The 115,343-nt window shown below is 38.2% G+C and carries 112 protein-coding genes and 1 other annotated feature (2 of these 113 only partly in view); of the genes, 24 read left to right on the forward strand and 88 right to left on the reverse strand.

All coding sequences use genetic code 11. From position 1 onward, the window contains the following. The 40 genes from pyrE to RST01_RS04260 all read right to left on the reverse strand — a co-directional run. Positions 1-272 carry the start of an orotate phosphoribosyltransferase gene (gene pyrE, locus RST01_RS04065; protein WP_147195089.1) on the reverse strand. The gene continues 358 nt to the left of window position 1, outside the view, so only the first 272 of its 630 coding nucleotides appear in the window; the start codon lies at positions 270-272; its stop codon lies beyond the left edge, outside the window. A 7-nt stretch (positions 273-279) separates the two neighbouring features. Further along, positions 280-987: an orotidine-5'-phosphate decarboxylase gene (gene pyrF, locus RST01_RS04070; protein WP_147194228.1), complete on the reverse strand. Its 708-nt coding sequence runs from the start codon at positions 985-987 to the stop codon at positions 280-282. Then, entirely contained in the window at positions 988-1,899 is a 912-nt protein-coding gene (locus tag RST01_RS04075) for a dihydroorotate dehydrogenase (RefSeq protein ID WP_147194230.1), read from the reverse strand. Continuing rightward, the gene (locus RST01_RS04080; protein WP_147194233.1) at positions 1,896-2,672 is read right to left on the reverse strand and encodes a dihydroorotate dehydrogenase electron transfer subunit; all 777 of its coding nucleotides are present in this window, start codon (positions 2,670-2,672) and stop codon (positions 1,896-1,898) included. Before RST01_RS04080 ends, RST01_RS04075 begins: the two co-directional genes overlap by 4 nt. Continuing rightward, positions 2,669-5,872, reverse strand: a complete 3,204-nt coding sequence (carB, locus tag RST01_RS04085; protein WP_147194235.1) for a carbamoyl-phosphate synthase large subunit — start codon at positions 5,870-5,872, stop codon at positions 2,669-2,671. The genes RST01_RS04080 and carB overlap by 4 nt, the downstream gene beginning before the upstream one ends. Beyond that, the gene (locus RST01_RS04090; protein ID WP_147194237.1) at positions 5,865-6,968 is read right to left on the reverse strand and encodes a carbamoyl phosphate synthase small subunit; all 1,104 of its coding nucleotides are present in this window, start codon (positions 6,966-6,968) and stop codon (positions 5,865-5,867) included. Before RST01_RS04090 ends, carB begins: the two co-directional genes overlap by 8 nt. Then, positions 6,962-8,242: a dihydroorotase gene (gene pyrC, locus RST01_RS04095; RefSeq protein WP_147194238.1), complete on the reverse strand. Its 1,281-nt coding sequence runs from the start codon at positions 8,240-8,242 to the stop codon at positions 6,962-6,964. Before pyrC ends, RST01_RS04090 begins: the two co-directional genes overlap by 7 nt. Continuing rightward, a complete protein-coding gene (locus tag RST01_RS04100) occupies positions 8,205-9,125 on the reverse strand; it encodes an aspartate carbamoyltransferase catalytic subunit (RefSeq protein ID WP_147194240.1) in 921 nt (306 codons plus the stop codon). Before RST01_RS04100 ends, pyrC begins: the two co-directional genes overlap by 38 nt. A gap of 163 nt (positions 9,126-9,288) precedes the next feature. Next, positions 9,289-10,629 (reverse strand): uracil-xanthine permease family protein, encoded by a 1,341-nt coding sequence (locus tag RST01_RS04105; RefSeq protein WP_147194242.1) that lies wholly within the window; start codon positions 10,627-10,629, stop codon positions 9,289-9,291. Between the two features lie 33 nt (positions 10,630-10,662). Continuing rightward, on the reverse strand, positions 10,663-11,202 hold the full coding sequence (gene pyrR, locus RST01_RS04110; protein WP_066785252.1) for a bifunctional pyr operon transcriptional regulator/uracil phosphoribosyltransferase PyrR: 540 nt from the start codon (positions 11,200-11,202) through the stop codon (positions 10,663-10,665). 211 nt (positions 11,203-11,413) lie between these two features. Beyond that, on the reverse strand, positions 11,414-12,325 hold the full coding sequence (locus tag RST01_RS04115; protein WP_147194244.1) for an RluA family pseudouridine synthase: 912 nt from the start codon (positions 12,323-12,325) through the stop codon (positions 11,414-11,416). Next, positions 12,325-12,801: a signal peptidase II gene (gene lspA, locus RST01_RS04120; protein WP_066785246.1), complete on the reverse strand. Its 477-nt coding sequence runs from the start codon at positions 12,799-12,801 to the stop codon at positions 12,325-12,327. Before lspA ends, RST01_RS04115 begins: the two co-directional genes overlap by 1 nt. A gap of 169 nt (positions 12,802-12,970) precedes the next feature. Next, positions 12,971-15,742: an isoleucine--tRNA ligase gene (ileS, locus tag RST01_RS04125; RefSeq protein ID WP_147194246.1), complete on the reverse strand. Its 2,772-nt coding sequence runs from the start codon at positions 15,740-15,742 to the stop codon at positions 12,971-12,973. A 59-nt stretch (positions 15,743-15,801) separates the two neighbouring features. Then, positions 15,802-16,019 (reverse strand) — a binding site (T-box leader). A gap of 43 nt (positions 16,020-16,062) precedes the next feature. Continuing rightward, positions 16,063-16,572, reverse strand: coding sequence for a DivIVA domain-containing protein (locus RST01_RS04130; protein ID WP_066785239.1), 510 nt, complete (start codon positions 16,570-16,572; stop codon positions 16,063-16,065). Positions 16,573-16,661: 89 nt separating this feature from the next. Continuing rightward, complete coding sequence (locus RST01_RS04135) at positions 16,662-17,450, reverse strand: YlmH family RNA-binding protein (protein ID WP_147194248.1); 789 nt, start codon at positions 17,448-17,450, stop codon at positions 16,662-16,664. Between the two features lie 95 nt (positions 17,451-17,545). Further along, positions 17,546-17,809, reverse strand: coding sequence for a YggT family protein (locus tag RST01_RS04140; protein WP_066785234.1), 264 nt, complete (start codon positions 17,807-17,809; stop codon positions 17,546-17,548). A 16-nt stretch (positions 17,810-17,825) separates the two neighbouring features. Continuing rightward, positions 17,826-18,338, reverse strand: a complete 513-nt coding sequence (locus RST01_RS04145) for a cell division protein SepF (RefSeq protein ID WP_147194249.1) — start codon at positions 18,336-18,338, stop codon at positions 17,826-17,828. Next, complete coding sequence (locus tag RST01_RS04150; RefSeq protein ID WP_147194251.1) at positions 18,322-19,026, reverse strand: YggS family pyridoxal phosphate-dependent enzyme; 705 nt, start codon at positions 19,024-19,026, stop codon at positions 18,322-18,324. Before RST01_RS04150 ends, RST01_RS04145 begins: the two co-directional genes overlap by 17 nt. Before the next feature lie 227 nt (positions 19,027-19,253). Then, entirely contained in the window at positions 19,254-19,490 is a 237-nt protein-coding gene (locus tag RST01_RS04155) for a PRC-barrel domain-containing protein (RefSeq protein ID WP_147194253.1), read from the reverse strand. Between the two features lie 298 nt (positions 19,491-19,788). Beyond that, on the reverse strand, positions 19,789-20,571 hold the full coding sequence (gene sigG, locus RST01_RS04160) for an RNA polymerase sporulation sigma factor SigG (protein ID WP_066785222.1): 783 nt from the start codon (positions 20,569-20,571) through the stop codon (positions 19,789-19,791). Between the two features lie 93 nt (positions 20,572-20,664). Beyond that, positions 20,665-21,372, reverse strand: a complete 708-nt coding sequence (gene sigE, locus RST01_RS04165; protein ID WP_066785219.1) for an RNA polymerase sporulation sigma factor SigE — start codon at positions 21,370-21,372, stop codon at positions 20,665-20,667. A 114-nt stretch (positions 21,373-21,486) separates the two neighbouring features. Further along, positions 21,487-22,329 (reverse strand): sigma-E processing peptidase SpoIIGA, encoded by an 843-nt coding sequence (locus RST01_RS04170; RefSeq protein WP_066785216.1) that lies wholly within the window; start codon positions 22,327-22,329, stop codon positions 21,487-21,489. A gap of 170 nt (positions 22,330-22,499) precedes the next feature. Beyond that, positions 22,500-23,681, reverse strand: coding sequence for a cell division protein FtsZ (gene ftsZ, locus RST01_RS04175; RefSeq protein WP_147194255.1), 1,182 nt, complete (start codon positions 23,679-23,681; stop codon positions 22,500-22,502). Positions 23,682-23,732: 51 nt separating this feature from the next. Continuing rightward, entirely contained in the window at positions 23,733-25,016 is a 1,284-nt protein-coding gene (gene ftsA / locus RST01_RS04180; RefSeq protein WP_066785209.1) for a cell division protein FtsA, read from the reverse strand. A gap of 389 nt (positions 25,017-25,405) precedes the next feature. Then, complete coding sequence (locus tag RST01_RS04185) at positions 25,406-26,161, reverse strand: cell division protein FtsQ/DivIB (RefSeq protein WP_147194257.1); 756 nt, start codon at positions 26,159-26,161, stop codon at positions 25,406-25,408. Between the two features lie 22 nt (positions 26,162-26,183). Beyond that, a complete protein-coding gene (gene ftsW / locus RST01_RS04190; RefSeq protein ID WP_066785205.1) occupies positions 26,184-27,269 on the reverse strand; it encodes a putative lipid II flippase FtsW in 1,086 nt (361 codons plus the stop codon). Between the two features lie 11 nt (positions 27,270-27,280). Further along, positions 27,281-28,645 carry a UDP-N-acetylmuramoyl-L-alanine--D-glutamate ligase gene (gene murD / locus RST01_RS04195; RefSeq protein ID WP_147194259.1) on the reverse strand — a complete coding sequence of 455 codons (1,365 nt, stop codon included), beginning with the start codon at positions 28,643-28,645 and terminating at the stop codon, positions 27,281-27,283. Further along, positions 28,645-29,616 (reverse strand): phospho-N-acetylmuramoyl-pentapeptide-transferase, encoded by a 972-nt coding sequence (mraY, locus tag RST01_RS04200; RefSeq protein WP_066785199.1) that lies wholly within the window; start codon positions 29,614-29,616, stop codon positions 28,645-28,647. The genes murD and mraY overlap by 1 nt, the downstream gene beginning before the upstream one ends. Positions 29,617-29,692: 76 nt before the next feature. Continuing rightward, positions 29,693-31,585 (reverse strand): stage V sporulation protein D, encoded by a 1,893-nt coding sequence (locus RST01_RS04205; RefSeq protein WP_066791832.1) that lies wholly within the window; start codon positions 31,583-31,585, stop codon positions 29,693-29,695. A 215-nt stretch (positions 31,586-31,800) separates the two neighbouring features. Continuing rightward, positions 31,801-33,924, reverse strand: a complete 2,124-nt coding sequence (locus RST01_RS04210) for a penicillin-binding transpeptidase domain-containing protein (protein WP_244946636.1) — start codon at positions 33,922-33,924, stop codon at positions 31,801-31,803. A gap of 32 nt (positions 33,925-33,956) precedes the next feature. Then, complete coding sequence (gene ftsL, locus RST01_RS04215; RefSeq protein ID WP_066785194.1) at positions 33,957-34,328, reverse strand: cell division protein FtsL; 372 nt, start codon at positions 34,326-34,328, stop codon at positions 33,957-33,959. Between the two features lie 13 nt (positions 34,329-34,341). Then, positions 34,342-35,280 carry a 16S rRNA (cytosine(1402)-N(4))-methyltransferase RsmH gene (rsmH, locus tag RST01_RS04220; protein ID WP_147194265.1) on the reverse strand — a complete coding sequence of 313 codons (939 nt, stop codon included), beginning with the start codon at positions 35,278-35,280 and terminating at the stop codon, positions 34,342-34,344. Between the two features lie 21 nt (positions 35,281-35,301). After that, the gene (mraZ, locus tag RST01_RS04225; RefSeq protein ID WP_066785184.1) at positions 35,302-35,733 is read right to left on the reverse strand and encodes a division/cell wall cluster transcriptional repressor MraZ; all 432 of its coding nucleotides are present in this window, start codon (positions 35,731-35,733) and stop codon (positions 35,302-35,304) included. Between the two features lie 311 nt (positions 35,734-36,044). Continuing rightward, complete coding sequence (gene bshC / locus RST01_RS04230) at positions 36,045-37,661, reverse strand: bacillithiol biosynthesis cysteine-adding enzyme BshC (RefSeq protein ID WP_147194267.1); 1,617 nt, start codon at positions 37,659-37,661, stop codon at positions 36,045-36,047. Between the two features lie 268 nt (positions 37,662-37,929). After that, complete coding sequence (locus tag RST01_RS04235; protein WP_147194269.1) at positions 37,930-38,313, reverse strand: DUF3397 family protein; 384 nt, start codon at positions 38,311-38,313, stop codon at positions 37,930-37,932. Between the two features lie 3 nt (positions 38,314-38,316). Continuing rightward, complete coding sequence (locus RST01_RS04240; protein ID WP_147194273.1) at positions 38,317-39,216, reverse strand: ketopantoate reductase family protein; 900 nt, start codon at positions 39,214-39,216, stop codon at positions 38,317-38,319. Positions 39,217-39,300: 84 nt separating this feature from the next. Then, positions 39,301-39,687 (reverse strand): transcriptional regulator, encoded by a 387-nt coding sequence (locus tag RST01_RS04245; protein ID WP_066785173.1) that lies wholly within the window; start codon positions 39,685-39,687, stop codon positions 39,301-39,303. A gap of 53 nt (positions 39,688-39,740) precedes the next feature. Then, positions 39,741-40,502, reverse strand: a complete 762-nt coding sequence (locus RST01_RS04250) for an enoyl-CoA hydratase/isomerase family protein (protein WP_147194276.1) — start codon at positions 40,500-40,502, stop codon at positions 39,741-39,743. A gap of 179 nt (positions 40,503-40,681) precedes the next feature. Then, on the reverse strand, positions 40,682-40,855 hold the full coding sequence (gene rpmF / locus RST01_RS04255) for a 50S ribosomal protein L32 (RefSeq protein WP_066785166.1): 174 nt from the start codon (positions 40,853-40,855) through the stop codon (positions 40,682-40,684). Positions 40,856-40,879: 24 nt separating this feature from the next. Further along, entirely contained in the window at positions 40,880-41,413 is a 534-nt protein-coding gene (locus RST01_RS04260) for a YceD family protein (RefSeq protein WP_147194279.1), read from the reverse strand. A 125-nt stretch (positions 41,414-41,538) separates the two neighbouring features. On the opposite strand from RST01_RS04260, the gene RST01_RS04265 reads away from it, so the two are divergent. After that, entirely contained in the window at positions 41,539-42,738 is a 1,200-nt protein-coding gene (locus RST01_RS04265) for a nucleotidyltransferase (RefSeq protein ID WP_147194282.1), read from the forward strand. Here the strand turns inward: RST01_RS04265 and RST01_RS04270 are convergent, their stop codons facing one another. Further along, positions 42,739-43,788: a SepM family pheromone-processing serine protease gene (locus RST01_RS04270; RefSeq protein WP_244946637.1), complete on the reverse strand. Its 1,050-nt coding sequence runs from the start codon at positions 43,786-43,788 to the stop codon at positions 42,739-42,741. It lies immediately after the preceding gene. A 254-nt stretch (positions 43,789-44,042) separates the two neighbouring features. Between RST01_RS04270 and RST01_RS04275 the strand changes: the two genes are divergently transcribed. Beyond that, the gene (locus RST01_RS04275; RefSeq protein WP_147194285.1) at positions 44,043-44,783 is read left to right on the forward strand and encodes a hypothetical protein; all 741 of its coding nucleotides are present in this window, start codon (positions 44,043-44,045) and stop codon (positions 44,781-44,783) included. Between the two features lie 46 nt (positions 44,784-44,829). On the opposite strand, the gene coaD is transcribed toward RST01_RS04275, so the two are convergent. From coaD to RST01_RS04290, 3 genes are read right to left on the reverse strand one after another with little or no spacing between them, the layout of a single operon-like run. Continuing rightward, positions 44,830-45,318: a pantetheine-phosphate adenylyltransferase gene (coaD, locus tag RST01_RS04280; protein WP_147194288.1), complete on the reverse strand. Its 489-nt coding sequence runs from the start codon at positions 45,316-45,318 to the stop codon at positions 44,830-44,832. Beyond that, positions 45,308-45,883 (reverse strand): 16S rRNA (guanine(966)-N(2))-methyltransferase RsmD, encoded by a 576-nt coding sequence (gene rsmD / locus RST01_RS04285; RefSeq protein WP_147194291.1) that lies wholly within the window; start codon positions 45,881-45,883, stop codon positions 45,308-45,310. Before rsmD ends, coaD begins: the two co-directional genes overlap by 11 nt. Positions 45,884-45,908: 25 nt before the next feature. After that, complete coding sequence (locus RST01_RS04290; protein WP_147194294.1) at positions 45,909-47,321, reverse strand: hypothetical protein; 1,413 nt, start codon at positions 47,319-47,321, stop codon at positions 45,909-45,911. A gap of 51 nt (positions 47,322-47,372) precedes the next feature. On the opposite strand from RST01_RS04290, the gene RST01_RS04295 reads away from it, so the two are divergent. Continuing rightward, complete coding sequence (locus RST01_RS04295; RefSeq protein WP_066785143.1) at positions 47,373-47,762, forward strand: DUF7147 family protein; 390 nt, start codon at positions 47,373-47,375, stop codon at positions 47,760-47,762. Positions 47,763-47,852: 90 nt separating this feature from the next. Here the strand turns inward: RST01_RS04295 and RST01_RS04300 are convergent, their stop codons facing one another. Further along, positions 47,853-48,125, reverse strand: coding sequence for a YlbG family protein (locus RST01_RS04300; RefSeq protein ID WP_066785141.1), 273 nt, complete (start codon positions 48,123-48,125; stop codon positions 47,853-47,855). A 315-nt stretch (positions 48,126-48,440) separates the two neighbouring features. Between RST01_RS04300 and RST01_RS04305 the strand changes: the two genes are divergently transcribed. Next, positions 48,441-49,340, forward strand: a complete 900-nt coding sequence (locus RST01_RS04305) for a glycerophosphodiester phosphodiesterase family protein (protein ID WP_066785138.1) — start codon at positions 48,441-48,443, stop codon at positions 49,338-49,340. Between the two features lie 55 nt (positions 49,341-49,395). On the opposite strand, the gene RST01_RS04310 is transcribed toward RST01_RS04305, so the two are convergent. Together RST01_RS04310 and RST01_RS04315 are read right to left on the reverse strand one after the other, a co-directional pair. After that, complete coding sequence (locus tag RST01_RS04310; RefSeq protein WP_066785135.1) at positions 49,396-49,842, reverse strand: YlbF/YmcA family competence regulator; 447 nt, start codon at positions 49,840-49,842, stop codon at positions 49,396-49,398. Between the two features lie 150 nt (positions 49,843-49,992). Beyond that, positions 49,993-51,450 carry a UDP-N-acetylmuramoyl-L-alanyl-D-glutamate--2,6-diaminopimelate ligase gene (locus RST01_RS04315; protein ID WP_184117510.1) on the reverse strand — a complete coding sequence of 486 codons (1,458 nt, stop codon included), beginning with the start codon at positions 51,448-51,450 and terminating at the stop codon, positions 49,993-49,995. Positions 51,451-51,572: 122 nt separating this feature from the next. Here RST01_RS04315 and RST01_RS04320 point away from each other — a divergent pair, with 122 nt between their 5' ends. Beyond that, positions 51,573-52,310 (forward strand): amino acid kinase family protein, encoded by a 738-nt coding sequence (locus RST01_RS04320; protein WP_147194300.1) that lies wholly within the window; start codon positions 51,573-51,575, stop codon positions 52,308-52,310. Between the two features lie 18 nt (positions 52,311-52,328). On the opposite strand, the gene RST01_RS04325 is transcribed toward RST01_RS04320, so the two are convergent. Beyond that, positions 52,329-53,384 carry a CAP domain-containing protein gene (locus RST01_RS04325; RefSeq protein ID WP_147194303.1) on the reverse strand — a complete coding sequence of 352 codons (1,056 nt, stop codon included), beginning with the start codon at positions 53,382-53,384 and terminating at the stop codon, positions 52,329-52,331. Between the two features lie 142 nt (positions 53,385-53,526). On the opposite strand from RST01_RS04325, the gene RST01_RS04330 reads away from it, so the two are divergent. After that, complete coding sequence (locus tag RST01_RS04330; RefSeq protein ID WP_066785125.1) at positions 53,527-53,880, forward strand: YugN family protein; 354 nt, start codon at positions 53,527-53,529, stop codon at positions 53,878-53,880. Between the two features lie 136 nt (positions 53,881-54,016). Continuing rightward, the gene (gene ytvI, locus RST01_RS04335; RefSeq protein ID WP_184117511.1) at positions 54,017-55,084 is read left to right on the forward strand and encodes a sporulation integral membrane protein YtvI; all 1,068 of its coding nucleotides are present in this window, start codon (positions 54,017-54,019) and stop codon (positions 55,082-55,084) included. A 52-nt stretch (positions 55,085-55,136) separates the two neighbouring features. On the opposite strand, the gene RST01_RS04340 is transcribed toward ytvI, so the two are convergent. The 6 genes from RST01_RS04340 to coxB form a co-directional block, all read right to left on the reverse strand. Further along, on the reverse strand, positions 55,137-55,601 hold the full coding sequence (locus RST01_RS04340; RefSeq protein WP_147194309.1) for a DUF420 domain-containing protein: 465 nt from the start codon (positions 55,599-55,601) through the stop codon (positions 55,137-55,139). Positions 55,602-55,633: 32 nt separating this feature from the next. After that, positions 55,634-56,551 carry a cytochrome c oxidase assembly factor CtaG gene (ctaG, locus tag RST01_RS04345; protein ID WP_066785120.1) on the reverse strand — a complete coding sequence of 306 codons (918 nt, stop codon included), beginning with the start codon at positions 56,549-56,551 and terminating at the stop codon, positions 55,634-55,636. Positions 56,552-56,705: 154 nt separating this feature from the next. Then, entirely contained in the window at positions 56,706-57,038 is a 333-nt protein-coding gene (locus tag RST01_RS04350) for a cytochrome C oxidase subunit IV family protein (protein ID WP_066785118.1), read from the reverse strand. Next, complete coding sequence (locus RST01_RS04355; protein WP_066785116.1) at positions 57,038-57,664, reverse strand: cytochrome (ubi)quinol oxidase subunit III; 627 nt, start codon at positions 57,662-57,664, stop codon at positions 57,038-57,040. The genes RST01_RS04350 and RST01_RS04355 overlap by 1 nt, the downstream gene beginning before the upstream one ends. After that, complete coding sequence (gene ctaD, locus RST01_RS04360) at positions 57,664-59,535, reverse strand: cytochrome c oxidase subunit I (protein ID WP_147194312.1); 1,872 nt, start codon at positions 59,533-59,535, stop codon at positions 57,664-57,666. Before ctaD ends, RST01_RS04355 begins: the two co-directional genes overlap by 1 nt. A gap of 48 nt (positions 59,536-59,583) precedes the next feature. Beyond that, complete coding sequence (gene coxB / locus RST01_RS04365) at positions 59,584-60,669, reverse strand: cytochrome c oxidase subunit II (RefSeq protein WP_147194315.1); 1,086 nt, start codon at positions 60,667-60,669, stop codon at positions 59,584-59,586. Between the two features lie 952 nt (positions 60,670-61,621). On the opposite strand from coxB, the gene RST01_RS04370 reads away from it, so the two are divergent. After that, positions 61,622-62,539, forward strand: a complete 918-nt coding sequence (locus RST01_RS04370) for a COX15/CtaA family protein (RefSeq protein WP_147194319.1) — start codon at positions 61,622-61,624, stop codon at positions 62,537-62,539. A 133-nt stretch (positions 62,540-62,672) separates the two neighbouring features. On the opposite strand, the gene pyc is transcribed toward RST01_RS04370, so the two are convergent. From pyc to RST01_RS04385, 3 genes are all read right to left on the reverse strand, one after another. Continuing rightward, the gene (gene pyc / locus RST01_RS04375; RefSeq protein ID WP_147194322.1) at positions 62,673-66,107 is read right to left on the reverse strand and encodes a pyruvate carboxylase; all 3,435 of its coding nucleotides are present in this window, start codon (positions 66,105-66,107) and stop codon (positions 62,673-62,675) included. 218 nt (positions 66,108-66,325) lie between these two features. After that, positions 66,326-67,507 carry an FtsW/RodA/SpoVE family cell cycle protein gene (locus RST01_RS04380; protein ID WP_147194325.1) on the reverse strand — a complete coding sequence of 394 codons (1,182 nt, stop codon included), beginning with the start codon at positions 67,505-67,507 and terminating at the stop codon, positions 66,326-66,328. Positions 67,508-67,564: 57 nt separating this feature from the next. Beyond that, positions 67,565-67,846, reverse strand: coding sequence for an Fpa/YlaN family protein (locus RST01_RS04385; protein ID WP_066785098.1), 282 nt, complete (start codon positions 67,844-67,846; stop codon positions 67,565-67,567). 175 nt (positions 67,847-68,021) lie between these two features. Here RST01_RS04385 and RST01_RS04390 point away from each other — a divergent pair, with 175 nt between their 5' ends. After that, on the forward strand, positions 68,022-68,522 hold the full coding sequence (locus tag RST01_RS04390; RefSeq protein ID WP_147194328.1) for a peptidyl-prolyl cis-trans isomerase: 501 nt from the start codon (positions 68,022-68,024) through the stop codon (positions 68,520-68,522). Between the two features lie 11 nt (positions 68,523-68,533). Next, positions 68,534-68,737: a YlaI family protein gene (locus tag RST01_RS04395; RefSeq protein WP_066785092.1), complete on the forward strand. Its 204-nt coding sequence runs from the start codon at positions 68,534-68,536 to the stop codon at positions 68,735-68,737. A 123-nt stretch (positions 68,738-68,860) separates the two neighbouring features. On the opposite strand, the gene RST01_RS04400 is transcribed toward RST01_RS04395, so the two are convergent. The 3 genes from RST01_RS04400 to typA form a co-directional block, all read right to left on the reverse strand. Further along, on the reverse strand, positions 68,861-69,232 hold the full coding sequence (locus RST01_RS04400) for a VOC family protein (protein WP_147194331.1): 372 nt from the start codon (positions 69,230-69,232) through the stop codon (positions 68,861-68,863). Positions 69,233-69,380: 148 nt separating this feature from the next. Next, positions 69,381-69,776: a YlaH-like family protein gene (locus tag RST01_RS04405; RefSeq protein ID WP_371859432.1), complete on the reverse strand. Its 396-nt coding sequence runs from the start codon at positions 69,774-69,776 to the stop codon at positions 69,381-69,383. A gap of 32 nt (positions 69,777-69,808) precedes the next feature. Beyond that, positions 69,809-71,650, reverse strand: a complete 1,842-nt coding sequence (typA, locus tag RST01_RS04410) for a translational GTPase TypA (protein ID WP_147194336.1) — start codon at positions 71,648-71,650, stop codon at positions 69,809-69,811. Between the two features lie 167 nt (positions 71,651-71,817). Here typA and RST01_RS04415 point away from each other — a divergent pair, with 167 nt between their 5' ends. After that, positions 71,818-72,000: a DUF5325 family protein gene (locus RST01_RS04415; RefSeq protein WP_147194339.1), complete on the forward strand. Its 183-nt coding sequence runs from the start codon at positions 71,818-71,820 to the stop codon at positions 71,998-72,000. A gap of 149 nt (positions 72,001-72,149) precedes the next feature. Here RST01_RS04415 and RST01_RS04420 read toward each other — a convergent pair whose 3' ends face one another. Together RST01_RS04420 and RST01_RS04425 are read right to left on the reverse strand one after the other, a co-directional pair. Beyond that, positions 72,150-72,941, reverse strand: coding sequence for an inositol monophosphatase family protein (locus RST01_RS04420; protein WP_147194342.1), 792 nt, complete (start codon positions 72,939-72,941; stop codon positions 72,150-72,152). Positions 72,942-73,055: 114 nt separating this feature from the next. Next, positions 73,056-73,253, reverse strand: a complete 198-nt coding sequence (locus tag RST01_RS04425; RefSeq protein WP_066785078.1) for a YkzI domain-containing protein — start codon at positions 73,251-73,253, stop codon at positions 73,056-73,058. A gap of 141 nt (positions 73,254-73,394) precedes the next feature. On the opposite strand from RST01_RS04425, the gene RST01_RS04430 reads away from it, so the two are divergent. Continuing rightward, positions 73,395-74,030, forward strand: coding sequence for a YktB family protein (locus RST01_RS04430; protein ID WP_147194345.1), 636 nt, complete (start codon positions 73,395-73,397; stop codon positions 74,028-74,030). An 85-nt stretch (positions 74,031-74,115) separates the two neighbouring features. Here RST01_RS04430 and RST01_RS04435 read toward each other — a convergent pair whose 3' ends face one another. Beyond that, complete coding sequence (locus tag RST01_RS04435) at positions 74,116-74,400, reverse strand: UPF0223 family protein (RefSeq protein WP_147194348.1); 285 nt, start codon at positions 74,398-74,400, stop codon at positions 74,116-74,118. Positions 74,401-74,628: 228 nt separating this feature from the next. Beyond that, the gene (locus RST01_RS04440) at positions 74,629-77,775 is read right to left on the reverse strand and encodes an efflux RND transporter permease subunit (RefSeq protein ID WP_147194351.1); all 3,147 of its coding nucleotides are present in this window, start codon (positions 77,773-77,775) and stop codon (positions 74,629-74,631) included. Positions 77,776-77,882: 107 nt separating this feature from the next. Between RST01_RS04440 and RST01_RS04445 the strand changes: the two genes are divergently transcribed. After that, entirely contained in the window at positions 77,883-78,740 is an 858-nt protein-coding gene (locus RST01_RS04445) for a TetR/AcrR family transcriptional regulator (RefSeq protein WP_147194354.1), read from the forward strand. 30 nt (positions 78,741-78,770) lie between these two features. Here RST01_RS04445 and qoxD read toward each other — a convergent pair whose 3' ends face one another. The 9 genes from qoxD to pdhA all read right to left on the reverse strand — a co-directional run bounded on the left by qoxD (position 78,771) and on the right by pdhA (position 88,945). Continuing rightward, positions 78,771-79,055: a cytochrome aa3 quinol oxidase subunit IV gene (qoxD, locus tag RST01_RS04450; RefSeq protein ID WP_147194357.1), complete on the reverse strand. Its 285-nt coding sequence runs from the start codon at positions 79,053-79,055 to the stop codon at positions 78,771-78,773. A gap of 1 nt (position 79,056) precedes the next feature. After that, entirely contained in the window at positions 79,057-79,656 is a 600-nt protein-coding gene (gene qoxC, locus RST01_RS04455) for a cytochrome aa3 quinol oxidase subunit III (RefSeq protein ID WP_066785060.1), read from the reverse strand. Then, positions 79,656-81,599 (reverse strand): cytochrome aa3 quinol oxidase subunit I, encoded by a 1,944-nt coding sequence (qoxB, locus tag RST01_RS04460; protein WP_066785056.1) that lies wholly within the window; start codon positions 81,597-81,599, stop codon positions 79,656-79,658. The genes qoxC and qoxB overlap by 1 nt, the downstream gene beginning before the upstream one ends. A 34-nt stretch (positions 81,600-81,633) precedes the next feature. Next, positions 81,634-82,533 (reverse strand): cytochrome aa3 quinol oxidase subunit II, encoded by a 900-nt coding sequence (qoxA, locus tag RST01_RS04465; RefSeq protein ID WP_147194359.1) that lies wholly within the window; start codon positions 82,531-82,533, stop codon positions 81,634-81,636. A 490-nt stretch (positions 82,534-83,023) separates the two neighbouring features. Continuing rightward, positions 83,024-83,806 carry an SDR family NAD(P)-dependent oxidoreductase gene (locus tag RST01_RS04470; RefSeq protein WP_147194362.1) on the reverse strand — a complete coding sequence of 261 codons (783 nt, stop codon included), beginning with the start codon at positions 83,804-83,806 and terminating at the stop codon, positions 83,024-83,026. Between the two features lie 254 nt (positions 83,807-84,060). Further along, the gene (gene lpdA / locus RST01_RS04475) at positions 84,061-85,476 is read right to left on the reverse strand and encodes a dihydrolipoyl dehydrogenase (RefSeq protein WP_066785047.1); all 1,416 of its coding nucleotides are present in this window, start codon (positions 85,474-85,476) and stop codon (positions 84,061-84,063) included. A gap of 3 nt (positions 85,477-85,479) precedes the next feature. Next, on the reverse strand, positions 85,480-86,832 hold the full coding sequence (locus RST01_RS04480) for a dihydrolipoamide acetyltransferase family protein (protein WP_147194365.1): 1,353 nt from the start codon (positions 86,830-86,832) through the stop codon (positions 85,480-85,482). A gap of 19 nt (positions 86,833-86,851) precedes the next feature. Continuing rightward, positions 86,852-87,829, reverse strand: coding sequence for an alpha-ketoacid dehydrogenase subunit beta (locus RST01_RS04485; protein WP_066785040.1), 978 nt, complete (start codon positions 87,827-87,829; stop codon positions 86,852-86,854). 3 nt (positions 87,830-87,832) lie between these two features. After that, on the reverse strand, positions 87,833-88,945 hold the full coding sequence (pdhA, locus tag RST01_RS04490; RefSeq protein WP_147194368.1) for a pyruvate dehydrogenase (acetyl-transferring) E1 component subunit alpha: 1,113 nt from the start codon (positions 88,943-88,945) through the stop codon (positions 87,833-87,835). A gap of 355 nt (positions 88,946-89,300) precedes the next feature. Here pdhA and def point away from each other — a divergent pair, with 355 nt between their 5' ends. Then, on the forward strand, positions 89,301-89,855 hold the full coding sequence (def, locus tag RST01_RS04495) for a peptide deformylase (RefSeq protein WP_147194371.1): 555 nt from the start codon (positions 89,301-89,303) through the stop codon (positions 89,853-89,855). Positions 89,856-89,897: 42 nt separating this feature from the next. On the opposite strand, the gene RST01_RS04500 is transcribed toward def, so the two are convergent. Beyond that, the gene (locus tag RST01_RS04500) at positions 89,898-90,671 is read right to left on the reverse strand and encodes a Cof-type HAD-IIB family hydrolase (protein ID WP_147194374.1); all 774 of its coding nucleotides are present in this window, start codon (positions 90,669-90,671) and stop codon (positions 89,898-89,900) included. 269 nt (positions 90,672-90,940) lie between these two features. Here RST01_RS04500 and RST01_RS04505 point away from each other — a divergent pair, with 269 nt between their 5' ends. Both RST01_RS04505 and rnjA read left to right on the forward strand, forming a co-directional pair. Then, positions 90,941-91,150, forward strand: a complete 210-nt coding sequence (locus RST01_RS04505; protein WP_066785028.1) for a DNA-dependent RNA polymerase subunit epsilon — start codon at positions 90,941-90,943, stop codon at positions 91,148-91,150. Positions 91,151-91,153: 3 nt separating this feature from the next. Continuing rightward, positions 91,154-92,821 carry a ribonuclease J1 gene (rnjA, locus tag RST01_RS04510; RefSeq protein ID WP_147194377.1) on the forward strand — a complete coding sequence of 556 codons (1,668 nt, stop codon included), beginning with the start codon at positions 91,154-91,156 and terminating at the stop codon, positions 92,819-92,821. A 48-nt stretch (positions 92,822-92,869) separates the two neighbouring features. On the opposite strand, the gene RST01_RS04515 is transcribed toward rnjA, so the two are convergent. The 6 genes from RST01_RS04515 to aceA form a co-directional block, all read right to left on the reverse strand. Next, positions 92,870-93,529 carry a potassium channel family protein gene (locus tag RST01_RS04515; protein WP_066785017.1) on the reverse strand — a complete coding sequence of 220 codons (660 nt, stop codon included), beginning with the start codon at positions 93,527-93,529 and terminating at the stop codon, positions 92,870-92,872. Between the two features lie 196 nt (positions 93,530-93,725). Next, a complete protein-coding gene (locus tag RST01_RS04520; RefSeq protein ID WP_066785014.1) occupies positions 93,726-94,181 on the reverse strand; it encodes a TlpA disulfide reductase family protein in 456 nt (151 codons plus the stop codon). Positions 94,182-94,259: 78 nt separating this feature from the next. After that, complete coding sequence (locus tag RST01_RS04525) at positions 94,260-94,808, reverse strand: peroxiredoxin (protein ID WP_066785011.1); 549 nt, start codon at positions 94,806-94,808, stop codon at positions 94,260-94,262. A 337-nt stretch (positions 94,809-95,145) separates the two neighbouring features. Then, positions 95,146-95,268: a YhfH family protein gene (locus tag RST01_RS16115; RefSeq protein ID WP_190323377.1), complete on the reverse strand. Its 123-nt coding sequence runs from the start codon at positions 95,266-95,268 to the stop codon at positions 95,146-95,148. Between the two features lie 34 nt (positions 95,269-95,302). Further along, positions 95,303-96,904 carry a malate synthase A gene (gene aceB, locus RST01_RS04530; RefSeq protein ID WP_147194380.1) on the reverse strand — a complete coding sequence of 534 codons (1,602 nt, stop codon included), beginning with the start codon at positions 96,902-96,904 and terminating at the stop codon, positions 95,303-95,305. A 192-nt stretch (positions 96,905-97,096) separates the two neighbouring features. After that, positions 97,097-98,386, reverse strand: a complete 1,290-nt coding sequence (gene aceA / locus RST01_RS04535) for an isocitrate lyase (RefSeq protein WP_147194383.1) — start codon at positions 98,384-98,386, stop codon at positions 97,097-97,099. Between the two features lie 166 nt (positions 98,387-98,552). Here aceA and RST01_RS04540 point away from each other — a divergent pair, with 166 nt between their 5' ends. Beyond that, on the forward strand, positions 98,553-99,224 hold the full coding sequence (locus tag RST01_RS04540) for a LytR/AlgR family response regulator transcription factor (RefSeq protein WP_184117512.1): 672 nt from the start codon (positions 98,553-98,555) through the stop codon (positions 99,222-99,224). 52 nt (positions 99,225-99,276) lie between these two features. On the opposite strand, the gene RST01_RS04545 is transcribed toward RST01_RS04540, so the two are convergent. Beyond that, positions 99,277-101,418 carry a M28 family peptidase gene (locus RST01_RS04545; protein ID WP_147194389.1) on the reverse strand — a complete coding sequence of 714 codons (2,142 nt, stop codon included), beginning with the start codon at positions 101,416-101,418 and terminating at the stop codon, positions 99,277-99,279. Positions 101,419-101,891: 473 nt separating this feature from the next. Between RST01_RS04545 and RST01_RS04550 the strand changes: the two genes are divergently transcribed. The 6 genes from RST01_RS04550 (at position 101,892) to RST01_RS04575 (ending at position 107,833) form a co-directional block, all read left to right on the forward strand. Beyond that, positions 101,892-102,434 carry a helix-turn-helix domain-containing protein gene (locus tag RST01_RS04550; RefSeq protein ID WP_066784997.1) on the forward strand — a complete coding sequence of 181 codons (543 nt, stop codon included), beginning with the start codon at positions 101,892-101,894 and terminating at the stop codon, positions 102,432-102,434. Positions 102,435-102,450: 16 nt separating this feature from the next. After that, positions 102,451-103,554, forward strand: coding sequence for an ABC transporter ATP-binding protein (locus RST01_RS04555; RefSeq protein ID WP_147194391.1), 1,104 nt, complete (start codon positions 102,451-102,453; stop codon positions 103,552-103,554). Next, positions 103,547-104,368, forward strand: coding sequence for an ABC transporter permease (locus RST01_RS04560; RefSeq protein WP_147194394.1), 822 nt, complete (start codon positions 103,547-103,549; stop codon positions 104,366-104,368). Before RST01_RS04555 ends, RST01_RS04560 begins: the two co-directional genes overlap by 8 nt. Continuing rightward, complete coding sequence (locus RST01_RS04565; RefSeq protein WP_066784988.1) at positions 104,352-105,146, forward strand: ABC transporter permease; 795 nt, start codon at positions 104,352-104,354, stop codon at positions 105,144-105,146. The genes RST01_RS04560 and RST01_RS04565 overlap by 17 nt, the downstream gene beginning before the upstream one ends. Next, complete coding sequence (locus RST01_RS04570) at positions 105,143-106,216, forward strand: ABC transporter substrate-binding protein (protein WP_147194398.1); 1,074 nt, start codon at positions 105,143-105,145, stop codon at positions 106,214-106,216. The genes RST01_RS04565 and RST01_RS04570 overlap by 4 nt, the downstream gene beginning before the upstream one ends. Before the next feature lie 444 nt (positions 106,217-106,660). Continuing rightward, positions 106,661-107,833, forward strand: coding sequence for an MFS transporter (locus RST01_RS04575; protein ID WP_147194401.1), 1,173 nt, complete (start codon positions 106,661-106,663; stop codon positions 107,831-107,833). Positions 107,834-107,925: 92 nt separating this feature from the next. Here the strand turns inward: RST01_RS04575 and RST01_RS04580 are convergent, their stop codons facing one another. The 6 genes from RST01_RS04580 to RST01_RS04605 all read right to left on the reverse strand — a co-directional run bounded on the left by RST01_RS04580 (position 107,926) and on the right by RST01_RS04605 (position 113,714). After that, on the reverse strand, positions 107,926-109,053 hold the full coding sequence (locus tag RST01_RS04580) for an N-acetyldiaminopimelate deacetylase (RefSeq protein WP_147194403.1): 1,128 nt from the start codon (positions 109,051-109,053) through the stop codon (positions 107,926-107,928). A 14-nt stretch (positions 109,054-109,067) separates the two neighbouring features. Continuing rightward, positions 109,068-109,781 (reverse strand): 2,3,4,5-tetrahydropyridine-2,6-dicarboxylate N-acetyltransferase, encoded by a 714-nt coding sequence (gene dapD, locus RST01_RS04585; RefSeq protein ID WP_147194407.1) that lies wholly within the window; start codon positions 109,779-109,781, stop codon positions 109,068-109,070. A gap of 51 nt (positions 109,782-109,832) precedes the next feature. Beyond that, positions 109,833-110,726 carry a transcriptional regulator CcpC gene (gene ccpC, locus RST01_RS04590; RefSeq protein WP_066791831.1) on the reverse strand — a complete coding sequence of 298 codons (894 nt, stop codon included), beginning with the start codon at positions 110,724-110,726 and terminating at the stop codon, positions 109,833-109,835. 86 nt (positions 110,727-110,812) lie between these two features. Further along, a complete protein-coding gene (gene cbpB / locus RST01_RS04595; RefSeq protein ID WP_147194410.1) occupies positions 110,813-111,256 on the reverse strand; it encodes a cyclic-di-AMP-binding protein CbpB in 444 nt (147 codons plus the stop codon). Positions 111,257-111,389: 133 nt separating this feature from the next. Then, a complete protein-coding gene (locus RST01_RS04600; RefSeq protein WP_147194412.1) occupies positions 111,390-111,635 on the reverse strand; it encodes a hypothetical protein in 246 nt (81 codons plus the stop codon). A gap of 81 nt (positions 111,636-111,716) precedes the next feature. Further along, a complete protein-coding gene (locus RST01_RS04605) occupies positions 111,717-113,714 on the reverse strand; it encodes a sensor domain-containing protein (RefSeq protein WP_147194415.1) in 1,998 nt (665 codons plus the stop codon). A 492-nt stretch (positions 113,715-114,206) separates the two neighbouring features. Between RST01_RS04605 and RST01_RS04610 the strand changes: the two genes are divergently transcribed. Beyond that, a complete protein-coding gene (locus tag RST01_RS04610; protein WP_147194418.1) occupies positions 114,207-114,680 on the forward strand; it encodes a YkyB family protein in 474 nt (157 codons plus the stop codon). Between the two features lie 26 nt (positions 114,681-114,706). Here RST01_RS04610 and RST01_RS04615 read toward each other — a convergent pair whose 3' ends face one another. Then, on the reverse strand, positions 114,707-115,343 hold the 3' portion of the coding sequence (locus RST01_RS04615; protein WP_147194421.1) for a chemotaxis protein. It continues 269 nt past the right edge of the window; only the last 637 of its 906 coding nucleotides appear in the window; its start codon lies beyond the right edge, outside the window; it ends in the stop codon at positions 114,707-114,709.

Consider the following 115,343-nt stretch of genomic DNA (forward strand, 5'->3'; position numbering starts at 1 on the left):
GGCAAATCTAGAAGATCACTTACCCATGCAGCGTGTGGAATGCCTGCTGTGGCGGTCCCCGCAACCACTTCTGCCACTGGGAAGTTTTCCTGAATTAACTGTGCCAGTCCCTTAGCAATGGTCTTTCGTACGTTTGGATAAGAGATGGTTAGACGCGTATCACAATAGATTGGTGATTTAATTCCAGATGCCCATGTAAAAAGGTTGGTTGGATTGATGGAAACAGCCCCTGCCTTCAACATACCTTGCGCTACTTCTTTTTGAATTGTCATTGTCATATTATTGTCCTCCCCATTGCTCTAAAACCGTATGATAGCTTTCTACTGAATCCACACTTTGCGTAATCGCTCTGCCTACGACAATATGTGTCGAGCCTTTTTCTCTTGCAACTGCTGGTGTGGCAATCCGTTTCTGGTCATGCGCTTCGCCGCCTTCTAAACGAATACCAGGTGTGACTTTTAAAAATTCCTTGCCGCAAGCTTCTTCGATTGCCTTTGCTTCCAAAACAGAGCAAACAACACCATCAAGGCCTGCATCTTTTGTTAGAAGTGCATAATTCAACACTGATTCCTCAAGCGTTGTCATGATCTTTTGCTCTTTTTGCATTTCTTCTTCCGTTGTAGAAGTAAGTTGTGTAACAGCGATTAGTAGAGGTCTCTTTTTTCCCTCTGGAGTTCCTTCTTGCAACCCCCCAAGTGCTGCTTTCATCATCTCACTACCGCCTGCAGCATGTACATTTACCATATCAACACCTAATCTTGCTAACCCGCGCATAGCTGATTTAACTGTGTTTGGTATATCGTGCAATTTTAAATCTAGGAAAATTTCATGTCCTAAATCTTTTATTTTTTTTATGATTGAACTACCTTCTTGTAAAAAAAGTTCTAGACCTATTTTTACGTATAGAGGTTCATTATATTGTTCTAAAAAGGCAAAAACGTCTTCTTCCCCTGGGAAGTCTAAGGCAATAATAGGCTTATCTGTCATTTAACGATGGCTCCTTCCAATCAAATCTGTTAGTTTGCTGTATCCTATCTCATCTAGTTTTTGAGGAAGCTCTTCGATTATTTTTGGACAAACAAATGGGTCCACAAAGTTTGCTGTTCCTACTCCGACAGCACTCGCTCCGGCTGATAGAAAATCAATAACATCCTCAGCGTTTGTTACGCCACCCATGCCAATAATCGGAATCGATATTTCTTTACTGACTTCATAAACCATTCGAATCGCCACAGGCTTCACGGCTGGGCCCGAAAGTCCACCTGTACCATTTGCAATAATAGGCTTGCCAGTTGAAGGGTTTAGGCGCATGCCAACTAGTGTATTAATCATTGTAATTCCATCTGCCCCACTTGCCTCTACTTCTTTGGCAATCTCAACTATATTCGTGACATTAGGTGAAAGCTTAACATAAACAGGGACTTCAGAAACAGCCTTTACCGCTGCAGTCAACTCACCTGCTATTTTGGCATCAGTGCCGAATTGAATACCTCCACATTTTACATTGGGACAAGAGATATTTAGTTCAAGCGCCTTCACATTGTTGGCGGTTGATATTCTTTCTGCAACCGCTACATAATCGGTCATTTCTGTGCCAGCAACATTCGCAATAATGGGCACATCAAATTGTTCAAGCCATGGAAGTTCATGCTCCATCACATGCTCTAACCCAGGGTTTTGAAGACCAATAGCATTCAGCATACCTGATGATGTTTCAGCTACACGCGGCGTAGGATTTCCTCTTCTAGTCTCCAGCGTCGTCGCTTTAATCATAATTGCACCTAATGTTGATAAATCGTATAAATTCGCAAACTCTTGGCCAAAGCCAAAGCACCCGGAAGCTGGAATGATCGGGTTTTTCAATGATAAACCTGGAAGTTCTATTTGAAGGCGGTTCATAGTGCTACAACTCCTCTCTTAAAAACGGGCCCATCGCTGCATACTTTTAAATAATCTTGCGACACAGCGTCAGTTGTTTCGCACACGCAGGCATAGCAAGCACCAATTCCACATCCCATACGCTCTTCGAAAGATAGAAATCCTAATTTATCAGGATACGTTTGTTCAATTGCTTTTAGCATTGGCGTAGGGCCGCAACTGTAGAAAACGTCAAATTCAGGTTTCTCTTGCATTAATAAATCTGTTACAAACCCTTTTGAGCCGTAGCTTCCATCCGCAGTAACAATATGTGTTTCACCAAGAGCCTTAAATTGTTCTTCATAAAAAACATCACCGATTGACTGGAAACCAAGGACATGGATCGTGCGTACCCCTTTTTGCTGTAATCTAGATGCCAATTCATAGAGCGGTGGCACACCGATACCTCCCCCGATTAATAATGCCGTTTCACCAGAGTTGCTGGCATCTAGTGGGAATCCATTTCCTAATGGTCCTAGTACGTCCACCATATCGCCTGGCTGCTTTAAAGAGAGCAGCTGCGTTCCTCTTCCTCCTGCACGATATAGCAATGTACATTCTAAGTTTTCTTGGTCTATTGAACAGATGCTAATTGGCCTTCTGAGCAGAGGTTCATAACTATCTGACACTCGAATATGCACAAATTGTCCAGGGTTTTTCATTTCATTTACAAGCTGGCCATGCAAGACCAGCTCGTAAATATTTGTTGCTATAGATCGATGATGAATGACTTTCATTTTTTCTTGTTGAATCATAAGGACACCTCTAACTCTGCTTTTGGCATTGCTGTTGCTGTAAAAGTCATAGATTCTATGACTTGGAGAATAGCTGCTGCTGTATCTAGTGATGTGAAGCTAGGTATACCATTTTCTACTGCTTCACGGCGTATTCTAAAACCGTCTCGCTCAGGCTGTTTTCCTTTTGTCAGTGTATTAATGACTAACTGAGCCTCTCCATTTTGGATGACATGAAGCAACGTTTTCTCGCTTGATCCGATTTTATCCACAACGGTTGATTGAATCCCTGCACTTTCCAGCGTCTTTGCTGTCCCTGGTGTGGCAAGGATTGAGTAACCTACTTTCATAAATCGTTCAGCCAGTTCTACCGCCTCTGCTTTATCTTTATCCGCCACAGTCATCAAGACGGAACCATGATCGGCCATTTTCATTCCTGCTGCTACAAAGCCTTTATATAACGCTTTTTCTAATGTGCTGTCTTTCCCCATTACCTCGCCTGTAGATTTCATTTCAGGTCCTAATGTGGTATCGACACGACGAAGTTTTGCAAAGCTAAACACCGGCACTTTTACAAACACACCAATTTTAAAAGGTGCAAGCCCTGCTTTATAACCTTGTTCAATAATCGACTCTCCTAGGATTGCTTTTGTCGCAACATTGGCCATAGGGATATTTGTAATCTTGCTCAAGAAAGGAACTGTTCTTGATGCACGTGGGTTAACTTCAATTACATAGACCACATCTTTAGAAATGACATATTGGATATTCATTAAGCCTTTGATCCCCAAACCTTTTGCTAAACGTGTCGTGTAATCTACTAATGTATCAATATGCTTTTGGGCTAAGTTTTGCGGCGGATAAACGGCAATCGAATCTCCTGAATGCACTCCAGCACGTTCAATATGTTCCATGATGCCTGGAATGAGCACGTTTTCTCCGTCACAAATGGCGTCTACTTCAATCTCGCTTCCCGTCAGATATCTATCAATCAATACAGGATGTTCTGGTGAAGCTTCAACAGCATTTTCCATATAATGCTTTAGTTCTTTGCTGTTGTACACTATTTCCATCGCTCTACCACCAAGCACATAAGATGGACGCACAAGGACTGGGTACCCTATTTCCTCTGCAATGGCTACAGCCTCATGCGAATTTGTTGCTGTTTTCCCTTTCGGTTGAGGAATTCCTAATTCATGCAGTGCTTCCTCAAAACGGTCTCGTGATTCTGCTCTGTCAATCGAATCGAGTGTGGTACCTAGTATCTTCACGCCTCTCTCTTCTAATTGCTCTGCCAGATTAATTGCCGTTTGGCCCCCAAATTGGACTACCACCCCTAGTGGCTGTTCTAGATCAATAATGTGCATGACATCCTCAATCGTTAGCGGCTCAAAGTATAGTTTATCTGAGACCGAAAAGTCTGTTGATACGGTTTCCGGGTTTGAATTTATAATGATTGCTTCATATCCTGCTTCTTGTATAGCCCACACCGAGTGCACAGTTGCATAATCGAATTCCACACCCTGTCCAATGCGGATGGGTCCTGAACCGAGTACGATGACAGATTCACGGATTGACCGTATTGATTCATTCTCAGAACCGTATGTCCCATAGAAGTAGGGTGTTTCTGATTCGAACTCTGCCGCGCACGTATCTACCATCTTATAGACTGGTAGGATACGGTTTTCTTTTCGGTAATCATATACTTCTCTCTCTGTCATGCCCCAGAGCCTTGCGATTATTTCATCTGCAAAACCTATTGTTTTAGCTTTTTTGAGCACTTCATCATTTTGTGGGTTATCTTTTATCACTTTTTCATAGTCAATGATATTTTTCAATTTATGAAGGAAGAAAAGATCGATCTTGCTCCAATCATGAATTTGCTCGATTGTTATGCCACGTCTTAAAGCTTCACCTATAAAGAATAACCGCTCGTCTCCTGCTTTTGTTATCCGCTTTTCGATCAGTTCACCCGTTAAATCATCTGCATTTTTTAACTCTATATGTTTTTGGCCTGTCTCCAATGAGCGCACAGCTTTTAAAATGGCTTCTTCAAAGGTGCGACCAATTGCCATAACTTCTCCAGTTGCTTTCATTTGAGTCCCTAAGTTTCGCTTAGCTGTTTCAAATTTATCGAAAGGAAAGCGCGGAATTTTTGCCACGATATAATCTAGTGCTGGCTCAAAGCACGCATATGTTCTACCTGTCACAGGATTAATCATCTCATCGAGAGTTAATCCAACTGCAATTTTTGCTGCCAGTTTTGCAATAGGATATCCTGTTGCTTTAGAAGCAAGAGCTGATGATCTAGAAACTCGAGGATTAACCTCGATAATGTAGTAATTGAAACTGTATGGATCTAGTGCTAACTGAACATTGCAACCACCTTCAATACCGAGTGCACGGATAATTTTCAGCGATACATTTCGGAGCATATGGTACTCACGGTCCGATAATGTTTGGGAAGGTGCTACAACGATTGAATCTCCTGTATGTATGCCGACAGGATCCACATTTTCCATGTTGCAAACAACGATGGCATTGTCCTTTGAATCACGCATCACTTCATATTCAATTTCTTTGTATCCTGCAATCGATTTTTCAAGCAGGCACTGTGTAACAGGTGAATATTTTAGGCCTGACGCTACAGTTTCTTTCAATTCCTGCTCATCATGGCAGATGCCGCCGCCTGTACCACCTAATGTAAAGGCGGGGCGAACAATAATGGGATAACCTATACGGCTGGCAAATGTGTTAGCTTCTTCTAATGTATGTACGATTTCTGATTCGGGCGTTGGAACACCAAGCTCTTGCATAAGACTGCGAAATAGATCGCGGTCTTCCGCTTGGTTGATTGCGTCTAACTTTGTCCCTAAAATTTCTATGCTAAGTTCATCTAATATGCCTGACTTATGCAATTCAATTGCCATATTCAAACCGGTCTGCCCACCAAGCGTCGGCAGAATTGCATCTGGACGTTCTTTACGCAGGATGCGTGATACGAACTCTAACGAAATAGGTTCGATGTAAACAGTGTCAGCAATCTCTGTATCCGTCATTATTGTTGCCGGGTTGGAGTTGATGAGGATTACTTTATACCCCTCTTCTTTTAATGCCAAGCAAGCTTGTGTACCTGCATAGTCAAATTCTGCAGCTTGACCGATAATAATAGGACCTGAACCGATTACTAGGATGGATTGAATGTCATGGCGTTTAGGCATGTTGCAATTGCTCCTCTCTCGTACTGTTGTTCATTAGCTCGATAAATTCGTCAAACAGGTGGTTGGGATCTTCTGGACCAGGTGAAGCTTCTGGATGATATTGCACGGTGAATACTGGGTGTTTTTTGTGGCGCATCCCTTCGCATGTGCCGTCATTTAATGCGATATGCGTTACTTCTAAGTCTGTGTCTTGAAGTGAATCCATATCAATTGCGAATCCATGGTTTTGCGATGTAAGTTCTGTCCGTCCCGTCCTTAAATCTTTGACAGGATGATTTGCACCTCGATGACCAAATTTCAACTTAAATGACTTAGCTCCAGAGGCAAGTCCGAAAAGCTGATGGCCCAAGCAAATACCGAACATTGGTACCTTACCGATTAGTACTTTGATCGTCTCGATAGCTTCAGGAACATCCATTGGGTCTCCAGGACCATTAGACAGCATGATTCCATCTGGCTGACAGGTCATTATTTCTTCTGCACTTGTGTTATAAGGTACAACTATCACATCACAATCTCGCTTATTTAGCTCTCGCAGTATCCCGTGCTTCATTCCAAAATCGATTAACACGACACGTTTACCGCGACCAGGAGATGGATACGCCTTTTGTGTTGAAACTTGTGCAACTTGATTCGTTGGAAACTTTACAGCGTTAAGCCATTCTATTATTTCCTCTAGATTGATTTCTTCTCCAGCTTTTGAAAGATAGCCTTTGACAGCACCTTCCTTACGAATCAGGCGTGTCAGTTTTCTTGTATCAATCCCTTGGATACCTGGAATGCCTTTCATTTTTAGGTATTCATCCAATGTTCCTTCATTGCGAAAGTTTGAAGGTACTGTTGCCAATTCGTGGATAACAAAACCTTTGATTGCAGGCGAGATGGCTTCAAAGTCATCTCGATTAATCCCGTAGTTGCCAATTAAAGGGTAAGTCATGGTCACAATCTGTCCGCAAAAAGATGGATCTGAAATCGTTTCTTGGTAGCCGGTCATTCCTGTTGTAAACACGACTTCACCAGCTGATTCTGTTTCACTGCCGAAAGCAATGCCTTCAAAAACTTCGCCCGATTCTAAGATCAGTTTTCTTTTTAGCATGATCCATCCTCCCAAACAATTTTGCCTTCACACATTGTAAGCATTGGCCAGCCTGTTGCTTTCCAGCCGTTAAACGGGGTGTTTCTTCCTTTAGACAGAAACTCTTCTGCATCGATTGTTTTCTCATTTTCGATATCAATTAAGACTAGATCCGCTGATTCACCGATTCCAAGTGTGCCATATGGCAAGTTGAATAGTCGAGCTGGTTTTACGGTCATCCAGTCAATCAACTGGCGCAATGTCCATTTTCCTGTTTTCACAAATTGTGTGTATAAAAGAGGAAATGCTGTTTCGAAGCCCACAATTCCAAATGGAGCTCCTACCATGCCACAACATTTTTCTTCTTTTGTATGAGGCGCATGGTCCGTTGCTATACAATCGATGGTGCCGTCTAGTAGTCCTTCATGTAGAGCCAGCCAATCCTCGTTAGCACGAAGTGGCGGATTCATCTTCCAGTTAGCATCATCGCTTGGAATATCCATCTCTTCTAAAAGTAGGTGATGCGGGCAAACTTCCGCTGTTACGTGGATTCCTGCTGCTTTGGCATCCCGCACTACGCGTACAGATTCTTTTGTGGATACATGGCATACATGGTAATGCGCGCCTGCAGCCTCAGCAAGCAATACATCTCGTGCAATTTGGACAGACTCGCAAATAGAAGGAATACCAGGCAATCCTAATTCTAAATTGCGTTTACCTTCATGCATTACTCCATCATAAATTAATGAGTTATCTTCACAATGTGCAACTACAGTCATATTGAGAGCAGCTGCATCCTTCATTTGTTCATACATCGTTCTCGCTTCTTGTATGCCTACTCCATCATCTGAAAAAGCAACAGCTCCGTGTGCCTTCAGCGCCTTTAAATCTGTGCGAGCATCACCCGATTGATCAACAGTTAATGAACCATAAGGCAGAACACGCACGATCGCGCTCTGCTCAATTAATCCATTAATCAACGCTAAATTCTCAACTGAGTCCGGAACTGGCTTGGTATTTGGCATCGCACAAATGGTCGTAAACCCACCCTTTGCGGCTGAAAGAGAACCTGTTTCAATGGTTTCCTTATGTTCGAAGCCTGGTTCTCTCAAATGTACGTGGACATCCACAAAACCAGGTGATGCCATATATCCTTTCCCATCTATTATTTCATCTGCCTGCACATTTAATTTCTCGCCGACTGCTGCAATCTTCCCATCCTCAACGAATATTTCCCCTGCATAAAGATTTCCGTTCTTATCTACTAACTGCAAATTTTGAAGTAACACTGTCATTGTATTTTCTCTCCTTTAAGATAGTTTCTAAGATTGCCATTCGAATGTAAACTCCGTTATTTACCGCTTCGAAAATTCGTGAACGTTCACACTCTACTAGGTCGGAATCAATTTCTACTCCGCGGTTGAAAGGAGCAGGGTGCATAATAATCGCATTGTTTTTCATCATACTTTCCCTTTCTACTGTCAAGCCGTATTGTTGATGATAGTTTTCAGTGCTGTATCCTTCATATGTAACATTTCGTTCGTTTTGGACACGTAGCAGCATAATCACATCACTTGTTTTATGAAGATCGCCCCATTCATTATTCGCCTCTGGGAATTCTCCTTGCCATTGTTCTGGGCAAACTAATTGTACGTTTGCGCCTAATCTTTTAAGTGAAATCATATTGGATTTTGCTACGCGGCTATGTGAGATGTCTCCTACTATTGTGATATTTAAGCCCTTGAATCGGCCAAACTCTTTAAAGATAGTATAGAGATCGAGTAGAGATTGTGATGGATGTTGTCCGGTTCCGTCTCCACCATTGATGATTGGTATATTAATTCCCGGCAACAGGTCTTCATAGTAAGCATCTTGGTTATGGCGAATGACAACTGCGTCGATTCCCATAGATTCTAATGTTTTCACTGTATCGTAAAGCGTTTCACCTTTCAGTGTGCTTGAGAAACCTGATTCAAAAGGTATCACTGTGGCACCTAGTTTGCGCTCGGCAATTTCAAAACTTACCTTTGTTCTTGTACTTGGTTCAAAGAAGAGGTTGGCAACCATTGCATTCTGTGCAAGCTGTGGTTTGGCTCCTGCCTCAAGCTCAGCTGCTCGTGTTAAAATATCCTCAATTTGTTGTATTGATACTTGCTCCATCGATAATAAGTTTTTCATCATTTTGCCTCCTAGTTTTGTATTAAACTAAAAGCCTCCTTGGAATTTCAAGGAGGCTTTTGAAGGATATGACAAAATAAGCTTGTATACTTTATGCATGCTTATCGTATCGAATCACCCTTCTGTGCCTCTCTGGACAACCCTTAAAAGGTACTGCTACAAATTATTCAATTGAATTTTCTTTCATTTCCATCTCTTCTTTTTCCATCTCAAGATCTGGCTGAGCTTTACCTGGTAGTATAAAGTTTAGAAGAACACCAATGATTGCTGCAAGAGCCATGCCTTCAATGGAAAACGTTTTGGTAAATGCTAGCTTTGCTCCGCCAATTCCTAAGATTAAGATGACAGATGCAATCACAAGATTACGCTTATCATCAAAATCAATCTTATTCTCTACAAGCATGCGCAAACCGCTTGAAGCAATAATCCCGAAGAGCAGGATTGATACACCACCAAGAACTGGAGTAGGAATCGTACCAACAAGTGCCATTAGTTTACCTGAGAATGAAAGGAGGATGGCGAATACTGCCGCACCACCAATCACCCATACGCTGAAGATACGTGTTAATACAAGGACACCGATATTTTCACCATAAGTCGTTTTAGGTGGACCACCAATCAATGAACTGATGAGTGTGCCTAGTCCATCACCAAGCAAGGACCGGTTTAAACCAGGGTCTTTAATAAAATTGCGGTGAACTACTTTTCCTAAAACAAGCTGATGCCCGATATGTTCGGAGATTGTCACAATGACAATCGGCACCATTGCCAGCAGCAATGTAGATGTGACATGGAATTCATAATCAACTCCAGGTATCAGGAAGTCTGGCGTTTTAAACCATTTTGCTTCTACTACCTTACTAAAGTTAATGAGGTGGGTATTAAACACCGCATCTGAGATCAGTGAAGCAATATAACCGCCAATCAATCCGATAAGTATCGGCATAGTGCTAATAACACCTTTAAAGAAGTTATTGCATAGGATTGAAATAGCTAGCGTGATCAAACCGATAACAAAGTAAGCTGCGCTATACACTTCTTTGTTGTCTCCCACTGTTTCGTACATCGTCATATGGACAGCAGTTCCTGCAAGCCCTAAACCAATGACCATGATGACAGGCGCTACTACGATAGGCGGCAATAATTTCATAATCCACTTGTATCCTGTTTTCCAAATTAATAAGGATACAATCCCATATACAAGCCCTACCGCCATTGCACCGATCATCGCACTACCCGGTCCGTCTCCTGTTGCTGATGCTACTTGGATCGGCGCTATAAAGGCAAATGATGATCCTAGATAAGCCGGTACTTTAAAGCGTGTTACAAGCAAGAATATAATTGTTGCTATTCCACTTGTTAATAAAGCGATGGCTGGTGACAAGCCTGTTAATGTTGGGACAAGGATAGTTGAACCAAACATTGCAAACATATGCTGCAAACTAAGTGTAACTAACTGTCCTCCCGAAGGTTTGTCGTTAATATCCAATACTGCATTTGACATCTCAATATTCCTCACATTCTAAGAAAACTACTGTTATTCGTAAATAGCTACTACGTCTGTTTGATCAGCTTCTACCATGTTGACTTCAATTCTTTCATTGCTAGCCGTAGGAATATTTTTACCTACGAAGTCTGCTCGTATCGGCAATTCTCTATGGCCGCGGTCTACTAAAACCGCCAATTGGATTTGTGATGGTCTGCCAATATCCATCACGGCATCCATTGCTGCTCGTACTGTACGCCCTGTATATAGAACATCATCTACTAAGATGACTTTTTGATTTGATACATCATACGTTATGTCAACGTCTTTCACTAAGGCTTCGCCATTGTCTGTTTTAACTGTTAGATCATCGCGATATAAGGAAATGTCTAATTCACCAGAACGAATTTCTTTTTTCTCAATTAAGTTAATTTTTTCAGCTAATCGTTTGGCCAAAAATGCGCCTCTCGTTTTAATTCCAACAAGGATACATTCATCGATCCCTTCATTGCGTTCAATAATTTCATGTGCAATACGGGTAATCGCCCTATTCATTGCAGCTTGATCTAATAGTTCTGCTTTTTTCTTCATTATGGTTCTCCTTTCGTTGAAATTCTTTGCATAAAAAAACTCTTGAGCGAATGGCCCAAGAGGTTATAGGTATACTGATAGATTGTCAAGTAAGCAGTTACTGCATACGAACTTCACATTCATCGCATCCCTTTTCAGCCTCTCTGGACTGTTCTTAAAGGTGAATATTAACTTTTCACTGCAATTAGTATATGCCCTCACATTGACGATGTCAATAGTTGCTTTTTAATTCTTTCAAGAGTTCTTGATAATCCTCAGGCAGCGGTGCTTGGAATTCCATATACTCTTTTGTTATGGGATGAATAAAACCTAAAATGCCTGCATGCAACGCTTGTCCGCCGAAATCAATCGTTTTCTTTGGTCCGTATTTTGGATCGCCTACTAACGGGTAACCAATATAATTCAAATGCACACGAATTTGATGTGTTCTTCCAGTTTCAAGTCGGCATTGGATTAACGTATAGTCAACACCAAATCGATCAGCTACTTGGAAGTGTGTAACTGCGTGTTTTCCTTGATCGACAACTGCCATCTTTTGGCGGTCTTTTTGATCTCGTCCAATTGGTGCGTCAATCGTACCTTTATCATGAGGAATATGTCCATGTACAAGCGCAGTATATCGGCGCGTTACTGTTTTATCAACCAATTGTTGAACAAGTGATTCATGCGCCTTATCATTTTTGGCCACCATCAATAAGCCAGACGTATCTTTATCAATTCGATGTACGATTCCTGGGCGCATCACACCATTTATGCCTGAAAGATCTTTGCAATGGTACATCAGACCATTCACCAAAGTCCCTGTCGTATGTCCTGGTGCAGGGTGGACGACCATACCTTTTGGTTTGTTAACTACTAGCACATCACTATCTTCATAAACAATGTCTAAATTAAGATCTTCTGCGATAATTTCTAAAGGTTCAGGTTCAGGCGGTGTTACTGTGATTTCGTCACCCTCCTGGACTTTATATTTGGCTTTGATGGGACTTCCGTTTACAACTACCAGGCCCTCTTGTACAAAACCTTGAATTTGAGTACGTGACCAATCTTGTTGAATTGATGCAAGGGCTTTATCAATACGTTCACCTTGCATTTCATTTGTTATCGTATATGTGACTGACATTACTTCACCTTTTTCTTTTCTATTTTTCCTTCGAAGATTATATATAGTATGAGCATAATAACACCAAATGTTAACGCTGCATCTGCAATATTAAATATAGGGAAATCATAATTAATCACTGGGATGATCACATGTACGAAATCGACTACTTCTCCTCGGAATACTCGGTCAATAAAATTGCCAATTGCTCCGCCCAGCAGCAACATCAAACTCACTTGGAACAGTGGTTTTCCCTTTCCTTCTTTGTGATAATAATAAATGATGCCCAAAATCACAATAATGGTGACTAATGCAAATAACCAAAATTGTCCTTGCAGCATTCCCCATGCTGCTCCGCGATTACGATGGGAGTATAGCCCAAAATAAGGATCTATTAGCGAGATGCTCTCTCCATATTTCATATTCTCCACAATGCTCCATTTTGACAACTGATCAAGTATAATGACCAAAATCGCTATACCATAATATTTGTACATGGCAAACCCTCCGTTTACTGCCGAATCTAACCTATTCTATCATATAATAGACGCAAGAGAAAAACACACCATACATTCAAGTCAAAAATCCTTATATTGCTTGATTCATGACAATGATTAAATGCAAAAAGCCGCTCACATTTCGTGAACGGCTTTTTGTTTACTGCTATTATTCAGCTTCGCTATAGTAATTCTCCACTACATCTGCACAATGTGAGCAAAGTGTTGGATGAGCAGGATTTTCACCGACTGTTTTTGAAATCGTCCAGCAGCGTTCACATTTTTCACCTTCTGCTTTTTCGACTACAACAGCAACATTTTCAACTTTCACTGCATCTGCAGGTGCGTTTTCAACAACACCGCCTACAACAAATTCTGATACAATGTTCAACTGAGCAAAATTAATTTGTGGATCCTGTAAAAGAGTAACTGTTTGTACATCACCGAAGACTGTTACTTTTGCTTCTAATGATTTCCCGATTGTTTTCGCATTACGAGCTTCTTCTAATGCTTTTAATACTGTGTTTCGAATCGCCATAATAGAAGTCCATTTTTCTGATAGTTGTTCGAAATTCTCTTTTTGAACAGCATCAGGCATATCTGTCAATTGGACGCTTTCAGCATCTGCATAGCTTAGATAAGACCACATTTCATCTGTTGTATGCGGAATGATTGGCGTTAATAATTTCAATAACGCATTTAATGTATCATACATCACGGATTGCATTGCACGGCGAGGCTGAGCATCTGCACCCTCGATATATACAACATCCTTTGCAATATCCAAATAGAATGAACTTAGCTCTGCTGCTACAAAGTTGTTGATTGCTTTATAAACAGTCGCAAATTCATAACGATCGTATGCATCACGTACTGTTTGAATCAGCTTTTGTAGCTCCATGTACATATATTGATCGACTTCACGTAAATTTTCATACGATACATAGTCTTGTTCTGGATTAAAGTCGTGTAAATTACCGTGTAAGAACTTTAATGTATTACGGATTTTACGATATACTTCTGACACTTGTTTCAGCATATCCATCGAAATACGCACGTCTGCTGTATAGTCAACAGAAGCTACCCATAGACGTAAAATATCTGCTCCGTATTGGTTCATCACTTTACTTGGCGCAATGATATTGCCAAGCGATTTACTCATTTTTCTTCCATCTCCATCAAGTACAAAGCCGTGTGAAAGCAATCCTTTGTACGGCGCATGGCCATTGATAGCTACAGAAGTGATAAGAGAAGAGTTAAACCAACCGCGATATTGGTCAGAGCCTTCTAAATACAAATCTGCAGGATAACGTAGTTCAGGTCGTTCAACTAATACACCTTGGTGAGATGAACCAGAGTCGAACCATACATCCATAATGTCTGTCTCTTTCGTGAATTCTCCATTTGGCGATCCCTCATGCGTGAATCCTTCTGGTAGCAATTCTTTCGCTGTTTTTTGGAACCAAATATTTGAGCCATGCTCACGGAATAATTTTTGTACGTGTGAGATGGTTTCTTCAGTGATAATTTCTTCCCCGTTCTCTGCATAGAAGACTGGAATTGGCACGCCCCATGCACGCTGACGTGAAATACACCAGTCTCCGCGGTCGCGAATCATGTTGTACAGGCGAGTTTCACCCCATACCGGCGTAAAATTCGTGTCACGGATAGCTTGAAGCAACTCTGGACGGAATTTATCAATAGATGCAAACCATTGTGGTGTAGCACGGAAAATAACAGGTTTTTTTGTACGCCAATCGTGCGGATATGAGTGTTCAAAGAATGTAAGATTCAATAACGCGCCAGCCTCATCCAATTTTTCGCAGATCGGTTTGTTGGCTTTATCGTAAAACATACCAGCAAACTCGCCCGCATCTTCTGTTAAGCAGCCTTTATGATCTACAACTGATAAAGTTTCCAGTCCGTAACGCTTACCGACTTGATAGTCATCTTCACCATGGCCAGGTGCTGTATGAACACAACCAGTACCAGCATCAAGCGTTACATGGTCGCCCAGCATAACAAGTGATTCACGATCAAATAGAGGATGTTTCGCCGTTACATTTTCAAGGTCCGTCCCTTTGATTTCACGATCGATTTCAGGATTTTCCCAGCCTAGCTTCTCAGCTACCGCTTCAAGCAATCCTTTCGCAATAATGTATTTTTGACCATTCTCTTTTACAACTACATACGTATATTCAGGATTTACAGAAATACCAAGGTTCGCAGGAATCGTCCAAGGTGTTGTCGTCCAAATAATGAATTTTTCCCCTGCATTTACTACACCTTTTCCATCTAAAACATCAAAAGCAACATAAATAGAAGGAGATTTAATATCTTTATATTCGATTTCTGCTTCTGCTAAAGCAGATTCACTTGAAGGAGACCAATACACTGGTTTTAATCCTTTATAGATATAGCCTTTTTTAGCCATATCGCCAAACACGCCAATTTGACGCGCTTCGAATTCCGGTTTCAAAGTGATATATGGGTTTTCCCAATCACCGCGAACTCCAATGCGTTTAAATTGTTCACGTTGGCGTTCTACTTGTTCGTATGCATACTCTTTACAAAGTTCACGGAATTCCGCTACAGTCATTTTCTTGCGGTCAACGCCTTTATTTGTTAAAGCTTGCTCAATTGGAAGTCCGTGAGTATCCCAGCCCGGTACGTATGGTGAATAGTGCCCAGTCATAGAACGATGGCGATTTACCATGTCTTTTAATACTTTATTGAGCGCATGGCCCATATGAATATCACCATTTGCATAAGGAGGGCCGTCATGCAAGATGAATGCTGGGCGATCCTTCGTACGTTCTAGAACTTTTGTATAGATGTCCATATCCTTCCACTTATCTTGAATTTTCGGCTCATTGTTTGGTAGATTTCCGCGCATAGGGAAATCTGTTTTTGGCATTAACAGGGTATTTTTATAATCCATTTTTATTCCTCCTTGACTACTTGAAACTCATTTTTAAAATAAAAAAACTCCTCATCCCAAAAAGGGACGAGGAGGAGATTTCTCGCGGTACCACCCTAGTTGCGCTGTAAAAGCGCCGCTTAAGACACCTTAACGCGGTGTTGACGAGATTGCCTACTTCCCTTTCAACAATCTAGTTCAGGAGTGATTTTCTTTTATAAGCGTTTCGTTTAGGCTTCCACTATCCCTAAATCGCTAGACGGCACTTATAAAGTACTCTCTCCATCATTACTTTTATATATGATGACATTATAGTTAAAATGGACACTTCCAGTCAAGTACTAATCCTGTGGCAGGTCCAAATGCTCTAATTCTGCGGTATCCACTTCATATTCCATTAAATGATCCCAATCATCTGATTGAATTAAATCCAATTGAGCTTCGACAATCATTTTGAAACGATTGCGGAAGACTTTTGATTGCTTTTTCAATTCTTCGATTTCCATTGCGATGCGGCGAGCTTTGGAAAGGGCTTCATTGACTATACGATCCGCGTTTTTTTCAGCTTCTTTGACAATTAGCTTTGCTTCTTTTTGAGAGTTTCGACGGACTTCTTCTGCTGCTTCCTGTGCAATGACAATTGACTTTTGCAACGTTTCTTCAATTGAGTTATAGTGCCCAATCTGTTCGTTACTTGAAAGAAGTTTATTCTCAAGCTCCTTTTTTTCTTTTAGCACTATTTCATAATCTTTAATAACTTGTTCTAGAAACTCATTTACTTCATCTTCATTATATCCTCTAAAGCCGCGACTAAATTCTTTATTATGTATATCAAGTGGCGATAATGGCATGATTTGCACCTCTCCTTAACTACATTTACTCATTATTATACATTTCTCTATTTGGAAGTTCACTCAAATTCTGCATTTTTATAAGAAAATTACGATTTTCGGTCCATTTTCCCTACTTTCATGCGGTATTTATCTTTTTTTGTCTTACCTTCGATTGATTGAATGATAAAGCGGCCGAGTCCTCTTATGGATATCAAATCGGATTCTTGCAATTCGAAAGAAACTTGTTCACATAGGGCAAAATTCACTTTTACTTTCCCACCATTGATGAACGCAGCTGCTTTCTGGCGCGATATTGGATAAACCGAAGCTATGACAGTATCTAAACGTAAAGAACTTGTTGTTGTTGACTGCTCTTTCCAATCGGCATCAGGAGGCAATAAAGTATCAGACGTAGGCAATTGCCCCACTTCTACTTTAGCTTGGCCAACGCTAATCAGATTGAGCCTCACATATTCAAACACTTCTTTGGCCACAACAAATTGAACAGTTTCTGAGCCCACACGTATGTCGCCAAACTTAGAGCGCTCAAGTCCAATCGATAATAAGGCGCCCAGTACATCTGGATGTTTTAAATGAACAAATTTCGAAGGATAGCTAAGTTGACAAATAACTAGGTTGAAATCTTCTTCTGACGGTAAAAAGTAATCTGGATAAATGAGAGCTCTTTGTCGCTCCGCTCCATCAAATAAACCAGCCATAGAAACTTGTATATCGCCATTCTTCCCAATAATATTGTGGACAATCTGACTCATGCGTGGATCTAAAAAATCGGTTAGCTTTGGCGCATACTGATCCTCCACTTCTTTTTTCCACCCGATTACTTGTTCGATAAAGGCTCTCTCCGATGGCCTGAAATGTTGAAATACATCTTCCATTGTAGTGTCTCCCTTTTAATTTCTTATCTAACAAAAAAGCCCCACACTCGGGTGGTGGCAACTTGTAAAAGAGAGCCCTTTTAAAGGGCTCTTTTTTAAAACACTATATAGCTAAGTACATAAAATATGCCTGTTTGAATTAAATTTAAAGCAATTAGCGCCACAATCGGTGATACATCAATCATGCCAATTGGTGGTATGAACTTTCTAAAGAAATCCAGATAAGGATCACATATTTTAGCTAAAAATCTTCCTACAGCTGACTCATACGCTGAAGGAATCCAAGACATCAAAATATAGATAATTAATGCAATGGAATAGAACTCAAAAAAAACCTTCACTATTGTAAATGGTAGCATGAACAATTATTCTCCTCTATTGATCGTCATATAAGTATTCTGATATATTTCCGTCCACTTCCATGTTATCAGGCGTACATAAGAATATATCTTTGCCGATCTTTTTAATATCTCCGCCAAGGGCAAAAATCGTTCCGCTGATAAAATCGATAATTCTCATACCCTGATCGCGTTCAATCCTTTGCAGGTTTACAACCACTGCCCGCTTATTCTTTAGATTGTCAGCTATATCTTGCGCCTCTGAGTAGACTCGCGGCTCTGATAACACGAGCTTAGAAGTCTTTTGTGTAATACTAACGAGGTTCGGGACATTTGCCGGATAATCAACTTGTTTTTGACGTTCTTTCATAGACTGCTTCTTAACAGCAGCAGGTCTATTAACGATTGGTGGCTGTACTTGTTGCTGTCTTGCTTGTTGTTGCGGCACAGCTTGCTGGCGTATTGGTTCTTTGCGTACAGCCTGTTCTTCTACGTATTCTTCTTCCTCTTCTAAATAGAAAAAGTTTTTGATTTTATCCTTCACCTTCATTAAGAGTCCCTTCTTTCGTCCCAACTAGAGCTGTGCCAATACGGACAAATGTCGCTCCCTCTTCAATGGCAATCTCATAATCATTCGACATTCCCATTGAAAGTTCGGTGCATGGTGCATAGCTATATCCTTTACTAGCAATCTCTAACTGTAAATTTTTTAATGATTTGAATACACTGCGAATAATTGCTTGATTTTCAGTATTAGGTGCCATTGTCATTAAACCGACAACGCGAATATGAGGGAATATTGATAGTTGCTCTATAAAAGGCAAAACTTCCTCTGGCGTTAAACCATGTTTGGAATCCTCACCAGATACATTCACCTGCACAAAACAATTGACATTAGAAGCTGCACGTTTATCTATTTCCTCAGCTAGGCTAATGCGGTCAAGGGAATGTAAGTAATCAATCTGATTGATTACTTTACGGACTTTTCTAGTTTGCAAAGAACCAATATAATGCCATGTTGCATTATTTTTAATCTCAACCTGCTTATCTAATAAACCCTCAGGACGATTTTCTCCTAAATGGGTCAGCCCTGCCTCTATTGCCTCTTTGGTCCGAGCTGTTGAAACTTGCTTTGTAACAGCAATTATCGAAATATCGCTAAGTTTTCTGCCAGCCTTTTTGCAAGCATCTTCAATTCTTTTTTGGATATCATGTAAATTATTTATTATTGAGTTCATGTTAGCCTCGACTTTTCAAAAAATCTTGTATCCCAATTAGGGATTTTTATTTTCACATCAAAATTTTATTATAAATAAAGAGTAAATTAGGATAGAGATATTGTTCTCAAATCCCAATATGATTCCACTTCCAAGCAGGTAGAGTTTTAAAGCAAGCACCGCTTGAAATTTAACTTTACCCTATTGTATCAAGCCTTTTGGTAATTATCAATGAATAGCCGAATTCTTCAATCTAATCCTTTAACTAGGATGACATCCTTCCCTACCACTACTATATCCTTTATTGGTATTTTTAAAGCTTCTTTATGCCCTGAATTGAAAGAAATGAATTTTTTAGGTTCTGCCACGACAAACGCTTCAACATACCCTGTGTCTTTTTGGACAACTGCATCTTCAACATATCCTAAAAACCGTCCACTATTTGCCGCAATAATCTCTTTTCGTTGAATATCCGAAAAACGCATTCAGTTTCCCCCTTTTTATATTAAGAGCGGGTTCATGCATACTATTCAGAATGTCTGTTGAATCTGCATGAAAAGATTAACTCCTATATGTATATATATATGAAAAAGAAGCACCATTCTTGATATGGATGCTTCTTATAATTTTATCTTGTATGGGCACCTGTATTCCTCAACACAAAAAATGTAGTGGCAACAGTCCGCCTAGTTGCAAGATGAATCTTTATACATGAACAATAGGAACGCTCCATCAGCAAGGAACGTTTTCTAATTCACTGATGGAAGCATTGCATCTTAGCAATCAATTCTTTTCGCTTGCATGCTCTTGAATGGTTTTTAGCGCGCTTTTTTCTAGCCTAGAGATTTGGGCTTGAGAGATGCCTAGATCTTTAGCTATTTCTGTTTGAGTATGACCATAATAATATCGTTTTGAGAGAATATTTTGTTGTCTTTTATCCAATTTCTGAACTTCTTCTTTAATTGAAACATAAGTTAGCCAGCGATCTTCCGATACACTTTGATCCTTTAATTGATCCATCATATAAACTGGATCTCCTCCATCAGAATAAATCGGCTCATGAAGAGACATGGGTTCTTGGATAGCATCAAGTGCAAACAATATGTCTTCTTGGGGTAAACCTGTCATACGAGCTAAATCAGTTAAGGTAGGCTCCCGCAATTCTTCTGTTAGGAACTGTTCCTTTGCTTGCATTGCTTTATAAGCAATATCTCGTAAAGATCTGGATACGCGTACCGGATGGTGGTCTCTTAAGTGTCTTCTAATTTCACCGATAATCATAGGTACTGCATATGTTGAAAATCGTACATTATGTGAGAGGTCAAAGTGGTCGATTGACTTTAATAGCCCAATACAGCCTACTTGAAACAAATCATCAGCCTGTTCCCCTCGATATGCAAATCGGCCGACAATGCTTAACACTAACCGTAAATTCCCCATCACAAGTTGTTCTCTTACTTCTTCCTGACCACTTTGCAATGCGACAAATAACTCCCGCATTTCTTCATGCTTCAATACAGGTAAAGTGGATGTATCAACACCACAAATTTCAACTTTTGTTCGCATAATCTGCCTCCCGGATGCTTAATCACTGTTAGTAAATTAAGTGTGTCCGTCCGGGATAATTATATGCGTGATTTTTCTTACCAATTTCAACCGTTAAGACGTTAATTGATTTAAATGCGTACGCAATTCATGAATGATTTTTTTCTCTAAACGAGAAATGTAGGATTGAGAAATGCCTAAATGATCCGCTACTTCCTTTTGCGTCATCTCTTCTTTTCCTGCTAAGCCAAAACGACATTCCATAATATATCGTTCTCTTTCCTCTAATTTTTGAATGGCGTGAAACATATATTGACGTTCGATTTTCTTTTCTACGTCATCTGTAATTAGGTTTTCTTCTGTGCCTAAAATATCAGATAACAATAATTCATTTCCATCTCCATCTGAATTTAACGGTTCATCTAAAGACACTTCACCTTTCATACGGCTTGTTTTTCGCAAATGCATCAAGATTTCATTTTCTATACACCTTGAGGCATATGTAGCTAATTTAATTTTTTTATCAGCATTAAATGTTTCAATTGCTTTAATAAGGCCGATTGAACCAATGCTAATTAAATCCTCAATAGGGGTTTTCGCATTATCGAATCTTCTTGCAATATATACAACAAGTCTTAAATTATGCTCAATTAACACATCTCTTGCATGCATATCGCCATTTTTAAAAGCCAAAATCATTTCCTGTTCTTCTTCTTTCTTTAAGGGTGTCGGCAATGATTCATGACTGCCAATATAAAATGTCCCCGTCGCTCTAAACCTAGCAATTACTTCTGTTAGCCAACGCCATAATCGTAAAAACATTTAAATGCCCTCCCGTTCGTAAGATTGAAGTATATGGTGAAACTTTATTCAAGCTTCTTCTTTTTTTAATACATTGAAATCTGCTATAGCTATGCTGAAGAGTTGTAGTTTGCATTAAATACTGCCAACCCTCGATAAGGCAGTGAAGTGTAAGATTGCATCTGTCTCTTGTGGAAAATGAGTATTTTGCAGAGTTATGATTAAAAAGCCCGGAGCGATGGAGTGATGCTTGCCTTTTATTATTTGCCACTGGTCGTATTTAAGCGCAAGACTATATGTTTTCTTCTCTTGAACAGTTGTAATCGGAATGACTGCAACTTTCTTTTTATATTCATTTGGAAACATATCTAAATTATATGGATCGTTAACATCCCAATTATGCAATGCAATTTTTAAGTGTTCAGGCATTGATTGTTCGATAGCTTGATAACGCACAAAATGAACAGGACGTCCTGATAATGGTTCAACAGTCGTATTGCCAGTGTCAATAAAACATTTTAAAGAAACATCTATCTCGCCTAATTGAACTTTACACCATTGGACAAGTTGCTGTTGAAGGCGATCTCCCGTAAAGGCAAATAACCGGCTTTTTAAAATAAATAAACTAAATGAGGCAACAACTCCTGCTATTAGCATCAGTATAATAACTGAACGTCCAATTAATAATGGCTCAAGGGCTGTAAAAAGACCTCCTGCAAATAATGCAGCAATGAAACACATCAGAGCAGTTTTCCAAAGTTGGCGAATATGAAATCCAAAGGCAAGAATCATCATGAGTAAAAATGCGACGACCATCATGAGAAACTGGTGACCAAATATGACAATCCATGCACCAGCAAATAATGCGCTTCCCATTAATCTTATTTTCTTTTTTCCCATATAACAGATTGAGTTGGTAAAAGAAAGAATAACGTAATTAAAAATGGCGTTTATTAATATTAATACCTCACCATACAATTCACCACCTCCCGCCTATTAACAACATACCATAGACAGATTTCAAAAATTGTCAAAGGGTGAAAGGTAAACAGGTGAAATTTCCGACATAAAGGGGCATTTTTTTAATTTCAGCATAAAAAAACTGTAGGCAAACACGAGGGATTTCATGTTTGCCTACAGTTTTTTATTTAACGGCGTCTATTGCGATTACGCAAGAACGTTGGAATATCTAGACCTTCTTCTTGATTATTTGATTGGTAAGAAGTGTTTTGTTGTTGTCTTGGCGCCTCTTTCATTGTGTTCGCCATTTCTTCCGAACGTACTTCACGATTTGGCATTTGCTGCATTGGTTGTTGTTGACGTGGTGCACTCATACCGCCTCGGTTTGTATTACGGCCTTCAAATTGTTGTACTTCATCTTCTGTAAACTCTGTTGCAATGACTGTCACAACGATTTCGTCTTTTAAGTTATCATTAATGACAGCACCGAAGATAATGTTTACATCTTCATCAGAAGCAGATGAAACGATATCTGCCGCTTCTTGTACTTCGTATAAGCTTAAATTAGATCCGCCTGTCATATTCATTAGGACACCCTTCGCCCCATGAATAGATGTTTCAAGCAATGGACTTGAAATTGCTTTTTTCGCAGCTTCTACAGCGCGCGTTTCGCCTGATGCGATACCAATACCCATTAAAGCAGAGCCTTTATTGGACATGATTGTTTTGACATCGGCAAAGTCTAAGTTGATTAAACCAGGGACAGCGATTAAATCTGAAATCCCTTGGACACCTTGACGAAGTACATTATCCGCTTCACGGAAAGCTTCAAGCATTGGCGTATTTTTATCAACAATTTCTAACAAGCGATCATTTGGAATAACAATTAACGTATCAACTGCTTCTTTCATCGAGGATGTACCGGAAACAGCTTGTTTTTGACGTTTTTTCCCTTCAAAAGAGAATGGACGTGTAACAACGCCAACTGTTAATGCGCCAATATCACGAGCGATTTGGGCAATAACAGGAGCTGCGCCTGTACCTGTACCGCCGCCCATGCCGGCAGTAACAAATACCATATCCGCACCGCTAAGTGCTTCTTCAATTTGTTCTTTACTTTCCTCTGCTGCTTTTTTTCCTACTTCTGGGTTAGCACCTGCGCCAAGTCCGCGAGTAGATTTCGCACCAATTTGCAATTTAACTTCTGCATTTGATAGTTTTAATGCCTGTGCATCTGTATTCACGGCGATAAATTCTACCCCTTGCACTCCATGTTCAATCATTCGGTTGACTGCATTGTTACCGCCGCCGCCAACACCGATCACTTTAATTACAGCTAGTGAATCGTCATTTGTTTCAAATTCTAACATCCTAATTCCTCCTAGTTCAGCTATTAGTGTGTAGGGAAAATCGCCTATTTATTATTCTAAGAATTTATTAAAGAACCCTTTTACTTTTGTAAGTACACCATCTCTATGTTCTTCCGTTTCATAGGATGCTTGTTTTTTGGGCTGTTCTACATGAGTGTCATATGGCACATTGCCTAGCGGATTATTATCGCTTACCTCATGGTTGAATTGCGATTCCTTATACGCATAGCGAATTAAATTTACAGCGGACGTATATTCAGGTTCTCTTACTCCTATATAATCAGGTGTATAAATCTTTACACTTGTCTGCAATACATGGCGTGCTAATTGAGGAAGGCCTTCTAATTTCGCAACACCGCCAGTCAAAACAACACCACCCGGCAAGTCTTGAATCCCCATCCGATACAATTCATCTATAATTAAATCGAAAAGTTCTTCTAGTCTTACACCTATAATTTCGGATATGTATCTTTGACTATACTGTTCTTTTGTATCTGCACCTATAACTGGTACTTCAAACAATTCATCATCAGAAGCATCATCATAATAAGCATGACCATATTCACGCTTAATCTTTTCTGCTTGTTCTGTTGGAGTTTTCAAAACGATTGATAAATCCTTCGTCAGATGATCGCCGCCAACAGGGATCATGGCTGTTCCAGTAAAATGTCCTTCTTCAAATACAGCAATAGTTGTAGAACCGCCGCCGATATCAACAAAAGCGGTACCTCTGTTGCGCTCATCCTCAGTAAGTGCAAATTCACCAGATGCTAATGGCTGCAAATAAATTTGTTGAATCTCTAAACCAGCCTTTTCAACGCAACGCAGTACATTGTGCAAGACTGTTTTAGATGTGGTAATCATTGTTCCGTCCATTTCTAAACGGATTCCGATCATACCTCTTGGATCCTTAATTCCATCTAAGCCATCAACAATATACTGAGTTGGTACAATGTTGATTAATTCTCGATCTGGCGGGATAGACATCAGTTGTGCTGATTCCATCACACGATCCAAATCTAAATCTGTGATTTCTCGGTTTTCGCTATTTACTGCCACAACGCCTTTAACAGCATGTAATTGTACTTGGTTTGCTGGAATACCTAAAATGACTTTATTGATAGTCATTCCTACCATTCTTTCAGCTTGATCTACTGCTTTTTTAATAGATTGGACTGTAGCATCTATATCTACAATGCTTCCTCTTCGGATACCTACCGATTTGACATTACCTACACCTATTACATGCACAGTCTCATCATTAACTTCTCCAATTAGCACTTTTACAGAAGAAGAACCAATATCTAGTGAAACATATAATTCTGAATGACTCAAACTGTGGCACCTCCTTCAATAACTCTTATGATTATTCTATTGTAAAATGTTAAACTTGTCTAAATAAATTCATGATTGACATACGAAAATCCTTCTATTCACCTGTTTTTTTTACTATATAAAACGGATTCATACACCATACACTTTAATTCCCCATTCACATAATAGGAAACTCTTCACCTATAAAAAGAGGTTTTCGGCAATTACCCATTTTATATAAATCTACTATTGCAATAAAATATAGGGAAGAAAAAAATAAAACTTTTTTCAATTAATTAATGCTTAAGCTAAGATTACTACATTTGTAAACTATTTAAAACTGATAATAATAGAAATAATGTAATTTTTAGATAAAAACACTGAATTAACCAAATGCTTGTACTGTATTTCTATTTTTTGCTGTATTCATCACGATAAGATCGATAGAATGTACCCACTTCTAAATCAATAACGCCTTTATCTTTATGTTTAATTTGAGAAATGATGGATGGATAAAATTTTAGCTTGGAAGCAAGAGATGAAATAGATCCCCTCACTTCAAAACCATCATTCATAAACATTTGAATAGCATAGGGATTTGAGTCGTTTGGTATTAGATTTACTTGTGATATCAATGCAGTTAATTCACTACTCAATTGTTTTAACTGACGAATCATCTTGACCCGGGTTTTTTTATTTTCAAAACCAACAAGTATTGGCATATCCAACCTTGTTGGTAGTTTACTTAAACGAAGGGTTTGTCCATTATCAAGAACTAAACTGTATTGATCATTTTCTTTTAAGAAAGCTACATCTTTATGCTCTTTAATGGAAAGTGTAACAGTGTTGAGCCAGCTTCTTTTGACCTCAACATTTTTTACTATTTGCTTACTTTTTATAAGCCCTTCAATTTTGCTACTTTTAAAATCCCATAAAGAATTACCCTTTTTTAAACCACTATGCTTTATGTAATAGTCTTTACTTTGTAAATGGTTACCTTCTACTTTTATTCTTCCAATATGGCTATATGGCGATTGAAAATATAGAAGAGTCAGTAAGGTAATTAAGAATATAACTATAAGTATGATAAATCGTCGGTTTGTTCTTTTTTTTCGGCGTTCTCTTAATGTTGGAATTCGTTCTTCAATATCAATTACTTTATCCATACTGACCACTCCCTTCTATAAATTAGTCTTCCCTCGAAAAGTTCCATATGATGCCAATCGCAATCCATGTTACCACAAGAGATGTTCCTCCATAACTGATAAATGGCAATGTGACACCAGTAACGGGCAATAAACCTGATACTACACCAATGTTTAGGAATGCTTGAAATCCAATCATTCCTATTAATGTAGCTATGCTATACAGCGAAACTTTGAGACTCGACTTGTAAGCTAATCTTAAGCCTGCATAAATCAGCAACCCAAAAGCACAAATAATTGTCGCTGCCCCCAGAAAACCCATTTCTTCTGTAATAATGGAGAATATAAAATCATTTTGGGGTTCAGGTAAGTATAAATACTTTTGGCGGCTATTGCCAAAACCAAAGCCATATAATCCTGCCGGTCCTATAGCCATTAATGACTGAATCGCTTGAAATCCGCTACCTAAAGGATCTGACCACGGATCCAAAAAAGCCTCGATTCTTTTTAACCGATACGGTGCTGATAGGATCAATCCAACTAGCCCTGCGACGCCTGCAATAATTAAGAAAACATAAAACCGGAATGGATATCCTGCGATAAAGAATAACAAGAAGACAGATACAATTAAAATAAATGCAGATCCAAAATCTGGCTGTACCATTATAAGTGCCACTGGCAAAAACAGATAAAGAAAATGTTTCCAATGAATTTTAGATGCAGTTGCCTTTTGTTTAGACAGGATAAAACTCAACTTAATGATTGTAGCAATCTTCGTTAATTCCGAAGGTTGAAGACTCAGTGGTCCAAGCGCAATCCAGCTCTGGGATCCATTCCGGACAACACCAATCCCTGGAATTAAAACTGCTACTAGTAACAGTAATGATAACCAATAAAATAGTGTCCATGTTTTTTCTAGCTGAAGTCCTTTATAACGACCGCAAGCATAGAAAACGGTTAAAGCGATCGCTAAATAGATGAGTTGCTTTACTAAGAACGGCGCTGTTTGGCCATAATGGATTTTACCCCAGTACGAACCTGCCGAATATACAAAAACAATGCCAGAGGCAGTTAGAAATAACGCGGCAATGATTAACCATAAACGTTCACGCTGTAACAGGCAAGGCATCCTTCCTATTGTTAGTCTTTATATTCGTCTAATTCCATGACAGATTGGATAAATAAATCTCCTCTAGTTTCAAAGTTTGGATACTGGTCCCAACTTGCACAAGCAGGTGATAGAAGAATCACATCCCCTTCATTAGACAACTGAGCTGCCTTAGGGACGGCCTTCTGGATATCCGTTGCATATACAATGCTTTCAACACCGCAACTTTTCGCAAAATCTGCAAAACGCTCTGCGGTTTGACCGAATACAACTGTAGCATGAACATTTGCCATGACAGGTCGAAGTTCTTCAAAGGAGTGACCACGGTCTAATCCGCCCGCAAGTAGAACAATCGGTTGGTTGAACGCAGCAAGAGCACTTCGGGTTGCTAAGGTATTCGTCGCCTTAGAATCATTATAAATTTTTCTCTTTCTCCATTCGCGGACAAACTGTGTACGATGTCTTACACCGGCAAATGAAGATAGGACAGATGCCATATTCTCTTTTGGACAATCCATCAAAATAGCTGCTGCTACTGCTGCGAGGACATTTTCTAAATTATGCGCACCAGGTAATGCAATTGTGTCACGTTTTAAAATTGGTGCACCCTCCCAATAAATCATATCTTCGTCAGCGCTAATGCCCTCTTTGCTTATTGCTTTTGTTGTAAAAGGAATCAATTTCGCATTAGATTTTTCTGCATAGGAAGCTACAATTTCTTGGTCGGCATTATAAATCAAATAATCGCTACTATCCTGATTTCGCGTAATGTTGAATTTCGCTTCACCATATTCTTTCATGGTGCCATGGTAGTCAATATGTGCTTCGTATAAATTAGTCCAAATCGCAATTTTGGGTTTAAAAGTTTCAATACCCATTAACTGAAATGATGAAAGCTCCGTGACTATAACTTGATCAGCTTCTGCACTTTCAGCTACTGTGCAAGCCACTGTACCTATATTGCCAGCAATTAATGGCTTTAAACCGCCCTGTTGTAAAATTTCATATAGCAAGGTGGTTGTAGTCGTTTTTCCGTTTGAACCGGTAATACCAATAAAGGGTGCTTCGCTGATTAAATAAGCAAGCTCAACCTCTGTCCAAACTGGAATACCACGTTTTATAGCATCCTCTACAATAATATTGTTATACGGAATACCTGGATTTTTAATCACATATTCAAAGCCTTCATCCAATAAATTTCCCGGGTGATGACCACAAATAACAGTAATTCCTTGTTGAAGGAGCTTTTGAGCTTCTATATTTTCTTCGAATGGTTTGGCATCGTTGACTGTTACAAAAGCGCCCATTTTATGAAGCAATTCTGCAGCAGCCACCCCACTTTTAGCCAAACCTAATACTAAAACTTTCTTATGTTCCATCATAGATAGTTGTTTCATTACAATACCTCCGGAACCACTGCGAGCAATGCCGCCACTAATGCTGTTAACCAAAACGTTAGGACAATACGCCATTCCGACCAGCCTGATAGCTCAAAATGGTGATGTAGTGGACTCATTTTAAAAATTCGTTTACCTGTTAATTTAAAGCTTGCTACCTGTAAGATAACAGACAATGTTTCTAAGACAAAAATAATCCCGATGATCAATAGAAGAAGCTCTTGGCCAACAAGGATGGAGAGCATAGCTAAAGCTCCACCCAGTGCCAGCGAGCCTGTATCTCCCATAAACACTTTTGCCGGATTTGCGTTGAATAGTAAGAAACCTAATAGAGCTCCTACTACAGCAAACGCGAAAATAGCAATATCTAATTGGTCATTCAAGAGCGCCAATACTCCGTAAGCGGCAAAAGCAATAGATGCTGTGCCAGATACTAAACCATCCAATCCGTCTGTCAGGTTCACTGCATTTGAGAAACCAACAAGCCAGAAAATCAGGAATAATACATAGATTGCCCCTAAATGGATTGCATAGTCAGTAAACGGTATTTGAATTGTATTATGGAAGGTACCTAATCTCATCAAGAAATAAGCTGCTACAGAAATAACGATTTGGCCAATCAACTTTTGTAAAGAGGTTAATCCCAAATTACGTTTAAAGATGATTTTTAAGCCATCATCTAAAAATCCGATCACCCCAAAACCTATTAAAACAATAATTAATATAATGGATTGTGAGGTGAACTCGCCTTTTATAAGGCTAATGATAAGGGTAGTCGCAATAATAGATAATAGGAAAATGACGCCTCCCATCGTCGGCGTACCCGCCTTTTTCATATGTGATTTAGGGCCTTCTTCACGGATGCTTTGGCCAAATTTAAATCGTCTTAACATAGGAATAATAATAGGGCCTAATATGACCGAGATAACAAAAGAAATTGCTAAAATAATTAGCATTGTTGCGATTGACATGAAAAAATTCTCCTTCTAAACTTCTTTAGTACATGTACTATCATAGTAGTTTCAGTTTCATTTTTAAAGACTAAGATTATTCTTTTTCTAAATAAACGTGAATAGTCCCATCTTTTACGATTTGTGCATCTGCTTCAGGTAGTTGAGAAACAATCTTCTCTCCCTCCCCATGCCATTCTATACGGAATGGATAAAGCATACCTGTAATTTCTTTTTTGCTTTGGCCCACTAAGTCTGGAACGCGCACCTTTTCCACATCTCCCCAACGATATGGCTTTTCAATCTGCTTTTTACGATTTTTAATTCCAACAATTGGATGGATATCTTCAATAATTTGACCTACGATCGGCGCAGCAATGACGCCCCCAAACTGAGGTCCCTGCTTCGGATTATCAATCGCTACATAGACAACTACTTCCGGATCATCTGCTGGTGCAAACCCGACAAATGATACAATATACTCTCCATCTTTATAGCGTCCATTTTCAGCTTTCTGTGCAGTTCCTGTTTTCCCGCCGATTCGAAGCTGATCACGGTAAGCGCCTCTACCTGAACCGTTTGCAACCACAGATTCTAATGCAGCTCTAACCTTTGCGCTTGTTTCTTTTCGTATCACCTGGTTCTTTTTGGTCGGTTCGTATGTTTTTAGGACTTCTCCATTTTCTCCGTTCACAATTCTTTTTACGATATATGGGGTCATTAATTTCCCGCCGTTCACAGCTGCTGCGACTGCTTGCACTTGTTGAATTGGCGTTACCGAAATTCCTTGACCAAATGACGTGGTAGCATGCTCTACAGGACCATAATTTTTAGGTGAGAATAAAATGCCTGTCGACTCTCCAGCCATGTTAGAGCCTGTAACTTGGCCAAAACCAAAGTCACGGATATATTTTTGCAATTTAGTCGGGCCCACTCGTCTTCCCAATTCAATAAACCCTGGGTTACATGAATTTTCCACAACTTGCAAGAATGTTTCACTACCATGACCGGAGCGTTTCCAGCAACGTAGCTTTGCTCCTTCTACATTGGCGTAGCCTGGATCAAAGAAACTTTCATTTTCTAAGTTGACTGCATTTTCATTCAGTGCTGCACTTAATGTAATGATTTTGAATGTTGAACCCGGTTCATATGTCATCCATACAGGCAAATTACGATTGTAGATACTTTGATCCACTTTCAAATATTCTGCCGGGTTATATGTTGGGAATGAAGCTAATCCCAAAATTTCGCCTGTATTTGGATTCATTGCAACACCAATTGCTTGATCTGCATTATATTTCTTCATCGCCTGCGCTAGTTCTCTTTCAACCACTTTTTGGACACCAACATCAACCGTTAATTCTAAAGTGGCACCGTCCTGTCCCTTTTTCCATCCATCCTCTACATGCGGTAGGTTTGCTCCCTTTGCATCAGTAAATAATCGAATGGCTGACTCTTTCCCTAACAACAAGTCATTATACTGATATTCAAGTCCTGCCAGCCCCTGCATATCGCTGCCTGTAAATCCTAATAACCTTGACAGCAATACACCATATGGATAGTCGCGCATATAATCAAGACCCGTATAGACGCCAGGGATTTGTAATTTTTGAATAGCTTCCGCTACCTCATTGGAAATGTTCTTTCCTTCTGGCGCCAGTTTAACAATAAAGTCTTTCTTATTCAGCTTTTTCTCTAAAGCCTCTTTACTCGTACCTAGTATAGGAGCTAATTGCTCTGCTACTTTATCAGGTTCTTTATTTTGTGCAGGCATAAAGTATAATGTAGGCGCCAGCTTGTTCCCGACCAACAGCTTACCGTTGCGGTCAGTGATATTGCCCCGCAGACTTTTCATCGGCACTTCCCTGTCCCAATTTTCTTCTGCTTTTTTGGTTAAAAAATCATGCTGGATAAACTGGACCACAATCAATTTTCCGATCAACATTGCACCTAAGCAGAAAAAAATCAGTACGACAATTTTCAATCTCATGCTTGCTTGTTTAGTAACCCACATAGTTCGACAAATCACACCTTTTTACATGTAAGATATGATTGCAAAAAGGTGACTATGCTTATCTTTGTTCATTTCACATTGTTCCGTAAAGAAACTGTTGTGAAAGAATCGAAGTGTGTAAACATCGACTCTTTAGCATTAAACAAAAGCTGGCGAACCATTTCTCCCTTATTAAATGGGCTTTCTACGACTTAATTATATTCATCTTCTGGTTTTTTCAATGTTACAGTTAATTTTGCATTTCCCTCATAAATAGTTCCTGGCTTGATGCTTTGTTTTGCACCAAATCCATCTCCGCTTGTATGAATTTTAATTCCGGATATTGATTGATAAGCCAATATATCCCGCAATGACCAACCTTTGAAGTTTGGAATTTTAATGTTGTTGCCATCCGTTTTAAGGAATACATGATTTTTACCTAGTAAACTGCTTCCTTCCTGCGGGTATTGTTCCAATACTTCACCGTCTCCGCCAATTTGAACAGGCTCCATACCTTGAGATTTTAACTCTTTGGATGCTGTTTTGCTGCTACCCCCTACATATTGGCCAACGATTACAGGTTTTTCAGTCTTCATTTTGGAAGGTTTTATATTTAAATATTTTAAGCTACTGCCCATGACTGTATTGAATACTTCTGAAGTTGGCTCAGAACCAACTTCTGTCATACCTAATTGCGGTTTTTTGATAGCAATATACATAATTAATTTCGGATTTTTCTTCGGCGCCATGCCTAAGAAAGAATAAAGGAAACTATTCTTCCCCCAGTAATAGCCGCCAGAGGGTCTTGGAATCTGAGCTGTCCCTGTTTTTCCTGAAACCTCATATTCTTTGCTTGCAAAATTCTGAGCAGTACCTTTTTTGGACGTAACAGTCGTCCCTAATGTATCTCTTACTTTTTTAGCGGTGGCAGCTGAAATCGGCTTACCCTTCACTACTGGCTCATGCTGTTGGATTACTTTCCCCGTGTTTGGATCGACGATTTTGTTAATCACATAAGGTTGCATCATTTTACCATTATTCGCAATAGCGGTAAGTCCTTGGATGAGCTGAATTGGTGTCACGGTAGAACCTTGTCCATAGGTTGTTGTTACTCGGTTAATCGGGTATTCATCCAATATTTTACCTGTTGCTTCATTTGGCAAATCTATTCCTGTTTTTTGCCCGAATCCAAATTTCCCTAGATAGTTGATAAAGGTCTTATCTCCAATCTTTTTGAGCAAGTTTGCCATTCCGACGTTGGAAGAACGCTGAATACCCTCTAGATATGTAATTGTTCCCCATCCAACTTGGTTGGCATCTCGAATTGTACGATCATATACCTTGTATTGGCCTGATTGGAATTTATCATTTGGATTCCATTTTCCTTCTTCTATAGCTGTAGCAAGAGTAAACGTCTTCATCGTTGAGCCTGGTTCCAAGGTTGTTTCAGTTAATGAGTTAATCCAACTATTATTTAGACCTGCCCCTGTCTGAGGATTAAAGGTAGGCCGCTGTGATACAGCCAGAATTTCTCCAGTTTTAGGATTGGCAACTACAGCCATCATAGATTCAGGTTTATATTTTTCATAAACCTTCGTCATTGAAGCTTCTAGAAAGTTTTGGATTGTCCGATCAATGGTTAAATAAACATTCTCACCATCTTTAGCTGGTTGGATCATTTTTTTACTATTCGGCAGTAAATAGCCAAATAAGTCACTCTTATATTGTACATTTCCATCAACACCAGAAAGCTCTTTATTATAAATGGATTCTAAACCCATTTTTCCAACAGGAGCTTTTTCATTATCTTCTTTTCGCGCAAACCCTACTAAATTCGATGCGAATACACCATTTGGATAGAAGCGTTTTTTGTCTTCCATCAAAATAATACCCGGTAAATCTTCTTTTTGAATTTTTTGCATGGTAGCATGGTTAATATTACTACCTGCATTTCCAAACTCTACTTGCCATAAAGGTTTGTGCTTTGCAGTATACTTTTTGAGCAGTCTTTCGTATATTTCTTCTTCATCCATCGGTATATATTTTGCTAATACTGCAGCTGTTCTTCTTGGATCCACCACATGGATAGGTTTTTTTGAACCTTTTGATGCATCCGGGTTAACAGTAGCTGCAAGGCGATACGTCACCGCATCCTCTGCAATAATTTTACCGTTTCGGTCTAATATGTTTCCTCTGTCTGCTGTAATTGTTTTTTTCTTTTCATATCTGGCAGCTGCTTTTGCGGCTAATTGCTGCCCTTCTACTTGCCCAGTGACTTGGATATAGAATATTCTAAAAAACATTAAAAAAAATAGAAGCCCGTAGATGATAAGCATCGTGGAGGCTCCCCATTGAAATTTGTTCTTTTTCATTGTCCTGACGCTACTTTCATGTTTTTTTCGTTCAATTTTAGGCCTAAAGCGTTTGCTTTTTTCCAAATACGATCATATGTTGAAAGTTCACTTATTTCCATAGACAATTCTGAGTTTTGCTTTTTCACTTCTACTATATCAGCTTCTGTTTTTTGAATATCGACTGTTGTGCTGTTGATAGAAGACTGGACATTCAAATTCCCTACAGCAATAAAAGCAATTGTAGCAGTCATTACAAGCATTAGAATTTTTTCTAGCTTGGTGATTCTTGATTTACGCGGTTTAGTGACAGTCTTTGGAATATGCTGTTCGGGTGCTACTGGTTGTTTTATATACGTATGATGTTCTCTTTGTTGTGGCAATCCCATATAATCAACTCCTTTAGTCTTTTACTCTTTCAATTATCCGCAGTTTGGCTGAACGTGCGCGATTGTTTGCTTCTAGCTCTTCCGTTGAAGGCACAATCGGTTTTTTAGTAACAAGCTTTATGGCTGGCTCCATATGAGCGGGAACAACTGGCAAACCTGGAGGTAAATCTGGCAAAGAAGACACCTCTTTAAATATGGTTTTGCATAGCCTGTCCTCGAGTGAGTGGAATGTAATCACGCTGACTCTTCCACCGACAGTAATGGTTTCAATCGCCTGTTGCAGGGAATCTTCCGCTGCACCAAGCTCATCATTCACTGCAATGCGAATGGCCTGGAAAATTCTCTTCGCAGGATGTCCACCTTTACGTCTTGCAGCTGCCGGTATCCCCTCTTTAATGAGATCAACCAATTCACCAGTTGTTTTGATTGGCTCATTTTTTCGTGCCTCTTCTATTTTGCGAGCAATTTGCTTAGAAAACTTTTCTTCTCCATAACGGTAAAAAATCCTAACTAAATCACTATAATCCCATTCATTCACCACTTCATATGCAGAAAGAGAAGCTGTTGTATCCATCCGCATGTCAAGTGGTGCATCTTGATGATAGCTGAAACCACGATCAGCCTGATCAAGCTGAGGTGATGAAACACCTAAATCATATAGAATGCCATCGACTTTAGAGATCCCTAAATTAGCTAACTCCTCTTGCAAATAACGAAAATTTGCATGTATGAATGTCACTCTGTCTAAGTATGGTGCTAGACGAATCTTTGCATTTTCAATTGCAGCTAAATCTTGGTCAAAACAGATGAGGCGTCCTTTACCAGATAATTGGCTAACAAGGTACTCACTGTGTCCTGCTCCTCCTAAGGTGCAATCCACATAAATCCCGTCCGGACGGATGTTCAATCCATCAACGGTTTCTTTCAGTAATACGGTCGTATGATTGAACAACTGAAATCCTCCTCTTGGTTGTTATAAATCAAAATCAATCATATTCTCAGCAATTTCATTAAAGGAATCTTCAGACTCAGCAAAGTAATCTTGCCATGCCTGTTGCGCCCAAATCTCAATGCGATTGGACACGCCAAGAATAACACATTCTTTTTCAATGCGGGCATGCGATAGCAAGTTCATGGGTATGTTGATACGGCCTTGTTTATCAATATCCACTTCTGTCGCTCCAGAAAAGAAGAAGCGCGTAAACGCTCGAGCATCTTTTTTCGTTAGCGGCAATTTCTTTAATTTATCCTCTAGCTTTTCCCATTCATCCATTGGATAACCAAATAAACATTGGTCTAAGCCTCGAGTGATGACAAAACCGTCTTTAAAATACTCTCGAAACTTTGCTGGGATAATTAAGCGGCCTTTTGGATCAATGTTATGTTGGTATTCTCCCATGAACATGATACTCACCCCACTATATGAAAATAGAGTACCACATTCCCCCACTTTCCACCACTAATTCATAGACAAATTAATGGCAAACATAAAAAATATGAAAATTGTCCTTGCTATTATGTATGCCTCAACATTTTAAACGTAAATGAGCTAATGTATGCGCGTTATCGGGATTTTATGGTTGTTGCCCCTTCTTAAATAGACATCTTGGTCCATATTTAAACCAAAAGCTTTATATTTCTTGCAAATTAAAAAGACAAAAGGCATTGAGACGTATCTCCCCATGCCTTTTGTCGAATCTACCTGAGCATATTGTTCTATAAAAATACAGCTTTGTGTTTGCTGTTAAATGAAAATGGTAATCCCATCAGATCTTGAATAAAGCTTTCGCCATATTCATTCATAAATAAGAAGGGATTAAATGTTCTCTCCTGTAGGCCGCCTCCTGGTAATAGGCGATCTTCTACTAATCGATATCTTCTTAATTCTACATCATGTTGAAGTAGGATTTCTCGTTCAATCTTCTTATTTAAAAAGTCTAATTGTTGTTGATGTATAGACAGGTTTTTCTCTGCTAATTTTTCTAGCTGTATATCATTTTTGCGCATGTGTTCTAGCAGTCCATCATATTGTTCGCGTAATAAGTCCATTGTTTGGTCAATCATCTCTTTAGCGCTTACATCATATACATCCGCTTCATAGGCTCCTTTTAGCAAAGTTGCTTTACCTGCCAAGGCATCCGCAACAGACAAATCTAACTCTCCTAATACATGTTGTACCTGTCTATCTATAATTGAAACGTTTAAACGAGGCACAAAAACAGGCACTTTCATGTCTAACAATGCGAAAGCATCCTTTAATGTAGCCCAGTAGGCCAACTCACCAGGCCCTCCAATAAATGCAAGTACAGGAAATACCATATCCTGCATTAATGGTCTAGTCACTACATTATTGCTCAATTGTTCAGGGTGCTCATTAGCGATTTCTAGCATATCATTTTTACTAAATTGGACATTTGCTATATGGTTTATAAATTTGCCATTATGGTGTTCTAATAAGAATCGCTCGCCATCTCGCACATAAAATAAATTGGCTGCATCCTTTGTTGCACCAATCGGAGTCCCATAGCCAAGCTCTGCAAAATCCGCTTCCCGCTGAGTGACGACATCTGCAATTTGCTCTGTATGCTTAATCAATTTTTCAAAATAAGGAGACTCATAAGCACGCAATTTAGGATCCGCAGCATCAACAAACAAGAGCCCTTCTTCTTTAAACAGCCAGTTCATAAGAGCTGTAAAGAAATCCGTATACGTTTTGCTTTCTACCAAAAATTGGTCGATTTGCTTCAGAAGCTTTTCAGTATACGCTGTCTCGCCATATTGCTTGAATGTCTCTTGGATAAATGAACGTACTTCTTCTGTATCTAATACTGTTGTAGAAGCCATTAATTTCTTTTTTGAATTGCTTCTATAGATATGCTTTTCTAGTCTGCCATTAATCGCTGTAAAGGTATGATTAATTTCGTCAATGTCATGGTCCTCGCCAGCAATCCAAAATACAGGTACAACAGGCAATCCAAGCTTTCTTCTTTGTTCTTTTGCAAGCAGAATAACCGATAATGCTTTATGTACAGAATACATGGGCCCTGTGAGTAAGCCAGCCTGCTGGCCACCTATCACCACTACTGCTTGGTCTTCTAATTCTTTTAAATGTTCTTCTGCCTTCTCTGAAACGCCAAACGGTTTCATATAGTCACGAACAATTGCAGCCAATTGTTGTCTTCTTACAGGGTGGTTTTGTATATCCTCTAGTCGTTTCGAAAAGGAATCATCTCTATTTGCATAATGAAAAAAGGGAAGAATGGATGACTTTTCTTCGGTATAATCTTTTAGTAAAGGATTCGTTATAGGAATCTCAACTTGTTCCAATTTCATATTTTGTAAACTCCTCTATAATGGTTAGCTATATTGAAGTATATCATTTAAACACCTGTTAACAAAAAAATACGCTCACTCACAAACGTAAGAACGAAATAACAATTTTTTGTAATTGATTAGGCTTTAAAAATAAAAAAGAAGCACTTTATGTTCAGTTAACCATAAGGTGCTTTTCATCGTTTGTTTTAATTTTATACAGCTTATTCGTGCTAAACAAAGTCTATTCTTCGCATTTTAAAATCGTTAAAACGCGCTTGTGCTTGAGTTAATATAGCTCAATAACTTTTTGAATAATAGCGGCTAAACATATACCTATGTATGCAAAGGTTAAAATCAAAAACATTAACCGCCAGATTTTACGAAATAGCTTTATTAAATCAATTTCTTTGCTTTTTATCCATTCTACTATAGTTAGGATCATCGCAATAAAAATCCCGAGTATAATGACGATAAAGCCCAAATCAAAATGCCATATTAGTTTAGTAAGGGCAGGAATGGAGAAGAACAATAGTAAAGTTGTTGCGTCTGCTGCCTTACTAAAAGCATTCGACTTTTTGAAAAGTTTCTTAAAAACGAAGTAGACAAACAAGAATAGGAAAAAAGGAAAAAGAATGAATGGATACGCAATCAAAGATAAAAGTGCTATCAAATCTTATTCCTCCTTTCCTTCCAGAGCTAGCAACAAGAGATAGAGTGTTTTGAGCATAGGCAAATCATGCCCTCTTTCTTTTGCTAACACCATAACTCCTCCAACAATTGTGTCTATCTCCATTTTTCTGCCATGGCGATAATCTGCAAGCATAGATGAAGTATTCTGAGAGGTATTTTTGCAGATTTGTTCTATATTACTAAATGGCAACATGTTCTTTTGTTCTGGAAATGCTGAGACTATTTCAAAATACAGCTCTTTTAATATTCTATGATGAGATGGTAGGCGAATCAGATCACCATTGGGAACTTCTAAAAGTGTTGTTAGCGTATTAATTAGGCAATTGACAATTGTTTTGCGCAACAACATTTCTAAATAATTTTCAGAAAAAGAAATAGGTAAATCGATTGCTGTTAGACGCTGACACTCTTCGTTATTCCATACTTCACCTTTAAAATTGGCAATATTAAAGATACCAATACCACGATGAATCACTTTGCTGCTATTTACTTTCTCTGCTCCAAATTCAATGGTTCCCATTAATATATTCTTTTGTTTTAAATCACGAGCAAATTCTATATGTTTAATTCCATTTTGGATAAATAATAGGATTGTTTCTTCTGGTAGCTCATCAAAAAGCAGCTGCATGTCTTGTAAGTGATGATATTTAACAGCCAGAATCCAGATTGCTTTCTTATTTAAGTTCTGCGGGTTAGTGGTAACACCTATTGGAAGCGTCTTTTCTTCGCCAACATCGTTAATAAATGTTAAACCGCCGCCAGATTGGATTGCCTTACACTGCTCTTTAGAATGTACTAGCACTTCTACATTGTGCCCATGTTCAAAAAGCTTACTTGCTAAGACTAGTCCTATGGCTCCTCCTCCCACTATTACGAAATCCATTTCGACACCTCTTCATTCTCCGCTCTAGATCGGTTACTATACCATTGCTATTATACTGTTACAAAGCAAAAAAGGAAACATCGCCTAGATGTTTCCTTTTTTTAAGAATTTAGACCCTGTTTCGAGCCACTGGAGCACTTCTACATGATCATGCTGCAATTGCTCATGCTTTTCTTTTAATTCATAGTAAGCTTCTGATAATTGATCAAAACTAGTTAAGGCTTGTTTTAAATGTGTTCTCATCATTTGTTTTGGCTGAGATTTTGCATTTTCTAGTTCTTTTTCATAAACCTTGCGTAGTGTTTTATTCCATCTAAACCCGCAGGCTTGTTTTGTTCGTCCTAATGCTTCTGCCGCTTCTTGAAATCCAGCTAATTGTGATCTTCCTTCACTCACAGCCTGTAATATAATGTTCGCTAACCTATCATCATCTTGCTGTAACCATTGATCTTTTCTTTTTTTCACTTCCATACGAATCACCTCGCATTTTTTATTACTATATGCGAGTTTTTGAAGTTTAGAAGTTATTTCGTTTTTGATAGAAATTGTTTAACAGCTTGATGATGCGCTTCGCTTTCCCATAGCTTCGCACATGTTCTTACTTCTTCCATAACTCTTTCCTTGAGATGCTGACTATTCCATTTGCGAATCAAGATTTCTTTATATGCTTTATGAACACTCGGATGAATCTTTTCCATATCTGCTATGAAATCTTTAATAGCCTCATTCTTTTCACCTTCAAAGATATATTGCGCAAAGCCCAATGCAAACAGTTGCTCTGCATTATATAGCCTAGCCTCTAATAGCATTTTTAATGCTTTCTCCTGCTGTAGGCCTCTCTCCAATAAATATGTACCACCACCCCATCCTGTGGTAATCCCTAATGTACCTTGAATAAAACCGCAGCGTGCTCCTTTCTTAACTAAGCGGAAGTCGCATGCAGCCGCTATCTCGCATCCTCCCCCAACCGCAACTCCATTGATTAATGCAATGGTTGGTATAGGTAATGTAGCTAAATCATATAGTATTTTCGCCATCTTACTGAGCATGCTATAAGCCTCTTCTTCTGTAATCAAGTGATGAAATTCTGCTAAATCCCCGCCTGAACAGAAGGCTTGATCACCAGTTCCCGTAATAACAAATGCTCGAACTGTTTCATGATTATGTATGTACTCTATTGCTTCTTTCAAACCTTCCATTACCGCATAATTTATCGCATTTCGCCTCTCTGGCCGATTAATCGTAAATGTCATTATTCCCTCTTGCTCTGCAATGATAAAGTCCATCCTTCATATCCCCTTTATTCAGAATTGCTATCATCTTACCATAACTAGAATAAGAGACGAAAAAATATAAAAAAAAGAAAACCCTTAAATAAGGGTTTTCCGTTGTGTTAAAACTGCATTTAAGTCTGACTAAAGAGCCATGGTCTCTCTAGAAAGTCTCCTTTAAAGCAAATACTGAATTATTTGCTTACTACTTCTTTACCTTTGTATGTTCCGCATGCTTTACATACATGGTGAGACAATTTAAGTTCACCGCAGCTTGGGCAAGCAACCATACCTGGTACAGCTAGTTTAAAGTGTGTGCGACGTTGACGTTTCGCAGTTTTAGAAGTTCTTCTAAATGGTACAGCCATTGATGGCACCTCCTTACAGATCGGTTATTCGTCTGTTTGATCAAAATACTTAGCTAAAGCAGCCAGTCTTGGATCCGTTTTTTGGGCGTCTTTTTCTTTTTGACTTAAAAACTCATCCTCTGTTAAATAAGACCAAGCGTCATTATTTTTGGATTTTGGGTTTTCGGCATCTTCTTTGAACACTTGTATAGGAATCTCTAATAAAATTAGTTCTTCTAATACTGGATCAACATCGATTATTTCCCCTTTTACAGGATGAACATTATCATGCTCATCTGTAGCGGCATAATCAGACCAGCTAAAGACTTCATCTGATTCAATGTCAAAAGGAAATTCGACATTTTCCCATGTGCGTGAACAAGGAAGTGTAAGCGTGCCTGTCAAATGAAAATGACAGTTCATTTGGCTCGCACCAAAAGTGCAAAAGCCTTCTACGTGGACAGGAGTTATATGGCGTATATCCGTATTGCGACGCATAATGCCTTCCAATTGTACAGTTTCGTCAATTGGCATCCCGCTTTGGCGATATTTAGATAGTTGTGGGATTGCCCATTTCATACATTATCACCTCTAAACAACAAAGTTGATTATATAATGCTCATTTATAGATGTCAAGATATTTTCTTGTCACTAGGCTAAACTACTCGTATAATCATAGTACTAAGTATAAACGGGGTGAAGACTTGATTGCAACTGGCGTAATTGTTGAATATAACCCATTTCATAACGGACATCTCTATCATATCAAACAATCGCGAGAACTTACAGACGCAGATATTATCATTGCTGTAATGAGTGGCCATTTTTTGCAGCGCGGAGAACCGGCTTTTGTCGATAAATGGACAAGAACGAGGATGGCTATTGCAAATGGGGCTGATCTCGTAATTGAACTGCCTTATGCATTTGCTACCGCCCAAGCAAGTGACTTTGCAAAGGGTGGCGTACTGCTTCTCGATGCTCTGCAATGCGATTACTTATGTTTTGGTAGCGAACAAGGAAGCATAGATCCTTTTTTAAACACGTATACGCTTTTAGAAGAGCAGAACGCGTCTTTCCAACAATTTATACAGGAATTTGTTAAAAGCGGCTTAAGCTATCCTTCTGCGCTAAATAAAGCCTATCAAACACTTATCCCTGATAGTAATGCGCAGTTTGTGGATTTGTCTCAACCAAATAACATACTCGGCTACCATTACATAGAAGCTGCACGGAAATTTCAAACAGCTTTAAAACCGACTACTATTCTTCGCAAGCAGGCAGGCTACCATGATCCCGTCCAAGAAGGTACCACCATTGCAAGTGCGACGGGGATTCGACAAGCGATTCATGAACAACAGGCTATTGAGCATGTATCTGGCTTCTTGCCTTCTGCTTCATTTGATCTTTTGAGTGAATGGAGTCAGGGAAACCAGCCATTTGCAAGCTGGACGTACTTTTGGCCATATTTGCGCTTCACATTATTACGTTTAACACCTGGGGAACTAAAAGAATACGCAGAAGTGACAGAAGGAATTGAATTTTTGCTGCTGGAAGCTGCAAAAGAATGTACGGATTTTACAAGCTTTATGAAAAAAGTTAAATCGAAACGCTATACATGGACCAGAATTCAACGAATGCTCACACATATTTTTACGAATTTTACATGGTCGCAGTTGAAAAGCATGGACACACCTCGTTATATCCGTATCCTTGGTATGAACCAAAACGGTCAGAAATATTTATCCGAACGAAAAAAAAGCATGTCGTTACCTTTAATCAGCAGAGCCGCAAGTTCCAAAGAACCAATGCTACTTCAAGATATAAAGGCAACAGATCTATATATGCTTGGACTTGGCAAAAATAAAATGGGCTTGGATTATCGCATCCCGCCCATTCGTATTTAATCATTTTTTCTCCGGCAATTTTTCCAAGTAATCAAGAGCATCATTCACATTCTTTACAGGTACGATTTTCATTTTCGTACCTATTTTTTTGGCTTGTTTTAGTGCTTCCTGATAATTTGGCAGAATATCGGGATATTTCTTCTTCACAACCTCTGGCAATGTATCATTTGGCGCAAAGAAGATTTCAACGCCTGCATCATCTGCAGCAATCACCTTCTTCTCAATGCCGCCAATCCGACCAACATCGCCAGTCGCTAGCATTTCACCTGTTCCTGCAATATTATAGCCCTTTGTTAAATCGCCTTTTGTCAATTGATCGATAATTTCGAGGGTAAACATTAAACCAGCTGATGGCCCGCCAATATCCTCTGCTTGAATTTTCACTTCAGGGTCTGTCTTGATAGAAGTATTATCTGCAAATGTGATACCAAGACCTACTTTTCCTTTCGTACCTGGAATAGCCTTCAATACCACCTTTTTCTTCATGTTCTTTCCATCACGCTTGATCTTAATAGTTACAGTATCGCCTGATTTCTTTGTTGTTAAGTAATCAACCAGCTGCTGATGTTTATGAATTTTCAAACGGTCAATGCCAGTTACCTCATCCGCTGTCTCTAATATCCCATCGGCCGCTCCGTTCTTCACAACATAATAGACATAGACGCCATTATAGACAATTTTATAATCTAATCCTGTTTTTTTAAACGCAATATACTTTGCATTAAACTGAGAATCTGTCATAAGTTTAATTTGACGATTATTATAATCCTTATCACTCTCGTTTGGACTTCTGACCTCATCTTCTTTTAAAATATCCTTTTCATCGTCTGCATACGCAGCAGCATATGTAAAAGGCGTAGCAACAGCCATAGATACTGTCATCATATTTAATTTCCCTTTGCCTTTTTGATCTGCATTGTCTACTTTTACATACTGATCTAAATCATATGCTCCTCCCGGCTGCATAATATAATAAGGCAGCGGATATACAAATCCCACTATGATGATTGCTGCTAATGCAATGACAATCAAAAATTTTTTCACACTCATTGAGGAACCTCCTAGATAATGTCCAATTGATAAAAGGACGAGAACTTCTGTGCAGTTTTATAAAAAATATATTACATGATTGGATGATGTAAATCTTACTACACTACAGCAATATCGCAATATGCTGGCTTTTTATTTTTTTATTGCTCTTGCAACCCGAACTAGCCCATGAAGGTGCTGATTTAGGGATAAAAATTTTTGTAGATAACTTATTCCCTTATCTACTCCCTTATTTGATTTTGACGCAATGGCTTTTGCGTTTAACGAATATTTCTAGTATACCACAGGGATCTAAATGGCGTTTTTACGTACAATTATATTGTTTGGGTGCTTTAGGCGGTTTCCCAACAGGCGCGGCGACGACTGGCTTTTTATATCAGCAACAACAGCTGACACAAAAAGAGGCTCGTTATCTATTAGCCATTTGCCATGCACCAAGCCCTCTTTTTGTCGTCGGTTTTGTCGGCATGGAAATATTAAGAAACCCCATAAGCGGATGGCAAATGCTTGGACTGTTCCATTTTGTTAATATAATCATGCTAGTCATTTTTATTCTTGTTTTCCGAAAAACGGTTCCACCTACGAACCTTCCGCCAAAACCAAAAGATACTGGCAATCCTTTAATTGAGAGTATTAAGAGTAGCTTGCCTACGGTTCTACTCGTTGCTGCGACCGTTATATTTTTCACGACCCTCAGCTATGTTTTCACACAAACTTTAGAAAACTTTGTTGATTCTTTGCCAAAGGGCGTCATGTTATCACTTTATAGCATTCTTGAAATGACATCTGGTTTAGCAGCATCGGAAGATTTCTATGGCCATTCAAGCTGGCTTCCATTAATCGTCATAACGATACTAACAATGCAAGGACTTAGCATCCATATGCAAGTTGCTGTTTTAGCAAGAGAAGCCAAAATATCGTTGAAACCTTATATTTCCGCACGTGTACTTCAAACATTGGTAGTACCGCTCTTATATTGGATTATTTTTATGTAAGAAAAGACAAGGCCTCCACCATTCATAATGGCAGTAGCCTTGTCTTTTATCTTTCTTCAAACTTTCCCTTTAAAGCTTCTTCAACAATCGGTGGGACAAGTTCATGGATATTGCCTCCATATTTGCTGACTTCCTTTACAATGCTTGAGCTTAAGAAGGAATATTTGTTTTGGGTCATGATAAAGAATGTTTCAATATGTTCATCCAAAAAACGGTTCATCGAAGTAATTTGCATTTCATATTCAAAATCTGAAATGGCGCGAAGCCCACGTACAATTGCATCTGCTTTGACTGATTTTGCATAATCTATTAATAAGCCTGAGGACGAATCAATCCGAACATTGGGAATATCTTTTGTGACTTCCCTAATTAAATCCATTCTTTCATAAACATTAAATAATGGATTTTTGCTTGAATTATTCATCACCGCTACATACACAATATCAAAAATATCCGCAGCACGCTTAACAATATCTAAATGTCCATTTGTGATTGGATCAAAGCTTCCTGGTACTACAGCAATTTTACCCAATATAATCCCCTTCTTCCTCTACGAAACGATAAATTGAAATGATAGTACTGCCATATTCCTCTTCTCGTACTTTGTGAAAGTCTAAAAATACCGCCGGCAAATCGACTTCCCTATCGTGTTCGCACACGATGGTCCCATCCTCGTGTATCATTTGATTTGCAACGATGTCTTCAACCATATTGTAATACTGCTGCTTTTTGTAAGGAGGATCTAAAAAAATCAAATCTGCCTGTACTTTATTTTTAATGAGCAATTTTATTGCTCGCAAAGCGTCATTCCGGTAAACTTCTGTACAATTTTCATAACGGCACTTAGAAATATTCTCTTTCAAATTTTGGAATGCGCGACTGTCCTTTTCAATAAAGATTCCGTGTTCCATTCCCCGGCTTAAAGCTTCAAGACCTAGACCTCCGCTTCCTGCAAACAGATCCAAAACAGTACCACCACTAAAATAAGGGCCAATAATGTTAAATAACGATTCTTTTACTTTGTCTGTTGTCGGACGGGTTGTCATGCCATTAACAGCTTTAAGAGCCATCCCTTTTCGCTCACCTGAAATTATTCTCACTTTGCACCAAACCTTTTACCACCGTTTACTGGCGTTTAATATTTATTTGTTTCTCCGATTTTTCAATATCCACTATAAATAGCCTTACAAGCCAAGCTTCTTCAATATAATAGTCACTGCCGTACTTTACAATCGGCTGTGAAAGTAGATCATAGCGATGTTCATTATATACATAGAACGGCTCATCCATAGGGAACCTAAAATTGCGCTCCTTACTCTGTGCGTAAAAACCATGTACACCTATTTTAGTCGAATAGCCCAGTTTATTTAATAGTGGTTTTACCGAATAAAGGATACGTCCATCTTTTAATATAACTTGCATATTTTTTTGTTGCAAACCATTTAAATAGATTGGCCGTTTGTCTTCAAACAAGAGCGGCGCTACCTTATTTCCATTTTGTGCATTCATTTTGAAAAAGGATGTTTTCAATTCTAGTGATGAGGACAGCTTATCATCAAGCAATCCAGCCGTTATCTTTTTCCCCTGTAGATCCTCTAAGCTTGTCTTCCAGTCTTTGAGCTGCTGTTCATTCATATAATCTTTTAATGTAGCGACCATTTTAGAAGCTTTTGGAGAGCCTACCCGACGTTCGGTCAGGAAAGAAGCTACAACTGCCGGCCCCCAATTAGGAAGCATATCAAAGTTATATTTTTGATTCATTTGCGATAAGATATATTTTTCCGTCAGCGTTTTTTTATTTAATTCAGAGGTAAAGAGGATTCGATCCCCTGATTTTTTATACTTCTTGCTTTCTATGATTGCCACATGCTCGAACCCCTCTATATCCAACCCCTTGAGGGCTTGTGCCAGGTTGTCAGAAGCATGTCCATTGCCATAAAGTGTAACTTGATCATTTGTAAATAACTCTTTCATTTTAGCCTTTTGCCAATATAGCGATGTAACAGGTCCATTCCCACTAAACATACTATATTGAATAAGCTTTAAATTTTTACTCTTCACTTCAGGCAATCCAGTAATCCACTGTCCGCCAGAATGCTTTTTATCTGTAATATGGATCGTTGTATGTACTGGTTTTCCTAAATTTAATGACAAGAAAATGTTTTTGATCACTCTACCAGACAATTTTCCCTCGCTTGGTGCAGGAATCGTATATACAAAGGTTTGTTCCTTCGTTTTACCTTTATTTAGGCTGGTCTTTGTCTTATTTAAACGGTTGCACTTCTCCGTCTGTTCATCCCCACATTCTTTTTTAATGCTTTTAGCAGGCCAGTTCAATCTCACCTGGCTTTCCGGTAAGGAATTTAAATGATGACGAATAGTAAATTTATTTTTATGATAGACAACTTCAATATCCTGATCGTAATAAAACGTCTTATCTTCTTCCGTTAATTGATTGGAATAAACATGGTATTGAAAAGTCAACATTATTCCATTTATAAATAGCAGTATGGAAAATAAACCAGCTGCTAATTTCATATGCGAATCCCCCAAATCGTGATACTATGTGATAGAAAGGAAGTGTATAGTATGATTCAACAATTTATAGAGCTAGGAGAAGGTTACGGCGATGTATACGAGCTATGCGAATTAATGAAAACAAATAAACATCGCATCAGCCGTACTATTATATTCACTGCAACAGAAGGAGAAAAAAAGGTAGCTTCTATTGCGGCCGTATTTAACCCTGTCGGAGAAAGCAAATTTACTCCGATATATATCTGCCGGGAAGGAATCCCATATTCAGCAGAAAAACCTTCAAAGCGTCTAGAAATCTTCAAGGAGACAGTAAATAGCTTAGATCAGCTACTTATTACATTAGATGTAAAACATTCTTCTATCTATGCTGAGAAAGATCTTTACTACCAATACTTAATTGGCATATTGCGTCTTTATCACTATATCCCATCATTACACTAGTCATTCTACTTTCTTTTCTTTATATCGTCAGAGGAACACAAAGGTTTATTTAGAAACAGTTTTTTTCACTAATTGTACTTATTCTAGCAATCATAGGCCTATTTTATAATCGTATTCTTTTGCTTTATCTGGTTTCGCATTTTCATATTCTGTCGAAACAAAAGGACGATAAGAAGGCAGGACTTCCTTCACATAAGGGAGCCGTTTTAGTTTCATTATAAGGCTATCGACTTCGTCTTGGTCGCAATACAAAACAACATATTTAAGCCTTCTAGAAATATAATGAACATGGCCGTATCGACGCATTGTTTTCGCTTGTTTTAAATGATGTACATAGACGATTAAGCCTTGTCGGTCTTTCATACGCATTCCCTCATTTCTTACCTTAAAGAATACCATATCTTTGAAAATGGAAGCAACCAAGGATACTGACAGATTAGAAGGCATCCGTTATAATAAAGGAAAACTTCACTCAGAATATTTTATTTAGCGCTCTGAGTGTTAAACCCTTCCTACTGTCTATAATTAAGACTTATTACCTTGGCTATAAACAGTATGAACCCGACTGTCTCAACTAGAAAAAAGCATAATTAACTGAAATGGCCAATCGGGCTATTACTTGCAAGCAATAGGGGTAAAGTAATTTACTTAACCGGCAATTCAGATAGGAGGATTATAATGGGAAAGAAAACAAAAGTCGCGGTTGCAATTGCTGCTGCAAGTGCTGCAGCATGGGCAGGCTCTAAGGCTTTATCCAAACCAGGAAAACGAGCTAGTAAACACGCATTGGAGTATAATCGCCCTGTTATCTTAGCACATCGTGGAGGATCACATTTAGCTCCTGAACATACAATGGCTGCATTTCGCAATGCTAACAATTTAGGTGTAGACGGCTTTGAGATTGATATTCGTCTTACAAAGGACGAAGAGATTGTTGTGACACATGATGAAACGATTGACCGTACCAGCAATGGATCTGGACGAGTTGCCTCTTTTACATTAGAAGAATTGCGCAAATTTAATTTTGGGTATCATTTCGTAAATTTAGACGGCTATTTGTCTTACCGGGAAGACTTTGAACCGATTGTCACGTTGCGTGAGCTATTGACAGAGTTTCCACATATGTATATTAATATTGATATGAAAGATGCGCCGGATACATATGAAGGCGGTCTAATGCCTTCAAAACTATGGCGCTTGCTTGAAGAACTAGACGCCACCGACCGCGTTGTTGTTACGAGCTTCCATGACGAGCAAATTGACCGCTTCAACCTGTATGCTCAAAACAAAGTAGCATTAGGAGCTGGCCAAACTGAAGTACGGAGAGCCTTCACTTCTTTCACTAGCCAATTTGGACATCTCTATCATCCAAAGGTAGATGTCTTCCAAATTCCTGTAAAACATGGCATCATTAATCTTGATTCAGCACACTTTATTCATTTTTTAGATGAATTGAATATACCTGTCCATTATTGGACAATCAACAATGCTGCTGCTATGCAGGAGTTAATCGCTAGCGGAGCTCGAGGAATAGTAACAGATCGTCCCGACATCGCTTTAAAAACAATAAATAAATAACACAAAAAAGGATTCTACAAGATGTAGAATCCTTTTTAAATAACCAGGCTCCTTATTATGCTGAACAAGAGCAGCTACCGCCAGAGCCACAACCTCCGCTTGAACAAGATGACTTTTCGAAAAACGGATTGCTGACAGATACTTTTACTGCTTCTGATACCGTTTTTCCAACTAGCAAGCTAATCTCATCTAGCAGATCCTGGTATTCATTTTCTGCTATACGGAGTGCAGAGATTTTATCGTTTATGTCAAGTTCACGTTTTTTCACGCGAATCGACTTCATAATTATTTTGTAATCCGGATGGTATTTTCCAAATCGTTGGACATCCTCATACTGATCCTTCATCCTGTTGAAATCATCTACTTGGCGCACAAGCTCGGCGTCTGTATAGACAGCTTGGTGGGCCATTTTTAGATTTTCAAATTGTTCGGAGGAACGGATCATTTTATTCAATTCTTCTACTTCTTCAAGAATCATTACCCAATCGGAAGTTATCATCATTGTTTTTTCCCCCCATACACCTATGATAACAGATTTTCCCCAACTTGTTTAATATGATTGCAAATCTATCCAGTAGAATTTAGTATAGGTGGTTCATCTGGTCTTCTATTTAGTGTATAGGGAGAGCTTCTCTATCATGTAAACAGGAGGTTATTCATTGGCACTTTTAGTCTTTTCCAGATATTCATTAACTACATGCTCATCAGAGAAAGGTAGTATATCAGAACCTATTATTTGGCCTTCCTCATGTCCCTTCCCTGCTATAATCACTAGATCTCCCTTTCCTGACATGGCTAGCGCTTGTTGTATAGCTTTCTTTCGATTTGGTTGAATGCTATAGTCTGTCGTCTCAATCCCTTGCGCAATACTGTTTAATATAATGCTAGACGATTCAGTACGAGGATTGTCATCAGTTAGAATGATAAAATCAGCATATTGATCAGCAACAGCTCCCATTTCTGCTCTTTTCCCTTTATCTCTGTCACCACCGCAACCAAATACAACAATTAACCTTTCGGAAGTCTGTGTTCGCAATGCGCCTAATAACGCATTCAGTGCGCTAGGTGTATGGGCGTAATCAATAAAAATCCTATACCCCAAGTCATTATTTAATTCTTGCATCCTACCTTTTGGCAATGTCAGTCGTTCGGTATGCGGCGCAATTTCTTGTAAGGAAAAACCCAACTCCGAAATGGTTGCAACAGCTGCTAGAACATTATATTGTAAATATTCTCCTTTAAACGGCAAGTTAATATCTACGGGGATATCGTAGTCCTGTATTAATAACCGCATTCCTTTACTGGTGGTTTCTTCATGTATGATGCTACAGTCAGCTAAAATTCCCTTGCCAAAACTTTTAACAACAGGATGCTCCATTCGCAATTGATTGCAAAAATCATCATCTATATTCACCACAATTTGCTCCGAGAATAAGCACAATCTCTTTTTAGCTGCTAAATAATACTTTTCGCCACCATGTTCTTCATAATGGTCGCGACTTACGTTGAGATACACACCGATATCGATTTTACAGTCATCTAATCTATGCTCCGACAAAGCTAACGACGAAGCTTCCATAACTAAATGGGTCACGCCTTGACTTACACAATAAGCAAATATTCTATATAGTTCTGTTGCCAATGGAGTAGTTAAAGGTTCAAGGCTAACAGTTTGCTTTTTTCCATTTATAAATAGACCGACAGTTCCTACAACAGCCACTTTATTGCCAAGTGATTGTAACAGCTGGCCAATAAAATGGGTCACTGTGGTTTTTCCATTTGTACCGGTAACCGCAATAATTGTCAGCTCTTCATCATATGGGCCGTATAGCTTTTTGCTAGCATAGGACAAAAACGTGGAACAGTTAGGGACCCATATAACGGGTAAAGGAAATTCCACACTGCTCTCATATCTGTTATGAATAATAGCTGCTGCCCCATTTTGTATCGCAAGGTCTATATAATCCCATCCATCATACTTCTTCCCTTTACGGGCAACGAACACATCGCCTGGCAATACATCACTTGCTCGATCTGTAATGCCTTTTACCTCAGTCCGAATGGATCCACATTCCAATTCACAAGGCCATTCTTTTAATAGCTCTGCCAAGATCAACTATGTTCCCCCTGCACCTTTTAGTAAGAAATGAATACATTACTATAACCACCCACTACTACTTTTATCGTATGAAAAACATGTTGAATATGTCACGAGGAGATAGGAGTTACAAAATGATTATTCAAAAATTTGGCGGAATTGCTATGCAATCGAAAGAATCGCGTGTGCATTGCCTCCACCATATTAATAGGGCGATACAAGAACATGGAAAAACAGTAGTAATTGTATCGGCAATTGGCAGAAAAGGAGACCCTTATGCTACCGATACGCTGCTGAATATTACTGAGGCATTGCAAGAAACTGCAAAGGCAAAGGATCTAGTTGCGGCGTGCGGGGAGTTAATGGCTGCTGCCGTCCTTTCCTCAGAATTAAAGGAATTCGGAATTGACAATTTACTAGTTTACGGGCCGAAACTTGGCATTACTACAACAGAGCACTTTGGAGATGCTGAAATTATAGATATAAACTGCGAAAATCTTTTATATGACTTAAAAGATTTTGATTGTATTGTAGTTCCCGGCTTTCAAGGAACTACCCTTCAAGGAGAAATTGCGACACTTGGCAGAGGAGGTAGTGATCTAACAGCTGCTGTTCTGGGAGCACATTTGCCAAGCTCAATCGTTGAATATTATAAGGATGTACCCGGGGTTATGACTGGAGATCCACACATAGAGAAAGATGTAAAACTGATTGAGTCTCTTTCTTATAGTGAATTTTTAAAGCTATTAAATAATACACATCCTATCGTCCAAATAAAAGCAGCGGAATTGGCTAGAAAACACCAACTCACGCTGCATATACGAAACGTATTTTCAAATGAACGTGGAACAATAGTTTATCCAAATGTTTGAAAGATGCAGTAAGTTGGTTTACTGAACCCTTTCAATAAATACCTGTGTAAAATGTTTATCAAAGACACCCGTGCCTATCTCATTAAATTGTTCATTTAATAATGTATCACGATGCTTTTCGGAATTTAGCAATCCATTGACAGCTTCCGGTGCATCTAAATAATCCTCTGTCACATTCTCGCCCGCAGATTCAAATTGAATGTCGGCATTTTTCAAGCGATCTTTAAACGCATCATTTTTTTGTTCTTCTTGCGAAATTTTATTTTTAGCAAGCTTTTCGCTATGCTCCATTGCAAGTTGGTTTAAATCATCTTTCGATGATAATGTCTCTAAACCTTTTTGATTTCTATATACATTCGTCAACTCAAACAATTGTAGTTGATTTTCTCGATCTATTTCCTGTTGTTTAAACGAGGAAGGAACAGAAGGTGTTATCATATTTCCCATATAAGTCATGTCGTATGGGTGTTGTTTAACTAATGTTTCTCCATCAATAAAACGAACAGCCTCTAACGATTTATCTATTTTGTCGAAGTATAATTGGACATATAAACCTTCATACATGACTAAAATGCGCGTTTGTAAATCCTCTTCGTTTAATACAAATGTATAGATATTATCATTAATCTTTACCGTCACTTCTGAATCTGTGATTGTATTGCGATAAAGTTCATCAATTCCCTGGCCTATTTTAAAAGGCAGGGCCTCAGCTTCCTTACCGGCAATATATAGTTGCTTCACTTTTCCATGCTCTACGCCAGCTAAAACATAATTCGCATCGGATAGCGGATACACCCACCAATCAAAATCGTAACCAGAAGGACTCTTGCGTGTTGGTTCTCCTAGTGTCTTCTGTAACTCTTTGGTTGATTGGCCGACTAATGTGGATAAACCACTGGTTGGCCGTTCAACCGTATTTTGATTTAGATTGCTGGGTGCTTTATTTTGCGGAATTACCTTTCCATTCGAATTTGGTGCTTTTAAAGGCTCATTTTCTTTGACTGGTTGATTTAAGTAAAAAAATACAATTAGTAGTACTGCTAATATAATTAAAACTCTCCATAATACTTTCAAGTTAACCTCTCCAATTTGTTGTTATACTTATTATACCTATACCTTCGGCTGATTAACAATGTTGCCATTGCAACAAACGTTATTTTGCTCTATTATAAAATGGAACCTATATTGTACGAAAGAGTCGAAGGAGGATTTTGCAATGTATTTTGAAAATACGGGACTTGAAAACAAAAGCGCACATATTACTTTACTTGATGATTTAATGGAGAAACACGGATTAATCCGTGCTACAGGCTGGGACTATGAACGTATCACATGGGATCGTAAATTCGTAGTCACTGAAGGCACTTATTATCTACGCGTGTTTGGGATTTCAAAAGAAGGTGACAATGGATCTAACGATTCTATTATCACACTTTCTAAACCAGTTCTAGGCAAGCACTATTTCCCACATGGCGTAGAATATGGAGACAATGAAATTTATCCTGCACAAGTTGTGAAAACTTGTCAACAAGAATTAGCAGCATTAGCAAATGAGTTAGAGCAATTTTAATATTTTCATACTTTTATAGACATATCACTAGTTGATATGTCTATTTTATTTGTCCTATCGAGCGGCTGTAGATTCTATTTGCATAATTTGGAGAAAACTTCACACACTATGTCAAATAGTTATGGGTGATGATAAGATGATACAACCGATTCAACAATTTTTTATAAAGTACTGGCCTTTAATTCTCATTGTTATAGTCGCAGTTTTCTCCTTTTTATACGCACGCCCCATCCTCTTAGCTTTTTTAACGGCACTATTACTAAATCCCCTTGTAAAGAAAGTTGAAAAAAATTGGAGGAAAAGCAGACGCTTTATCGTATTTATCTTTTTTATTATTTTCAGTATATGTATCCTTATTTGCTGTTATTTGCTCTACACGGTTATTCTCATAAAAATCAATGAACTCTCCATATGGGTGCCCCATTTAATAGCTACGCTAAATGAGAATTGGATAATGCTACAATCTAAAATCTCAACGATGACCCATGATCTGCCACGCCCTATTATCTTATCCATTCAATCTTGGATTGGAGACATGTTAATTAGCTTACAAGAATTGGCAACTAACTATGTTGAGGCAGATCGTATGCTCAATCTATTTCAGCATATCCCCTCTCAAATCTTCAAGCTATTTATTTATTTTTTAGCTCTTTACTATCTAATGCTTGAATATCCCCAAATCATCGCTTCATTTCGAAAGTGGACTCGTCTTGAACATAGCACCTTTATTGCTCTCTTCTATCAACATTTTAAAAAAGGGGCTTTTGATTTTGTGAAAGCGCAATTGATTGTAAGTTCAGCCATTTTCTTTGTCACTCTCTGTGTTTTACTATTCATTATACCTAAATACGCATTGTTCATGGCACTCCTAATATGGTTTGTCGATTTGTTGCCTCTTTTAGGTGGTATGATGGTACTCCTGCCATGGGCTGGTTTTAATCTGTTAAACGGTGATACCTTGACTGGCACTATTCTGCTTATATTAACGATTGTCATCATTGCGCTAAGACAGATACTCGAAACAAAAGTAACAAGTAGTCATCTAGGGCTTCCTCCGCTTACAACGCTGATTTGTATGTATGTTGGTTTTGAGATTTTCGGTGTTATCGGTTTCTTTATCGGACCCATTTTTGCCATTCTGATTGTTGTAGTGAAACAATTCAGGCAAAGCTGGATATTTATTAATGAAAAACAAAAAGGCTAACTTCTTCGCAGAAAGTAGCCTTTTTGTTCTTGCTTATAGTTTGTCCATAGGTTTAGTGATTATTTAATATAGCTTTAATAACAGAAGTTGTAGGACCCCCACTAAAGAAAACATAGAGCAGTAGGTATACAGCGACGCCAGTAATTGCTACGAAAAACCAAATAATACTAGTTATTGGAGCGATTTTTCGATGACGCTCTAATTTATTCGTAAACCCAGCAATTAGCGTAATAATCCCAAACACTGCTCCCACAGTTGCTAATGTAATGTGGAAAACAAGGAATATTGTATAATAAATTTTTAAATGCTCCGGTCCACCAAAAGCTGTATTTCCAATAAACACTGTTCTTGATACATATATCAGGAAGAACAATAATGCAGAAATGGCAGCAGCAATCATAGTTTTTTTGTGCGCTTCAATTTTTCTTTGTTTTATTAAAACCCAACCGATCGCAATAAGTATTGCACTTAATACAATAAAAGAGGTACTAATTGTCGGTAACAGAGGCAAACTCATACTTCTTCTCCTCACAAATAATATTATTTAGTTTAAAATTGATTTCCATAAAGTCGTTGTCTTTCTTTTAATGCATCTTGTGTAATTTGGTCCGCATTTTCTTGCTCATCTCTATACCAAGTAATAAATACGCGACCTAACACTACTGCGAAAATAATTTCTTGAATTATTTTCATAAGTACCCCGCCTAATTGTTGATCTTCTAGGGATGACATGCTTGTAAACAATTCAGGACCAGACAATGTTAGACCTTGTAAAGTAGAGGCCGGGACACAAAGCGCCATCGCTTTCATCCACATAGCACCATCTGTATATGTTGCATAGAAAGGCGTGTTAGAAAAAATAATCAATGCGCATGCTGGTGTTATTAAAACGGCATTTGCAATAATATAAAACAACTTATTCAAATTCTTCATTTTAGGCTCATCCTCCACCGTATTAAGCAAAGGCCAATACATAAACAAAGCAGAGAGGAAAAGAATAAATGTATAAAGCGAATGTAATGTTTCATGTAGCTTAATATAGTCGAAGAGAATCGGTAAATGATACACGGAAAACATTAATACAAAAAAGATAATAGCAAAAATTGGTTTAGTCATGAAGTGAAATATTGGTTTAATATAAGGTAAATTGATTACCGTTTTCCATAACCAATTTGGAATACCCATGATAATAAATATAGGGATTAAAAGCAGCAATAAAGCCATTTGCACCATATGCATAGTAAACATAATGTGCGACATTAAATCTATTGGAGAGCCAATGACGGTATAGACTAATAACATGGCAATAAGGAATGATATAGCTTCACCCTTTTTTAAAGGTAGACTATTTTTAAAATCCTTCCTCCACTTCATTGTTATCAAAAAGTAAAGAATGGTTAGGAATACTAATACAATTATTAGGCCCGGACTCCACATTGCTCGGAAACCGAAAATACTTAGAGGCATTAATCTTCGCTCCTTTTTATTCACTACCTACATTATATAGTCGTTCAGATGAAACTACAATGAACGATTCATGACATTTCCACTAAGCGTACTGTATCTTATTTTACTTTAGTGCAAAAAAAGAACCAAGCTAAAGAGCTTGGTTCTTTCTTAATTACCACCAAATAATTGTTACAAAAGCTAGAATCATTGTAAATGCAACGATCATGCCAGAATACATGAAGAACTGCATAATGCCTGTTCCCTTTTCGCTTAAGTGCATAAAGTAATACAGTTGAAGTGCAACTTGAACTCCTGCAAACAATAAGATCAAAGGGACTACTAGGAATGCTGAGAATCCAGCTTGAACAGTGGCGAAAGCGACAAATGTCAAGAATATCATAATCGCAAAAACAGTAACTTGGTTACGCATCGCTTGGCTAGCTTTGCGACGATTATATTTATACTCTTCCTCGCTTCGTGCTTCTACATGGACATCATGTGACATTATTTAATCACTCCCATCAAGTAAACTACTGTGAAGATGAATACCCAAACAACATCAATAAAGTGCCAATACAATGAAGCAATAAAATACTTAGGTGCATTGTAAAGGTTTAAACCACGTCCTGCATTTCGAACCATTAACAATACAATCCAAGCTAAACCAATCACAACGTGCAATCCATGAGTTCCAACTAATGTATAGAAAGAAGATCCAAATGCACTTTGTGAGAAAGTAAATCCTTCATGCACATAGTGAGTGAACTCGTAAATTTCTAAGCCTAAGAAGCCAAGGCCAAGCAATACAGTGATCGCCAACCAAGCTTGCATACCTTTAAAATTGTAGTTCTTCATATGGTACATTGCATAAACACTTGTTAATGAAGATGTTAAAAGCAACATCGTCATGATAAATGCAAGAGGTAATTCAAATAAATTTTGAGTAGTGAATTCCATTCCACTTGGCCCTTTGTTTTTAAGTGCCAAGAATGTTGCAAACAAAGTAGCAAATAACACTGTTTCTCCACCAAGGAAGATCCAGAAGCCCACTACCTTATTTTTACCTTCTGCAGTAGAAAGTTCTGGATGTTCAGGCCAAGATTGTGGGGTGAATTTAGATTTTAAATTCATTATTCATTACCCCCTTTGTCATTCAATAAATCTTCTTTGTGAATATGATATCCAAGATCATCTTTAAGAGAACGTACAATCATAGCACCTAATGTGATAGCTAATCCAACAATCAACGCTACAAGTGACCAAGGTTTATCTGCATCTTGATTATAAAGAGCACCGAAACCAGCTACGAATAGACCGATTACCATTACGAATGGAATGAAAGAATTGTTTGGCATATGGATATCTGAAATTGGTTCAGCATATGACATACCTTCTTTGTTTCCTTCCATTTTTTCAATCCAGAAAGTATCTAGCCCACGTACAAGTGGTGTTTGTTTAAAGTTATAAAAAGGTATTGGTTGTGGGATAGCCCATTCAAGCGTACGTCCGTCGCCCCAAGGGTCGCGTCCACAAGGTTGCCCTTTAATTGATGTAATAATTACATTTATAACTAATAGGATAACCCCAATTGCCATGAAGAATGCACCGACAGTTGAAATTAAGTTAAATGTATCTAATCCTTGATTTGGAAGGTATGTGAATACACGACGAGGCATACCCATTAAACCTAAGAAATGTTGGATGAAGAATGTTAGATGGAAACCAATAAAGAAGAACACAAACGTAATCTTTCCTAATGTTTCATTTAACATTCTATTAAACATAATCGGCCAGTAGAAATGAGTAGCAGCCAATAATGCTAGGACAATCCCACCAACGATTACATAGTGGAAGTGAGCTACGATAAAGTAAGAATCATGCAATTGGTAATCGACAGGAGCTGCAGCTTGCATTACCCCAGTCACACCACCAGCAACAAACGATGGAATGAAACCAAGTGCATAAAGCATAGGCGTGGTAACTTTGATAGAACCGCCCCACATTGTACATAGCCAGTTGAACACTTTCATACCAGTTGGTACTGCGATAGCCATAGTCGCAATAGCAAAGATAGCATTAGCAGTAGCACCAAGACCTACAGTGAACATGTGGTGAGCCCAAACCATGAAGCCTAGGAAACCGATTAAAATTGTTGCAAATACCATTGATGAATAACCAAATAGGCGTTTACGTGCGAATACAGGAATAATCTCTGAATAAATACCAAACGCAGGAAGTACTAAGATATATACTTCAGGGTGTCCAAAGATCCAGAATAAATGTTCCCAAATAATTGTATTACCACCCATTGTATGGTCAAAGAAATTCGAACCAAACATACGGTCGAAAATCAAGAAGAATAGACCAATTGTTAATGGTGGGAATGCGAATAAGATTAATGCGCTGGCAATGAATGTTGTCCATGTCATTAAAGGCATACGCATAAATGTCATACCTGGTGCGCGCATATTTACAATTGTTACGATAAAGTTGATCCCTGATATTAACGTACCAGCACCGGCGATTTGCAAACCGACTGCATAGAAGTCAATACCATGACCAGCAGATGCTAGTGATAATGATGCGTATGAAGTCCAACCAGCATCAGGAGCTCCGCCTAAGAACCAAGAAAGATTTAAGAAAATACCACCCCAGAAAAATAACCAGAAGCCTAGTGAGTTTAGGAATGGAAACGCTACGTCTCGTGCACCAATTTGTAGTGGTACAACAGCGTTCATGAATGCAAATAACAACGGCATGGCAGCAAGGAAAATCATTGTTGTCCCGTGCATTGTTATAATTTCATTAAAGAGACCCGCACTTACAAAATCATTATCTGGTTTTGCAAGTTGGATACGAATGAGCATTGCTTCGATACCGCCGATGACGAAGAAAAGTGTACCGGCAAGTAGGTAAAGAATGGCGATTTTTTTATGGTCGACTGTTGTTAAATAGTCCCATATAGTTGCGCCAAAGCCCTTTTTCTTTGCAGTTGAGCTCACAACCTTAACCTCCTTCAAAATAATTCAATTAAATTTTTACATTAAGTATTATTTTTCTACAGATAAGCCCATTAAATATGCAGCCAATGCATCTAGCTCTTGATCTGAGAATTTCTTGCCATTATTAATTTTTTCAGGTTGAGGCATTGTATTGCCCGGTTTTACAGATTGTGGATCGTTAATCCACTTTTTAATTTCTTTTTTATTATGGTCAAGCACACCTGCAACACGGTTACGGTCACCAAATGTTGCTAAGTTAGGTGCAATCCCTGTACCTTTACCATCGCCAGATACAGCATGGCAAGTAATACAGCTTGTTTTAAAGATATCTTCACCTTGTTTTTCCAAGTCTCCTGAAGCTACATGGTTTTTAGATGCTTTCATTTCAGAAACCCAGTTATTAAAGTCTGCTTTGCTCAATGTTTTTACTTTAAAGTCCATTAATGCATGGGAAGGACCGCAAAGCTCAGCACATTTACCGTAGAAGACTCCTGTTTCAAGATCTTTTGATTCTTTGTCAAATTCTAAGTAAAATTTGTTGATGTTTTCAACGTTTGTATCCATTTTACCACCGATAGTCGGGATCCAGAATGAATGTTTTACGTCTCCTGATTTAAGGTTAAAGTAAACTTTTTCACCTGTAGGAACAACTAATTCTTGTGAAGTAACGATTCCTTCGTTTGGATACTCAAATTGCCACCAATATAATTTTGCAGTAACATTTACAGTTACAGCTTTTGCTTTACCATCAGCGTCTTTTGCATCCATAGCTTTCGTATCAGCAAATTTGTAAGTAAGTGCAACTGTTGGAACAGCTAAGATTAGAAGTAAAATGATTGGAATTACTGTCCAAAGCACTTCTAAAGTAGTACTGCCTTCTACTTGCTTAGGAATAACATTTTCTCCAACTTTTTTGCGTCGGAATTTGATGATTGCAAGTACATAGATTACTACTACTACCAAAATAACAAGCGTCATGATAGCCGTTGCTAAAAGCAGTAAGTTGTGTTGTTCTCTACCAACTTCACCAGCGGGTGTTAAAGTTGATAAATAGTTTTTGCCACAACCCGAAAGGAAAACAATAAGTGCTGTTAGCAATGCAAATAGACGCCACTTTTTAAGCCCTTTCATCATAGCTTAATTAAACCCCTCTTTCTTTGTTGTATTTCATGTGTAACCAGGACTGTGGTTGTTTTATATGAATTCTTTAAAAAGAAAGAACTCCGTAGTTATAAAGGCTTTGAATATATTCAATGGAACTTTTGCCACTGCCATACAGTCTAATGAGTAAATAAACTCTTTATTCGCCCAAGAGAAATCGTTTCTCAGCCTAAAAAACTTCAATGCAAGTACAAACCAACTTAATCGTAGTATTAAATAAAATCAAACTAGTTTGGACGGTAAAACGGAAACGGATATAAGAGCTATGCCTACACTGGTAAAATCAATCATTCATCTTTGCAATCACAAAGTAAAGAAGGAGGTTACCAAGCTAAAAGGATGCAAATATACATCTACAAAAAATATCTACTACTTCATAATCATCCAACGGCAGTCAAGCCAAAATTTCAGTACATCCTTGAAATATCAGCTGTAATTTGCTCCCACGCTTTCGCTTTAGACCACATTGAATATAAAACGACAGTTATAATCCTGCTAGTCTCCACACGCCGGCAGCATTCTATGCCTAAATAACAAAACTTCGCTCCAAAAAGAAAATAAGTTTAAATGCCTGTTTAGACATAGTTCGCCTAATAGACATTTTACCCTTCAATTCAATTTGATAAGCACATTCCGTTAAACATACTATAACCAAAAAATGCGATTATTTCTAGACGAAAAGCAAAATTTCGTGTCGACGCGCTGGAATAATTGGTAACCATAACACAACATATCTATAGTAAATCATTTTAACCACTAATAATGTGAAGGATGTGAAACGAATTTATGAACATTTTGTGAAATAAATAGACCGATAGATTACCAATTTTTTTTACAAGTTGTTTTTTGGTAATATTTTCGATATTATCGAGATTGAAAGTATCACACGTTACGTGATTACTATAGATAAAGTAGGTGTCAAAATATGCAACAAAGTAAATACATGAAGTGGTTTGCTGTTGCTGCAACAATTGGAATGGCGCTCATATTACTGGGTGGAGCTTTGGTCACCAAAACTGACAGTGGAATGGGTTGCGGCAGAAACTGGCCTGATTGCAACGGTTCCTTAATACCAACACATATTACTCCAGAAATTTTAATTGAATTTTCTCATCGTGTTGTGACAGGTTCGGTATCTATCTTAATCTTTATATTATCTTTTTGGTCTTGGCGAAAACTTGGACATGTTAGGGAAGTTAAATTCCTTTCTTTTCTTGCGCTCTTCTTTTTGATCGCGCAAGCATTAATTGGTGCAGCCCAAGTGCTTTGGGGACAAGGAGATTTTATTTTAGCTCTGCATTTTGGTATTTCTCTCATTTCTTTTGCAGCTGTTTTCTTACTCACATTAATTATTTTTGAAGTAGACCAGAAATTTAATGCGAACAACGTTCACATTGGGGGCGTATTAAAATGGAACACGATCGGCGTTACTATTTATTCCTATCTTGTTGTATATACTGGAGCCCTTGTTCGCCATACAAATTCTAGTTTAATCTGTCCTGATTGGCCATTATGTCGTAATGATCAAATGGTTCTACCAGGTAACTTTTATGAATGGGTGCAAATGGGCCACCGTTTAGCAGCAGGCTTAATTTTTATTTGGGTTCTTATTATCGCTATACATGTTATCAAGCATTATAAAAAACAGCCGGTACTTTATTGGAGTTGGATTATCGCACTTATAATTGTCTGTTGCCAAGTCATTGCCGGCATGGGCGTTGTATTAACTAGGCTAAATATCGTTGTTGCGCTTTTACATACGTTATTTATTTCTTTATTATTCGGCTTACTATGCTACATGATAATGCTGATATCCAGAAGCAGCCACCAGGCTAAAAAATAATATTTTGTTATTGCAAAAGTATTAAACACAAAATGAAAAGAAGAGGCGTTCTGTTAAACTTAACAGGATAGCCTCTTCTTCTTTCTTCTCAGTTTGACATTAAAGCAATTGATTAGAAAGCTAACATTTCTGCTTAAGACTCAATTTCAATAAGCAAGTCTCCGGTTGAGATGGCATCGCCTTCTTTAACGTGTACTTCTTTAATCACGCCATCTTTTGGCGCCTGAACAGTAGTTTCCATTTTCATCGCCTCAGTAATTAAAATATGCTCGCCCCGTTTTACTTCACTTCCTGGCGAAACAACTACCTTCAAGACAGTACCAGGCATAGTTGCACCAATTTGGTTGGCGTTAGATGGGTTGGCTTTTGGCTTACGCTCTCCAGCTACTTCAACTGTCATATCTTGAATCACAATTTCACGGGATTGTCCATTTAACTCAAAATAAAGCACACGCGTTCCGTCATGCTGCGGCTCTCCAATTGAGACCAATTTAACAATAAGAGTTTTTCCTTTTTCTATTTCCACTTCTATTTCTTCGCCTAATTTCATGCCGTATAAGAATGTTAATGTATCTAATACAGATACATTGCCAAACTTCGAAACAGTTTCCATATATTCTTCAAATACTTTCGGATACAATGCGGAAGCTAATACTTCATGACTGTTTATAGGGCGATTATATTTGTTAAAGAGATTATCTCGTATTTGTGTGAAATCAATTGGAGCAAGCAATTTTCCAGGTCTATCAGTAATGGGTACTCGATCCTTTAACACAGCTTTTTGCAGCTCTTTCGGAAAACCACCATAAGGTTGGCCAATATAGCCCTCAAAAAATTCAATGACTGAATCCGGGAAATCGATCGCATGGCCTCTTTCAATAACTGATTTTTCATCTAAGCCATTTTGCACCATGAATAATGCCATATCTCCTACCACTTTAGAAGATGGGGTGACTTTAACAATATCCCCAAACAATAAGTTCACGCGTGCATACATCTTTTTCACTTCTTCAAAACGATCGCCAAGGCCTACTCCCTTTGCTTGTTGTTGGAGATTGCTGTACTGGCCTCCTGGCATTTCATGCACATAAATTTCAGAATGAGGACTAATCATGCCACTCTCAAAATCCTTATAATACTTTCTAACATCTTCCCAATAGGTTGAGAGTCTTTCTAAGCCTTCGATATTAGCCCGTACATGCCGTTTATTGCCTTTCATTGCATAATACAAGCTGTTTGCACTTGGTTGTGATGTTAAGCCAGCCATAGCCCCTAAAGCTGTATCTATAATGTCTACACCTGCTTCAGCTGCTTTGGCATATAAATAAATGCCATTCCCGCTTGTATCATGTGTATGTAAATGTATAGGCAACTCCGTTGATTCTTTCAATTCAGAAATTAGTCGATAGGCTGCCTCTGGTTTTAAAAGACCGGCCATATCCTTTATCGCTAATATATGAGCTCCAGCGGCCTCCAATTCCTTCGCCATATCTTTATAGTACTGTACTGTATACTTTGCTCTTGAGTCATCTAAGATGTCTCCTGTATAGCAAATGGCCGCTTCGGCAACTTTTCCCGCATCTCTAGCTGCATCAATGGCCACTTCCATTCCTTTTATCCAGTTAAGGCTATCAAAAATACGGAATACGTCAATACCTGCTTGAGCAGACTTTTGAATAAATTCTTTAATTAAATTGTCTGGATAGTTTTTGTAACCTACTGCATTGGCTCCTCGCATTAGCATTTGGAATAATACGTTTGGTATTTTTTCACGTAGTGTGATTAATCGCTCCCAAGGATCTTCCTTTAAGAATCGGTATGCTACATCGAATGTTGCCCCTCCCCACATTTCCAGTGAGAAGAAATTGTCCATGATTCTGGAGGTCTCCTCTGCAATTTCATACATATCATATGAACGCACACGTGTAGCAAGAAGCGATTGGTGTGCGTCTCTCATCGTTGTATCTGTCAATAACAAATCATCTTGCTCGCGAATCCACTTTACTAATCCGTCGGCGCCTCTCTCATCTAAGATTTGCTTAGTACCGCCTGGTATAACAATTTTGCGGTCAATTGTCGGCTTATGTGCTTTTGTAAAAAGAGGCTTTGATTTTTTCTCAATGCCTGGGAACCCATTTACCGTCACATTGCCGATGTAGCTAAGTAATTTAGTACCGCGGTCTCTTGCAAGCTTGAATAAAAATAATTCCGGCGTCGTATCAATAAAGCTCGTATCAAATGCTCCATTAATAAAATTAGGATGCTTAACGACATTTTCTAGAAACGGGATATTTGTTTTGATACCACGAATACGAAACTCTTGTAGATTTCGATCCATTTTAGCTGCAGCTTCTTTAAATGTATTTCCCCAAGTTGATACTTTTACTAATAAAGAGTCATAGTGAGGTGATATAACAGCTCCTTGGAAGCCGTTCCCTGCATCTAGTCTTACACCGAACCCACCGCTTGAACGATATACCATTAACTTGCCTGTGTCAGGCATAAAGTTGTTTTGTGGATCCTCTGTTGTTACCCTTGATTGTATTGCAAAGCCAAAGAGCGGTATTTTAGATTGATTTGGTATATTAATCTCGCTACCATGCAAATCATAGCCATTGGCAATGTTAATTTGTGCATGGACAATATCAATTCCTGTCACCATTTCCGTAATTGTATGCTCAACTTGAATACGTGGATTGACCTCAATGAAATAAAATGCATCTTCTGCCACTAAAAATTCCACCGTACCCGCATTAACATAATCTACATTTTTCATTAGTTTAACTGCCGCTTCGCAAATTCTTTCTCGCAAGCTTTGTGATATCGAATTAGACGGAGCAATTTCTACTACTTTTTGATGGCGTCGTTGGATTGAACAGTCGCGTTCGTATAAGTGAACAATATTCCCCTGATCATCACCTAATATTTGTACTTCAATATGTTTTGGTCGTAGTATACATTTTTCAACGTACACTTCATCAGAACCAAAAGCTGCCTTTGCTTCTGATTTCGCCCGATTATAAGCTTCTTGTGCTTCTTCTGCTTTATGTACAACGCGCATGCCTCGTCCACCGCCGCCAAGAGCCGCTTTAATCATAATAGGATAGCCATATTCATCTGCAAATGCCCTGACCTCTTCAATGGTTTCGACCGGACCGTTAGAGCCAGGAATGACTGGTATTCCTGCAGTAATAGCCTGTTCACGTGCTTTGACCTTATCTCCAAACATATCTAAGTGCTTGGACTTAGGGCCAATAAAGAGAATGCCTTCTTCTTCACAACGTTTCGCAAAGTCTAAATTTTCAGATAAAAAACCGTAGCCTGGGTGAATGGCATCTGCTCCCGACTCCTTGGCAATCGTTAAAATCCCCTCGATATCTAAATATGCCTCGATCGGTTTCTTGCCGCTTCCTACAAGATAAGCCTCGTCAGCCTTATAACGATGGAAAGACCCGCTGTCTTCTCTTGAATAAATAGCAACTGTTTTAATGTTCATTTCTGTGCAAGCTCTAAAAACTCGAATGGCAATTTCACCGCGATTAGCAACTAAAATTTTACTAATTGGCATAGTAAATCCTCCTTAAAGTATAATAGCTAGTCTAAAAGAAAAACAGAAATATATAATAAAAATTTGATGTGTTTTACAGGAATAAAATACAAGAATTTCTCATTGTAGTGACCGACAAGCCTCCTAATAAATAAATTGAGGCTTATCATCACTCGAGAGATTCATAGCTACATATTCTTTACACATCAAATTAATATCCCAAAACTGAGAAGAAACTTTTATTCTAATCTTTCATTTTTATATTGTTCTCTTTTAACCATCATAGAAACATTGGCTAATATCCCCATAGCTAAAGATAACAAAATTACTGAGGTACCGCCATAACTTATAAATGGAAGCGGAACACCTGTTAGTGGAATAATACCGCTCAATCCACCAACATTGACAAATGTTTGAATGCCAATCCAACTACCGACTCCAGCAGCGATCATTCGAGCTAATGGATCTTTTGCTTTGATGGCAATACGCATTGATCGATAGACAATAAAACCTAAGCCAAACAGAACAACTGCAATCCCGAAAGTCCCCAACTCCTCTGAAATAATCGCTAGGATAAAGTCAGTCTGCGGCTCTGGAAGGTAGCCCATTTTTTGAACAGACTGGCCTAAACCAAGTCCCTTCACTCCACCTGAGCCAATAGCATAATATCCATTTACCATTTGATATCCAAAGGCATCCGCGTCCTTAAAAGGATCCAGATATGCTTTTAAACGCCCCATTCTACGTTCTGTAAAAAATGAATCTTTGAAAATAAACAAAAGTAAAAATACAGCGAGCATACCACCTATTAGCGTGCCGATAATTTTTCCGAATGTCTTAAATTTCATGCCACTTGCCGCCATTACGGAAAGGACAATGATCGTTAACAAGCCGATTGCCCCCATATCAGGTTCCAGAGCAATAAAGAATAATACAACCATAAACACACCAATAGGCGGCACGATTGATTCATTAATTATATCTATTTTACCTGTCTCACGTTTTTTAGTGAAAAAGGCTGCAAAGTAAAGGATCATACCTAGCTTAGCCAATTCGGAGGGCTGTAAGTTAAATAGACCAAGATTCAGCCAACTCTTTGCGCCAGAATTACCAGGGCTATACCCTACAAAAAAGACTGCGATTAATAAAAATAACATGGCGCCGATTATAAATAGCATCATCCTGCGGTCTTTATAGCGCTTGTATGGAATAATAAATCCTATTAAAAATGTAACCATTGCGAGTATAAGATTGACTAATTGTCTTTTATAGAAATAATCCGGTGCTTGTCCTAATGTATTGACAGCCCAAAACATACTGGAACTATAAATCATGACCAAACCGAACAAACATAGTAGTACAAAAGTAAAGAATAAAGGATAGTCAAAATACTTCGCATATTTTTTGAAATATGTTTTCATTTTATTACCTCTTCGTTTAGCAAAAAAACCCAAACAACGTTGTGTTTGAGTTTTCTTTTATTTCTCTGTGAATGCATCGTGCAAAGCAGATAATTCTTTCTCAAGTGAATCGAGAATCTCTCTGCCTTTATCACGTTCAAGCAATCCAAGTTTAACTGCAAAGTCAATTTCACGCGATAAACCAAACATTTGCGTGTCTAAAACTTCTTCATACAACGGACATTGAGGCATTGTCAAATGCTCCATTTGTACTCTTATTAATTTTGCTATTTTATCCGCATCGGCAATTAGGAGTTCCAATGCTTTCTCCTGATACGAATTTTGAGATTTTGTATCCATGAGGACGCCCCCATTACCTGATATTTCTTCAATTCTATCTTAATAAAGTTTATCTTTTATAAAAGGAAATTGCAAGCATCTATATAGTAAATTAAGAATCACCATATAATTTCTTTCTATCTTGTTCTTAAAAGCGTTATACTAAAAAAGAGTTTTGATTAGAGGAGGAAGATTTATGGAATCCATCATCCAAGTAAAAGGCGAAGTTAATTTTCAGATCACATTAGATCCAACAGTATGGATTTTTGATGACCGCAAACTTGATTTAGACCAATATTTCACTGAAAAACACGTTGAAATAGATGCTGATGAAGAGTATATCGAAAAAGCCGGAAAGTTTTGGTCTCGCGAAATTATGGAAGGCGCTACTTTCCCGCCAACTTTAAAAACAGAACGGAAATTCGACCGACAAAAAATGATGTCAGGCACATTTGGCATTAAAATCGAACCATTTATTCAAAATGCTGAACCTAAAACAGATGCAACGACTGTTATTTTTGGTACACAGAGCGGTGAACAGCATAGCTTCCCTATCGAAGAAGCCAAAACTTTCATTTTCCAATTTAGCCAAGAAGGAAAAATGTTATCACAGGATGGCCCTGTTTATTTATTATTTAATGATGGATCTAATCTTGAAAATCCTATTAAAGGAATCACATCATTAGAGGTGAAATAGGGGGGAACACAATGAGAGTTAAATGTGTGATTTGCGATGAATTTAGCGAAATCCCTGATTTTTCACCCCTTGCAAAGAAATTGCGAAATCGGCCAATTCATACGTTTATGTGTGAAACATGCCACGATCGTATATCTGAAAAAACGCATGAACGTTTAAAGACAGGCAAGTTCCGCTTTATTCGGCATACCAGCTTGCAGCAAGATAATTTCTAACTTCATAATAAAAGCTTTTATAAATAGGGTTGTTGCATCTCATGCAACAACTAATGGGAACGTCTAATTTGTGGACGTTCCTTTCTTATTTCGCCAGTTATTAAAGTAATTTATATTGTAATCCTACCAATGTACTTGAAGTTTATTACCAGTGGGGTCGTAAAAGTAGAAATAGGCATGCCCATCATCATCTTTTAGTATATCTTCGACCTTAACTTGATTATCCATTAAGTGTTGATGCAATGTTGATAATTTTGGACTTGTGAAGCCAATACTAAATGCTTCCTCATTATCGATTGTAAAATGCGCATATGTTTCATCTCCAGTCGAAACTAAGATAAGTAAAAATGAACCTTCATTTACTTTGATAACTGCTCGTTCCTCAGTAATATTTAATAACTGGAGTCCTAGTACATCTCTATACCATTGTGCAGAGAGTTCTAAATCTTTGACAGGTAATCTAATATAATGAACTTGTTCAATAAATGACTTCATCGTAGACTATTCTCCTTTATTAATACTTTTACTTATATTAAATAGTTCCCTTACTATATACCTTTTTCCTTCCCCCTATTGAATTAATCTTCTCTTCAAAAGAACAATCCTTACATAAAAAAAACGATGCCATAAAGGCATCGTTTTTTTATGATGTAGCTTCTTTCTTTTTATCCCGGCGCAATCGCATTCTATAGACAATAAGAACGAGAGCCGCAACAATCAATCCTTCTACCATTGGTAGGAAGAAAGCTAGGAATGTAAGGATGATACATCCAACAAATAAAAATACATAAATTACACCTGTTTGCCAAGGCTTTAGCCCTTCTCTGGCAAAACCAAGATGGTATACAATCGCTGTTAGCACAAAGATAACAGCAAATAATATATAACCAGCTACAGTGAAATTAGGGGCACCCTCGTAAATATAGCGAGCAACGCCGGACAGGCGCTCAAATACAAAATCGTGTCCATCTGACGTTGCAGTTGTAGATGTAGCAGCCTGTATAAAATTCAGTTTTAATAATAAAGCTGACTTAAACAAGTTCAACATCCTCCTAACTGGCGAATAATAGCTTACTCAGCGTTGCGTAGCTTTTTCGCTGCTTTTTCACGTTCATTTTTATTTAAAATCTGTTTGCGAAGACGAATAGATTCTGGTGTAATTTCTAGATATTCATCGTCATCCAAGAATTCTAATGCTTCTTCAAGCGTTAAGATTCGAGGAGTTTTGATTACGTTTGTTTGGTCTTTTGTTGCAGACCGCACGTTTGTTTTTTGTTTCATTTTTGTTATATTTACTGTGATGTCATTATCACGTGTATTTTGGCCAACGATCATGCCTTCATAGATTTCAGTACCTGGTTCAACGAATAAAATACCACGATCTTCTACTTGCATCATACCATAAGTAGTTGCTTTACCTGTTTCCATTGATACAAGTGCACCATTACGGCGACCACCAACACGACCTGAAGCTACTGGTTGGTAAGAATCAAAAGTATGGTTGATAATACCAAAACCTTTTGTTAATGACATAAATTCAGTTGTATAACCAATCAAACCGCGTGCTGGTACCATGAAGATCAAACGAACTTGTCCGTTGCCTTCATTGACCATATCTTGCATTTCACCTTTACGATCGCCTAATGATTCAATTATAGCACCTACTGAGTCTTCAGGCACGTCAATTTGAACACGTTCTACTGGTTCACATTTAACACCATCAATTTCACGAATAATAACTTTTGGCTTAGATACTTGCAGTTCATAACCTTCACGACGCATGTTTTCTACAAGAATAGATAAGTGAAGTTCACCACGTCCTGAAACAGTCCATGCATCAGGTGAATCTGTTGGTTCAACACGTAAAGAAACGTCAGTTTGTAATTGAGAATTTAAGCGTTCTTCAATTTTACGAGATGTGATCCATTTACCTTCACGTCCTGCAAATGGTGAATTGTTAACTAAGAACGTCATTTGTAATGTTGGTTCATCAATACGCATTGGAGGAAGCGGTTCTAAGTGGTCTTGAGGACACACTGTTTCACCTACATTGATTTCTTCCATACCGGATACAGCAATCAAATCGCCAGAATATGCTTCTTGGATTTCTTCACGTTTTAAACCGAAGAAACCAAACATTTTTGTTACACGGAAGTTTTTAACTGTGCCGTCCAGTTTTGCAAGTGATACTTGTTGACCAACATGAATAGTACCACGGAATACACGACCAATACCGATACGTCCAACGAAGTCATTATAATCAAGCAATGCTACTTGGAATTGCAATGGTTCATCGCGAGTATCCATTGGTGCTGGGATATGGCGAATAATTTCTTCAAATAAGCATTTCATGTTTTCTTCTTGTTTGCTTGGATCTGGATCTAGTGATGCAGTACCGTTAACACCAGAAGCAAATACTACTGGGAATTCAAGCTGATCTTCATCTGCTCCTAATTCGATCAAAAGATCAATTACTTCGTCCACAACTTCTTCAGGGCGTGCAGAATCTTTATCCACTTTGTTGACTACAACAATTGGCGTTAATTTTTGTTCTAACGCTTTTTTCAATACAAAACGTGTTTGAGGCATACAGCCTTCATATGCATCAACTACTAGTAATACTCCATCAACCATTTTAAGGATACGTTCAACTTCTCCACCGAAGTCAGCGTGTCCTGGTGTGTCAAGGATGTTAATTTTAGTATTCTCGTAGTTTACTGCTGTATTTTTCGCTAAAATTGTAATCCCGCGTTCGCGTTCGATATCATTAGAGTCCATTGCACGTTCTTCCACATGCTCATTTGAACGGAATGTACCTGATTGTTTTAATAATTGGTCGACTAATGTAGTTTTACCATGGTCGACGTGGGCAATAATTGCTATATTTCTGAGATCTTCTCTTAATTTTGTCATTATTCCACTCCACATTCTTTTTTCGAGTCCATAACTGTGCTATTATAGCACAAAAAATTCATTTTGTCTTATTAGCTTTTCCTTTTTATTTTTTTGTGTGAAAGGCTTGCTTAACTCTGTATTTCGTTCGACAATAGACATATCAAGTTTTTCTTGGAGGTTTAAACATGAAAGCAAAAATTGTGATGGCTATCTTTGCTCTAGCGGGCATTTTAGCGATGTGCTCTATTGGGTATGCGATTGCTGCTGGAAGCACTTTCGGTGCGATCGGTGGAATTGTAGCTGTAATCGTAGTATTTGGCTTAGCGTTCAAAACTAAACGCCAATTTCGTGATCAAGGGCTGTTATAATACTGTAAACTTTCCTTAGAAGGTTTTCCTACCCAGCAATGTGTGGGAAGAAGAGTCTGTAGAGTACCATCCCTTTTTCTATAGTAAAAGAAAAGAAGGATTGTCTGATAAAGTTGTTTAAAACTCAACTTCATTAGACAATCCTTTTCTTATTTTAATTCTATATAGTTTTCCACAATCTCTTTGTGAATGAAGGGATTGGCTATAATAAATGTATCCCGCTCCAGTAAATTTATCGGCTGGTTTTCTAAATTACTTGCAATAGCTCCTACTTCATTTGCGATCATAACGCCACCTGCTATATCCCATGGCGATAACCGCATTGAAAGATAAGCATCCATTCTTCCACTCGCAACAGAGACAATTTCTAAAGCTGCTGAACCATATGATCTTGTCCCTCTTACCTTATGTACAAGCTCAATCATTGGTTCATGCTTGATGCGTTTATTAGGCGTCGCCCATACAGCATTCAAACCAATAATCGCTTTGTCCAATGAAATTTCCTCTAATGCTTTTAATGGCTGATCATTCATGTATGCACCTTGTCCCTCAATCGCATGATATAGGTGATCTCTCATGACATCATATATGTAGCCTAGCTTTCCAATTCCATCAACATAAATACCAACCGAAATGGCAAAATTCCGATGCTGACGTACGAAATTCATTGTTCCATCAATAGGATCGATAATCCATACAACTCCATCGAGTGATTGAATTTTCTCGCCCATCCCTTCTTCCCCAATAATTTTATGAGAGGAATTAAAGGTGCGAATTTTTTCGATGAAAAACAATTCAATTTCACGGTCTATATTTGTGACTAAATCATTTGCATCGGCTTTTGTCTCGATTGTCCACTTTTCAGAAAAGGATTGTCTGATTCGATCTCCGGCTTGGAGTATAATTGATTTCGCATACACATCTATCTTAGATAATTCCATAAATCCCCCACCCTACTTTTTAGAAACCTTTTGATTTTTTTATTATAACAAAAAAAACACCTGCTTCTCATATTGATTAGCAAGTGTCACTATGAAGTGAAAGCGGTTATTTCTTTAGGCGAATGCATGGAAAGCCTCCAGTTCCATATGAATTTCCGCTAATCTCGCCTTACTTTCTGACATTTGTTTTGCGTCATTTTTTTGGATGGCGTCATATAATGTAGCCAATTCATAATCCACTTCTAATTGAAGACCTTTAATATATTGCTTCTCAAAATCCACTTTACGTATAATATGCACGACCTGTTTCATGATATCAGCTCCTTTGTACTTTTTATCAATTCACTCTTTTTATGCTAATGACTATAGCAAGATTGGTAAGTGCTTCTACAAGATTTTTTCCCATATTTCGCATAAAATAAACATAAATCTTTACAAAAGGAGAGGAAATAAGTGGCTGTAAAATGGACAACCGATGATTTTGATGTTTTTAATATACCCGGCCTAGAGCAGCGTATGGAAGCTCTAACAGAGCATGTGCGTCCTAAATTTGAAGAGCTCGCAAAAACGTACACTACATACTTTACATCTAAGACAGGTATTGAATTTTATCCGCATATCGCAAGACACGCTAGAAGGAAAGTGAATCCTCCGATTGATAGCTGGGTTGCATTTGCGCCAAATAAACGAGGTTATAAAGCGTTGCCCCACTTTGAGATTGGTCTTTTTGAATCGCACGTTTTTATTATTCTTTGTGCTATTTATGAAGCGCCTACTAAAAAAGCTATTGCAGATAACCTATTAAACAATCTTGAAACTGTTAAGGCACTGCCCCATTCTTTTTTTGTAACCGGCGATCATTTTGATCCTAAAGGGACCTCCCTTAACGAGGCGATTGCAGATGGGACGCTAGAAAAACTGCTTATTCGTTTAAAGGAAGTTAAAAAAGGCGAGTTTTTGATTGGTTTGCAAATACCAAGGGAAGAAGCAATACAACTTTCAGGAGAAGAATTTGAAGAGAAAACAGAAGAAACATTAGAAGAGCTTATGCCAATTTATAGGCTAATGGCTTCCGCCGATTTAACCTAGGTATCAAAGAAGCAATCGATACACTGCAAATTGCAGAAGTTTTCGATTGCTTTTTTTTTGCTTAAGTGCGTATTTATATTTGTATCTAGCGACTTTTTTTCTCACCTTTGATGATTGTGCCATTTTCTTTTGTTTTTGTCTGCTTCACAATATCATAACTAACATATCCGCTTTCTTCTTCAAACTCGCGAAAAATAGTTTTTTCTTCTGCCATTGATGGGACTATTTCTTTAAATCTACGGTATTTAGATAAAACTTCTTCTCTTTGTACACCTTTTTCATAAGCTTTCTCTACTGTTTGAAAAAAGGCAATGACGTCTACAATTTCGTTTGTTGACCATTCAATTGAAAATGGGTATGAATATTCCATGCTATTACCTGCCTAACTTTATATAGTGTGTTTTGTTCATTGTAAACGCTGAATAAAGAAAACTGCAACCGTTGTTGTTTATTAGCATATTCCCCGGGAAATGAAATTATTCATGCTTATTGTGTCGATGTGTATCCTGTATTCTTATCAAGACACTTATTGAAACAACATAAAAAAAGATTGCACCAGGAAATCATATACTTTGATTTCCTGGGCAATCCATTCATGTTAGTCTACTTTATTCTCGTGTGCCCGGTCTTTTTTCAGGATTCTAGAGAGTAATTCATATACTAATGGCACAATTAATAGTGTTAAAATAGTCGAACTGATTAATCCACCGATTACCGTTACACCAACGCCTTTTGAAATCAAGCCGCCGCCTTCTGCTCCGATAGCAAGAGGTATTAAAGCACCAATTGTTGCAATAGCTGTCATGAGGATTGGTCGCAAACGAGTTGCTCCTGCTTCAAGTATGGCTTCACGCATGCTTTTGCCTGCATGTTCCATATGAATGATCCGATCGACAAGCACGATGGCATTCGTCACCACTATACCAATCAGCATTAATAAACCGATTAGAGAAGATACACTAATGGTTTCACCAGAAATGTATAGAGCGACTAATGCACCGATCACTGTAAATGGTAATGAGAATAGGATAGCGAATGGCGCTAAACCTTCTCCGAACGTTACCACTAATGTAAAGTAAACGATAGCAATGGCTGCAACAATAGCTAAGCCTAATTGTCCGAAGGCTTCATTCATATCCTCTGCTACCCCACCAGTGTCTACTTCTACACTATTTGGCAAATCAAGTTTCTTAATTTCTTTTTCTACCCCTGAAGATGCTTTTGTAACATCTTTGGATGTCACTGTTGCCGTTACATCCGCATAGACTTTACCTTTACTACGGTTTATTTGATTAGAAGTCGTGCCTTCTTTCACATCAGCTACATCTGAAATTTTCACTTTTTTCCCTAATGGAGAATCAACAGTCTCATTTAAGACATCCTTGAATTCATCAGGAGATGCTGCTTCCTTATGAACATTCACATCGAGTTCCTTACCTTCTCTTGTAACTGTAGTCAATACTTCAGTTTGCGTATTTGGGTTGATCGCCATGGCGATTTGGCCAGTTGTCAGCCCCAATGCTTTCGCTTTATCTTGATCGATCACCAATGTTTTTTCTTCATAGTTTTCAGCAAGCGAAGACTTCGCATCTTTTAGATGATCTTGCTTTTTCATAATGTTCTTGATTTTATTTACTACTGGTTTAATATCTTCCACTGTATTGCCGTAAACTGAGTAAGAAATTTCATTGCTTGAACCTGTTGATGAAAAGTCTTGGCTCTTCCATTTACCTTCATGGCCGATATTTTCTACTTCTTTAATTAACGATTCTTTTTTATCACCAAAGTTTTGCGTGTCTTTGTCATAAATAACATAGACAAGAGCGCCATTGCTGTTACCTGGACTCATTGGATTTGCTCCGCCAACAGAAGATTGTACTGTGTCTACATTTTTCTTCTTCATAGCGACTTTTTCAATCTCTTCCACTTTCTCTAGAACTTGGTCACGTGTTTCACCAGGCTTCGGTGTATATGTTAAATATACCATTTTTTGTTCATCATCTGGAAGGAAACTAAACCCTACTAAAGGTGCTAAGAATAAGCTCGCAACTAAAATCACGACTGAAAGAATAGAAGTAATCCATTTATGGTTTAATACCCATTCTAGAATTCGCTTATATCCATTTGCCAACTTGCCGTGCTCTTCTTTTTTCGTCTTTTTCTGACCATACAACTCTTTTTTAAACAATGAGTGTGCCATAACAGGTACAATCGTTACGGCCACAATGAGAGATGCGATTAACGCAAACGCCATCGTTAATCCAAATGGCAAGAATAATTCTCCGACCATGCCGCCCACTAAACCCAACGGCAAGAATACAGCAATTGTTACGATTGTTGAAGACAAGATTGGTTTGAACATTTCCATTGTCGCTTCACGAATCAATGCTCGGCCATGCAGTTTTTCGCCTTCAAGATAAATTCTGCGATAAATATTTTCAATTACAACAATCGAGTCATCAATAACACGCCCAATTGCAACAGTCATCGCGCCTAATGTCATCATATTGAGTGAAATATCCATCTGTTTCAAGACACCTACTGCAATCAATAATGACATCGGGATAGAGATAACTGAGATAATAGTAGAACGAATATTGCGTAGGAACAACATAATGATAATGACAGCGAAAATGGCACCGAATAATGCTTTATCAAGCATTGTTTGGACTGACTCTTCAATTGGCTGTCCTTGGTCAAGTGTAACCTCAATATCCATTCCTTTGTTTTCTTTTTCAAACTTGTTAGAAGCTTTTTTTACATCATTTACTACATTGACTGTATTCGCTTCTTGCGATTTAACAACCTGAACAGCGATTGCATTTTGGCCATTTGTACGTGATACTGACTCAACTTCACCGATCACTTTAATTTTAGCTAATTCCCCTAAATTTACGAATGGCTTCGCAGGAGGTGCTTGTTGCATGCCTTGTGCAGCACTGGCTTGCGAAGCATCACCTTGTGCAGCATCTGCTGGTTGTTGAGCTTGAGATGAATTCCCCATTGATACAGGAATACTTAATTTTTTCAAATCTTTAATAGTTGTCATTTTACCATCAACAACTACAGATTGTTCTTCATCCTTAAATTGGAACATACCTAGCGGAACTTTTGTATCCATTGCTTTCACATATTGCTTAATTGAATCTTCTGTTAAGCCATATTGAGCTAATTTCTTTTGGTCATATGTAAGCTCGACCTTTTCCACTTGTTGCCCGGAAACTGATACTGAGGATACACCGTCAATACCTTCTAGTTTCGGTACAAAGTAATTTTCGGTGGTTTTTGTTAGGTCTGCGATTGACTGATCTTTATTAGCTACACTTAACGCTACGATTGGAAATGCATTAATATTAATGCGATCAACGGTAGGTTTTTGAGCTGTTTCTGGAAGTTCTACTTTCTCAATCGCTTCCTTAATATTACCCACAGCTTCTTTCATATCTGTTCCATACTTGAATTCAATTTGCAGACTAGAAGCATTTTGATAAGAGTTGGAGTAAACAGAAGAAACTCCCTTTAAATGATTGACTGCCTTTTCATAAGGAATAGATATGTCATCAGCTACTTGTTGCGGAGTGGCACCTGGATAAACAGTTGTTACAGTAGCAACAGGCACTGAAATATCCGGTATTGTTTCTAGCTTCATCTTAAGCCCCGAATAAAGGCCTGCAGCTGCTACAATTATGGTCAATAGCCAAACTGCTAGTTTATTTTTCAGCACAAATTTAATAAGCGAATTCATTCATACACCGTCCTTTTTTGACTTACTGGTCACAATTCAATATAATAAATGACTAGCTGGTCAAAAGTCAAATTATAGAAAGAAAGTATCATAGAAAGAGTGAAACAATGTCAAAACGAGACCTAATTATCGAAAAGTCTATGGAAATCTTATCCGAGCGTACCATTTCATCTACATCTATACAAGATATTACAGCAGCATGCGGAATATCTAAAGGCGCGTTTTATCTTTCTTTTAAATCTAAGGAAGAACTCTTAATTGCAATATTTGAATATATTATTCGAGATATCACAGCAAAGTATCAGGTTCTCTTAAATTTACAAGCGGAACCTAGGGAGAAACTAATACAGTATTTTGTTATTTCTTTTCAATTTGTCGAAAAGAATTATCCTTTTTTAATGGCACACGGTCGTGAGCTGATTAATATTATAGACCCTAATGCCCTGGAAGAAATCATTCAACAGTTCAAGAGAGCTGATTATGTCGCCTTGTTTCTTTTAGATGAGGTATATGGTAATCAAATATCTCAAAACAAATATGACCTTGTCGTATGTATTCAAGGGTTAGTAAAAAGCTATACAGAGATCATTATGAACCCTAAGCAACGCGTCGACTATTATGAAATGAGCAAGATACTTGCACACCATATTGATGTATTGGCCACAGCTCCAATTGAGCCGTTAATTACAAAAGAAATGTTTGAGTTAAATCATAAAAAAAGCCGACATTTGGAAAAAGAAGAGTTACTATCAGAAATTGAAAAGTGCAAAAAGGATATTCTAGATGATGCAGTATTACAAGACACATTCGATTTGCTAACGGAAGAATTGCAGAAGGAATCTCCACGTAAAGCCTTGTTGCTCGGCATGTCATCAAATTTAACTGCAAGCAATGAACTTCGTTGGCTTGCTACATTAATCAAACAATATAGCCATCATATGTATGAAAAAAGCAGGACAAATTAAATTGTCCTGCTTTTTATTATTAGTCTGCGATTAGTAGCCCCATACCATTGCAAGAAGCGTACCAAACACCGTAATTAAACCTACAACTACTGCATAAATAATAGTGACGTAGAGAGATTTTTTGTCATCAGTTTCACCGATATGCATAAATAGTATCAGTTGGACTAGCGCTTGAGCAGCAGCTGTAATCAGCAAGATGGTCATAGCCAATCCATTAGACATACCTTTGAACATAATAACAGTTAACGCAGCGAGTGTTAAAAGAAGAGAACCTACGAACCCTAATACGTGCTCTTTAGGAAAAAGTTCTTTCATATTACAACACTCCTTTCAAGTACACAAAACTGAAGATGAAGATCCATACAACATCAAGGAAGTGCCAATACAGTGAAAAGATAAATGCTTTATTAGCTGTTTTCGCATTCAAGCCATGTCTCTTAATTTGAATAAGGATGGCTGATCCCCATAGGAAACCAAATGTTACGTGGGCACCATGCGTGCCTAATAAAGTCATTAAAGCTGACATAAACGCACTTGTTGTAATTGTTGCACCATCATGAATATATGTTAAGAACTCGTTAATTTCTACGCCAAGGAATACTAAGCCAAGAAGTAACGTAATGATGTAGAATACCATCATCGCTTTCTTACGACCAATACGCATTGCATGAACGCCTAAACCGATTAAGAAACTACTTGTTAACAACACAAATGTTTCTATTAATACTGGTGGCATTTCAAATATTTCTTTACCTGTTGGGCCAGTACCTGTGCGATCTGCTAATGCAAAATAAACACTAAATAATGTCGCGAAAAGAACAATTTCTGCTCCTAAGAATACCCAGAAACCAAAGATTTTCATCTCGTTCTCATGTGTGCGGTATTCAAGTGGGGCTGATGTATTTTCTTTAGACATTATTGTTCACCTCCCAAACGTCTTTCTGTTTCAACAATTTCAGCCACTTCGATGTAATGGCCATCATCTTTTTCAAATGAACGATATGCCAAGAATCCGAGAGTTGCTAGACCAAAGACAATTACTCCAGCCCATACACTAAATACGAAGAAGAAAGCAAACAAGAACATAACACCGGCCATCCACATTGGCGCACTACTATTATTCGGCATATGAATTCGTTCATACTCGCCAGCAGTAATGTCTCTACCTTCTTTTTTCGCAAACCAATATTCATCCAACTGGTTGATTTTTGGTACTACTGCAAAGTTGTACTCTGGAACTGGACTGTGTGTTGCCCATTCAAGTGAACGTGCATCCCAAGGATCTCCAGTTGTTTCGCGTGGACTGTGACGGAAGCTGTAGTAGATGTTGTAGCATAGTAAGATAAAGCCTACACCCATCATTAAAGCTCCAAGGAACGATACCATATTCAATGGACCATAGCCTGTGTCAGCTGAATATGTGTACATACGACGCGCATAACCATCTAAACCTAAAATGAATAGTGGGAAGAACGCAATGTTAAATCCTAAAATGATAAACCAGAAAGCAGATTTACCTAATTTTTCATTCAAACGGAAACCAAAGATTTTTGGCCACCAGTAGTGGTAACCTGCTAGTACACCAAATACTACCCCAGGAATCAATACATAGTGGAAGTGAGCTACCAAGAACATTGTATTATGGTATTGATAGTCAGCACTTGCCATAGCAAGCATAACCCCTGTTACCCCACCAATTGTAAAAATTGGGATAAACGCTAATGCATAAAGCATTGGAGTCGTAAATTGGATTTTCCCGTGCCTCATCGTCAGAAGCCAGTTAAATATTTTTACACCTGTCGGCACTGCAATCAACATAGTTGTAGTAGAGAAGACGCCGTTAACCATTACACCGTGTCCCATAGTATAGAAGTGATGAGCCCATACCATGAAGGATAGTAACGAGATAATGACCATACTCATAACCATTGATTTATAGCCGTAAAGGTTTTTGCGTGCAAATGTCGCGATAATTTCACTGTAAATACCGAATGCAGGAAGTATAACAATATATACTTCTGGATGTCCCCATACCCAGAATAGGTTTGCCCACATCATGTCCATACCGCCATCTTGCATTGCGAAGAATTTTGTACCGAACTGGCGGTCCAAAGTCATTAATGCTAGCGCTACAGTTAATACAGGGAATGCAAATGTAATAATAACGTTTGTAATCAATGCGGACCAAGTAAACATTGGCATTTTCATTAATTTCATGCCAGGTGCACGCATTTTAAATATAGTTGTAATAAAGTTGATACCTGTCATTAAAGTACCAATACCTGAAATTTGAAGAGCCCAAGCGTAATAGTTATTCCCTACACCTGGATTGAATTCAGTACCTGCCAACGGGAAGTAAGCTGTCCAGCCGGCATTTGGCGAACCCCCGATAACAAATGATACATTCAACAAACCGGCACCTGCTGCAAATAGCCAGAAGCTAAGAGCATTCAGACGTGGAAATGCAACGTCTCGAGCACCAATTTGTAGCGGTACTACAATATTCATCAAACCAATGATGAATGGCATTGCCATGAATAAAATCATGATCAAACCATGTGTAGTAAAGATTTCATTATAGTGTTCGGAGTTTAATAATCCGTTTTCTGGTATAGCTGTTTGAGCACGCATTAATAAAGCATCAATACCGCCTCTAAACAACATGATAAGCGCTACAAAGACGTACATAACGCCAATTTTTTTATGGTCAACAGTAGTTAGCCAGTTTTTATATAACCAGCCCCACTTTTTGAAATAAGTCAAACCTGCAACAACAGCAATAGCTCCTACGATGATACTGATACCAGCCGCTAAAATCATCGGCTCTTTCATCGGAGCGAATAACTCATCAAAACTCATGTGTGTAACTCCTTTCATTCTTTAGAATGATAAATTAATGAGACATATCCATGCCTTCCATATCCTTATCCTTCATATTCTCCATATCGTGTTTCCCATGTTTTCCATGTTCCATTGGAGCTGGTCTAAAGGTTAGGTGAGTAGATGAATAACTTTTACGTCCTACAAAAGAAGTTTTTAATAGCTTATCGAACTCTTTTTCAGTCAATTTAGGTTCTTTCGCTTTTACATCTTTTATCCATTCATCAAAATCTTTTTGTGACATTGCTTGAGCCTCAAACTCCATTTGAGCAAAGCCTTCACCGCTAAAGTTTGAATTTCGGCCCATATAAGAACCTTCTTGGTCAGCAGCTAGGTGAATTTTTGTAAGCATATCACTCATTGCATATTTTTGACCTGCTAATTGTGGAATCCAAAAACTTGTAATCGGACCGAATGAATATAACCTAAATTCAATTGGTCGGTCTGTCGGGATGTTCACATAATTTACAGTTTCAACACCTTGTTCTGGATAGCTAAAGTGCCATTTCCAGTTTGAAGAAGATGCATATATAACGAGCGGTTCTTTATTACCATAACCCTCTGGTTTCTTTTCAACTTTTGATGTTGTAAACACTGTTACAATCGCAAGTGCTGTAACAATAAGGATTGGTATTACTGTCCAAACAACTTCCAGTACTTTGCTGCCCTCTTCGTGCGGCGGCTCATAATCTGGCGCTTGTTTTGACGCACGATATTTTGAAAGCATGTTAATCAAAAGAACATATACGACTAATAGAATGACAAGCATTACGATAATCGACATTATGATTGTGTTTGACAACGTTCTTGCATTAGGACCTTTTGGATCAAAGATCATCAAAGGCTGACATCCTGATAAAACAAGTGTCAAGAATGCCATAACAAAAGGTAAGATTAACACTTTTTTCTTCATAATTTTACTCCCTTCTCAAGAAAACAAATAAAAACATTATAAAGTGTTTTAATGAATTGTTGGTCCCTTCTAGAAACTAATTTCTACAAGCTTTCCTTTTATAATTGAAAAAACATAAAAGTAAAAGTATAAAACTACTTGTTGAGACTTTTTTACATTTCCACTTTATATATAGTAGAAAATAACAACAGCAATTTTAATTCACCTTACTTCCCTATAAATTCAATCATTCTTTTCTTGATTCATATGAATTATACTCCAACCGATTTTTATTAAAAGAAAAAAGCACTCATTATCACAATTCATTCAAGGATTTTTGAACGTTGTGTGTATTAACTTTGAACAAAATGTGTACGAAGAAAAAAACTAAAATATAGTTCTAAAAAAGGAAAGTTTTTGATGCTTTTTTGCTTTAAATTGAATGCAAAAATTAAAATTTTACAAAAAATAAAACCCACCAAAGGATGGAATCTTTGATGAGTTTTTACTTTTAAAGAGCAGGTGCAGCTCCACCATCTATATTAATGGCAGTACCGCTTACATATGACGCTGCATCTGAAGCTAAGAATGTAATCACATTTGCTGCTTCAACAGTGTCCCCAATCCTACCAAGCGGAATGGATTTCCCCACTTCTTTTGAGTATTCTTCCCAAGATAGCTGTGGTGATTCATGTTTCCACTTTTCTTCTATTTGCGCACTGCGAATTAATCCAATGCAGACAGTATTGACCCTTATGTTTAATGAGCCTACATCTTTGCTCATCGCATTTGTAAGTGCCATTCCAGCTGCACGGCTTACAGTAGTTGGCAGTGAAGATGCTGGAGGAGTTTTCCCTAAAACGGCAGTAACATTTACAATTGATCCTCCACCTGCCGCTTCCATATGTGGAATCGCTGCCTTTGCCGTATGAATTGCGCCAAATAACTTTAAATTCAAATCGCTTTTCCAAAAGTCTGTATCTACATCTAAAAATGAATGAGCAGCTGAAGTACCCGCATTATTAACTAAAATATTAATTTTTCCATATTTCTGTATGGTTTGCTCGATCAGGTTTTGGCAATCTTTTTCATTCGTCACATCTGCGACAACAGCAAATGCCTCTTTTCCTGTCGATTCTTTTATTTCTTTTATCGCTTCATCGAGAGAAGTTGCCGTACGCGCACATATTACTACTTCTGCTCCCTCTTCAACTAATTTTTTTGCTGTAGCGAGTCCAATACCTTTGCTGCCTCCCGTTACAATCGCTACTTTATCTCTTAATTTTAAATCCATTAACAGCACTCCCTTTTTATAATTCATGCACTCTTTAACTTTACCTTCTCCTACGTCTTTCAAACATTTTTATGCAGTGAATGCAGGATTTATTAAAGCATCATTAAGAAGTATAGGGTAGGAGACTAACAAGCAACTACATTCGATTTATGACCAGTTTGAAATAAAAAGGGCTGTAGGCAAACTCAAAAGTTTGAGTTTGATTACAGCCCATTCTCTTAATTAATCTATTAAGAGATTTAGATAAGGATAGATTATTTTTTTGCAATAATATGGATTGGGTTACCAAGCGCAACTTCAGCTGTTTCCATAGTAATTTCGCCTAAAGTTGGGTGTGCGTGAATAGTCATCGCCACATCCTCAAGCGTCATACCTGCTTCAATCGCTAAACCAATTTCAGCAATCATATCAGAAGCGCCAGAACCAACGATTTGGCCACCTAATAGCAGGCCATCTTCTTTGCGTGCAACTAATTTCACAAAGCCTTCTGTTTCATTTAATGCTAATGCACGACCGTTTGCAGCGAATGGGAATTTGCCAGTTGAAACTTCAAATCCTTCTTCTTTTGCTTGGTCTTCAGATAAACCAACAGTAGCCATTTCTGGATCTGTAAAGCATACAGCAGGAATTGCTAAATAATCGACAACAGATTTTTCGCCAGCGATTGCTTCTGCAGCCACTTTACCTTCATAAGATGCTTTATGAGCAAGTTGTGGTCCAGCAACGATATCACCAATTGCATAGATATTTGGAACGTTTGTGCGGCATTGTTTGTCAACTTTAATTAAACCGCGTTCGCCAAATTCAATTCCCACTTCTTCTAAGCCCATTTCATCCGTATTCGGACGACGACCAACAGTTACAAGTACGTAATCTGCTTCTACTGATTTAGCTTCACCATTTACTTCATATTTAACAGTTACGCCTGTTTCAGTTTCTTCAACACCTTGTGCTAAAGCATTTGTTTCGATTGTAACGCCTTTTTTCTTAAGACCTTTTTTCACAATAGTAGTCATTTGCTTTTCGAAGCCAGCAAGAATATCTTTACCACCTTCAAGAATTGTTACTTCAGCACCTAAGTTTGCATAAGCAGAACCTAATTCTGTACCAATGTAACCGCCGCCAATAACAACTAGTTTGCTAGGAACTTCTTCTAGGTTAAGCGCGCCTGTCGAATTTAAGACGCGTTTTGAGAATTTAAAAGTTGGAATTTCAACTGGACGAGAGCCAGTTGCAATAATTACGTTTTTAAAGTTGTATGTTTGTGCAGAGTTTTCTGTGATAACGCGTAATGAGTTAGCATCATGTAAATATGCTTCGCCTTTTACCACTTCAATATTGTTGCCTTTAAGCAAACCAGAGACGCCGCCAGTTAATTTTTTAACTACAGAATCTTTAAATTCTTGCGCTTTTTTGAAGTCTAATTTCACTTCTGAAGCAACGATTCCCATATCATCGGAATGTTTAGCTTTTTCGAAGCGGTGACCTACAGAGATTAATGCTTTAGATGGGATACAACCTACGTTTAAGCATACACCACCAACATTTTCACGTTCAATTACTGTCACTTTTTGTCCAGTTTGTGCTGCACGGATTGCTGCAACATATCCACCAGGGCCTGCGCCAATGACAATTGTGTCTGTTTCGATTGGAAAATCTCCTACTACCATTTTTTACGCCTCCATTAATAATAATTCTGGTTCGCTTAACAAGCGTTTAATATGATTTAACGCATGTTGAGCAGTCGCACCATCAATCATACGATGATCAAAGCTCAATGATAATGCTAACACAGGTGCAGCTACAATTTCACCATTTTTTATTACAGGTTTTTCTGCAATTCGCCCAATTCCTAGAATTGCGACTTCTGGGTGATTAATCACAGGAGTGAACCATTGTCCGCCAGCTGAACCGATATTTGTAATAGAGCATGATGCGCCTTTCATTTCGTTTGGCGCTAGTTTTCCTTCACGAGCTTTTGTTGCTAACTCGTTAATTTCATTTGACACTGCAAATACAGATTTGCGATCAGCATGTTTAATAACAGGAACAAGCAAGCCTTTTTCTGTATCGGCTGCAATTCCTATATTGTAATAATGTTTTTGGATAATTTCTTGTGTTGCATCATCTAATGAACGGTTGAAATCAGGGAACTCACGCAATGTGCTGACTAAAGCTTTTACCACATAAGGAAGGTATGTTAATTTAATACCTTTTTCAGCTGCAGCTTCTTTGAATTTCTTGCGATGTGCCACTAATTCAGTCACATCTACTTCATCCATCAGCGTTACATGTGGAGCTGTTTGTTTAGAATGCACCATTGCTTTTGCAATTGCACGACGGATACCTGACATTTTTTCACGTGTTTCTGGGAAATCACCTTCAGGAATTGCCGGTGTTTTGCTTGTTTCTTGTACTGATTCTTGGCTTGTTGTTGCTTCAACAACTTCAGCTTTTTCTGTTGCTGGTGCAGCTTTACCGTTTTTAAATGCTTCGATGTCTTCTTTTAATACACGGCCATTTTTACCAGAACCTGAAACTTGTTTAATGTCTACGCCGTTTTCACGTGCAAATTTACGGACAGATGGCATTGCGATAACACGTGCATTGCCTACTGTTTCTTCTGGCTCTTCTCCTGCTGGAGGAGTTGCTGTTTTTGGCTCTTCTTCTTTAACAGCTGGCTCTTTTTCGACTTCTTTGCCTGATTCAGCAGTTGCTTGGACTTGCGCTTCTGTTTCTTCTTCTGCGTCTTCATCTTTATGGCCATGAAGTTCTAACTCTTCATATCCTGGTGCATCAATTTCAAGCAATACAGTACCAACAGTTGTCAATGTACCCTCTTCAACTAGCACTTTTTCAATTGTTCCTTCTACCGGAGATGGAATTTCAACAACAGCTTTGTCGTTTTGCACTTCTGCCAATATTGTATCTTCTTCGATCTTATCGCCTGGTTTTACAAACCATTTGACGATTTCTCCTTCATGGATACCTTCACCAATATCTGGTAATCGGAATTTATATGCCATTTTAAGTCACCACTCCTTTTTAGAATTCTAAAACTTTTTTAGCTGTAGCTATAATGTCTTTTGAATTTGGCAACCACACAGCTTCAGCTTGTGGGAACGGATATACAGTGTCAGGTGCTGTAACGCGAAGTACGGGTGCTTCAAGACTTAAAATAGCGCGTTCCGTAATTTCACTTACTACATTCGCTGCAATACCTGCTTGTTTTTGTGCCTCTTGGACAACGATTGCACGACCTGTTTTTTCAACAGATGCAATAATTGTTTCGATATCCAATGGTTGAATTGTTCGTAAATCAACTACTTCAACAGAGTAGTTTTCTTTTTCTAATGCTTCTGCTGCTTTTAAAGATTCATGAACCATAGCGCCATAAGCAAAAATAGAAAGATCTTTACCTTCGCGTTTTACATCTGCTTTACCTAGAGGAATAGTGTAAGACTCCTCTGGTACTTCTTCACGGAATGAGCGGTATAGTTTTAAATGTTCTAAGAAAACAACTGGATCATTGTCGCGAATAGACGAAATTAAAAGCCCTTTAGCATCATATGGAGTAGAAGGAACAACCACTTTAAGACCTGGTTGAGAAGCGACTAATCCTTCTAAGCTGTCTGAGTGCATTTCTGGTGTATGAACACCTCCGCCAAATGGAGAACGGATTGTAACAGGTGCATTTAGGCTGCCACCAGAACGATAGCGCATACGTGCTAATTGACCGCTGATTGAATCCATTACTTCATAGACGAAACCGAAGAATTGAATTTCAGGAACAGGGCGATATCCTTGTAAAGCTAGACCGATTGAAAGACCGCCAATACCTGATTCTGCTAGTGGTGTATCAAAAACTCGATCCTCGCCAAACTCTTTTTGAAGACCTTCTGTTGCACGGAAAACCCCTCCGTTGACACCAACGTCTTCACCGAATACTAGCACGTTTTCGTCATCTTTTAGTTCACAACGAAGTGCATCTGTAATTGCTTGAATCATTGTCATTTGTGCCATCGGTTACTTCGACTCCTTTTGCGCGTAGATTTCATATTGTTCTTTAAGATTTGCTGGCATTTCTTCATTCATAATATTGATTAAGTCTGTTACTTTTTGTTTTGGTGCTTCATCCGCTTTTTTGATTGCTGCTTTGATTTCTTCTTTTGCTTTTTCGATTACTTCAGCTTCTTTTTCTTCGCTCCATAAACCTTTTTCAGTCAAGTACTTACGGAAACGAACGATTGGGTCTTTCTTTTCCCATTTTGAATCTGTATCTGATGTACGGTAACGAGTAGGGTCATCGCCTGCCATTGTATGCGGGCCATATCGATAACAAATTGTTTCAATAAGTGATGGACCTTCTCCTGCTACAGCACGTTTACGCGCATCGCGAGTCGCTACGTATACAGCTAGTGGATCCATACCATCTACTTGGATGCTTGGAAGTCCTGCTGCAATCCCTTTTTGAGCAATTGTAGAAGCAGCTGTTTGTAGTTCACGTGGTGTAGAAATAGCATATTGGTTGTTTTGTACGATAAATATAGCAGGTGATTTAAATGCCCCTGCAAAGTTAATACCTTCGTAGAAATCACCTTGTGAAGAACCACCGTCACCTGTGTAAGTTACAGCTACTGCTTTTTTACCTCGTTTTTGCATGCCAAGCGCAACACCTGCAGTTTGCACGTATTGAGCACCAATGATGATTTGTGGAGCTAAAATGTTTACACCTTCAGGAACTTGGCCGCCAACGAAATGTCCGCGTGACCATAAGAATGCTTTCCATAAAGGAAGGCCATGCCAAACGATTTGCGGCACATCGCGATATCCAGGCAAGATATAGTCTTCTTTTTCAAGTGCATAGTGGGAAGCAATTTGAGAAGCTTCTTGACCAGCAGTTGGTGCGTAGAAGCCCAAACGTCCTTGGCGATTTAATGAAATAGAACGTTGGTCAAGTATACGTGTAAAGACCATTCTGCTCATTAATTCAACTAGTTCTTCATCAGAAAGATTAGGATTAGCGCTTTCGTTAACGATTTCCCCTTCTTCATTCAAAATCTGGAACATTTCAAACTTTTCTTCAATTTCGTGCAAATTTGCTACAGGATCAAATTGTTGTCCTTTTTTTGAAGCCATGTTCTCACATCTCCTTTATACATCTGTATTACAAAATCTAATGAAAATTATAATACAACTATTATTTAAGTCCAGTATACTGTTTTATAATTTATCGGTCAATGCAAGTAGCAGAGTTAAAAATTCATTCTCATATAGTTTATTGCAAGGAACCTGTATTATAAAGTGCGAATAACCTGTATTATACTACAGTGATTTTTTCACTACCTTTACTAGCACAGTTCATTCCAATTTATTTATTACCTTTTTAATATGTATTAAAACAATGTTTTCATCCTTCCGAGGTTCTTTTCTATTGTGGGATTTTGGGTGTGCGTTATAATAGAAAAGAACTTTTTTTGAAAGGAAGAGCAAAATGATTTTAATGCACGATATTATACGAGAAGGAAATCCAACTTTGCGTGCTGTCGCGAAAAACTTGTCCTTCCCCCTTACAGAAGAGGAAAAAAAATTAGGTGAAGACCTACTTCAATTTTTGATAAATAGCCAAGACGTAGAATTAGCCGATAAACATGGTTTACGGTCAGGAATTGGAATTGCTGCACCTCAAGTAGATGTTTCAAAAAGAATGTTCGCTCTGCATTTACCAGACAGTGCGGGCAAGCAAATCAGCCTAATTGCCGTCAACCCCAAGATAGTAAGCCATTCTGTAGAAGAAGCATACGTTCCTTCTGGTGAAGGATGCCTTTCAGTAGACCGTGATGTGCCCGGCTATGTACCTCGACCAGCACGCATTACGGTCAAATTTTTCACTCTTGATGGTGAAGAAAAGAAAATGCGGTTAAAAGGATTGCCAGCTATTGCTTTCCAACATGAGTTGGATCACTTAAATGGTGTAATGTTTTATGATCACATTAATAAAGAGAATCCATTTGAAAAGAAACCAAATGCCAGTCCGCTGGAAGATTAAAAAAAACGGACTTGATGAACCTTCATCAAGTCCGTTTTTCATTTACCATAATCCCAGTTTTTTCATGGCTTTAGATAAGCCATCGTCATCCACATGATCTGTAACAAACGTCGCTGCTTCTTTAGCTTTCGGATGCCCATTTCCCATCGCTACGCTTGTCCCTGCTGCTTGCAGCATTTCCACGTCATTTAATCCATCTCCAAATGCAATGGCATCTTCTATTTCAAATTCAGTATGCTCTAAAAATTGCTGAATGCCATATGCTTTTGAAACATCTTTATTTATTACATCAACTGAAAACTCATGCCAACGAATCAATTTCAGCTCAGGAAATAGGTTTGCATATCGTTCCTCCCCATGCTCGTCAACATACAATAATATTTGATACGTATTGGATTGTTTATAATATTCAGCGTCCACTTCCGGCATAGGATAGAATAAGGAATCCATGCTTGTACGTACTTTGACATCGTCCTTAGCTGCTGATGTCATCCTCGCATCATCCAAAAATACAACAGGATTATTCTCTTCCTCTGCTTGGACCACCAGTTTCTCCACTATCTCCATGGGAATCGGTCTTTCAGATATCACTTTTCCTTTATAAACGACATACTGCCCGTTAAAGCTTATGAATGAATTTAGGCCAAGCTCCTCTAATACAGGTTTTAGGAAGAACGGAGAGCGACCTGTCGCAATGACGGCTTCATGTCCGTTTTCCTCAGCTTTTTTGATTGCCTCAAATGTTGCAGGGGGCAATTTTTTCTCCGAATTGTATAACGTACCATCAATATCAAAAAATAAAATTTTCTTATCCACTTGTTAATCCCAACCTTTCTATCTGTTAAGTGAATTTTCTTTACATTTTCTTTTTAAATGAATATAATAGGGGCAAGGAGTGATCTGCCATGTTCAAACGTCTTAAAAAACAATTGTTGAAAAGGCTTCGTGGCTTGCTCGAGAAAAAAACGATCGCTTAAAGTTATGTTGCCCTTCATATTTTGAAGGGCTTTTCTTTATTTTAGTTTACCTACGTGCTAATATAAAGGAAATGAATTTATTTTGAACGTGTTAAAGGAGAGCAAACAATGATTTATAAAGTATATTATCAAGAAAATATCCTTGAAGTGCCTGTTCGCGAAAACACTAAAAGCTTGTATATTGAAGCTGATGAAGTGCGCGAAGTCCGCGAGAAGCTTCAAGGCCGCGGTTATAACATCGAGTATATCCAATCGCTTGAAGGAAACTACTTGGAATATGAAAAAGCAAGCGAAGATTTCAAATTGGAGAATATCTAATTAATGAAATTCGTCAAAAATGACCAAACTGCAGTTTTCGCACTCGGCGGACTGGGCGAAATCGGCAAAAATACGTATGCTGTTCAATTTCAAGACGAAATAATCTTGATTGATGCCGGCATTAAATTTCCAGAAGACGATTTACTAGGGATTGATTATGTAATTCCCGATTATACCTATCTTGTTCGAAATGTCGATAAAATTAAAGGGTTATTTATTACCCATGGTCATGAAGACCATATCGGCGGCGTTCCATATTTACTTCGCCAAATTAATGTCCCTGTATATGGAGGCAAATTGGCGCTTGGGTTGTTGCGCAATAAGTTGGACGAGCATGGATTGCTTCGCCAAACAAAGCTAATTGAAATCCAGGAAGATGATGTCATCAAATTCCGCAAAACTTCAGTAAGCTTCTTTAGAACAACGCATAGTATCCCAGATGCATACGGGATTGTAGTCAAGACACCACCTGGCAATATCGTGCATACGGGTGACTTTAAATTTGATTTCACGCCAGTTGGCGAACCAGCAAACTTGACAAAAATGGCTGAAATCGGGCGCGATGGCGTTTTATGTTTACTGTCAGATAGTACTAATGCCGAACGTCCTGAATTTACTATGTCGGAACGCAAAGTTGGCGAAAGCATCGATGAAATTTTACGCAAAGTAGAATCTCGCATTATTTTCGCAACATTTGCTTCTAATATCCACCGTTTAAAGCAAGTGACAGATGCTGCTGCTAAACATGGCCGCAAAGTCGCTGTATTTGGACGTAGTATGGACAATGCCATTAACATTGGCCGTGAGCTTGGTTATATTACTGCACCAAAAGAAACCTTTGTAGATGCACAAACATTAAATCGCCTTCCTGCCAATGAAGTGATGATTTTATGTACCGGAAGCCAAGGTGAACCAATGGCTGCATTATCACGAATTGCTAACGGTACGCACCGTCAAATTCAAATACAGCCTGGAGACACTGTTGTGTTCTCTTCTTCACCGATTCCTGGTAATACAACCAGTGTAAATAAGATTATCAACTTATTGTACCGTGCTGGAGCTGAAGTTATTCATGGATCATTGAATAACATCCATACTTCTGGTCATGGCTCACAGCAAGAACAAAAGTTAATGCTGCGTTTAATTAAGCCAAAATTCTTTATGCCAATTCATGGTGAATACCGCATGTTGCGTATGCATGGAGACTTGGCAGAAGACTGCGATGTACCAGCAGATAATATCTTTATCATGGAAAATGGTGAGGTATTGGCATTAAGTGCTAATGAAGCTCATGTTGCAGGACGGATACCATCAGGAGCAGTTTATATTGATGGAAATGGTATTGGAGATATCGGCAATATTGTTTTGCGCGATAGACGAATTTTATCAGAAGAAGGTCTTGTTATTGTGGTCGTTAGCGTAGACATGCAGCTACAAAAAATGGTAGCAGGCCCTGACATTATTTCACGCGGTTTCGTTTATATGAGAGAGTCTGGTTCGATGATTAATGAAGCACAGCAAATGTTAAGCAAACACTTGCAACAGCTCTTAATTGAAAAAACACCTCAATGGACAGAATTAAAGAATGAAATTACTGATCTTCTAGAGCCATACCTATTTGAAAAAACAAAACGGCGCCCAATGATTTTGCCGATTATTATGGAAGTATAATAGATTATAACAAGGCCTCCAATACTTAATTGGAGGCCTTGTTTTCGCTTAATTCAGCATTTTCTTCTCAAAGCGGCTTATATCATCGTCTTCTCCGATGACAATTAATATATCACCTTCATGTATAACATCCTCTGCTTGAGGTGATACGATAATTTCTTTTTCCCTTTTAATAGCTACAATGTTGATGCCGTACCGTGCACGAATATCTAATCCTATAATGGTATGGCCTTCAAGTAGATGATTTGCCTTTATCTCCATAATCGAGTGTTCATCGGACAACTCTAAGTAATCCAAGACATTATTAGACATCATATTGTTAGCAATCCGAATGCCCATATCACGTTCTGGGTGTACCACGTGATCAGCGCCAATCTTCCGTAGCACTTTTTCATGATAGTCATTCTGCGCTTTTACTGTAATTTTTTGCACACCAATTTCTTTTAAAATTAATGTCGTTAGGATACTCGATTGAATATCATCGCCAATGGCTACAATAACATGTTCAAAATTACGTATACCTAATGATTTAAGTACAGATTCGTCTGTTGTATCTGCTACAACTGCTTGAGTAGCAATTGACGCAAACTCATCCACACGCTCTTGTTGCTTATCGATGGCCATTACATCCGCATCTTGCTGAACAAGCTCTTGAACAATACTACCTCCAAAACGGCCTAATCCAATCACAACAAATTCTTTCTTCATGCCAAATACCTCCGATTTCCCAGCACTTCCTACAAGGTTCTGTATCCATTTTAACAAACAACGTAAAAACATGCTCAGGAAATTTTCATTCTCTCCAATACTACCTACTCTACATTTTGAGCTGTATCCTTGTTCTCATTCACAGAAAAAGGCAGCTGTCTGTACATTAGCTGTACAAACAACTGCCTCCGAATGCTTATTCAGCATTTCTTACTTCATCAAGTACACGATTGACACGTTTTTCAAGCATTTTCATGCCGCTACCACCAGCTTGGAAGTGGCGTAGCTTACCGTCTTTATCGAATACATAGTAAGCTGGAACATATTGATTTTCAAAAGCATCTGTTAATTTCATATCACTGTCTACAAAAATAGGTTGAGTGATACCATGTTCGTTAGCTACCTCTTTGATTTCTCCTAAATCTAGGTCTTTCTCAGAGCGTGGCATATGAACTGCAATAACATTTAGCTCATCTTTATATTGATCACGGAAGTTGTTTACATCCGGCATAGCTTCCTTGCATAAATGACAGCTAATAGACCAGAAATGAATAAGTGTTGGTTTATCACCCACTAGCTCACTTTTTGTCACTTGGCCATTTAACCAAGCTGTTTCGCCTTGTAATTCAGGCATATCTGCTCGTAATTTCATGCTATTCACCTCTTCATTTAGTTAACATCTGTTTAAAAAAGGGACCTAACATTTGTTAGTCCCTTCGCTTTGCAATGCTTAGCCTTTCAACGTAGCATCGCCAGGACGCCAGTTTGCTGGGCAAAGACCGCCAGTTTGCAATGCTTGAAGCACACGCAATGTTTCGTCTACATCACGGCCAATGTTGTTGTGGTTTACAACTTGGTATTGTAGTTCGCCTTCTGGGTTAATAATGTAAAGGCCGCGCAATGCAACACCTTCATCTTCAATAAGCACGCCATAGTCACGTGATACACGTTGGTTGTGGTCTGCAGCTAATGGGAATTTCAACTCGCCGATACCATTTTGGCTGCGGTCAGTGTTGATCCATGCTAAGTGTGTATGAACTGTATCAGTTGAAACGCCGATTACTTCAGCATCTAAATCTTCAAATTCGTCGTAACGGTCTGACATTGAAGTGATTTCAGTAGGACATACGAATGTAAAGTCCATTGGATAGAAGAAAAGAACTGTCCATTTGTCATTTTTCATGTTTTCTTCTAAGCTTACTGTGCCAAATTCTTTATTAGGCATTACTGCTTGCATTTCGAATACTGGTGCTTGTTTTGCTACCATACGTTCTGCCATGATAAATCCCTCCAAAAGTTAATATAAATGTAAGTAGCTTATTGCTACGATCCACATTCTACAATAGCAAATAATACTATTAAACGCAAAGGTTTCATGGTATATTTTGAATATTTGATTATTCCTTTTCCCATATTACGAGCTGAAACAAGTTTTCTTAAAGTATCGGGAAATACCAATCTTGCTATTCCCTTCTTATAAGATGTACTGCTTCTCTGCCACTTCTATGCGAGGCATAAAAAATGTCCCCATCATTATATGAGGACACGGAAATATTGTTATTCGATTGAATGCCAAAATTCATAATCCATCCTTTGTCTCAAGCATTTCTCTATCTTTATTCCTCTTTCGCTCCTAAACACCGTTCACACTCATATAATGTGGATTCTACTTGTTCTACTATTTCACAACCACATTCTAAGCAAAGCTTCGGATACTTTTGAGTGTTTTCGTTTTTCATTAGATCTCCTCCTTAAAATGTTTTATTCCCTTTATCAAATAGACTGATAGCTTGGAATCGTTAGAAATTCTTCAAATGTATCTTGGAGAATTAAACTCTTAAAAATGTCTGTAGCCTTGTCTAATCGGCTTTGCACATAATTCTCTTCACCGAGTTGATTTTTTAAAATCGAAACTTCTTCTTCTAAAATTTTTTGTACATAATGCGCGTCTATTTTTTGTCCATCGATTGTATTTCCTTTTTCATGTCGTATCCATTGCCATATTTGCGTACGCGAGATTTCAGCAGTTGCTGCATCTTCCATCATATTATAAATCGGCACAGCGCCATTCCCCCGAAGCCAAGATGCAATATACTGAACGCCAACACTACAGTTGAGCCGTACTCCTTCTTCTGTAATGGAACCTATTGGCACTTCTAATAAGTCCGCTGCTGTTACATGCACATCATTTCGTTTACGATGAATTTGATTAGGTGTCTTCATATAGTAATCAAATTGCTCCATTGCCACTTGCACTAAGCCTGGATGCGCCACCCATGTTCCATCATGACCATCCTTTGCTTCTCTCATCTTATCCTCTCGTACTTTTTCGAACGCTAATTCATTCGCTTGTGGATTGTCTTTAATAGGGATTTGGGCAGCCATGCCACCCATGGCTGGCGCATTGCGCTTATGACATGTGTGGATACATAATTGCGTATAAGCTCTCATAAATGGCGAATTCATGGTTACTTGGCTTCTATCTGGCAAAATGACTTCATGATGGTTACGTAATCGCTTAATATAACTAAAAATATAATCCCATCTGCCGCAATTTAAGCCGGCAGAATGCTCTTTTAATTCATATAATATCTCATCCATTTCAAAGGCTGCTGTAATGGTTTCAATCAGGACTGTTGCTTTTATTGTCCCTTTTGCTAGCTCCATGTACTTCTCTGAGTAATTAAAGATATCATTCCATAACCTTGCTTCCAAATGGCTTTCAAGTTTCGGCAAATAGAAATATGGACCTGTGCCTTGAGCAATTAACTCTTTTGCATTATGGAAGAAGTATAATCCGAAATCAAAGAAGCTCCCTGCCACAAGCTCACCATCGATCTCTATATGCCTTTCTTCCATATGCAATCCTCTTGGTCTTACGATTAATGTGGCCACCTTGTCATTTAATCGATAGACTTTCCCGTTTGAAGGTTGTGAATAAGAAATAGTTTTTCGTATGGCATCAAACAGATTCACTTGGCCGTCAATCATATTTTCCCATGTGGGTGAAGTAGCATCTTCAAAGCATGCCATAAATAATTTGGCTCCTGAATTTAGCGCATTAATGACCATTTTCCGTGATACTGGGCCTGTAATTTCCACACGGCGATCCTGTAAATCCTCAGGTAATGGTGCGATTTCCCATGTGCTTTCACGAATTGATTTTGTTTCCTCTAAAAAATCTAGTGTGCCTCCAGCATCTAATTGACATTGCCGCTCTTGCCGAAAATGCAATAATTCTAAGCGGCGTTGATTGAACTGACGATGCAAAGACGAAACAAACCGAAGTGCTTCTGCTGACAGAATTTGTTTTGTTGATTCGTTTTCTATTCCTTTAATCTTGATGGATCCCGTGACTGTTTGTGGGGTACTCATTGGCAACAATCCCTTCTTATTTTCATTTAAATGCTTGCCATCAATGCGCGATAAAGTGAAACTTCATTCAGTGGGGGGTTTTTATCCCCTACTGAGTGTTAGTTGAACCAATCGGGCTTTTACGGGCAGTTAACCCCCACTTAAACTTCTCCGTTACATACTTACGTTTTGAAGTGGGGGTCTTACTGCCCGTTAATGCGGAATAAATTGAGCTGTTTCAGTAGAACCCTCCATCGCTGTTGTAGATGATGTCCCTCCTGAAATAACCTGAGATACTTCATCAAAGTAGCCCGTACCCACTTCACGTTGATGTTTAGTTGCTGTATATCCATCACGTTCGCTTGAAAATTCTTCTTGTTGAAGTTTTGAATAGGCAGCCATTCCGTTGTTTTTATAATCAACCGCTAGTTTAAACATGCTGTGATTCAACGAATGGAACCCTGCTAATGTAACAAATTGGAATTTATATCCCATTTTCGCCAACTCTTTTTGATACTTAGCAATCGTCTCCTCATCTAAATTTGCTTTCCAATTAAAGGATGGTGAACAATTGTATGCAAGCATTTTCCCTGGATATTGTGCATGGATGGCCTCTGCAAATTGTCTTGCTTCCTCTAAATCCGGCTTAGATGTTTCACACCATATTAAATCGGCATAAGGAGCATAAGCTAGGCCTCGCTCAATCGCCTGATCGATTCCAGCATATGTGCGGAAAAATCCCTCTGGTGTTCGCTCGCCTGTTAAAAATTTAGCATCTCGCGGATCAATATCACTCGTGACCATATCCGCAGCATCTGCATCTGTCCGGGCGATTAGGATAGTCGGTACTCCGCATACATCCGCAGCTAATCGTGCAGCGACTAAATTTCGTATAGCATTTTGTGTGGGAAGCAATACTTTACCGCCTAAATGGCCACATTTCTTTTCAGATGCTAATTGGTCCTCCAAATGCACACCTGCTGCCCCTGCTTCAATCATCCCTTTTATTAACTCAAAAACATTTAGTGGTCCTCCAAATCCTGCTTCTGCGTCGGCAATAATCGGAGCAAACCAATCAAAGCTGTCTTCTCGTCCTTCAACTCCATCAATTTGGTCTGCTCTTTGCAATGCTTGATTGATACGTTTGACCACTTGCGGCACTGAATTAGCGGGATACAAGGATTGATCAGGATACATTTGCCCAGATAAATTGGCATCTGCTGCTACTTGCCAACCACTAAGATAGATAGCTTGTAAACCAGCTTTTACTTGTTGTACTGCCTGATTGCCGGTCAATGCACCTAGCGCATTAATATAGTCTTCTTGCTGCAGTGTGTCCCACAAACGTTTTGCGCCTTTTTCAGCTAACGTATGCTGAATGTCTACTGAACCCCGAAGCTTGATTACCTCTTCCGCACTATACGGACGTTTAATGTCTTGCCATCTTTCATCATTTGCCCAGCTCTTTTCAAGTTTCTCAATTTGTTTTTGCCTTGTTGTCATTTGAATCACACCTTCCGACTTTTTATTATTTTGCTGTTGCATAACAGATTAAGTTGTTATAATGTAATATATAACAGTAATGCTTTTTTGTATTATTTTTTGGATAAAATGCAACTATTTGGCGACAAAACATTGTTTTTGCATGACAAACAAGGGGGCTTTGGATATGAGAGATAATGACATCTCGTTTTTATCAAAAAATGTAGCGGAACAGTATTATAATCTGATGAGTGATTGGTTGCCTGAGGAATCTTCAGTAGCAATAGCAGTAGGCGATACGTACGTTTATTTTAATGGCTGCCAAAAACTTCAATTATTTAATGGCAAAAAAGTAGAGTCTGGAAGTATAGTAGAACGCGTCATGAAAGAAAAAAGAAAAATTGAGGAGTTAATGAACGAAGTTTTTTTAGAAAAACCTTTTTATGGGATTGGTTACCCAATTACTTTAATGGGGGAAGCTGCTGTGTTATTGGTAATATTATCTCCCCTTTATCAAGAGATAAAAAATGATCCAATCCGTTTTATAACAGGCAAACAACAAGATGAATGGGTGTTAGTTCCAATTGAAAAAATTACACATTTCGAGAGCTTAAATAAAAAGAATTGGTGTTACACAGATGGTAAGCAGTATACAGTAAGCACAACATTGAAGAACCTTCAGAAAAAGCTGCCGAAAGATTTTCTTCGTATCCACAGATCTTATATAATCAATATCCACGCGATCGATCGTATCACCCGTGATTTTTCCTCCAATTTAATGATCCATATGGAAGATGGAACTGGACTTCCAGTTAGTCAAACCTACTTAAATGAAGTAAAACGCTTACTGGATATATAACTCATAAAAACCCCGCAAAAATAGTGTCTGCTTTTGCGGGGTCTTGTGTTCATTATTTGATTTTTTCCAACTCAGCTTTCAATTGCTGTACATCATGATTTTCTTCTTTTACTGTCTTTTTCAGCAACGAAACTTCATTTTCTAATGCTTTTTGTAATTCTTTTGTTTCTGCATCTAAATTAGCTTTTGGCTTCTTGCTTTTTTCTTGAAGTGCTGAAATGACATCATATAAGTCTTCATGGCCCATCACTCTGCCCGCTCCCCACATTAAACGGTCTGCAGGCTGGTTCATTACATAATCTGTAAAGTACTGATATGTTTCTTTATCAAAGTCGTAGGCATACCAGTTATTATCAACGGCAAACAAGTAGTCATCAAGGGCTTTTTGAGCTTTCCCCTTCTCTATTGCTTTAATGGCAGCAGATAAGTTTTCAATATTATTTTGCGCATGTTCGTGAGGGAAAATAGGTTCATCCTCCCATGTTAAACGAACAAATTGATCTTGCGCCAATTTAAATGTGTGAAGTAACTTACTGTTTACATCACGACTTTCTTTATATAATTTCGCAGCTTTTTTATCTTCGCCTGCTTGTAGCGCTTTTGCATACGCACTATTTATTTCGTTTACCTTTTTATTTGCCTGTTTTGCAGTGCTAATGGCTTCATCAATCGTACTAATGAGTGTGTCGCTTGAAACATTCGAGTCTTTTAATACATCCTGCTTCAATGTCTTCTTCATTTCTTCTAAACGTGTTGTGAAATTTAGCGGCGATACTGCTGTTTGATCATATTTCATAGCCAATAATCCATATAAATTCATATTAAATTGGAGTGCTTTAATATTATTTGTTTTTTCATTATCGAATTGTGAGTGGTAATGTGTATGCATAAACTCACTATCCTGAAAATCATTACGCAATGCTGGAACACCAGCTAACGAGAATGAAAAATCATCAGACCACGTACGGAGTGGCGCCACTACAGAAATCCCTTTTTTATAAACACCTTTGACTGTCGGTACAGTTTTAGCAAATTTCGTAAGGAAGTCTTTGTATTCATATACTGCTCGGATTTCATTTGTCTTGGTATGTTCATATGCAGGTAACTCAAAATTCAAATTGGCAATCGCCTTGCCTACCCATTCAGGATGAACACGGAAGATTTGATTGTAGGCACCTGTAGACCAGTCGTATCTTGTATTGCTTACTCCCCATTCTTCCGCAGCTAATGCATTAAAAATGATAGTTTTTTGGGGTTTATAGCCACTATCTACTAATCCTTTTGCAATCCCCATCAATAATCCTATGGACGCATTATCATCTTGGAATCCATCAAAATAGGAATCATAGTGTCCTGATAAAATTACATATGAATCCGGGTCTTTCCCTTCAATTTTCCCGTAGTAATTATATGTCTTCTGATCTTTTTTCACTGTGGATTTGGCATCAAAATCAACCTGTAATTTATTGTGTTGTTTTTTTAATGCTGCTTTTAATAATGCAGCGTCATTTTGCGACATAGAAAATGCAGGAGCATCATCAGGCCCACAAATATCCTGTGCATTTAAGGCATTTCCATCTACTTCTGCATATCCCTTGCTTTGTACTGCAATGACAGCAGCAGCTCCTTTTAAATGTGCTTGATATGTTGGATAATTAATCCACCAATCCTCGCGCTGATTAATATCTATAAGAACTAGCTTACCTTTAACATCAAGATTCTCTAAATCAGCCGCTGTCCCTCTGTTGGCATACACAACATCAAAAGTTTTAGGTCCTTTCGTATCAAAGTTCGTTTGATATCCGCCAAGAACAGCCAAATGTGTTTTTCCTTTGGCATCTGTAAACTTCAGATCTGCTTTTTTAAAGGTCCAGCTATCGACTGTAATCTCATCTTTCGAAACATCCGTAAGCCCGATTTTTTTCATTTCATTTGCTATTTTCTTACCTGTTTGCAATTCAGCAGTTGATCCAGCTGTTCGATAGCCTAGCTTCTCATTTGTTTTAAATTGCTCTAAACTTTTCGCAAATTCATACGAATAATTTGCGTCTGCTAGCTTTACATAGCTCTTCGAATCTGTTGTTTCCACTGCTTTCTTTTGTTTTTCCTCTGTACTATTTTTCTCCGGCGTACATGCCACCAATGTAGTTGCGATCAGCGAAATCGCCAATGCACCACCTAAAAATCTTTTCATCAACCACATTCCTTTCCACTAAATTTACTTTGTTCATAGGAATCTTTATTCCCTAATTGCGAGAAAATTCAATCACACTTTTGCTAATCTAGCGAAATCAATTTTTTTCACAAAAATTATTAAATGATAACTTTCAACAAATAGCAATTACTTTTTTTATCAAAAACTTTTATTCTTTCCTTTTATTTCTTATGTAAATGCAATAATTGATACAGTAAAAAAATGTTAGTGTTAAATGCTTGAGGGTAAAGGATTAGTGTCAGTCTATTAAATTATTTGATAAAGAATATTATTTTAGAAAAAAAGGTTGAAAAATATGTCCTATTTTGTATAATAGAATACGTTTCACTAAACTAAAAGTTTTGTCTTAGTAAACTTGTGTTACTTAAAGTTCACCATAAGTAAACTTCCAATAAATGAAAATATAACTCTTTACTAAAGAAAATACTGAAAATAGAGGAGGAATGCATTTGATGCAGATAGGCAAAAAAATCAAACGCCTGCGACTGAAAAAAGGTTTGACGCAAGAAGAACTAGGCGAAAGAACCGATTTGAGCAAGGGCTATATATCCCAGGTAGAAAGGGATTTAAACTCCCCCTCTATTGAAACGCTATTTGACTTACTAGAAGTATTGGGTTCTACCCCAAAAGAATTTTTTGATGATGAAATTGAAGACCAAAATGTTGTCTATACAGACGAAGAGCATACGACTTTTACAGATGACAAGAAGGGGTATTATTTAAAATGGTTAATCCCCACTTCAAATGAAAAAGAAATCGAGCCAGTGATGATTGTTTTTGAAGAGAATGGCGAATTCAAAAAGTTTGAGCCTTCCTTGTCTGAAACATTTATCTATGTACTATCTGGTCGGGTAAAACTGGTTTTAGGCAAACAAGAATTCGTTGCTTCACAAGGCAGCTCTATTTACTTCGATGCTTCTAACCACCATCAGTTGTTCAACGACTTTGCAGGTAAAACGGAAATTTTACTCGTTGCAACAGAATCTTATTTATAGCTTAGGGGGACCCCAGATGTCGGAAAATGCAATTATCCGCTTTGAAAATGTTTCAAAATCATTCAGTGATGGCACTGTAGTGCTAAAAGATATAAGCTTTGAAATGGAACGAGGCAAGTTCTATACACTCTTAGGGCCATCTGGCTGTGGGAAAACAACAATTCTCCGTCTCATCGCAGGTTTTATGGAACCTACCAATGGTTCAATCTATTTCAATGGCAAAACAATCAATAATGTGCCAGCCAATGAACGCCAAGTCAATACCGTTTTCCAAGACTACGCACTATTCCCACACCTCAATGTGTTTGAAAATGTGGCGTTTGGTTTGCGTATTAAGAAAGTAAAAAATGAAGAAATCACTAGAAGAGTAGAAGAAGCATTAAGGTTTGTCAATTTAGCAGGTTATAGCCAACGTGAAATCTACGAAATGTCTGGTGGCCAAAGACAACGTGTTGCCATAGCACGCGCTATCGTAAATGATCCAGAAATCATTTTATTAGATGAGCCTTTATCTGCCCTAGATTTAAAACTGCGCACAGAAATGCAATATGAATTGCGCGAATTACAGCAGCGTTTAGGCAAGACCTTTGTATTTGTCACTCATGACCAAGAAGAAGCACTAGCCATGTCAGACGAAATCTTTGTCTTACATGAAGGCCAAATCGAGCAAAGTGGATCACCTGTGGATATCTACGATGAACCAATCAATCGTTTTGTCGCTGATTTCGTCGGCGAATCAAACATCGTGCCAGGTATAATGATTCGAGATTTTGAGGTTACGTTTGCAGGTAAGACTTTTGAATGTGTAGACCAAGGCTTGAACGCCAACGAAAATGTAGATATCGTCATTCGACCTGAAGATTTAGAGATCACAGATGTAGAGCGTGGAAAGCTTGTTGTAACAGTTGATACCCAATTATTCCGCGGCGTTCATTATGAGCTCTCTACCTATGACCAAGATGGGAATGAGTGGCTTGTACATTCATTGAAAAAAGCTGATGTTGGTGCAAAAATCGGCTTAGATTTCGACCCTGAAGCTATTCACGTTATGCGTTTAAATGAATCAGAAGAAGACTTCGATAAAAGACTTGAATCTTACGGAGAAGAAAATAATGCGTAGAAAAGGGAATTTATTATCACTAATCCCCTACTATATTTGGATTCTATTTTTCGTTATTGCACCGATCCTTTTAATTGTTTATTATTCGCTTCTTGATCTACATGGCCATTTCACAATCAATAACTATCGAAATTTCTTGACTAGCGTTTATTTGAAAATGACCTTGAGTTCGTTCTGGTATGCATTTCTCATCACGCTGTTCTCCTTAATTATTTCTTATCCAGCTGCTTATTTAATTACAAAGTTAAAATATAAGCAGTTATGGCTTATCCTGATTATTATTCCTTCTTGGATTAATCTTCTATTGAAAACCTATGCCTTTATTGGCATCTTTGGAAACAAAGGTCCAATCAACGCTTTCGTTAAAGCAATTGGACTTCCAAATCAGCAAATTCTTTTTACTGATTTTGCCTTTGTTTTTGTATCTGTGTATATTTTTATACCGTTCATGATTCTGCCGATCTTTAATGCATTAGATAAGTTAAATCCTGCATTAATTGACGCATCACGAGATTTAGGCGCTTCGAAAATCACTACTTTCAGAAGAGTTATCATTCCGTTGACCATGAACGGCGTTAAAGCAGGTGTACAGGCTGTCTTTATACCGGCACTTTCATTGTTCATGATTACAAGACTGATTGCAGGTAACCGTGTGATTACGCTTGGTACAGCAATCGAAGAGCAATTCTTAACAACACAAAACTGGGGTATGGGTTCAACCATCTCTGTATTCTTGATACTCTTTATGTTTATTATTATGTTGCTGACAGGTGAACGGAAGAAAGGAGTGGCGCGTAATGGAAAAGCTAAATAAACGATCGAAATTGTATTTGGCGCTTGTCTTTGTCATTCTATATGCGCCTATCCTTTTTCTTGTCTTCTATTCATTCAATAGCGGCGATTCAATGACCAACTTTAAATCATTCACCTTTGCCCATTACAAAGAAGTTTTCCAAGATTCTAGGTTAATCGTTATTTTAATCAATACAGTAGTTATTGCTTTGTTATCTGCATTGATTGCTACGATCATTGGAACTCTCGGATCTATTGGCATTGTTTCTATTAAAAATAGAAAAATGCGCAATACCGTTCTTTCATTGAATAATATCCTGATCGTGAGCCCTGATGTTATTATTGGTGCTTCATTCTTGATCCTCTTTACAATGGCTGGGATTAAACTTGGCTTTATGTCCGTCTTATTATCACATGCAGCATTTAGTATCCCGATCGTTGTGCTAATGGTATTACCAAAATTGCATGAAATGAGTTCATCTTTAATTGATGCAGCGCTTGATTTAGGTGCAAGCCGACGCGATATTTTAACCCGTGTTATATTGCCTTATGTTAAGCCGGGTATCTTTGCTGGATTCTTTATGGCTTTAACCTATTCCTTAGATGATTTTGCTGTCACATTCTTTGTTACAGGAAATGGCTTCAGCACACTCTCTGTTGAGATTTATTCAATGGCTCGTGCAGGCGTTTCGTTAACTGTCAACGCACTCTCAGGTTTAGTATTCTTTGTCACATTGCTCCTTGTATTAGGTTATTACTTTATTACAAAACGCCAAACAAGATCGGGGGCTCATAAATGAAATCTTTGATACGAGCATCGATTGGCATTTTACTTGTATGCGGAATATTAATGTATACTTCACATGCAATGGATGCTACTTCCGGAAAATCCGGGAAAGATATTTTAACTATCTACAACTGGGGAGAATATATTGACCCTGCTTTAATTAAGAAATTTGAAAAGCAAACAGGCATCAATGTTATTTATGAAACGTTTGATTCAAATGAAGCCATGATGACAAAAATCGAACAAGGCGGAACGAATTATGATATTGCCGTTCCTTCTGAATATACGGTTGAACAAATGAGAGAACGCCACTTGCTTAAAAAAATTGATCACAAGCAAATCCCTAATTTAAAATATATTGAACCAGATTTTCTACATCTGGCTTTTGATAAAAAGAATCAATATTCGATTCCTTATTTTTGGGGTACTGTAGGGGTTGTTTATAATAAGAAACTTTTAAAAGACAAGAAATTTGATAGCTGGGATGACCTTTGGGATCCATCACTAAAAGGCAAGGTTATTTTAGTAGATAGCGCCAGAGAAGTAATTGGTGTTGGTCTAAATAGTATCGGTCAATCACTGAATACAACAGACTCTACTGTTTTGCAGAAAGCGACTAATAAACTAATTCGCATGGCGCCAAACGTGAAAGCGGTCATCGGTGATGAGGTAACTCAATTAATGATCAATGGGGACGCGGAAGTAGCCCTCACTTGGTCTGGTCAAGCGGCTGATATGATGTCTGAAAATGAAGATTTGACATACAGCGTGCCAAAAGAAGGCTCCAATCTATGGTTTGATAATATGGTCATTCCTAAAACATCGAAAAATATAGAGGGTGCCCATAAATTCATCAACTTTATGCTAGATCCAAAAGTAGCTGCTCAAAACTCTGAGTATGTAGGCTATACAACTCCTAATAAAGCCGCATTAAAATTGATGGATCCTGAAATCGTCAATGATACACGCTATTACGTATCAAAAGACGTTCGTGAAAAATTAGAAGTTTATAAAAACCTAGGAAAAGAAAAGATCGGCGAATATAATGAACTTTTCCTACGCTTCAAAATGTCTATACGTTAATGTATTGAAGAAAGAAGCTGAATCAAAAAAGTTTTAGCTAATGAAAAGACCGAACACCTGTGAAATTTAATTTCACGTGTGTTCGGTTCTTCTTTTGTGAAATTTCGTAATGTGTTCCTTGCTGCAGACTTAGCTTTAATCTCCTCATCACTACGATCTACTAAGATTCACAGGACTCGCCGTACGACTCTCTATAGCTCTTAATTTATGTTTCTGAAATTGATTGGCTTATAAGGAGTTATTAAATTTCCCCCTTCTTGTTTCTTAGATGGCATTGGTTAAGTCAGATAAAAAGTAGTCTCCCTAAAATTTTTCCTCCTTCTACTTTTTCTACAGATTACTCTGTTATAAAACAGCTTTCTTGAACACCCTATAGACAAAAGGTATAATTTTGATTAGTATTGTTTTATATTTAGCATCACGAAATAATTAAGGAGAAACTAGATGAATAAAAAAAATAGAATAGCTTTAATTCTTTTAATGGTTAATATGTTTGTCACTATGAGTGCAATTGGTTTAATTATACCTATAATGCCCAACTACTTGAAGGAGTTCGGCGCTAAAGGAGCAGTACTCGGCTTTTTGATTTCTACTATAGCTTTTGCGCAATTTATCTTCTCTCCCATTGCCGGCAGTTTATCAGACAGGCTTGGCAGGAAGAAGCTAATCATCTTCGGCCTATTATTAAATGGGACATGCCAGATTTTATTTGGCCTATCTAATCACTTATGGGAACTATTTGTTTTGCGTTTTCTAATCGGTGTTGGGTCCGCCTTTATTACACCGCCTATCATGGCTTATGCTGCGGATATTACTACACTAGAAGAACGCGGAAAGGCAATGGGGCTTATCGGGGCTGCTATTTCTTTCGGCTTTATGGTCGGACCAGGGATTGGCGGCGCTCTTTCAAATGTAAGCTTACACTTCCCATTCTTTATAGCTGGTATCGCAGCTCTTATCGCAGGAATACTTTCTATCATTTTATTACCCAAAACGACGCCTGCTGTTGAAGCACAACGAAGCGGAAATAATATTTTAAAAGAGATGGCAAATTCCTTTAAAAAGCCATACTTCATATTATTGCTTGTTGTATTTGTCTTCTCATTTGGTATTGCTAATTTCCAAGCTACATTATCAATGTTTTTGACATATAAATTTTCTTTCACTCCTAATGACATCGCCATCATTATGACTGTCGGTGGTTTTGTAGGTGTAATTGTTCAAGGCGTTCTGATCAACAAACTATTTAAACGCTTCGGTGAAATGAAGATCATATTAGTGAGCTTAATTGTAGCTGCTCTTGCTATGCTCGGAATGGTCTTTGTGAGTTTCTACTTCTCTATCTTGCTCGTAGCGACACTTTTCCAAACCGCAACAACCTTAATCAGACCTTCTGTTAATACAATGATTTCGAAGGTAGCGGGTAATGAACAAGGCTATGCGGCAGGTATGAACAATGCATATATGAGTCTTGGAAACATGATTGGTCCTGCACTTGCAGGTACTTTATTGGACATCCATTTGAATACGCCATTTATTTTAGGCGCAATTATTCTAAGTATTTGTTATATCATTACCTTCACATGGAACCGTAAAAAGTTCTCCACTATGATGTAAAAAACGGCACGCAGTTCACTCACTGCGTGCCGTTTTCTAATTTAAAGGCTGTAATTCTATTCTATGCATTTCGTTTACATCCTATAAAATATCTATCTCTTTTTAAAATCTCTTAAAAATTGTTCTACAAAACGGACATTGATGTCCAATAACATTTCATCCGGCTGCAATGATGCATGATGCAGACCATATGGTGAATTTGCGCCAGTCCAAAACATCGCACCAGGAATCTCCTTTAAAAAGAAGCCGAAATCCTCTCCAGTCATGGCAGGCGGACATTCATACGGTGTGGTGCCGGCAACCTTTTCTGCTGTCTCTAGCAACTGCTTTGCACAATAGTCCTCATTGTATACTTGATAGTATGACGACCCATAATCTATGCTTACTTCGCAATCATACGCTATTTCAATTGATTTACAGAGTGCTTCAATACGCTCTTTCATCAAAAGCATCGATTCGGCAGACATGGTACGAATTGTTCCTTCTAATCGAGCATCTTCTGCAATACTATTTTGGACATATCCTGAAACCATTTTACCGATGGTAATAACACCGCTATCTAATGGATTTAAATTTCGACTTACGATGGTTTGTAGCTGCATGATTAAATTAGCTGCTGCTACAGTCATATCCTTTGTATGCTGTGGAAAAGCTGCATGCCCTCCTACACCATGCAAATCAATAAACAGTTCTGATGTATTAGCAAATAACAAGCCTGCTCTTGTCGCAATTGTTCCTACAGGATATTCAGGTGCGATATGAAGCGCAAATAGATAGTCAGGTAATAAATCCTTACGCTCCCTTTCCATCCATTCAAGCATCGGTTTAGCGCCACCCGGTCCTTCCTCTGCAGGCTGGAAATAGATAATGGTCGTATTTATAGGCTGTTGCTCTGAAAAAGCTTTTATAAGCCCTATAGCAATGGCCATATGAAAATCATGACCGCATGCATGCATAAAACCCTGGTGTGTTGATTCATATGGCAAGCCTGTATTCTCTTCGATTGGCAAACCATCTATATCTGCTCGCCAACCTATTTTGAATGAAGGCCTCGTACCCTGGATTGTGAGAATAATACCTGTCTTCCATAGGTCTACTTGAAAATAACTCTTTTTTAACTCTTCTATAATAGCTAATAAGTATTTTTGCGTTTTGTCTTCTTGAAATCCAATTTCAGGAATTCTATGTAAATCCCTTCTTATCTCCACTAAAGACTTCATCGAAATGGCACCTCTTATATTTGTCGAAGATCCTGCATGATTTCAGATTTTGATTTCGTTTTTTCATCGATCTCTTTGATGACACGAGCCGGTGCACCAACTACTACTGTATACGGCGGCACGTCTTTTGTCACGATAGCACCTGCTGCTACTACAGCGCCTTCGCCGATTCGGCATCCCTCTAAAACAACAGCGTTCGCACCTATTAATACATTGTCTTCGACAACTACCGGATCTGCACTAGGTGGTTCAATAACCCCTGCAAGCACCGCTCCAGCTCCTATGTGGCAGTCCTTTCCAACAGTCGCACGACCGCCTAATACGGCATTCATATCAATCATCGTACGGTCGCCGATTTCAGCTCCAATATTAATGACACTGCCCATCATAATAACGACGTTTTGGCCAATTGTCACTTGATCTCTAATGATTGCTCCTGGTTCGATTCGTGCATGGATATCTAACAACTCTAGTGTTGGTACAGCTGAATTTCTTCGGTCATGCTCTACCACATAATCTTCTATCGTCTCTTTATTCTCTTCTAAGGCTTTTTTGATATCTTGCCATTCACCGAAGACAACCGCAGCATCTTTTTCACCAAAGACTTTGCTGTTTTCTCCGAAAGGAATGGAAGTGATATCTTTACCCTTCACATATACTTTTACAGGTGTAGCTTTTTTGGCATTGGCTAAATAAGAGATAATTTGTTCTGCATTCAACTTTTCCATTAGAAACCCCCCTATCAATTTCTACTATTGTACATGATAAAAAGGATAATTTCATTTATTTTTTGAATAATCATACAAACATTCCGCTTGTTTCTTCGCTACCTCCACAAAAGCGGCAACTTGGCGCAATTCGAAAGCAGAATCATATCCGATCAGCCAAGTATCCCTTGTAATATTGAATGCTTCTTCCTGATTTGTGAGAGGAATCCTGTTAACATCCTCTTGTCCCGTGAGTGTAATGGATGGAAGTATGGCATATCCGATACCGTTTAATGCCATTTGCTTGCATGTTTCGATCTGATCGACAATAATCTCATGCTTTGGATTAGATGAAAAATGCCGCTGCCACCATTGCTGTATTTCTTGATAATAATTCGAGTCACTTTTAAATTGTATGAATGGCCGAGTGGTTTTAAATACATCATCCAGCGTTTTTATTTCTGTATCGACTAAATAAAGAGTATCTCGAAATAGATGCTGCTTTTCTCCTTTCCAGTCTGTTTGTCCTCTGACAATGCCGACATGTGCCTCCCCATCATACAGCGCTTTGACAATCTCTGAGCTCCAGCCAGTCATTAAGGAAATCTTGGCGTCAGGATATTCGGTCACAAAATCCTTTAATACTTTTGGGAGCCAGGTATGCCCAACGATGGAGGCACAAGCAATTTTTAATGTGCCGTGGACTTTAGAATTTAAGGCTTGTATGGATTCAAAAATTTCTTCTCTCTTTGTAATCATCTCTTCCGCATATTGAATAACTAGCTCGCCTGATGCAGTGGCTGTCAGTCCTTTTTGTGACCGAATAAAAAGCTGGGTACCCCAATCTTTCTCAATCGATTGCAGCCGCTGTGAAAGGGCTGGCTGTGATAAGAATAATCGCTCTGCGGCTTTGCGCATATTGCGTTCCTCTGCTAATACCTTAATAATTTGGGCATCATTGGTCATAGTCATAAATACCACTACTCCTTTTAAAATTCGTCATAATAGTTGTGGATAAAAAAAAGGCCCATGAAATGAGCCTTTCTATTACTCTAGCTATTCGGTTGATAGATATGTTTTTTTAATTGTTTTAAAATAACACGTCTTGTCATAATACCAACAAATGTTGAGTCATCATCTACAACACATAAAAAAGCATGGTTAATGACTAAATCTAATGCTTTTTGGAATTTATCATTAATATTTAACATGGCAACATCAGCATCCATGATGTCATTTACTTTTATTGTATCTAATTTTTCAAATTCAATGTGATCGAGACCTAAAATAGATTCAGTAATCATGCGCATACTAAGCAACCCCTGTAAACGATAATCCATATCCAGTACAGGGATAGAAGAATATCCTGTCTTTGTCAACACGAGTAAAGCATGCTCTGCGCTATTGCCTAATTGGACATGGGCAACTTTATCAGAAGGTATAATTAAATCTGCAATCGGCGCTTCAAGGAATTCTCTGCTACTTGTCGAAATCATAGTATTCTACTCCTTACTTGTTCATAAAGTGAACAATTAAAACTACAATTTCATCTTACCATATATTATTCAAAGATTTCCATTAATGACCGAAAAAGCGCATACATTTTTCAAAAGTTACCCTGCCCCTATTTTAACGATATGCCAAGATATTATAAAAGACAACAAAGGTAATAAATATCCCCGCTATCAAATAGCACCAAATAATGGGATTCAACATTGTCGGGTGATTTTCCACCGTCTCAGAATAATTTTGATCCTCTACAGTTGATTGAGCTGCTTGTTTTTTTGCAATGCCCATAGTCCAAAATAATGCTATACCTGCAATAAGAACGCAAACAATAATTAATGGCCATGTCAGTTCACCCGTGAAATTCAAGAAAAAACCTTCTTTCTTTTTCATGTAGTATGAAACATCTCCGATTAATTAATGCATGCAATATGACTTAAAAATTCCTTATCACTTTTTTAAAGGAATTTCCTTCATTAGCTCATAAATCGGCAACGGTTTGCTGAAGAGAAATCCTTGAGCCTTTTTACATTGCTGCTTTTTTAAGAAACCAACGTGTTCTTCTTTTTCTACACCTTCTGCTATGACATCTAAGCCTAGATTATGAGCGAGATGGATAATGGTTTGAGCAATAGCCTTGTCTTTTTCATCTGTATCCATATCACGGATAAAAGATTGATCAATTTTTATAATATCAATTGGGTACCTTTTAATATAGCTTAATGAGGAATAGCCCGTTCCAAAATCGTCAACTGAAATAATCAGCCCCATACTCTTTAGTTGTTTTAGAATCTTCATCGTATCTTCTGCATCCGTCATAGAGCTCTCTGTGATTTCGAGTTCTAACAGAGATGGTTCAATTTCATACTTTTCTAAAAAATAAAGAATCTTGGATGCTAACTGATCTTCGCGAAATTGTTTTGGCGAAATGTTGACTGCAATTCGGATATTAGAGATACCTTGTACTTTCCATTCATATAATTGCTTACATGCTTCCTCCAGTACCCAATTACCTATATCTACGATAAGCTCTGACTCTTCTGCGAGTGGTATAAAAACACCAGGTGAAACAAAACCAAATTTCGGATTTTGCCAGCGCAACAATGCCTCGAAGCTTGTAATAGTTTCTGTTTCTAAATCTATTTGCGGTTGGTAATACACCATTAATTCATTTTTTTCAATGGCTCTGCGCAGATGAGCTTCCATGAGAGCTGTGTTTTCGAGTTGATTTTTCATTTTGCTTTGGTAAAAGCGATATGAAGATCGTCCTTTTTCTTTAGCATATAATAAAGCTTGATTTGCTTTTTGCAAGAGCTCCTCAATAGAAGCCCCATCATCAGGAAAATAGGTTATACCAATAGAAGCTGTTGTAGCTAATTCAGAATCCTCGATAAGAAACGGTTTTTTCATACTGTAGATGATATCCGCAGCCACTTGCTGTACTTGCTCTTTTTGAACATTTTGCAGGACAGCAACAAAATTATCGCCATTCAACCGATAGATTGATCCTATACTCTTGGTTATCTGAGAAACACGTTCAATAGCTGCGTTGATTATCATATCGCCTGCAGCAGTCCCATACGTTTTATTGACCCTTTTAAAGCGGTCGAGATCAATGGACAATATGGCTGATTTTTGATTCGTTCTCATCGAGTCTTTTATAATTTCCTTAAAATGTACGCTTAGCGCCTTACGATTCCATGAACCTGTCAGTTGGTCATGATAGGTAAAATAACTCGTGTCGCTTTCACATTCACGAGAAGGCGTTATATCACGCAATATTAGAAGGATTTTAGAGACTTTTTGCTCTGTTAGCATTGGAATACTTTTTATAAAAACAATAACAGATTTTCCTTCTATTGTTTTAAGGCCTATATCCGCTAACTCAATACTCTTTTGAGAAGAGATTGTTTCATCTATAAGCTTTTGTATCTCTTCCCTTGCAAATAGACTCACATATTTGTCTATTTGCAGGTTTGCCCCAACAAATCCAAATTTGCCATTTGCCGCAGCATTGCTGTGAAGAATATTGCCTTCTTTATCCACTACTAAAATAGGGTCGAAATTTTGTTCAAGTAATTCAAGAAACGCTGGATCTTGTGGATGCTTATGTATTGTACAGTAATAGAATTGATCTTCGGAAACCGTCTCTTCCGTAACAGTTAATAAGTGTTCTAGATTCTCAAAAGCTGCCGTCTCATTAGCGCACACTGTTAGAATCATTGTTTTCAAATGTTGCCAAATTACGCTTGGCAAATAACGGTGAGCTAACTCTGTTTTTGGAAAGTGGAGCACTCCAAATTCATTTTGTGCCATGTCATTAGCATACATTATAGAGTACTGTTCGTTAGATTTACGAATAAGGACAGAAAGACCACTCTGTTCTATACTGCTATATTGATTTACTATATATTGCAAAGACTTTTGGTCTAAAGTTGTTTTTTTCATTTAGCGCCTCCACAAAAAGGTGTACTTTAGACTATCATAATAGATTTCAAAAGAATTATATAGATTAAAAACAAAAATTTTTTGAATTTAATGAACCCTTTTTACCTATTTTCCATAAAAAGTCGCATTCAAAAAATAATTAATAATCCCTACTATGCGTTTAGTCCCATTTCGCTTCCTTCATTTATTATTTTCACTCTGTTTTTTGTTAAGAGGTTTATAGCATGCTTATTTGGGATAAAAGAGATAATTAGAAAGTATATTCTTCTGTATATACAGATATAATTGATTGGTATTATAATAGAAAAAGTAAGACCTCATCATGTTGTTTTAAGGTTTTGGAGGCAGTTATATTTCCGCTCGGGGCTATCTTGCACCCGTGTAATATGCGCCAAATCATTCTATTATCTTGTATGAGAAGTGTTTTTTCTTTTGTTTCCATACTATTCCTTTATATTGAAATTATTTTTTTAGCAGAAAGGTAGGAATACGATGAGCAATCGCCCCCACAATGGAGATATAGCTACAGCGATTTATATAGTTAATAAACATGCAAAAACTGCCCCTGATAATAAAACTCTTTATACATTAAAGCGATTAGCCCTCGATAAGATGATTAAGATGGGATGCGCAAAAAAAATAGGACTTCAATTCGTCAAAAGACCACGGTTTAGCCAACAGCAGTCCGCTGTGGTCATTCAATGTTCTGATTACTATTTCCACTCATTGCCGAAGAAAGAAGACTTCAAGGAATTGCCTCATTTAGGTCACTTAGATGAGAATTATCGAAACCCTAGACGTAGTATGAGTCTAAGCAAGGCAAAACAAATATTGACTAACTTCCTTGAGCCGGAAGCTTCTCCATCTTCTATCCCTAAACGAAAAAAAAGAACTCCTCGAAGCATTTACGAGGAGAACAGAAAAAAAGGACTTTACCAAATGAACAGCTATTTTTATGGCCATTAAAAAAACCGGAGAATTCTCTCCGGTTTTTATAATACATATTGATCGATTTTTAAAATTAAATCAGCTATTTCTGGCTTGCTGATTTGGTCTTCAGCTCCCACTTTTTCTCCTTTATGTCTCAAATCATCTGTTATAAGGCTTGAAAAAATGATGACAGGCAATTTGCTTAATACAGGATGAGATTTCACCTGTTTTGTTAAATGATGCCCATCCATTTGCGGCATTTCAATATCTGTTACCATCAATTGGACATATTCGCTAATATCATCTGTTTTTTCCGCAATGCTTAACAAATATTCTAATGCATCTTTTCCATTCTCAAAAAATTCGACATTCGCATAACCAGCCTCTTCCATCGTATCGTGCAGGAGTTTACGTAAAAGTGGTGAATCTTCTGCAATCACGATTTTCTTTTCAGAGCGGCTTCGTTGTCCTAACTTTTTAATGGAAGACACATTAATACCGGAGTCAGGATTGATATCTACCATAATCTTTTCAAAATCAAGCAATAATAGCATTACATCATTTTGCTTGATGACACCGATGACTTGTGAATTTCCCCCTTGATACATATCTGACGGCTTTTCTATAAGATCCCATGAGATACGGTGGATTTGCGTTACATTATCTACATGAAAGACAACTCGTTGTCTATTAAACTCA

Origin of the sequence: Rummeliibacillus stabekisii (assembly GCF_007988965.1) — a bacterium.
Classification (GTDB): domain Bacteria; phylum Bacillota; class Bacilli; order Bacillales_A; family Planococcaceae; genus Rummeliibacillus; species Rummeliibacillus stabekisii.

Coding starts and splice junctions, on each gene's coding strand:
- RST01_RS04320 (WP_147194300.1), top strand. CDS start 51,573: ATGATTATTCAAAAATTTGGCGGAATTGCTATGCAATCGAAAGAATCG.
- RST01_RS04185 (WP_147194257.1), bottom strand. CDS start 26,161: ATGGATAAAGTAATTGATATTGAAGAACGAATTCCAACATTAAGAGAA.
- mraY (WP_066785199.1), bottom strand. CDS start 29,616: ATGTCAATCGCAACAATGCTAATTATTTTAGCAATTTCTTTTGTTATC.
- RST01_RS04425 (WP_066785078.1), bottom strand. CDS start 73,253: ATGAAACAGGTCGTGCATATTATACGTAAAGTGGATTTTGAGAAGCAA.
- RST01_RS04390 (WP_147194328.1), top strand. CDS start 68,022: ATGGAATCCATCATCCAAGTAAAAGGCGAAGTTAATTTTCAGATCACA.
- RST01_RS04395 (WP_066785092.1), top strand. CDS start 68,534: ATGAGAGTTAAATGTGTGATTTGCGATGAATTTAGCGAAATCCCTGAT.
- RST01_RS04420 (WP_147194342.1), bottom strand. CDS start 72,941: ATGGAATTATCTAAGATAGATGTGTATGCGAAATCAATTATACTCCAA.
- RST01_RS04080 (WP_147194233.1), bottom strand. CDS start 2,672: ATGATTCAACAAGAAAAAATGAAAGTCATTCATCATCGATCTATAGCA.
- RST01_RS04470 (WP_147194362.1), bottom strand. CDS start 83,806: ATGGATTTAAAATTAAGAGATAAAGTAGCGATTGTAACGGGAGGCAGC.
- RST01_RS04150 (WP_147194251.1), bottom strand. CDS start 19,026: ATGAACTCAATAATAAATAATTTACATGATATCCAAAAAAGAATTGAA.
- murD (WP_147194259.1), bottom strand. CDS start 28,645: ATGAAACAACTATCTATGATGGAACATAAGAAAGTTTTAGTATTAGGT.
- RST01_RS04540 (WP_184117512.1), top strand. CDS start 98,553: ATGAGAGATAATGACATCTCGTTTTTATCAAAAAATGTAGCGGAACAG.
- RST01_RS04310 (WP_066785135.1), bottom strand. CDS start 49,842: ATGATGATAACTTCCGATTGGGTAATGATTCTTGAAGAAGTAGAAGAA.
- rnjA (WP_147194377.1), top strand. CDS start 91,154: ATGAAATTCGTCAAAAATGACCAAACTGCAGTTTTCGCACTCGGCGGA.
- RST01_RS04300 (WP_066785141.1), bottom strand. CDS start 48,125: ATGAAAGACCGACAAGGCTTAATCGTCTATGTACATCATTTAAAACAA.
- RST01_RS04550 (WP_066784997.1), top strand. CDS start 101,892: ATGCAGATAGGCAAAAAAATCAAACGCCTGCGACTGAAAAAAGGTTTG.
- RST01_RS04545 (WP_147194389.1), bottom strand. CDS start 101,418: ATGAAAAGATTTTTAGGTGGTGCATTGGCGATTTCGCTGATCGCAACT.
- RST01_RS04140 (WP_066785234.1), bottom strand. CDS start 17,809: ATGCTACCATTTACAATAGTGAAGGTTTTTTTTGAGTTCTATTCCATT.
- RST01_RS04445 (WP_147194354.1), top strand. CDS start 77,883: ATGTCAAAACGAGACCTAATTATCGAAAAGTCTATGGAAATCTTATCC.
- ccpC (WP_066791831.1), bottom strand. CDS start 110,726: ATGACCAATGATGCCCAAATTATTAAGGTATTAGCAGAGGAACGCAAT.
- RST01_RS04515 (WP_066785017.1), bottom strand. CDS start 93,529: ATGAAGAAAGAATTTGTTGTGATTGGATTAGGCCGTTTTGGAGGTAGT.
- typA (WP_147194336.1), bottom strand. CDS start 71,650: ATGACAAAATTAAGAGAAGATCTCAGAAATATAGCAATTATTGCCCAC.
- RST01_RS04250 (WP_147194276.1), bottom strand. CDS start 40,502: ATGGACTTTATCATTGCAGAGCAAGAGGGAATAATGACATTTACGATT.
- RST01_RS04355 (WP_066785116.1), bottom strand. CDS start 57,664: ATGAATTTAAAATCTAAATTCACCCCACAATCTTGGCCTGAACATCCA.
- RST01_RS04090 (WP_147194237.1), bottom strand. CDS start 6,968: ATGCTAAAAAGAAAACTGATCTTAGAATCGGGCGAAGTTTTTGAAGGC.
- mraZ (WP_066785184.1), bottom strand. CDS start 35,733: ATGTTCATGGGAGAATACCAACATAACATTGATCCAAAAGGCCGCTTA.
- dapD (WP_147194407.1), bottom strand. CDS start 109,781: ATGGAAAAGTTGAATGCAGAACAAATTATCTCTTATTTAGCCAATGCC.
- RST01_RS04440 (WP_147194351.1), bottom strand. CDS start 77,775: ATGAATTCGCTTATTAAATTTGTGCTGAAAAATAAACTAGCAGTTTGG.
- def (WP_147194371.1), top strand. CDS start 89,301: ATGATTTTAATGCACGATATTATACGAGAAGGAAATCCAACTTTGCGT.
- pyrC (WP_147194238.1), bottom strand. CDS start 8,242: ATGACAGTGTTACTTCAAAATTTGCAGTTAGTAGATAAGAACGGAAAT.
- RST01_RS04580 (WP_147194403.1), bottom strand. CDS start 109,053: ATGAAGTCTTTAGTGGAGATAAGAAGGGATTTACATAGAATTCCTGAA.
- RST01_RS16115 (WP_190323377.1), bottom strand. CDS start 95,268: ATGAAAAACGAAAACACTCAAAAGTATCCGAAGCTTTGCTTAGAATGT.
- RST01_RS04270 (WP_244946637.1), bottom strand. CDS start 43,788: ATGAGTGTGAAAAAATTTTTGATTGTCATTGCATTAGCAGCAATCATC.
- ileS (WP_147194246.1), bottom strand. CDS start 15,742: ATGGATTATAAAAATACCCTGTTAATGCCAAAAACAGATTTCCCTATG.
- RST01_RS04485 (WP_066785040.1), bottom strand. CDS start 87,829: ATGGCACAAATGACAATGATTCAAGCAATTACAGATGCACTTCGTTGT.
- aceA (WP_147194383.1), bottom strand. CDS start 98,386: ATGACAACAAGGCAAAAACAAATTGAGAAACTTGAAAAGAGCTGGGCA.
- RST01_RS04570 (WP_147194398.1), top strand. CDS start 105,143: ATGAAATCTTTGATACGAGCATCGATTGGCATTTTACTTGTATGCGGA.
- RST01_RS04525 (WP_066785011.1), bottom strand. CDS start 94,808: ATGGCAGAACGTATGGTAGCAAAACAAGCACCAGTATTCGAAATGCAA.
- RST01_RS04435 (WP_147194348.1), bottom strand. CDS start 74,400: ATGGAATATTCATACCCATTTTCAATTGAATGGTCAACAAACGAAATT.
- pyrF (WP_147194228.1), bottom strand. CDS start 987: ATGACAGATAAGCCTATTATTGCCTTAGACTTCCCAGGGGAAGAAGAC.
- RST01_RS04295 (WP_066785143.1), top strand. CDS start 47,373: ATGATTCAACAATTTATAGAGCTAGGAGAAGGTTACGGCGATGTATAC.
- RST01_RS04305 (WP_066785138.1), top strand. CDS start 48,441: ATGGGAAAGAAAACAAAAGTCGCGGTTGCAATTGCTGCTGCAAGTGCT.
- RST01_RS04155 (WP_147194253.1), bottom strand. CDS start 19,490: ATGCGTTTTTCGGATATTCAACGAAAAGAGATTATTGCGGCAAATAGT.
- RST01_RS04135 (WP_147194248.1), bottom strand. CDS start 17,450: ATGGAAGATGTATTTCAACATTTCAGGCCATCGGAGAGAGCCTTTATC.
- aceB (WP_147194380.1), bottom strand. CDS start 96,904: ATGAGTACCCCACAAACAGTCACGGGATCCATCAAGATTAAAGGAATA.
- RST01_RS04210 (WP_244946636.1), bottom strand. CDS start 33,924: ATGCTTATCATCTACGGGCTTCTATTTTTTTTAATGTTTTTTAGAATA.
- pdhA (WP_147194368.1), bottom strand. CDS start 88,945: ATGGCTTCAAAAAAAGGACAACAATTTGATCCTGTAGCAAATTTGCAC.
- qoxB (WP_066785056.1), bottom strand. CDS start 81,599: ATGAGTTTTGATGAGTTATTCGCTCCGATGAAAGAGCCGATGATTTTA.
- ctaG (WP_066785120.1), bottom strand. CDS start 56,551: ATGCCTCTAAGTATTTTCGGTTTCCGAGCAATGTGGAGTCCGGGCCTA.
- RST01_RS04400 (WP_147194331.1), bottom strand. CDS start 69,232: ATGAAGTCATTTATTGAACAAGTTCATTATATTAGATTACCTGTCAAA.
- RST01_RS04370 (WP_147194319.1), top strand. CDS start 61,622: ATGCAACAAAGTAAATACATGAAGTGGTTTGCTGTTGCTGCAACAATT.
- ftsW (WP_066785205.1), bottom strand. CDS start 27,269: ATGCCTTGCCTGTTACAGCGTGAACGTTTATGGTTAATCATTGCCGCG.
- RST01_RS04610 (WP_147194418.1), top strand. CDS start 114,207: ATGAGCAATCGCCCCCACAATGGAGATATAGCTACAGCGATTTATATA.
- RST01_RS04330 (WP_066785125.1), top strand. CDS start 53,527: ATGTATTTTGAAAATACGGGACTTGAAAACAAAAGCGCACATATTACT.
- RST01_RS04560 (WP_147194394.1), top strand. CDS start 103,547: ATGCGTAGAAAAGGGAATTTATTATCACTAATCCCCTACTATATTTGG.
- RST01_RS04380 (WP_147194325.1), bottom strand. CDS start 67,507: ATGAAAACATATTTCAAAAAATATGCGAAGTATTTTGACTATCCTTTA.
- ftsL (WP_066785194.1), bottom strand. CDS start 34,328: ATGGGATTGCCACAACAAAGAGAACATCATACGTATATAAAACAACCA.
- RST01_RS04205 (WP_066791832.1), bottom strand. CDS start 31,585: ATGAGATTGAAAATTGTCGTACTGATTTTTTTCTGCTTAGGTGCAATG.
- ytvI (WP_184117511.1), top strand. CDS start 54,017: ATGATACAACCGATTCAACAATTTTTTATAAAGTACTGGCCTTTAATT.
- RST01_RS04415 (WP_147194339.1), top strand. CDS start 71,818: ATGAAAGCAAAAATTGTGATGGCTATCTTTGCTCTAGCGGGCATTTTA.
- RST01_RS04565 (WP_066784988.1), top strand. CDS start 104,352: ATGGAAAAGCTAAATAAACGATCGAAATTGTATTTGGCGCTTGTCTTT.
- RST01_RS04575 (WP_147194401.1), top strand. CDS start 106,661: ATGAATAAAAAAAATAGAATAGCTTTAATTCTTTTAATGGTTAATATG.
- rpmF (WP_066785166.1), bottom strand. CDS start 40,855: ATGGCTGTACCATTTAGAAGAACTTCTAAAACTGCGAAACGTCAACGT.
- pyc (WP_147194322.1), bottom strand. CDS start 66,107: ATGCCAATTAGTAAAATTTTAGTTGCTAATCGCGGTGAAATTGCCATT.
- RST01_RS04130 (WP_066785239.1), bottom strand. CDS start 16,572: ATGCCATTATCGCCACTTGATATACATAATAAAGAATTTAGTCGCGGC.
- RST01_RS04100 (WP_147194240.1), bottom strand. CDS start 9,125: ATGAAAAACTTATTATCGATGGAGCAAGTATCAATACAACAAATTGAG.
- RST01_RS04480 (WP_147194365.1), bottom strand. CDS start 86,832: ATGGCATATAAATTCCGATTACCAGATATTGGTGAAGGTATCCATGAA.
- sigE (WP_066785219.1), bottom strand. CDS start 21,372: ATGTTTTTACGATTATGGCGTTGGCTAACAGAAGTAATTGCTAGGTTT.
- qoxA (WP_147194359.1), bottom strand. CDS start 82,533: ATGAAGAAAAAAGTGTTAATCTTACCTTTTGTTATGGCATTCTTGACA.
- RST01_RS04605 (WP_147194415.1), bottom strand. CDS start 113,714: ATGAAAAAAACAACTTTAGACCAAAAGTCTTTGCAATATATAGTAAAT.
- RST01_RS04260 (WP_147194279.1), bottom strand. CDS start 41,413: ATGAAATGGGCAATCCCACAACTATCTAAATATCGCCAAAGCGGGATG.
- bshC (WP_147194267.1), bottom strand. CDS start 37,661: ATGAAATTGGAACAAGTTGAGATTCCTATAACGAATCCTTTACTAAAA.
- RST01_RS04115 (WP_147194244.1), bottom strand. CDS start 12,325: ATGTCAGTCACATATACGATAACAAATGAAATGCAAGGTGAACGTATT.
- qoxD (WP_147194357.1), bottom strand. CDS start 79,055: ATGAAAGAACTTTTTCCTAAAGAGCACGTATTAGGGTTCGTAGGTTCT.
- sigG (WP_066785222.1), bottom strand. CDS start 20,571: ATGCGAACAAAAGTTGAAATTTGTGGTGTTGATACATCCACTTTACCT.
- pyrR (WP_066785252.1), bottom strand. CDS start 11,202: ATGAAGAAAAAAGCAGAACTATTAGATCAAGCTGCAATGAATAGGGCG.
- RST01_RS04505 (WP_066785028.1), top strand. CDS start 90,941: ATGATTTATAAAGTATATTATCAAGAAAATATCCTTGAAGTGCCTGTT.
- lpdA (WP_066785047.1), bottom strand. CDS start 85,476: ATGGTAGTAGGAGATTTTCCAATCGAAACAGACACAATTGTCATTGGC.
- carB (WP_147194235.1), bottom strand. CDS start 5,872: ATGCCTAAACGCCATGACATTCAATCCATCCTAGTAATCGGTTCAGGT.
- RST01_RS04555 (WP_147194391.1), top strand. CDS start 102,451: ATGTCGGAAAATGCAATTATCCGCTTTGAAAATGTTTCAAAATCATTC.
- lspA (WP_066785246.1), bottom strand. CDS start 12,801: ATGTACAAATATTATGGTATAGCGATTTTGGTCATTATACTTGATCAG.
- qoxC (WP_066785060.1), bottom strand. CDS start 79,656: ATGTCTAAAGAAAATACATCAGCCCCACTTGAATACCGCACACATGAG.
- RST01_RS04520 (WP_066785014.1), bottom strand. CDS start 94,181: ATGAAATTACGAGCAGATATGCCTGAATTACAAGGCGAAACAGCTTGG.
- ftsZ (WP_147194255.1), bottom strand. CDS start 23,681: ATGTTAGAATTTGAAACAAATGACGATTCACTAGCTGTAATTAAAGTG.
- RST01_RS04385 (WP_066785098.1), bottom strand. CDS start 67,846: ATGGATACAAAATCTCAAAATTCGTATCAGGAGAAAGCATTGGAACTC.
- RST01_RS04350 (WP_066785118.1), bottom strand. CDS start 57,038: ATGTCACATGATGTCCATGTAGAAGCACGAAGCGAGGAAGAGTATAAA.
- RST01_RS04075 (WP_147194230.1), bottom strand. CDS start 1,899: ATGAACCGCCTTCAAATAGAACTTCCAGGTTTATCATTGAAAAACCCG.
- RST01_RS04240 (WP_147194273.1), bottom strand. CDS start 39,216: ATGGATTTCGTAATAGTGGGAGGAGGAGCCATAGGACTAGTCTTAGCA.
- cbpB (WP_147194410.1), bottom strand. CDS start 111,256: ATGATTTCGACAAGTAGCAGAGAATTCCTTGAAGCGCCGATTGCAGAT.
- RST01_RS04245 (WP_066785173.1), bottom strand. CDS start 39,687: ATGGAAGTGAAAAAAAGAAAAGATCAATGGTTACAGCAAGATGATGAT.
- RST01_RS04290 (WP_147194294.1), bottom strand. CDS start 47,321: ATGAAATTAGCAGCTGGTTTATTTTCCATACTGCTATTTATAAATGGA.
- coxB (WP_147194315.1), bottom strand. CDS start 60,669: ATGATGAAAGGGCTTAAAAAGTGGCGTCTATTTGCATTGCTAACAGCA.
- RST01_RS04105 (WP_147194242.1), bottom strand. CDS start 10,629: ATGTCAAATGCAGTATTGGATATTAACGACAAACCTTCGGGAGGACAG.
- RST01_RS04340 (WP_147194309.1), bottom strand. CDS start 55,601: ATGAGTTTGCCTCTGTTACCGACAATTAGTACCTCTTTTATTGTATTA.
- RST01_RS04145 (WP_147194249.1), bottom strand. CDS start 18,338: ATGAAGGTGAAGGATAAAATCAAAAACTTTTTCTATTTAGAAGAGGAA.